The following is a 115,343-nucleotide window of genomic DNA, read 5'->3' on the forward strand; positions in this document are numbered from 1 at the left end:
CGCGAGACGACACCGACAGGCGTATTGTTGCCCCGCCCCTTGCCAGTGCTCTTCTTGGCCGATTTGCCGGCCCCCCCGCCGCCTCCGCTCGGCTGTGCAAGGCACTCGCCATCGGCATCGCGATAAGGCGCGGAGCAGGCCGGGTAGAGGTTCGGCGAATAGTGCGCATAGGGCAACATCGGGTTCGGCGCCATCCGCGCCGAAATATGCGGCGTCGTCGGCGCCACGCGCGGACCGTGGTCGACACTCATCACCCTGGCCGCAACATTCGGAGAGATCGTCGGTACGCGCGAGGGAACGCTGATCGTCGGCGTGCGCATGATCGCCTGGGCGTGCGCCACCTCGATGCCGAGACAGGCGGCGAGCAGGAGCGCAACTCCAACCGAGGAAGCATAGGCTCCGATCCGCAACTGACTCCCGGATTTGCGCATCATGGGTGCGAAGGCGCGTTTAAGGCGCCGCCACGGCGAGGTTGACGACCTTCTCGCGCTGCATCCTGCCGAGCAGCGCGGTCAGTTCGTCCTGGCTCATCGCCTTGTCGAACTGGAGGCGGAACATGCCGCCCTTGGCATCGCCGATGATCGAAGCCTGGTAGCTGTCGAGCAGGGCGGTGATGTCGGCGACGCGCGCCTCGGGCGTGAAGCGCACCAGCGCCCGCGACGGAGCGACGGCGCCCAGTTCGCGCGTGATCGGCGCGCCGGTCGAGAGCGATGCGGTCTGGAAGGTCGCAGGCTGGGTCTTCATCAGCACGGCGCCGATGATGCCGGCCTGGAGCAGCAATGCGATGGCACCCAGGCTCGCCGACCAGGCAAGCGTGCGCGGCGACAGGCTGGCGAAGAACGTGGCGATGCGCGCCGACAGCGGCAGCGAACCGGTCGCCCGCGCCGGCTCGGCGTCGATCGCGGCGAACAGCTTCTGCATCGCACGTGCCGAGGGAGCACCCAGGCTCTCGTTCAGATGGATTGTCTCTTCGTACTCGCCGCGAATCGCCGCATATTGCCTGGCGAGTTCCGGATCGCTCGCAAGCGCTTCCTCGACGCGGCGGACATCGCGCGCGTTCAGCGTGCCGGCGGCGTGCCAGGGCAGCAGCATCTCGATCTCACTGGGCTCTTGCTCCAGCATCTTCTTGCTCAACGCCATCATGGCCAGCCTCGCTCAATGCCGGCTGCCTTCAGCAGTTCGGCCAATTTCTTGCGCGCATAGAACAAGCGCGTCTTCACCGTATTCTCCGGGATCCCGACGATCTCGGCCACCTCTTCCACTGATTTCTCGTGGTAGTAGACGAGGTCGACGATTTCCCGATGGTCCGGCGAGAGGCCCGTCAGACACTCCCGCAACGCTTCACTGGTATCCTTCTTCTGCACCACCGTTTCCGGATCGTCGGATGAATCCTCGATCGCGTTCGCGGCTTCGTCGTCCAACTCAAAATCCTTCCTGCGCCGAAGCGCGGACAGGGCCTTGAATCGGGTGATCGCCAAAAGCCAGGTGGAAACCGCGGACCGGCCCTCGAATTTACCGGCCTGACGCCAGACGTCGAGAAACACCTCGCTGATGAGGTCTTCCGCCGTCTGCTCGTCCCGCACGAGCCTCAGCCCGAACCTGTACACCCTGACATGGTGCCGCCCGTACAACACCTGCATGGCGAGCCGGTCACCTTGGGCGATCCTGGCGATGAGGACCTCGTCCGTAGCCGCCTGTGTCACGCTCAAAGCCCGTCTCGCAAGATTGGTCGGGTCGATGGGGCGCAGGGTTCGACGGGAGAGGTGAAATTCTTCAACCTACCGCAGTCATACGGGGATCCGTGTGAACTACCCCACATGCGCGCAGCTTCCTTGTCGCACCCGTGGCGGTTGGCGGCTTCGCTCCAGAACGGTAACATAATACGGGAACACTCTCTTACGGACTGCCGTTGGCCGGCACAGACGGCCCGATCGAGCCGGGTTCATGACACGGCCCTGTGCACCTTATGTCGCTCGGCGCCGGATTTGGTCCGCGATATCGCCTGCGATGCCTAACTGACTGCCATACTCCGCGCCGCACGAAGCCCCTCACCCGCGCGCGGCGTCCCCCGGATTCGATGCAAAAGGATACCAAACCTAAAGGCTTACCACGTAGATTTTTTCGGCTGACATCCACCATTGGCGGGACCATGAGCACGGCCGCGACGTCCATTCCGGAAAGGAATGCCGCTGAAGTCGCGGATCTCGTCCTCGCGCCCGAGGCGGCGGCACCCGAGGCGCTGGCGCGCCGGATCCGGCAGCGACGGCAGATGTATGTCGGCCAGGCCGCCAGCTACTCGCTCGGCGCCTTCGTCCTGTTGCTCTATGCCTATGACGGCGCCATTCATTTCGACGTTCCGTCGCTGTTCTGGGTCGGCGGCCTCCTGATCATCGGCATCTTCGTGGTCATGTCGGAGGCCGGCGTCGGCGACCAGCACACCGACCATTACCTCACGGTCTTCCAGATCTCGGCGCATATGGCGCTGCAATTCATCTTCCTGGTGTCGGTGCCGACGATCGGGATTGCCTTCATCAGCGTGCTGTTCCTGATCTTCGCCTTCGGCACGCTGCGCATGACCCCGGAACAGGCGATGCTCACCTGGGCGCTCGCGACGCTCGCGCTCGCGGCCGTGTTCCTCGGCTCCGACCTGCCGATCGGCATGCCGGTTGCGACGCGGCTCCAGCGGACCGCCTCGATGCTCTGCTTCGTGCTGGTGATCGGCCAGTGCGCCTTCCTCGGCCTGTTCGGCGCCACGCTGCGCAAGATCCTGTACCGGCGCAGCGTCGAGCTGAAGGCCGCCTATCAGCGCATCGAGGAGCTCGCCGAGCTCGACGAGCTGACCGGCTCCTACAACCGCCGCTGCATCATGCGGCTGCTCGACGCGGAGATCGAAAAGTCGCGGCAGACTGCCGCACCGTGCGCGATCGCGCTGATCGACCTCGACTGGTTCAAGCGGATCAACGACGCGTACGGACATCCCGTCGGCGACGAGGTGCTGCGGACCTTCGCCATCACCATCTTCGCCAACATCCGGCCCGACGACCGCTTCGGCCGCTATGGCGGCGAGGAGTTTCTGCTGCTGCTGCCCGGCACCGCAATCGAGGCTGCATCGCGCATGCTCGACCGGCTGCGCAGCATCGTCGCCGAGCTCGACTGGGGCGCATTCTCGCCCGGCATGAGCGTGACCATTTCCGCCGGCGTCGTGACGCTGCGTGACGTTGATACTGCCGACACGTTCCTCGCGCGCGCCGACCGCGCGCTCTATTCCGCCAAGGCGCAAGGGCGCAACCGCATTGCTACGAGCTGACCAATCCATTTATGCCGGCAGGTGAGAAGGCATCGCCGGACCGAACGCTCCAGGACAGGGCCATGACATCCAAATCCGTTAAATCATCCGAGAACATCCTCGACGAATTGCAATCGGCACTCGCGCACGGCACCGTCGCCCGCCGGGTCGAGACGCTGCGCCGCGTCACCGACCTCTTCGTGGGCAATGCGGTCGACTACTCCGACGACCACATCCGGGTCTTCGACGACGTCTTCCAATGCCTGATCGAGCAGATCGAGACCTCGGCGAAAGCATTGCTCGCCGACCGGCTCGCGCCGATCGGAGCCGCCCCGCCCCAGATCATCCGCACGCTCGCGCTCGACGACGTCATCGAGGTCGCGGGTCCCGTGCTGTCGAAGTCCGAGCGGCTCGACGAGACGACCCTGATCGAGATCGCACGCAGCAAGAGCCAGGCCCATCTCAAGGCAATCTCGCTTCGGCGGGTGCTGTCGGAAGCGCTGACCGACGTGCTGGTGTCGCGCGGCAACGAAGACGTGGTGCAGTCGACCGTCAGCAATCCCGGTGCGAAGCTCTCCGAGGGCAGCCTCACCGATCTCATCGCCCGCGCCGAGCGCGATGACGATCTTGCGGCCTGCATCGGCCTGCGGCCCGACCTGCCGCGCCATCATTATCTGAAGCTGGTCGCCAAGGCATCCCTCAGCGTGCGCAGGAAACTGGAAGCCGCCCATCCCGAACTCGCCGACGAAGTGTCCAGCGTGGTCCAGGAAGCGGCACAGCGGGTCCGCGCCGCCGCCATGAGCCGGCAGACCGAGATGGCGCGCGCGCTGGTGAAGTCACTCCACGACGACGGCCGTCTCAACGAATTCCAGGTCGCAGCCTTCGCCGAACAGGGCAAGTTCGACGAGACCAATGCGGGGCTCGCGGCCCTTGCCGGCGTTTCGGTCGACATCGCCGAGAACATGATGATCGAGAGCCGCACCGAGGGCGTGATGATCCTCGCCAAGGTCGCCGGGATGCAATGGTCGAGCGTGCGCGCGATCGTTGCCATGCGCGAAAAGCTCTCGGGCGGCACGCAGACCGACATGCTGTCGCTGCGCGATACCTACGAGGCCCTGCGCAGTTCCACCGCCCAGCAGGTGCTGCGCTTCCAGCGCATGCAGAGCACGACGTCCGCGGCTTAATATCTCAATACTCTCGACCCAACCGCCGCGCCGATCGCGGTCACGACCGCGGTCGCGATCGTGTACCAGGTCGCGACGAACAGCGGCGAGTCGTCGGTGCAGTGCGAGGCGTAGAGCGTGGCGGCGAGCCCGGCCGAGAGCAGTCCGGCGAGCGCGCCGGCAAGCGCAGGACGCGCCGGAGCGCCATGGCGCAGGCCGAACAACGCGCCCGCAAGAAGCGGCAGCGACATCGCGGGAATCGCCGACAGGCATGCCCGCGAATTCTTGCCGACGAGCCGCATCGTCATCGGCATGGCCGGCGCCATCATCGCCTCGCTGCCGATCGCGACCGCAAGCAATCCCACGGGCAGCAGCAGAAGCCAGCCCCAGCCGCGCAGCAATGCCTCGGGCCGCGACAGGTGCAGGCTGATGATGATCGCGGGAATCGCGAGCGACAGCGTAACCGCGAACTTCATGTCGAAGAACGGGTTGTGCATGGCGCTCATCACGTCCGGCCGGACGCCGAGAAACGTCGCGAAAACCAGAATCGACAATGGCGCCGCGACCAGGAGCCCCGTCGTCAGCAGCGCACCGACGCGTGGGGCGCGGTGGGCGTTGTCGGCGGCAAGCGTGCGAATGAGTTGATCGGTGTCCATGACTAGTGGTCCCGTAGTTTGGCGGTCAGGGCCGCAAGCCCCCGATGCAGCGCGACGCGCACCGCACCTTCACTCATCGAGAATTTCGTCGCGGTGTCCTTGATCGAAGCGCTATCCACCGCGATCGACTGCAACACGTCGCGCTGACGCTGCGGCAGCGTGTTGAGCTGCGCCGTGACCTCGCCGGCCGAGGCCGTCTCCTGCGGCGTCTCGCCGGGCAGCGTCTCGGCGAAATCGTCGATGTTGACGAACACGCGCCGGCCGCGGCGCCTGAGCGCGTCGATCAGCTTGTTGCGGGCGATCGCAAACAGCCAGGGGGCGAAGGGCGCTTCGCTGTCCCAGGTGTGCCGCTTTAGATGCACCGCCAACAAAATCTCCTGCACGATATCCTCGGCCTGATCGGGAGGCTGCCCGGCACGCGCCAAGCCGCGCCTCGCGGCAGCGCGCAGCACCGGCGTGACCGCCTTCAACAGGCGATGATACGCCGCATCATCGCCTGCCATGGCCGACCGCATCAGGCCGGTCCATTCGTCCTCACGTCCGCGCACGCGCGCCCCTCATCATTGCAATTCGGCCGCTCTTTCAATTTGTTACGACCCGGCCCGAACGATCACGAAGTCGTGATCAAGATCGCACCTTCCCCGAAGCAGCCGCAGGAATTCCGTCAGGGCTCATAACACCGATCGGGCCCTGCCGCATCCGGCCACCCGCTGCCGCTAACCGGTTTGCCCCGGTTTTGCCCGGTGTGGCCCGAAGATTCCCATATTTTGCCCCGCTGTCGTCATGGCCCAAGGTCTCTGTTCGCTTCCGGGACGGGCGAATTGGGGAGACCATGAACATGACGAAAGCCAGCGGGCGCGCGGCATTGGCCGTTCTGGCCGGGCTGTTCTTGCTGTTGGGAGCCTCGGCGCAGGCGGCGCCGAGTTCTGCTGCAAGCACGAGCGCAAGCAAACAGGCCGATGCGGTCAAGCCGACCAAGTCGCGGCACCACGCCTCCCGCCGCCACACCGGCAGCAAGACGGCGCAGAAATCCGACGACAAGGCCGACAAATCCGACAAGGCGGATGCGCAGCCGCAGGTCGACGAGGCCAAGATCGACAACAAGGCCAACACCGACGCCCCGGCCTCGAGCCAGATGTCGCCCGATGTCGCCAATGCCAACGCGCAGCTCACCCCCGAGACGCCCCCTGCGACAGCGGCCTCGGCGATGACCGGCCGCGCCAACGACAATGTGCAGGCCGCAGCCGACAATGACGCCGCCCCCAATGCCGAGAACCAGGTGGTCGCGCCCGACCAGCTCAACGACCTCGACCGCGCCCTGCAACAGGACAATCCCCCCGCGCAGAGAGCGGTGGTCGCCGCAACCGACGCGCAGCCGCGTCCGGCGCCGGTGATGGCGAGCAGCCAGCCGAACTCGGCCTGGGACCAGAGCACCCTGATCGGCAAGATCTTCATCGGCGTCGGTACGCTGCTGACGCTGGCCTCGGCCGCACGCATGTTCATGGCTTGAACGACCCATTTCGGGCCGCGCTGCGCGCGCGTCCCGGCGGCCCTTGGCCCCCTTGAAGGCATCCGCGCCAGCGGGCACATTGCCCGCCCAATCAAACGCGTGGGTGGAGCATGAGCACGTTCGAACACATCATCGTCGAGAGCAAAGGCGCAGTCGGCATCGTCAAGCTGAACCGGCCGAAGATGCTCAACGCGCTTTCCTTCGGCGTGTTTCGCGAGATCGCCGCGGCGGTCGACGATCTCGAGGCCGATGACGCGATCGGCTGCATCGTCTTGACCGGCAGCGAGAAGGCCTTTGCGGCCGGCGCGGACATCAAGGAGATGCAGCCGAAGGGCTTCATCGACATGTTCTCCGAGGACTTTGCCGCGATCGGCGGCGATCGCGTCGCGCGTTGCCGCAAGCCGACCATTGCGGCGGTCGCAGGCTACGCGCTCGGCGGCGGCTGCGAGCTCGCCATGATGTGCGATTTCATCATCGCGGCGGACACCGCCAAATTCGGCCAGCCCGAGATCACGCTCGGCACCATCCCCGGCATCGGCGGCACCCAGCGCCTGACCCGCGCGATCGGCAAGTCCAAGGCGATGGATCTTTGCCTCACCGGCCGCATGATGGATGCGGCCGAGGCCGAGCGCAGCGGCCTCGTCAGCCGGATCGTGCCCGCCGACAAGCTGATGGAGGAGACCCTGGCGGCGGCCGAGAAGATCGCCTCCATGTCGCGCCCTGCGGTCGCGATGGCCAAGGAAGCGGTCAATCGCGCCTTCGAGACGACGCTGGCCGAGGGCATGAGCGTCGAGCGCAATCTGTTCCACTCGACCTTCGCGCTCGAAGACCGCTCCGAGGGCATGGCCGCCTTCATCGAGAAGCGCAAGCCGGTGAACAAGAACCGGTGATTTCCTCTCCGTCGTCCCGGACGAGCGCGCCTTAAGCGCGCGCAAATTCGGGACCCATACTCCGCAGCAATGTTTTTGCGATGACCCGGAGTTACCGGCTTCGCACCACGACTGCTCCCAAGTGCAATGGGTTCTGGCCTTCGCCAGGACGACAGCGGAGCTAGCTGGCGCGGCTCTCTGCCAGAGCAGCGTTGACCAGTGCGCGATAGAAGCGCTCCGGCCAGGTTTTGGGACGGTCAAGGCCGAGGCGTGCCAGGCACGCCTCGTCGGCCGTATCAGGCTTCCGCATCAATCCTTGCCACAGCAGACCTGCCAGCGCGCGCGATGAATGTTGCGCGCCTTGCAGGATCTCCAGCGCCGGAATCAGGCGCTGCTCCACCTCGGTGAAATCGCAACCGAACGGGAACGACGGCAAGAGCCCGGCCTCGCGCGCAGGCTTGAGCGCGGCTGCGATCCTTTCGGGATGGTTGTCGCGGTAAGCGGCCGGGATCTCGTAGCCCCGCGGCAGCTTGCCGGCGTCCTTCGCCAGCCGCGCCAACTCGCCTTGAAAGCGTGAATCCGCGATTGTCAGCATGCTTGCGATCACATCGGCGTCCGACTTTCCCCTGAGATCGGCAACGCCGTATTCGGTGACGAAGACATCGCGCAAATGGCGCGGAATGGTCTCATGCCCGTAGCGCCAGAGAAAGTTGGATTTCAGCGCGCCGCCGGACTGCCGCGTAGCTTCCAGCGTCAGGACCGACCGCGCGCCCTGGAGCGCGAAGGCTTGCGCTACGAAATTGTATTGCCCGCCGACCCCGCTCACGACCTGCCCGTCATCGAGGCCGTCCGACACGGCCGCCCCCAGCAGCGTCGCCATCATCGTGACGTTGATGAAGCGTGCGTCGATGCGGGCGCTGCGCTTCCGATCCTCATCGCCGTAGAGCTCGTTCGTAAACGACACCGGCATCATCTGGATGCGCGCGATCTCGTCTGATGGCATCTCGCGCAATACACGATAGAACGACCTTGGACCGAGGAAGAAAGCGCCATGCAGCACCACGCCGTCGATGGCGCGCGTGAGAATGCCGGCGTCGATCAGGCCGATGAAGGCCTCGGTCACCATCTCGCTGACGCCATAGAGGCCAACCTGGAAGGCCCCGGCTTCCTGCGCCACGCCCGGTCGCGCCTCGCACAGCCGCGTGACGACGTCATGAAACGCTGCTCCATGGCGTTGGCGGAGGATCAGGCCCTGCGCGAGCGCATCGCCGATCTGCCCGATGCCGATTTGCAGCGTGCCGCCGTCGCGGACCAGCGATGCCGCGTTCAGGCCTATGGCGTATCTGGTATCGGAGATCGGCTCCGACGGCGGCGCGAACAGAGGAAAGTCGGTCGCCGCACTGTCCAGCACCGCGGAAAACTCCTCGGCCGGAAGATCGCCCTCGCCTGGCATGAACGGCAGCTCGGAATTTACCTGCGCGATCAGCTTGAACGTCGCGCGTCCGGCGCGGCGCTCGCGCAGCACGTCCAGCGTCGTGTCGGTATTGCAGGAGAGGCTGTAGCGCGGCACGCCGTCGACGACGCGCTGCGCCACCAATTGTGTCACCACGTTCATCCCGCGCGCCAGCAGATAGCTCGCGGCATTGGTATAGTTGGCCGAAATGTAATTCTGCTGGGCAGCAGGCACGTGCAGCCAGCGCCCGGCCAGAAAGAAAAATTCGACCACGTCGATATTGGGCGGCAGCCGACGTTCGCGCAACGCATCGGCGTAGGTCAGATCGGGATACCCGCCGAACAGGCGATCGATCACCGGCGTGATGAACCGGCGTTCGATGAGCGCCTTCGGTGCTGGCTTCTCCAGTGTCAGCGCCGACAGCATTGTCAGCTTGATGTCAGGATCGGCACAGGCCCGCGCATAGAGCGCGTTGACGACATGATTGGCCTTGCCGAGACCAAGCGGCAGACCGACCACCAGATCGGTTCCGACGTCGCGAATGATTTCTTCCGCGAGTGCATCGGGATCGGAGAAGACTTTCGGCATCATCCGTGGGTCCGGACCGCATGGCTAAGGCGCCCGACGGAATTGGAAGGCACCATCAGGTCCCTATAGCCTATTCGTGGCGCAATCGGTGTGTGACGCACCTGCAACAAGCACGGATTTCATGGGGGTTTGCTCCGCGGCAGTTTGCCTGCGCGACCGGCGCTGGGTAAACAGTTAAGAGAACCGCCGTCGGCGGGGGCGGACAGCCGGGGTTTTGCGGGATTACATGATTGGGCGTACCGCCAGAGCTGGCCGCGTGATGACGCGGCGTCGATCGGGCGTGGGTCCTGTCCTGGCGACATGGACTGCGGTGGCGCTCTGTTGCGCCCTGCCCGCCGCCGTCTGTGCAGAGGCGCTGCCGGAGGCGCTGGTCAAGGCCTACCAGACCAACCCGCAACTCAACGCCGAGCGTGCAAGGCAGCGCGCCACCGACGAGAACGTTCCGCAGGCGCTGGCCGGCTACCGGCCGCAGATCGTGGCGAGCCTCAGCGCCGGCATGCAGGCAGTGCGCAATCTGCTTCCAGACAACACCATCCAGACCGCAACGCTGAAACCATGGACCATCGGGGTCACGGTGTCGCAGACCCTGTTCAACGGCTTCCGCACCGCCAACAGCGTGCGGGTCGCGGAACTCCAGGTGCAGTCCGGTCGCGAGGCTCTGCGCAACGTTGGCCAGGGCGTGCTGCTCGACGCCGTCACCGCCTATACCAACGTGCTGGCGAACCAGTCGCTGGTCGAGGCGCAGCGCTCAAACGTCGCCTTCCTGCGCGAGACGCTCTCCATCACCCAGCGCCGCCTCAACGCCGGCGACGTCACCCCGACCGATACCGCCCAGGCCGAGGCGCGCCTCAATCGGGGCCTTGCCGATCTCAATGCCGCCGAAGTCGCGCTTGCCGTGAGCCAGGCGACCTACGCCCAGGTAATCGGCAATTCGCCCTCCGCCCTTCGTCCCGCCGAAGTTGTCGATCGCTATCTGCCGAAGAGCCGCGAGGATTCGATCGCCATGGCGATCCGCGAGCATCCCGCCGTGATGGCAGCCGGCTTCGACGTCGACGTCGCCTCGACCAATATCCGCGTCGCCGAAGGCGCACTGCTCCCCAGCGCCAGCCTCCAGGGCAGCGTCAGCCGCAGCCGCGACAGCGACCAGACGCTCGGCACCTTCGGTACCGATCAGGCCTCGATCGTCGCCAACGTCACCGCGCCGATCTATGACGGTGGCCAGGCGGCATCGCAGACCCGGCAGGCCAAGGAAGTCACGGCGCAGAGCCGTCTGGTGCTCGACCAGATCCGCAACCAGGCGCGTACGGCGGCGGTCAGCGCCTGGGTCGCCAACGAAGGCGCCAAGATCGCGGTCTCGGCCTCGGAGTCCGAGGTGAAGGCGGCGACCGTCGCGCTCCAGGGCGTCCAGCGCGAGGCCGCCGGCGGACAGCGCACGACGGTGGACGTGCTGAACTCGCAGGCCGATCTGATCCAGGCCAAGGCCCGCCTGATCGGCGCGCTGCGCGACCGCGTCATCGCCTCCTACACGCTGCTCAGCGCCATCGGCCATCTCGACGTCAAGACCTTGAACCTGAACACACCGGACTATCTGCCCGAGGTGCACTACCAGCAGGTCCGCGACGCCTGGCACGGCCTGCGCACGCCGTCGGGGCAGTAGTTTCGAATCTTTCGGTCGACGCCAATGAAGAGCCGCCGCATCCATCTGATGGGAGCTTCGGGTTCCGGCGTGACGACGCTCGGCCGCGCTCTTGCGAGGCGGTTGGCGCTGCCGCATCACGACACCGACGACTATTTCTGGCTCCCGACTGCTCCGCCCTATCGGACGACACGCCCAGCCGCCGATCGTCTGCGCCTCATGCGTGAGATGTTTCTGCCGCGTCTCGATTGGGTGCTCAGCGGAACCGTCACCGGCTGGGGCGACGAAATCGTCCCGCTGTTCGATCTTGTTGCCTTCGTGACGACGCAGCGCGATCTTCGCGTGCAACGCCTGTACGCCCGCGAGGCTGCGCATTTTGGTGCGGATGCCGTTGTTCCCGGGGGCTGGCGCCACGAGGAGACCGAAGCCTTCGTCGAATGGGCCTCGCACTACGAAGCCAGCGATCGCGACGGACGCAGCCTCGCAAAGGACGAGGCCTGGCTGGCGGGTCTGCCCTGCACGGTCGTCCGCGCCGACGGCGCGCGGCCGATTGCGGAGCTGGTCGACCAGCTATGCGCCGACGTGGCGGGACTGCCCGGCTGATGTGATATCGTTCCGCGCCTTCCTCGCCGCCGGAGCCGCCATGACCGACAAGATTTTCGCGCGCGCAGCGCAGCCCGCGACACCGATCAGTTTCGATGTACCGGCAGGTGCCTGCGACTGTCACACCCACATCCATGGCGACGTCGAAGATTTTCCGTTCTTCGCGGGGCGCGTCTACACGCCGGGACCGGCAAGCCCCGACGAAATGGCGGCGCTGCACGAGGCGCTGCACATCGAGCGCGTGGTGATCGTCACGCCGAGCGTCTACGGCACCGACAATTCCTCGAGCCTGTTCGGCATGAAGGCCCGCGGCGCAACCGCGCGCGGCGTAGCCGTGATCGACGACAAGACCACCGAGGCCCAGCTCGATGCAATGCATGCGGACGGCTTTCGCGGCATCCGCATCAATCTTGCGACCGACGGTGTCAACGATCCCGATGTCGGCCGCGCCCGCTTTGCCGCCGCCGTCGAACGCATGTCAGCGCGCGGCTGGCATGTGCAGCTCTACACCACGCCGGCGATGATCTCGGCCATCAGGGATCTCGTGCTGGCTTCACCGGTGCCCGTCGTTTTCGATCATTTCGGCGGGCTCGAGGCCGCTCTCGGGCTCGAGCAGCCAGGGTTTTCCGACCTCGTCGCGCTGGTCAAGTCAGGCAAGGCCCATGTGAAGATCTCCGGCGCCTATCGCTCGTCGAACCTCGCGCCCGACTATCAGGACATGGTGCCCTATGCGCGTGCGCTGATCGCCGCAAACCCGGATCGTATCGTCTGGGGTACCGACTGGCCGCACCCGGATTCGGCGCAAGTCGCGGGCCGCAAGGCTACCGATCCCGCACCATTTCACCAGATCGACGACGGCCGGCTGCTGAACCAGCTTCCGGTGTGGTCACAGGATGATGACATCCGCAGGAAAATCCTGGTCGACAATCCGGCCCGGCTCTACGGATTTTGAGATCGGCGTCAGCGCGCGCGGCGGGAGAAGAAGGAGATCAGCACCGGCAGCGTCACCAGAATCACGACCGGCGCAAGCATCATGCCGGTCACCACGACGACCGCGAGCGGCTTCTGCACCTGCGAGCCGATGCCTTCCGACAGCGCGGCCGGCAAGAGGCCGACGCCGGCGACCACGCAGGTCATCAGCACGGGCCGGAGCTGCAACTCGCCGGTGCGAACCACCGCGCTCATGCGGTCCATGCCCTCTTCAATCAACTGGTTGAACTGCGAGAGGATGATGATGCCGTCCATCACGGCGATGCCGAACAGCGCGATGAAGCCGATCGCCGCCGAAACGCTGAAGGCGGTGCCGGACATCAACAGACCCAGCACGCCGCCGAAGATCGCCATCGGGATCACGCTCATGGCGAGCAGCGTGTCGGTCATCGAGCCGAAATTGAACCAGAGCAGGATGCCGATCAGCGCCAGCGAGATCGGGACCACGATCGACAGCCGCCGGATCGCGTCCTGGAGATTGCCGAACTCGCCGACCCATTCCATGTGCGAACCGGGCGGCAGCTGGACCTGTTCGGCGATCTTCTGCTGCGCCTCGCGGATGGCGCTGCCGAGATCGCGCTCGCGCACCGAGAACTTGATCGGCAGATAGCGTTCCTGCTGCTCGCGGTAGATGTAGGCGGCGCCGGAGACGAGGCTGATCGTGGCAACTTCGCTCAGGGGAATCTGGGTGATCGAGCCGTTCGGCCCGGGCGCGCCGATCCGGATGTTCTGGATCGCCTCGGCGCTGCGGCGGTACTCCGGCGCCAGGCGCACGATGATCGGGAAGTGGCGGTCGGACCCCGGCTCGTAGAGGTCGCCGGCGGTGTCGCCGCCGATCGCGACCTTGATGGTGGCGTTGATGTCGCCGGGAGCGAGCCCGTAACGCGCGGCCTTGGCGCGATCGATGTCGATCTGCACGGTCGGCTGCCCGAGCGAGGTGAAGACCGCAAGGTCCGTGACGCCCTGCACCGTCGACAGCACCGACTTGATCTTGTTGGCGGTGTCCGTCAGCGCCTGAAGATCGCTGCCGAACAGCTTGATCGAGTTCTCGCCCTTCACGCCGGAGACGGCTTCGGAGACGTTGTCCTGGAGATATTGCGAGAAGTTGAACTCGACGCCGGGGAAGCGGTCGTCGAGCTGCTTGAGCAGCTCCGCGGTCAGCTCCTCCTTGTCATGCGTACCCGGCCACGTGCTCGCGGGCTTCAGCGGCGCGAAGAACTCCGCGTTGAAGAAGCCGGCGGCGTCGGTGCCGTCGTCAGGACGGCCATGCTGCGACACCACGGACTCGACCTCGGGCCGGGCGCGGATCAGCTTCCGCATCTCGTTGACGTAGGAGTTGCCTTCCTGGAGCGAGATGGTCGGCGGCAGCGTGGCGCGGATCCAGAGATTGCCCTCTTCGAGCTTGGGCAGGAATTCGAGGCCGAGCAGCCGGCCGAACACGATCGTCATCGCCACGAGCCCGACCGCGCCGCCGAGTACGATGGCGCGGTTGGCGACGGCCCAGTTCAGCACCGGCATGTAGAGCCGGTGCAGGACCTGCATCACGCGGGTCTCGGTCTCCTCGACATGGGCGGGCAGGATGATCGCGGACAGCGCCGGCGTGACGGTAAAGGTCGCAAGCAGGCCGCCGGCAAGCGCGTAGGCATAGGTGCGCGCCATCGGCCCGAAGATGTTGCCCTCGACGCCTGACAGCGTGAACAGCGGCAGGAAGGCCGCAATGATGATCGCGGCGGCAAAGAAGATCGAACGCGAGACGTCGGCCGCGGCGCTGAGGATGGCGTGGCTCTTCATGCCGAACAGCGTCTCGGGCGACATCTGCTCGGATTCCGATGTCGGCGTGGTCTGCGTCAGGCGGCGGAAGATCGCCTCCACCATGATGACGGTCGCGTCCACGATCAGGCCGAAATCGATGGCGCCGACCGAGAGCAGGTTGGCCGATTCCCCGCGCAGCACCAGGATGATCACAGCGAAGAACAGCGCGAACGGAATCGTGGCGCCGACGATCAGCGCGCTGCGGAGATCGCCGAGGAAGATCCATTGCAGCAGCACGATCAGCAGGATGCCGACCACCATGTTGTGCAACACGGTGTGCGTGGTGAGGTCGATCAGGTCCTTGCGGTCGTAGATGCGCTCGATCCGCACGCCCGGCGGCAGGATCGTCGAGCCGTTGATCTGGGCGACGAGCTGCTCGACGCGATTGATGGTCGGCGTGCTCTGCTCGCCGCGGCGCATCAGCACGATGCCCTGCACGATGTCGTCGGAATCGTCGAGACCGGCGATGCCGAGACGCGGCTTCTGGCCGACGGTGACGGTGGCGACGTCCTTCACCAGCACCGGATTGCCGTTGGTCTGCGCAACCATGGTGTTGGCAAGATCGTCGATCGACTTGATCAGGCCGACGCCGCGCACCACGGCCGACTGCTGGCCAATATTGACGGTGTTGCCGCCGACATTGACGTTCGAATTGCTGACGGCCTGCAGCAACTGCGGCAGCGTCAAGCCGTTGGCGACCAGCTTGTTGTTGTCGACCTGGAGCTCGTAGGTCTTGCTCTTGCCGCCCCAGCCGGTGACGTCGATCACGCCGGGCACGGCGCGGAAGCGGCGCTGGAGGATCCAGTCCTGGATGGTCTTGAGGTCGAGCACGCTGTAGTTCGGCGGGCCGACCAGGCGGTAGCGGAAGATTTCACCGATCGGGCTCAGGGGCGAGATTTGCGGCTGCACGTTGCCCGGCAGCGGCGCCAGCTGCGCGAGGCGATTCAAGACCTGCTGCAACGCCTCGTCATAAGTGTAGGCGAAGGAGAACTGGAGTTTGACGTCGGAGAGGCCGTAGAGCGAGATGGTGCGAATCGTCGTCAGGTTCTTCAGGCCAGCGACCTGGGTCTCGATCGGAATCGTGATGTAGCGCTCGATCTCTTCCGCCGACAGGCCGGGGCTCTGCGTGACGATATCGACCATCGGCGGGGTCGGATCGGGATAGGCCTCGATATTGAGCTGGTTGAACGCGATCAGGCCGCCGATGAACACGGCAACGAACATGCCGACCATCAGGAAGCGCCGGTTGACGGCAAGGGCGACGAGACGGTCCATTCAGGTTTTTCGCAGTTTCTTGGGGCTCGTCGATCAGCTGCCGGACGCCGCGCGGTCGATGAACAGGCTGCCTTTGACGACGATCCGTTCGCCGGGCTTCAGGTTGCTGGTGACCTCGACGAGTTTGCCATTGATGAGGCCGATCTTGATCTGGCGGAGCTCGACCGACTTGTCGTCACGCGCGACCCAGATGCGGACCTGGTCGCCTTCATAGATCAGCGCCTGCTTCGGCACCGCGGGCGCGGCGCGGTCGCCGGTCGAATAGATCGTGACGTTGGCGAACATTTCCGGCTTGAGCAGGCCGTCCTTGTTGTCGATGGTGGCGCGCACCAGCAGGCGGCGGGTGTTGGGATCGATCGCAGCGGCGACATAGTTGATCTTGGCGGCCAGCGGATGGCCCGGCAGCGCCATCACGTTGACGGCGATATCCTGCCCGACACTGACGGAGGCGGCGTCGCTCTCACGCACGAAAGCGGTGAGCCAGACCGTGGAGAGATCGCCGATCACGAAGACTGGATCGCTGGCGCCGGTGTTGACATATTGCCCGGGGCCGATCTTGCGTTGCACGACCGTGCCCGAGATCGGCGCATAGATCGTGATTTCCGGATTGATGGTGCTCTTCGTCTGGAACGCCTTGATGGTCTCGTCGGTAAAACCGAGGATGCGCAGTTTGTTGTTAGCGGCTTCCAGCGCCGTCACCGAGGAACGCATGTCGTTCTGCGCCTGGACCTGGGTCGCTTCCGCCTGCTGGAAATCCTTGAGCGGAATGGCGCGGCCTTCGTAGAGATCCTTGGCGCGCCGGTACTGGATGTCGGCAAGCTCGAGCGCCGACTTCGCCTTGTTCTGCGACGTCATCGCCGCGATGAAATCATTCTGGGCCTGCACGGTATCGGCGGCCTCGATTGTGAACAGCGGTTGACCCTGGGTCACGCTCTCGCCCGGCTTGGCGAGCAGCTTGGTCACCCGGCCCGCATAGGGCGAGAACACCGGCGTCGAACGGTCCTCGTCGACGGCGACCTTGCCTTCGGTGACATACTCGGCGCGGAAGGTCTTGGCATTGACCGGCTCGATCGTCAGCGTCGCCCATTCGGATGGCGTCGGCGTGAAATTCTGGGCGTTCTTGCGCGACTGGCTTGAGACCTCGGAGTTCTTCTTCTCCTTGGTGCCGGCAAACATGAAACCGTAGGCGCCGGCCCCGGCGAGCGCCAGCAAGACTGCGGATGTGATCACCCGCCGTTTCGTAAGCGCCTGCGATCGCTTGGTGTTTTCAACTACCATGGAGCCCGGTCGTGTCTGCGACGATCTCGGCAGACGACTGCCTCATCGGTCGCGCTAATAGTGCCGATTTGGGATTTCAAACAACCTAAAAAACGCCGCGCACCCTTCGGTTTGCGTTAAAATTTTGCGGCATGTCAGCTTCACGTCAGCTTTGCGCCGGCCATTGCGGCGAATGACTGCCGAGCGGCATCGCCGGACGGCTCCATTGCGCCGGTGTTCTCGACAGCACAGCCGAATGGCGCACCGCCTTCAACGTTCCGAAGCCAGATGACATCGTTTCCATGAACGCAGCATGTACGGCCTCGCCCGTAAGATCCGGGGTGTTCAGGCCATCCGCAAGCCGGCCGAGATTCCAAAGCCAGCGTCCGGTCTGCGCCAGCGACACGCGCACGTGCCAGCTACCGCCTTCGCGAGCCTGACGCGCCTTCGCCATCATCGCGCCGAACGCCATGAGATAGCCGGTGGCGTGGTCGAGAATCTGTGCCGGCAATTCCTTGGGACCATCGACGCCGACAGCCTTCCCTTCCGCGTCGTTGAAGCCGGTCGTGGTCTGCACCAGCGAATCGAAGCCGCGACGCTCGGCCCAGGGACCGCCATGGCCGTAAGCCGACAGCGTGACATAGACGATGCCGGGATTGATCTCCGCGGCGTGCTCCGGCGAGAAGCCGAGGGCCGCGAGCGCGCGCGGGCGATAGCCCTGCGAGAAGATGTCTGCATCTTTCAACAGCGCGCGCATCTGCGCCTTGCCTGCCTCGCTCTTCAGCTCGATGAAGGTTGTGAGCTTGCCGCGGCCTGTGTCGATGGTGAGCCAGGGAATGGCCGGCAGTGCCGGCCCCGAAACGAGCAGCACATCGGCGCCGTGCGCCGCGAGCGTGCGGCCGGCGACGGGACCGGCGATGACGCGGGAGAGATCGAGCACGCGCAGACCTGCGAGCGGCCGATCGCCTTTCGGCCATGATTTTTTAGGCCATGGCTTCGGCGGGGCATCGCCGATTCTGTCGATCGAGATCAGCGGGAGCTCCGCGAGCGCACACGCCTGCGGCAGCGCGGACCATTCGTCGTAGGAGCGCATCAGCGCAACGACGCCGCCTGCGGCATAGGCTGCCGTTTCGAAATCCGCGCCCTTCCATTGCATCAGAGCGGCCTGCACCTTGTCGCGCTCGGGCACGCAGCCAAGCACCTTGCAGACAGCGTCGCGGTGATGCGGGAAATTAGTGTGGCAGCGGACGAAGCGGTCGTCGCCGGTCTTGTAGACGCCGGCGATGGCGTCCCAGGCCGGCGGCGGCGGCTTGTCGTCGAGACGCAGATAACGCTCGGAGCGGCATTCGACGACGGCATGGCGCATGTCGACGCTCACGCCCTGCGCCTCGCCGCCGCGCAGCCGCCAGATCTCGGCGGCGGCAAGAGCTGCCGCGGCGATTGTCGTTTGCCCGGCGACGGCGACACGGAACGAGGACGGGATCTGCGGCTCCTCGCCGGTCAGATGCACACGCTCGAGCGCGGCCTTATCGCCGCCGGCGGAGGTCCAGATATCGCTGAGAACGCCGATAGGGCTTTGCATCGTAGCCTCTCTCCCCTAGGTTTTCTTGCGACCATCCCATGAGCACGGAAAGGATTGCAATGGCCGCCATCGATCCCCTCACCGCAGGCGCCGTGTTCGTCGCAACGGCGGCAACCGACGCAGTCTACGTGATGTTTACGTCGGCCGTGGTCGCACGCAAGCGCGTACCGGCCGCGAGCTGGAGTGCGATCTGGTACCTGCTCTCCTCTTACGCCGTGATCAGCTACACCGAAAACGCTTTCTATGTCGCATTCGCGGCCATCGGCTCCTGGGTCGGCGCCTATGCATCGCTGACCTTCCTGCATCGCCCACCCGGCGGCCCGCCTGTGGGGGCCTCGCCGGAATAGAGGGGGAGGACTTTCTCCGCCTCCGCGGCTACACTCCGTACGACCAACAAAAAGGAAAACCCAAACAATGGATCTCGGTCTCAAAGGCAAGAACGCCATCGTGCTCGGCGGCACCCGCGGCATCGGGCGGGCAATCGCAGCAACGCTGGCCGGTGAAGGCAGCAATGTCGCGGTGTGCGCGCGTAACGCGGAGCAAGTTGCGGCCACCGTTGCTGAACTCAAGGCGAGCGGCATCCGCGCCACCGGCGGCACGGTCGACGTCACCGACGGCGCTGCTCTGAAGGCGTGGGTCGAGGGCACTGCGAAGGAATTCGGAGGAGTAGACCTGGTTTTCGCCAACGCCGGCGCGATGGCGCAAGGCCATGATCCGGCATCGTGGGAACAGAACTTCCGGCTCGACGTGCTCGGGGCCGTGCATGCGTTCGACGCGGCGCGGCCCTTCCTCGAGGCCAGCGGCGAAAAGAACGGCGATGCCGCCTTCATCATCATCTCCTCGATCGCGGCGGCACAGGCCGATCTCGCCAGTTCCTACGGCCCGATCAAGGCGGCGCTGATCCACATGGCCAAGGGCCTGGCGCGGCAATATGCGAAGAAGAAGATCCGCGTGAATGTCGTGTCGCCCGGCACCGTCTATTTCAAGGGCGGCGTCTGGAACATGATCGAGCAGAACATGCCTGAACGCTACAACGACGCGATGAAGCGCAATCCGACGGGACGCATGGCAACGCCACAGGAGATCGCGAACGCCGCGGTGTTTCTGGCGAGCCCGGCATCGTCGTTCACGACCGGCGCCAATCTCGTCGTGGATGGTGCGATCTCGAACCGGGTGAATTTCTAGCGCGTGCTCCTGTCTGTTCCGTCATCCTGAGGTGCGAGGTTTGCGATGCGCATGCATCGCAAGCCGAGCCTCGAAGGATGAGCAGCCAAGCTGGCAGTCGGGCCGTCGCCTTCGAGGGCCGCTGAAGGAGCCGCCACGTCAGGGTGACGGGGAGAGACTTGCGCGCATGGATCAAGCCTCAATGGAAATCCCGCGACGGCGGCAGTATGCGGACGTTGCGGGGATGGCGAATTTTTTGCGCCGGCATATCCGCGTGGTCGCGACGATCGTCATTGAGCGGCTCGACGACCGTGGCGCCTGCCGGCACCGGAGGCTTGCGGCTCAGAACATCATTGGCAAGGCCAACCAGATCGTGCGAACGGTCGATCATGCGCTGCGCGATCAGATGCGTCACCTTCTCGGGGCTGCTCTGGATATAGCCTTGAACCTCGATGAGGCGCGCGCCCATCACCTCTTTCCGATACTGCTCCATGACCTTGGGCCACACCACGACATTGGCAATGCCGGTCTCGTCTTCCAGCGTCATGAACACGACGCCGCTGGCGCTGCCCGGCCGCTGCCGCACCAGCACCACGCCGGCGCAGCGGGCGCGGCGCCGTTCGTTCTCGTGGCTGATCTCCTTGCAGGCGACGATCCGCTCGCGCGAAAACATCTCGCGCAGGAATTCCATCGGATGGCCTTTGAGTGACAGACGGATGGTCTGGTAGTCGGCGACGACCTGTTCGGGACGCGGCATCATTGGCAACGGCTGCGCGTGCTCGTCCGGTTGCTCGCGGGCGGTGGCTGCTTCAAACAGCGGCAGCGCGACGTCGTCGGGCAGCCGCCGCACCTGCCACAGCGCCTCGCGGCGATCGAGCCCGAGCGAGCGGAAGGCATCCGCATCCGCCAGCAGGATCAGCGCGCGCTTGGGCAGGCCGGTGTCGCGGGCGAAGTCTTCGAGCGAGGTGAAGGGGCGGCGGTCGCGAGCGGCGATGATACGGTCGGCCCAGTCTTCTTTTTTGTCATTCCGGGGCGACGCGCCAGCGTCGAGCCCGGAATCCATAACCACCATCGGGAGTATCGATTCCGGGCTCGCGCCTGTCGGCGCGCCCCGGAATGACGACTGAATTTGCTTCAGCCTCTCTTCATCCTCATCGAGCCAATGAAAACCGTCGATCTGACGGAAGCCCAGGCGAACGGCACAATATCTGCCGTCCGTGTTCTCCAGCGTGTTCTGCGCGAAGCTGTAGGACACGTCGATTTCGCGCACCTCGACGCCGTTCTTGCGGGCATCGCCGACGATCTGCGCCGGGGCGTAAAAGCCCATCGGCTGGGAGTTCAACAGGCCACAGCAGAAGGCGTCGGGGTGATGATATTTCAGCCATGACGAGATGTAGACGAGCTGGGCAAAACTCGCAGCATGGCTCTCCGGAAAACCGTAGGAGCCAAAGCCCTTGATCTGGTCAAAGCAGCTTCTGGCGAAGTTGGCATCATAGCCGCGCGCGACCATGTTGCCGATCAGCTTCTCCTCGTATTGGCCGATGGTGCCGACATTGCGGAAAGTCGCCATCGAACGGCGCAGGCCGTTGGCTTCCTCGGGGGTGAATTTTGCCGCCTCGATCGCGATGCGCATTGCCTGTTCCTGAAACAGGGGCACGCCCTTGGTCTTGTGCAGCACCTTGTAGAGCTCGTCCGCGGGACCGTGCTCGGGCGATGGCGAGGGATAGGTCACCTTCTCCAGATTGTTCCGCCGCCTCAAGTAAGGATGCACCATGTCGCCCTGGATCGGCCCCGGCCGCACGATCGCGACTTCGATGACGAGATCGTAGAAGGTCCGCGGCTTCAGGCGCGGCAGCATGTTCATCTGGGCGCGGCTCTCGACCTGGAAGACCCCGAGCGACTCGCCGGCACACAACATATCGTAAACCCTGGGATCATCCTGCGGGACGGTCGCCAGAACCCAACGCTCGCCCTTGTGATGGTCGATCAGATCGAAACATTTCCTGATGCAGGTCAGCATGCCCAGCGCGAGCACGTCGACCTTCATCATGCTGAGCGCGTCGACGTCGTCCTTGTCCCATTCGATGAAGGTGCGGTCGTCCATCGCGGCGTTGCCGATCGGCACATAGGTGTCGAGCCGATCCTGCGTCAGCACATAGCCGCCGACATGCTGGGAGAGATGGCGCGGGAATTCGATGAGCTCGGTCGCAAGCTCGACCGCAAGGTTGATCATGGGATTCTGGGGATCGAGCCCGGCCTGCCGGACCTGCATGTCGTTGAGACCCTTGCCCCAACTACCCCAGACGGTATCGGCGAGCGCCGCGGTGACGTCCTCGGTCAGGCCGAGCGCCTTGCCGACATCGCGGATGGCGCTGCGCGGACGATAATGGATAACCGTGGCGATGATCGCAGCCCGGTGGCGGCCGTAGCGACGATAGACATATTGCATCACCTCTTCGCGCCGCGAATGCTCGAAATCGACATCGATGTCGGGCGGCTCCAGCCGCTCCTTGGAGATGAAGCGCTCGAACAGCAGATCGACCTTGGTCGGGTCGACCGAGGTGATGCCGAGCACGTAGCACACGGCCGAATTCGCCGCCGATCCCCGTCCCTGGCACAAAATGTTCTGGCTGCGGGCGTAGTGGACGATGTCGTGCACAGTGAGAAAGTAGTGCGCGTATTTCAGCTCTGATATCAGCGCGAGCTCCTTCTTCAGCGTGGCGCGCAGCTTGTCATCGATCTTGCCACCGAAATATTTGTCGACGCCGGCCCAGGTCAGGTCCTCCAGATGCCCCTGCGCGCTCTTGCCCGGCGGCACCGGCTCGTCAGGATACTGGTACTTGAGTTGATCGAGCGAGAAGCCGATCCTGCCCGCAAAGCGCATGGTCTCCGCGATCGCATCAGGGAAATCGCGGAACAGCCGCGCCATTTCGCGGGGCGTCTTCAGAAAGCGCTCGGCATTGGCTTCCAGCTTGCGTCCGATCGTCTCGATCGTGGTCTTTTCGCGAATGCAGGTCAGCACGTCCTGCAAAGGACGGCGGCCGGGGTGGTGATAGAGCACCTCGTTGGTCGCGAGCAGCGGCACTCTTGCTGTTGCGGCGAGATCGTCGAGCCGTGCCAGGCGGCGGCGGTCATCGCCACGATAGATCAGGCTCGCTGCCAGCCACACGCCTTCGGCGCGGCTTGCTTTGAGCTTTCCAAGAATATCCAACGCTTGCGCGTCATCGAACCGGTGCGGCAGCGTCAGGACCAGGAGCTGGCCTTCCACGAACTCCAGCAGATCGGCAAAGCCGAGATGGCATTCGCCCTTCTCGATCCGCGTGATGTCGTCGCCGCGCTTGCCCCGGGTCAGAAGCTGGCACAGCCGGCCATAGGCGGCGCGATCGCGCGGATAGACGAAAATGTCGGGCGTGCCGTCGATGAAGACGATGCGCGCGCCGATCAGCAGCTTTGGCTTGTGAAGCACCTTGTCATTGTCGAGCTCCTTCCAGGCCCGCACCACGCCGGCGAGCGTGTTGCGATCGGCGATGCCGATCACGGGAATGCCGAGCTTGCTGGCCTGATGCACATAGGCGCGCGGATCCGAGCCGCCGCGCAAGAAGGAGAAATTCGTGGTGATGCCGATCTCGGCATAAGCAGGCGCGTTCATGCGAAGAGACCGTGGACATACCAGTTGGGTGGCGTGGGCTTGCCGTCGGCATCGAACACCTCTCCCTCGTAAAGACCGTCCCGAAAGATCCAGAAGCGCAGGCCTTCGGCATCCTCGATGCGGAAATAATCCCGCGTCAGCTGCTTGCCGTCCTGCCGCCACCATTCCATGGCGATGCGCTCGGGCCCTTCCACCCGCACCACCGCATGTTTCGCGCGGCGCCAGGTGAATTGATGCGGCGGCCCGTCAGGCACGGTCGCGAACGGCACGGTGACCGGCTCCGGCTTATCGAACAGCCTGAGGGGACGCAGCGGCGGTTCACCTTCGGCACGAGCAGGCCACTGGGCCTGCATGGCGACGGCGAGATGATGCTGCGCCGGCGCGGCCAGCACCGCCTGTTCGGGGACATGGGTATCCTCAGGTAGATGCACGACGACGCGCTTTCCTCCGATCCGCGCGGCAATGCGGTCGATCAGTGCGGCGAGTTCGTCATTGTCGTGAACATGGGCGTCGAGATCGCGCTGCTCCTGCACCACGACCTCGGTGTGGCTCGCCGACAAGCGCACCATGTCGAAGCCGAAACCGGGATCGAGCGGATCGGCGAGCGCATCGAGCCGCTCGCGGAACAGCCGGTCGATCACGGCGCTCCGCGTCACCGGACGTCCAGTCTCGACCATGATCGCGCGCACCACGCCGTCGGTGCGGAAGAACGCGGCCTCCAGCCGGCGCGCGCCCTTGCCCTGCTTCTCCATGGAGGCGATCAACGTATCAGCCAGTCGCGACAGCGTCATCGCGATCATGGTGTCGGTCGCGATCGGCTCGGCAAAGCGCTTCTCCACGATGTAATCGGGCAGCGGCTTGCGCGGGCTGATCGGCGCATCGCCCTGTCCCAGCGCATGCGCGAGCAGCGTGGAGAACCGCGCGCCGAACCGCGCCGTGATTTCGGAGGCGCTGCGCGATGCGACATCGCCGATGGTCTTCAGGCCGGCGCGGCGCAGGCCGGTGGTGATGGTCTCGTCCGCACCGAGCGCGGACACCGGAAACCGGTCGATCGCCGCCGCCTCGCCGCCATCGGCGACGATGTTGCCCGTGGCCTGTCGCGTCAGCGTGCGCGCGCAGACCGAAGTGCCGGCAATCGCCGCGCTGACGGCAAAGCCCTGACGGTCGAGCGCCCGGACCAGTGTCTGCAACAGTGCAGCCTCGCCGCCGAACAAATGCGCGCAGCCAGTGATGTCCAGGAACAATCCATGCGGCGCATCGAACGCCACCAGCGGGGTGAAGCGATCGCACCAATCGGCGATATCGCTCAGCGTTTTCGCGTCGGCCACGACATCGGCGTCGAACACTTTTAAATCCGGACACACCGCCCGCGCATTGGCGAGCGGCTGGCCGATGTAAAGTCCGAGCCGCTCGGCGGCCTCGTCCAACGCATGGATCACCAGCGCGTTGTTGTTCTTGATGACGACGATGCTGGGATCATTGGCCTTACCCAGCCCGGCGCTGTTGAAGAACCGCTGGATCCGGTCGATGGGCAGGCGCGGCAGCCACAGGCTGAGAATACGTCGACGGTTCACTGAACTGGCACTCATCACACTTCCATTCCATGATCCACCGGCCACACGGGCCGTGACGATTACGCAGCAGCTCGACATCGAAGCGCGGCGCGCCCCAGGCACTCCAGGCTGGCCCCGGCGGCGAATGCGCCGCGCGCAGCATCCACCGCGTCTCCGCGGTCGAGGGCAAAGGTTGCGCCGCCATCCGCAGCAACAGACCGGTGACGCCGGAACCCTGCGCGGCCAGCGTCAGCTTGCGACTCGCCACCAGATCGAACTGCCTGGTCTCGCCCCAGAGCTCGAGCACGACGGCACCCAGCGCATCGCAGGCGAGCGCATCGGCCGAGGTGCGCAGTGCACTCTCCACGTCGGCGGCACGCACCATTACGATACGGCGCGGATCGAGGCCGAGCTCGGCGAGCCCGCTCATCGACAGCGCGCCGGTTTCAAGTTCCGAGAAATCCTGCCGCACCCACAGCAGCGGCCGCTGCGCCGTGATGCGACCCGCAAGCCCGGTGACAAAACCGGTCGCGGCCGCGCCTTGGCGCCCCTCGCAAAACACCTCGTGGATTGCCGCACGCGCGAGCCCACCTTTCAAGGCGCGATCGACTTCGCCGTGACCGAGCACGACACGGTCCTGATGATGCACGACCTCCGCCGTCTCGATCCGTTCGATCTGGCTGCGCAAGGTCGCAAGCGCGCTTCTGCGTGCGCCGCTCATGCTCGCCGCTCCTTCAGAGGTGATTGCCGATGACTCTCAAAAAGAGAACCAGCGGCTGGCTCATTTGTTCATGATATGTTCTAATATAAAGCTAACGATGCTCCGGGAGTCAACCGAATTGGCGTCCTGTCGGATTCATCAGCGAAATCAAAGGGATTCAATAATGGACGTGCACCGCAAGCTGGAGATTCTCGCAGATGCCGCCAAGTACGACGCCTCCTGCGCTTCCAGCGGCACCGAGAAGCGGGATTCCAGCGACGGCAAGGGCATGGGCTCGACCGCGCCCGGCATGGGCATCTGCCATTCCTACGCGCCGGACGGACGTTGCATTTCGCTGCTCAAGGTGCTGCTGACCAACGCCTGCAATTACGATTGCCTCTATTGCGTCAACCGCGCCTCCTCCAACGTGCCGCGCGCCCGCTTCACCATCGACGAGGTGGTCAAGCTCACGCTCGACTTCTACCGGCGCAATTACATCGAGGGACTGTTCCTCTCCTCCGGCATCATCCGCAGCCCCGACTACACCATGGAGCAAGTGGTGAGCGTCGCGCGAAAGCTGCGCGAGGAGCATCACTTCCGCGGCTACATCCATCTCAAGACCATTCCGGAAGCCGATGACGCGCTGATCACCGAAGCCGGCAAATATGCCGATCGTCTCTCCATCAACATCGAAATGCCCGAGGCGGCGAGCCTTCGGCAATTCGCGCCGGAAAAGGACGTGCGTGCGATCCGTCGCACCATGGGCCGGCTGCGTCTGAAGCTCGACGAGGCCGAGGAAGACCGCGTAGCGAAGACGACGAAAGTAAAGCCGCCACGTTTCGCGCCGGCCGGCCAAAGCACGCAGATGATCGTTGGCGCCGACAGCGCGAACGATCACACCATTCTCCATACAAGCGCCAATCTCTACGGCTCCTACCGGCTGCGGCGCGTCTATTACTCCGCCTTCAGCCCCATCCCGGATGCCAGCCGCGCGTTGCCTCTGGTCCAGCCGCCACTGCTGCGCGAGCACCGGCTCTACCAGGCCGACTGGCTGATGCGCTTCTACGGCTTCGATGTCGGCGAAATCGTCGACGACAGCGCGATGCTTCCGCTCGACATCGACCCGAAGCTGGCCTGGGCCCTGCGCCATCGCGACCGTTTCCCGCTCGACGTCAACCGCGCCAGCCGCGAGGAGCTGTTGCGCGTGCCGGGCTTCGGCACCAAGGCGGTCGAGCGCATCATCGCGACGCGGCGCACCACCACGATCCGCCTCTCCGATCTCGCGCGGCTGCACGTGCCCCGCAACAAGGCGCTGCCGTTCATCGTCCTCAGCGATCATCGTCCCGCGCCGCATCGTCTCGATGCTGCCGGGCTGATCGAACGGTTCAAGCCGAAGGCAACGCAACTGGGGTTTGGCTTCTGATGCAATATATCACCCTCGACAGCGAAACCGATTTCGACGGCTGGCGCAAAGCCGCGCGCAGCCTCGTGCTTCATCACGTGCAGCCCGCCGATGTCACCTGGGTCGTGCAAGGAGGCGACGCCGAATTGTTTGCACCGCCTTCGCCGTCTCCGATCCTCGAGACGAACGACGGCACGTTCAACGTGCCGGCCAAATTCATCGACCTCGCGAAAGCGGCAATCCTGCATCGCGACGGCGAGCGTTTTGCGATCCTCTATCGCCTGCTCTGGCGGCTGAGGGACAACCACGATCTCATCGAGGTCGCGACCGATCCCGACGTCGCGCTGGTCACGGCGATGGCGCGCGCGGTCCATCGCGACGAGCACAAGATGCATGCCTTCGTGCGCTTTCGCGAGATCGGCCGCGAACGCGCGGCGCATTACGTCGCCTGGTTCGAGCCGGAACATCACATCGTCGAGCTCGCAGCCCCATTCTTCGCCAAACGCTTTGCCGACATGCCGTGGTCGATCCTGACGCCCGATCTCTGCGCGCATTGGGACGGTCACGCGCTCTCGTTCACACCGGGCGTGAGCAAGAGCGAGGCACCGAGCGAAGACCGGCTGGAGGAGACATGGCGGCGCTACTACGCCAGCATCTTCAATCCGGCGCGGCTCAAGGTGAAGGCGATGCAGACGGAGATGCCGAAGAAATACTGGAGGAACCTGCCCGAAGCCTCGATCATTAAGCCCCTGATCGAGGACGCCGAGCGCATGACCGGTGCTATGATCGCCAATGCCGCAACCGATCCGCACAAGCCCCAGAAGCGGCCGGAGGCTCCGATGAAACGCAAGTCCGCTGCCGACGATCTCGAAACGCTTCGCGAGGAGGCCGCCCATTGCCGCGCCTGCCCGCTCTACAAGGACGCGACGCAGACTGTGTTCGGTGAGGGACCGAAGGACGCCACCATCATGCTGGTCGGCGAGCAGCCCGGCGACAAGGAGGACCTTGCCGGTCATCCCTTCGTCGGCCCGGCCGGCCAGGTGCTCGACCGAGCGCTCGCGGAAGCCGGCGTCGATCGCAAGAAGGTCTATGTCACCAACGCGGTGAAGCACTTCAAATTCGTGCCGCGCGGCAAGATCCGTTTGCATCAGAAACCGGCAACGCCGGAGATCAAGGCGTGCCGGCAATGGTATGAGCGTGAAGTGTCGGCAATCCAGCCCGAGTTGATCGTGGCGATGGGCGCGACCGCCGCACAGAGTGTATTCGGCAAGATCACGCCCATCGGCAAGACCCGCGGCCGGCTCATAGACCTCCCTGAAGGACGCAGAGCTCTCGTGACGGTGCATCCGTCCTACCTGCTGCGACTGCCCGATCCGGAAGCCAAGGTGCTCGAGTATCAGCGCTTTGTCGAAGACCTGAAGATCGCCGCGGCGTTGCAGAAGAAAGCACCGCGCGCCGCCTGAGACGGCGCCGATGCACGACGACGAGTCGTGGAGCACGCACGTGATTTCAACTGCCTCCAGCCATTTCAACCGCCTGTCACATGCCGCGCGCAAAATCGGAGCCTTGGGACAGGAGAATTCCAATGAGTGACGTTGCTTTGCCGGGCTCCATTGAGCCGGCCTTGAGTAAGGGACCGGACCTCAATCGCGGATTCCATCCGCTCACCGGCGTGATCTACATGGGGGTGATCGCCGCTGCGCTGCTGTTCGTCGCCTACGCCATCTGGGTCGACGTGGATGCCACCGGCGCGCAGGTCAAGACCTTGGCTCCCTTCCTCCTGCTCTTCGTCGCACTCCTGATCGCACTCGGCTTCGAGTTCGTGAACGGCTTCCACGACACCGCCAACGCGGTCGCGACCGTGATCTACACCCGCTCGCTGCCCGCCCACGTCGCCGTGGTGTGGTCCGGCATGTTCAATCTGTTCGGCGTGCTCCTGTCCTCGGGCGCGGTCGCGTTCGGCATCGTCTCGCTGCTGCCGGTCGAGCTGATCCTCCAGGTCGGCTCCAGCGCCGGCTTCGCCATGGTGTTCGCATTGCTGATCGCCGCCATCATCTGGAACGTCGGCACCTGGTACTTTGGCCTGCCGGCCTCGAGCTCGCACACCCTGATCGGCTCGATCATGGGCGTCGGTATCATGAACGCGGTCCTGCATGGCCGCAGCGGCACCTCGGGCGTCGACTGGAGCCAGGCCACCAACATCGGCAAGGCGCTGCTGTTGTCGCCGCTGTTCGGTTTCGCGCTCGCCGCCGGCCTGCTGCTGATCCTCCGCACCGTGCTGCTGCGTGCCACGCCCGCTCTGTTCGGCGAGCCGAAGGGCGACCAGCCGCCGCCGTTGTGGATCCGCGGCATCCTGATCCTCACCTGCACGCTGGTGAGCTTCTTCCACGGCTCCAATGACGGTCAGAAGGGCATGGGCCTGATCATGCTGATCCTGATCGGCACCGTGCCGACCGCCTACGCGCTCAACCGTGCGCTGCCCGAGAGCCAGATCGCCGCGTTCAGCCAGAACTCGGAGGCTGCCAGCAAGATCATCGAGGGCAAGGCCGCCGGCTACAGCGTGATCGGCAATCCGCGCCCGGCCGTCACCAACTATGTCGCTCAGCACGAGGTCAACGAAGGCACGTTCCCGTCGCTCGCCGTGCTCGTGCGCGACATCTCCAAGCAGGTGACCACCTACGGCTCGCTCGCCAAGGTGCCGGCCGAACTCGTCGGCAACACCCGCAACGACATGTACCTGGTCTCGGAAGCGCTCCGCTTCCTGGTGAAGGACAAGGAAGCCGAGCTCGGTGCCGCCGACGTCACCGTGCTCAACGCCTATAAGAGCTCGCTCGACAGCGCCACGAAGTTCATCCCTGGCTGGGTGAAGATCGCGGTTGCCATCGCGCTTGGCCTCGGCACCATGGTCGGCTGGAAGCGCATCGTCGTCACCGTCGGCGAGAAGATCGGCAAGACCCACCTGACCTACGCGCAAGGAGCCTGCGCCGAGATCACCGCGGCCGCCACCATCGCCGCCGCCGATGTCTACGGCCTGCCGGTCTCGACCACCCACGTGCTGTCATCAGGCATCGCCGGTGCCATGGCCGCCAACGGCTCGGGCCTGCAATGGGCCACGATCCGCAACATCGCCATGGCCTGGGTGCTGACCCTGCCGGCCGCGATGCTGATCTCGGGTGTGCTCTATTATCTGTTCTCGCACATCTTCTGATCCGCGAGACGACACCAAAAAAGAAGGCCCGTGCGATGCACGGGCCTTTTTTCGTTTGCGCTTTCGCCTTGGCATGTCACGACGCTGCGAGCTGTTCCTCGACCAGTTTGACCCAGTAGGACGTGCCGAACACGATCGCCTCGTCGTTGAAATTGTAGGCGGGGTGATGCAGGCCTGCGCTATCGCCATTGCCGCAGAAGATGAACGCGCCGGGACGCGCTTCCAGCATGTAGGCAAAATCCTCGCCGCCCATCAGCGGCGACATCTCGTGCACATTGGCATCGCCCGCGACCTGTTTGGCGATGCGCATCGCCACTTCGGTCTCCGCGGCGTGGTTGTTCACGACTGGATAGTTGCGCTTGTAGTGCAGATCGATCTTGGCGCCGGTGATCTGCGCCACGCCCGCCACCACTTCGTGCACCCGCTTCTCGACCAGCTTGCGTACCTCCGGCGACAGCGTGCGAATGGTTCCACGCAACTCCGCCGTCTGCGGGATGACGTTGCGGGCATTGCCGGCGTGGAATTCGCAGATCGAGATCACGGCCGATTCCAGCGGATCGACGCTGCGCGCGACGATCGACTGCAACGCGGTGATCACCTGGGCGCCGACCAGAACCGAATCGATGCACTTGTGCGGACGCGCGGCGTGGCCGCCGAGCCCCTCGATCTTGATGTCGACCTCGTCGGTTGCCGCCATGATGGGGCCCGGCCGGATCGCGAACGAGCCGATCGGAATGCCGGGACCGTTGTGCATGCCGTAGACTTGGTCGATGCCGAAGCGCTCCATCATGCCGTCCTTGACCATGGCCGCGCCGCCGGCGCCGCCCTCCTCGGCCGGCTGGAAGATCACGATCGCGTCGCCGGCGAAGTTGCGGGTTTCTGCGAGGTAGCGCGCGGCGCCGAGCAGCATCGCGGTATGACCGTCATGGCCGCAGGCGTGCATCTTGCCCGGAGTCTTCGAGGCGTAAGGCAGGTTGGTCTGCTCTTCGACGGGCAGCGCGTCCATGTCGGCGCGCAAGCCGATCGCCTTGAGCCCTTCGCCAGCGGGCTTGTTGCCCTTGATCACGCCGACCACGCCGGTCTGGCCGATGCCGGTAACGACCTCGTCGCAGCCAAACTCGCGAAGCCGGTCCGCAACGAATGCTGCAGTGCGGTGGACGTCATACAGCAGTTCAGGATGCTGGTGGATGTCCCGCCGCCAAGCCTGAATATCGGGTTGAAGGTCGGCGACGCGGTTCACGATGGGCATGGAGGGTCCGAGTTCTGTTGAAAATACAGGACTCTCTACCATGCAAGCGCCAGTCCACCTAACTCCCGCAGATCGAGGGTAGCTCTGTCCTCTGGGCATGGCCGGGCTTGTCGCCAGCTTGTCTTGGCCATCCACGTCTGACTATTAGGGCGGAAAGCGCGTGGATGCCCGGACAAGCTCGGGCCTGACGCCTGTTTGGGTGGAAGCAAAATGCCAAGACGCCTCGAAGGTGAATTTGACTACATCGTGGTAGGCGCCGGCACGGCGGGCTGCATCATTGCCAACCGGCTATCGGCCGAGCCCAAGAACCGCGTCCTCATTCTCGAGGCCGGCGGCGACGACAACTGGATCTGGTTCCATATTCCGGTCGGCTATCTCTTCGCCATTGGCAATCCGCGCTCGGACTGGATGTTCAAGACCGAGGCCGAGCCGGGCCTGAACGGCCGCGCGCTCGCCTATCCCAGAGGCAAGGTGATCGGCGGCTGCTCGGCGATCAACGCCATGATCTCGATGCGCGGCCAGGCCGCCGACTACGATCACTGGCGTCAGCTCGGCATGACCGGCTGGGGCTACGATGATGTGCTGCCGCTGTTCAAAAGGCTCGAGGATCACTTCCTGGGCGCAAGCGAGCATCACGGCGCCGGCGGTGGCTGGCGCATCGAGGCGCCGCGTCTGTCGTGGGACGTTCTCGATGCCGTCGGCGACGCTGCAGAAGAGATGGGCATCAAGCGGATCCCCGACTTCAACACCGGCGACAACGAAGGCACGAGCTACTTCCACGTCAATCAGAAGCGCGGCCGGCGCTGGTCGTCGGCGCGCGGCTTTCTCAAGCCCGCGCTGGGCCGTCCCAATCTGCGGCTCGAGAAAAACGTGCTGGTCGACCGTCTGATCGTCGAGCAGGGCCGCGCCGTCGGCGTGCGCTTCATCCAGAACGGCGAGATCGTCGAGGCGCGAGCAAAGCGCGAGGTGATTCTGTCGGCCGGCTCGATCGGCTCGGTGCAAGTGCTGCATCGCTCCGGCATCGGTCCGGCCGATTGGCTGTCGCCACTCGGTATCGACATCGTCATGGACAAGCCCGGCGTCGGGCGCAATTTGCAGGACCATCTCCAGCAGCGCGCAATCTACAAGGTCGAGGGCGTGCGCACGCTGAACGAGACCTATTACAATCTGTTCCGGCGCGGCCTGATGGGCCTCGATTACGCCTTCCGCCGCCGCGGCCCGCTGACCATGGCACCGTCGCAACTCGGCATCTTCACGCGTTCCGATGCGACGCGTGCGCGCGCCAACATCCAGTTCCACGTGCAGCCGTTGTCGCTCGACAAGTTCGGCGATCCTCTGCACCGCTTCCCTGCGATCACCGTCAGCGCCTGCAATCTCCAGCCGACGTCGCGCGGCACTGTGCGGCTGCGCTCGGCCACGCCCGACGAGAAGCCGATCATCGCGCCGAACTACCTTTCGACCGATGACGACCGCCAGGTCGGCGCCGACGCCATCCGCACCACCCGCCGCCTGATGCAGCAGAAGGCGCTCGCGAAATATCGCCCGAGCGAATATCTGCCCGGCCCCACCGTCGGCGACGACGACGCCTCGCTCGCAAAGGCCGCCGGCGATATCGGCACCACGATCTTCCATCCCGTCGGCACGGCCAAGATGGGCGCGGTGAGCGATCCCATGGCAGTGGTCGACGAGCGCCTGCGTTTCTATGGCCTCAACGGTCTTCGCATCGTCGATGCCTCGATCATGCCGACGATCACCTCGGGCAATACCAACACGCCGACCGCGATGATCGCCGAGAAGGGTGCGACCATGATTCTGGAGGATGCGAAGTAGCATCCCGCCGCCATGATGCCTCAGCGCTTTTCCATCGGGCCCGCCGGCGCAGCGATCGCCATGGTGCAATGGGGCGAGAGCTGCAAGCCGCCCGCCCTGCTCGTGCACGGCACCGGCTTCGTTGCCGACGTCTGGGACGAGGTTGCGCGCGAACTCGCATCGACGCACACCGTCTATGCTCTCGATCGCCGCGGCCATGGCGCCAGCCACAAGCCCGCCACCTATCACTTTGCAGACTATGCCGATGATGTCTGCCGGGTGGTCGACGCGCTGGGCCTGCGCGGCGTCTACGGCATCGGCCACAGCGCAGGCGCAACCGATCTGTTGCTGGCGGCAAAGATGCTGCCGAAATGCTTCACGCGCCTCTTCGTGATGGAGCCGACGGCGATGAACCCGCACGCGACGCACGATCCTTCCGCAACACTGAGCGCGCAATCGCTGTCCCGCGTGCAGGGCGCATTGCGCAGGCAAGCGGAGTTCGACAGTCGCGACGCCGTCGTCGAACGCTATCGCGGGGCGCCCGCCTTTGCGGATTGGACCGAGGCTTCACTCTGGGCCTATGTCCGGCACGGCTTTACGCAGCTCGACAATGGCCGTGTGCGGCTCTGCTGTACGCCCGAGACCGAGTCGGCGATGCTGCGTCCGATCTACGAAGTGATGGAGCAGGTCTATGTCGGCGACGCGCGCGGCAATCCCTTTGCCTGGTTCAGTGAGATCGCATGCCCCGTGATGGTGACGACCGCCGAGGCGTCGTGGCCGATCTACAAGGAGATGGCCTCACGCGCCGTGGCGCTGATCCCGCACGCCCAGACGCTCACCTTCGAAGGTGCCGGCCACTGCGTCGTACAGGAAGCCCCATCCTTGGTGGTCCGGGCGGTCCGGGAATTTTCGGCGTAGATCCCCGTCAACCTCCGTTATCCCGCGCTCGGTGTATGTGACCCCGCCTCACGAAAACGTCATCGCCCCCCACGAATAAACCGGCCCCACCCCCGATCACCTCCCCGAAGCCCAATTCCGGGCCAAAGGAGACGCGCGATGAGCGGACACGATCACGGGGACGACGGCGTCAGCCGCCGCAAGGTGCTGGAATGCATGACATGGGCCGGCACCGGCGTGCTCTGGACCATCACGGGCGGCGTGCCGCGCTCGCTCGGCATCATCGATTCAGCTGAAGCCGCCACCGCCGCCGCGCCTGGCATGACCTTCCTCCAGATCAGCGACAGCCATGTCGGCTTCGACAAGCCGGCGAACCCCAATGCACTCGGCACGCTGGAGGAGGCCGTCAACAAGATCAATGCGATGCCGGCCAAGCCGTCGTTCATGATCCACACCGGCGACATTACCCATCTGTCCAAGGCCGCCGAGTTCGACAATGCCGATCGCATCATCTCGCAGTCCAAGCTGGACGTGCACTACGTCCCCGGCGAGCACGACTTCCTCGACGAAGAGGTGAAGTTTTATCGCGAGCGATACGGCCGCGGCACCAAGGGCGCGGGCTGGTACTCCTTCGACGCCGGCGGTGTGCACTTCGTCGGCCTCGTCAACGTCGTCGACCTCAAGGCCGGCGGTCTCGGCAATCTCGGCGCGGAGCAGCTCGCCTGGCTCGAGGACGATCTCCGCGGCAAGTCGAAATCGACGCCGATCGTGCTGTTCGCGCACATTCCGCTCTGGACGGTCTATCCGGAATGGGGCTGGGGCACCGAGGACGGCGGCCGCGCGCTCGAATACGTCAAGGGCTTTGGCTCGGTCACCGTGCTCAACGGCCACATCCACCAGGTGATGCAGAAGGTCGAGGGCAACGTCACCTTCCACACCGCACGCTCGACCGCGTTCCCGCAACCGGCGCCGGGCACAGCCTCCTCGCCCGGACCGATGAAGGTCGAGGACACCAAGCTCCGCTCGATGCTCGGGGTTGCCAGCATCAACTTCAAGCAGAACGAGCAGCGGCTCGCCATCATCGACACGCCGCTCCAGGGTTGATCCAAGGTTGAACGGACGCTGACAATGAAGACACTCAATCGCCGCGACTTCGGGGTTGCGGTGGCCGCGGCCATCCTGCTGCCCGTCACCACCGCCCGTGCCGACGACACCAACATGGAGGTGCATATCGACAATTTCGTCTTCCAGCCGCCGGAGCTCACGATCAAGGTCGGCACGACCGTGACCTGGACCAACCGGGACGACATTCCCCACACCGTGGTGTCGGCCGGCAAGTTCAGGTCCAAGGCCCTGGACACTGACGACAAGTTCACGTTCACCTTCACCGATGCGGGCGACTACAAATATTTTTGTTCGTTGCACCCGCACATGACCGGGATGATCAAGGTTGAGTAACGTCTCCAACCAAGGCATCTCTGTCTTGCCCGGCCGGTGGTCCCACGCCGGCCGGGCTCGCGTGCCTTCGGTCAGGCCCCAAGGCGAAACGGCGTACCAAACGCAGCAAGAGGCAAAGCGAGAGGCGATGCCCGTCAGCGACGATTTCCAGAAGGCCCAGCGCTTCCGCGAGGCGGCCCTGCCCTATCTCGACGACGTCTACACGCTCGCACGTTATTTGCTGCGCGACGCCTCCGACGCGGAGGACGCGGTGCAGGAATGCTATCTGCGCGCGCTGAAGCACTTTGACAGCTATCGCGGCCCGGCCATGAAGCCGTGGCTGTTGGCGATCCTGCGCAATGTCTGCAACGCCGAATATGCCAGGCGCGCGCATTCGCATGCCGCGATCGAGGACACGCCCGGCGCAACCGACCAGACGCCGATGTGGCAGGAGAACGAGGCGAGCCCGGAGACCGAAGTGTTGCGCAACCGCGAAGCCGGCGCCATCCGCAAGATGATCGACGCGCTCGCCGAGCCGTTCAAGGAAACCTTCGTGCTGCGGGAGATCAACAACCTGTCCTATCGTGAAATTGCAGAAGCCGTCGGTGCCCCCGTCGGCACCGTGATGTCCCGCCTTGCCCGGGCCCGCGCCATGCTGCGCGCGGCCTGGATGGCGGAAGAGGAGCACTCGAAATGACCTGCGACGAAGCAAAGATCCTGCTTCACGCGCTGCTCGACAACGAGCTTGATGCCGGCCACGCGCGCGAGGTCGAAGCCCATATCGACAGCTGCCCGGCTTGTGCCGCCGAGTTCGCGGCGCAGCGCGAGATGAAGCGCGTGCTGGCCGACAGCAACCTGCGCTACAGCGCGCCCGCAGCCTTGCGCGCCCGCATCGAGGCGTCGATGCCGCAGGCGCGGCCGCAGCCGAGCCGCCGCTCGGTGCTGCGCGGGTTCGCGATGGGCTCGGCCGTCTCGGCGCTCGCCGCCTCTGGCGTCGTCGCCGTGGTGCTGCGCCAGGACGATCAGCAGCGCATCCTCTCGGAGATCGTTTCAGCGCATCTGCGCTCGCTCCAGGCCGGCCATCTCATCGACGTCGTCTCGACCGACCAGCACACGGTGAAGCCCTGGTTCAACGGCAAGCTCGACGTGGCGCCGCCCGTGATCGACCTCACCGCGCAAGGATTCACGCTGGTCGGCGGCCGGCTCGACTATGTCGATGCGCGCGCCATCGGAGCGGTGGTCTACAAGCGCCGGCAGCACATCATCAATCTGTTCGTGGCGCAGACCGCCAGCACCGAGCATCGGCCGCCGAAGACGCAGACCATGCAAGGCTTCAACTGCCGCCGCTGGGGCGAGCGCGGCCTGAACTTCTGGGCCGTCAGCGACATCGGCGGCGACGAGCTCACCGAGTTCGTCGACAAGTTCGAGGCAGCGATGAAGGCGAATGTGGAAGGGTAGCTTTATCTCACACCATGAGTGCCGAGATACCTCGGCGATATCACGCCGACCGCCGCACAGCGTTGTCCACCAGCGTCTTGCCGAGCGACCAGATCGCGCCAGGGACCTTGTGGCTGCCGGCGATGACGTCGTCGAAGGCTCGCTCGATCCAGTTGCAGTCTTCTTCGGTGATGGTGAGCGGCGGCAGCAGCTTGATCGTGTGGCTACCGTGACCGGCGACCTGTGTCAGGATCTTGTGATCCTTGAATAGCGGCACGGTGATGAGCTGGCAGAACAGGCCCTTGTTGGCGGCCTCGAGCACGTTCCAGGACGCCCGCAGGCGGAGCGATTTCGGCGGTCCGAACTCGATGCCGATCATCAGGCCCTTGCCGCGGACTTCTTTCATCAGTTCGTAGCCGGGCACCATGCGCGTCAGCGCGAGGCGAAGCTCGGCGCCACGCTTGGCGGCGGCCTCGATCAGCTTCTCCGATTCCATCACGTCGAGCGTGGCGATGCCCGCCGCCATCGCGAGGTCGTTCTTGGAGAAGGTCGAACCGTGCACCACGGCGCGGTCCATCTGGTTGAAGATCTTGTCGAAGATGCTCTTGCGCGTCAGCACGGCACCGACTGGCACATGGCCGCCCGAGAGCGACTTCGACAGCAGCACCATGTCGGGCTCGACGTTCCAGTGCTCGACCGCGAGGAAGCGGCCGGTGCGGCCCATGCCGGTCTGGATCTCGTCGGCGACGAACAGCGTGCCGTACTTCTTGCAGAGCGCGGCCGCGCCCGGCAGGAATTCGTCGGAGGGCATGTTGACGCCCTTGCCCTGGATGGGCTCGACGACGAAGGCGGCGACCTCCCGCGAGGCCAGCGCTTTCTCGAGCGCGGCGAGATCGTTGAACGGAACCGGGGTACATCCCGGCAGCAACGGCTCGAAGCCGGTACGGAAGTTCGAATCTCCGGTCAGCGACAGCGCGCCATAGGTCAGGCCGTGATAGCCGTGCGCGCAGTACACGATACCGGGACGGCCCGTAGCCCCGCGCGCGAACTTGATCGCGGCCTCGACGCATTCGGCGCCGGAATTGGCGAAGAAGGCCTTGTCGAGGTAGGGAACGTATTTCAACAGCCGCTCGGCGAGCACGCCGGCCAGCGTCGAGACGTCGAACTGGACGAGATTGGGCAGATCGGCGTCGAGCACGCTTTTCAGCGCATCGCGCATGACCGGATGGTTACGCCCGATCGCGAACACGCCAAAGCCGGACAACAGGTCGAGATAGCGCGCGCCCTCTCGATCGTAGAGGTACTGCCCCTGCCCCTTCTGGAAGCCGACGTCGTAGCCGATGGTCTTGAGAACCCGGACGAACTGCTCGTTCAGGTACCGATTATGCAGGGTGCTGCGCTGGGCCTGACGGTCCGCGAACAGCTGGGACATGTCTGGATTTGGACTGTTCATCCGCTACATACTTCGGTTGAGGGCCGCTTCGTCAACTGAAAACGGTCAGCAAACGGAAAAGGGTCTGTGCGGCCTTTTGCCCTTTTTCGGACCATCTTCGCAAGCACAGCTTTAGACCATGTTGCACTGCCAAGGAACACTCATGCGTTTGGCCCTTTACACCGGAATAATACTGGCAGGCAGTTACGCCGGCCTGACACCGGCGCTCGCCGCCGATCCCACCGGCGACTGGCGGGTCGCCGATGGCGTTGCCAACATTCGCGTCGCCCAATGCAATGGCAGCATGTGGGGCGCGGTTTCCTGGGAAAAACAGCCCGGAGGGCGCGACGAGAACAACCCGGATGTCTCAAAAAAGAACAGGCCGACACTGGGCATGGCGACCCTGATCAACATGAAGAAGACCGCCGGCGCCGAGCAGTGGGAAGGTCAGGTCTACAACGCGAAGGATGGTCAGATGTATAGTGCGACCATCACGCCTGTCGGCACCGACCAACTCGAGATCAAGGGCTGCGTGCTGGGCTTCCTGTGCGGCGGAGAGACCTGGACCCGCGTCGGTCCGCCGATCCCCCCGAGCACTGCCAACGCCATGGCCAAGAGTGCGCCCAAAACGACAGGTGCTGCGCCCAAGACCGCGCCGGCACACGGTGTCGCAGCACCAGCGCCGACGACGGCAGCTTCGAAAGGCGCCGCCGCGGCCAAACCCGGTCAGAAAGGTGCCGCCGATCCCGTCGGCGACATCTGTCTACTCCCTGAGATTGCGGGGTTTGCCCATTAGGGCCGGCTGGAACAACAGCACTGCGGCAAGCGTCGTCACCAGCGAGAGTGCGAGCAACTTGCCCATGCTGGACGTGCCGGGATGGCTCGACAGCCACAGGCTGCCGAACGCGGTCGCCGTCGTCAGCGCGCTGAAGAAGATCGCCCGCGTCAGGCTGGTCTGAAGCAGGTTTGTCCTGCCGGAGCGCCACGCCACGACGTAATAGATCTTGAACGCGACACCGACGCCGAGCAGCAGCGGGAACGCGACGATGTTGGCGAAGTTGAGCGGCAGGCCGATCAACACGCAGATTTCGAGCGTCACCGCGCCCGCAACGAGGAGCGGCACCAGAGTCATCAGCACGTCGACGATGCGGCGCAGCGTGATCCACAGCAACAGGCCGATCACCAGCAACGCATAGATGCCGGCATGAATGAATGCATTTACCACGGTGTCGCCGGATTTCAGGATCGAAACCGGACCGCCGATCGCGGTCGGCTCGGCCTCGAGCACGGCTGCCGCAAACTTGCGCAGCGTATCGTTGTCGTTGGGATCGCCCTTCGGCTGAGCCTCGACGCGGATGATTCCGTCCTTGCTCCTCCAGGCGCTGACGAGATCCGGCGGCAGTGACTTCAGCGTGACCGGCTCGGCCTGCATCGCGTTCCTGAGCTGATCGAACACGATCTTCATCGGCGTCACGAACACGTCCTGCGCCTTGTTGCGGGTCGCTTCATCCGAATTGGCAAGCTTCTCCAGCGCGTCGGCAAGGCGGCGCGAGGCGACCGCACCCGGCCCCTTCGCATCGCCTGCGGTGCGGCGCAGATTGTCGACCGAGGACTTCAGCGATTCGACATTCTCCTGGTCCGATGGCGCGGCATCGACCTGATCCGGGTTGAGCGCGGGATTCAGGATCTTGGCACCCTGCGCGATCAGCTTCAGCTTAGGCTGCTGGTCCTCCGGCACGAAGCTGTCGAGCGACATCACGCGCAACACCTCCGGCACCTTTTCCAGCTTCGCTTCGACCTGCTTGGCCTGCTCTTCAGACGTGGTCATCACGTTGATCGCATTGGCGCCGGTGTTCGGATCCTTTCGCAGGTCGAGGAAGGTCGCGATCGACTCGGCCTTCGGGTTGCGCAGGTTCATCGGGTTGAAGTCGAACTTCATGAAGTAGAGCAGCGGCAGGCCGGCGACCGCCAGCAGCAGCGTGCCGCCGACGACCAGCACACGGTGCTTCTCCAGGAAATGATCGAGCGGTGCCAGGAAGGCGTAGCCGACCGGCTCCTTCTCACCGGGCGGGTTCAGAAGCTTCAGGAGCGCCGGCAGGATGGTGATCGAGGAGATGAAGGCCACGAGCATGCCGACACCGGCAATCTGGCCGAGTTCCGAGATGCCCTTGTAGGCGGTCGGCAGGAAGCAAAGAAAGCCCGCCGCGGTCGCCATCGCCGCGAGAGACAGCGGCACCGCCGATCGCTTCGCCGCCAGCACGAGCGCCCCCGAAAGGTCGTTGTGCTTGTAGCGCTCGGAGCGATAGCGGACGCTGTACTGAATGCCGAAATCGACGCCGAGGCCGACGAACAGCACCGCGAATGCGATCGACAGGAGATTGAGCGAGCCGACCATCATCAGGCCCGCAGCGGTCGTGATCGCAAGACCGACGAAGAGATTGACGAACACCGCGAAGATGATCTTCGCCGAATGCAGCGCCAGCCACAGGATCAGTAGCACGACGAGCACCGTGCCGACCCCGTTGACGACAGCGCCCTCCTGGACGGTGGCATATTCCTCGTTGGCGATCGGCACCGGACCCGTCAGCCGTACCCGCGCCTGATATTTCGTCGCGAAATCGAGATCGACCGCGGCCTTGCGGATCGCGTCGGTCGCACCCTTGCCGGGCTCCAGCGCGTTGTAGTCGAGGATCGGCTTGAACTCGATGAAGGCTCGCTTGTCCGAGTCCTGCAGCGGCTTGTCGCTGACGAGCTCCCGCCAGGAGAAGATCGCATTGCCTTTGTTGAGCACGGTCTCGACCGTCTCTGCGATCTGGTTGAACGGCCGCTCGGTGCTGTCGAGCTTGACCTGGCCACGCTTGACGCCGGCAAGCCCGGTCTCCAGGGCGCCGGTGAGGCCGCGGATCGACGGATCGCCGGCCATGATCTCGATCAGGGGCGCGGCGGATTCGAACTGGCTGGTGATCTTGCCGACTTCCTCGGTCGGCAGGAACAGCAGGCCATTCTTCTCGAAGAACTCGCCGGTGCCGAGCTGCTGCATCGACTGGAATTCGGTCTTGTTGTCCTTCAGCTTGGCAAACAGCGCGTCCGAAGCTGCGGTCGCCATCTCCGGCGTGCTCGCCTCGACCACCGCGAGAATCGTCGCGTCGCGGTCGAAGGCGCGGTCGAACTGCTGGTCGCGCTGGCGCCAGTCCAGATTCTGGGCAATCAGCGAATTGATGTCGGTGTTGATGGCGAAGTGCCGGGACGTGTAATAACCCGCCCCCACCGCCAGCAGGAGCCCGAGAACGACGACGAGGGAGGCAAACCGGGTACAGGCCCTGACGATGGCAACGACTACGCTTTGCAGCACATCTTTTCTTTCTAGTGTTAACAGCCTGCCGAAAACGCCCGCTGTTTAGCGGAGTTCCCTGGCGAAACCTATTGCCGTTTTAGGTCGTCCTCGCCGGAACAAGGTTCGAGGTAAACGGCGAAGGACCATGGCAAAATCATGCGGGGGCGGCCGGTATAGCCGGGGAGTTGAGGCGGTAAAGTGACGAAGGGGTGAGCACAAATGTCGCCGTCTTGCCCATCCGAAATGAAGCACTATAATACCTCAAATCGGCCCTATCCGGAACCGCGTCGCATTCCCACCTTTTCTTGTTGCCGACTTTTTGACACAAAGTGCTGTGCCTGCATGCGCCGGAACCTCGATGGGGTGGGCGGCTACCGTGGCTGTGACACCAATGGTGCGGATATTGCACCTTTGGCCGTTATCAGGGGTGCCGCCGGGGGCAACGAAGCGGATTGGTGCAACTTGCGTGATGGGCGTCCAATGGAAGTTTATCTAGCGCAGCCGCGCGGCTTTTGCGCGGGCGTGGTACGCGCAATCGAGATCGTGGAGCGGGCGCTGGAGAAATACGGCCCGCCCGTCTACGTTCGCCACGAGATCGTGCACAACAAATACGTCGTCGAGAGCCTCAAGAGCAAAGGCGCGATCTTCGTCGAGGAGCTGTCCGAAGTTCCGCCGAAGGCGGTGACCGTTTTCAGCGCTCATGGCGTCGCCCGCAGCGTCGAGGAGGAGGCCGCCGCCCGCGACCTTCCGGTGCTGAATGCCACCTGCCCCCTGGTCACGAAAGTTCACAATCAGGGGAAGCGCTACATCACCAAGGGCCGTACCCTGATCCTGATCGGCCATGCCGGCCACCCCGAGGTCGAGGGCACGATGGGCCAGGTTCCAGGCCCCGTTCTGCTGGTCCAGAGCGTCGAACAGGCCAAGGCCCTGACGCTGCCGGCAGATACGCCAGTGGCCTACATCACCCAGACCACCCTGTCGGTCGACGATACCAGGGGCATTATCGAGGCACTTCAAGCCAAATTTACAGATATTCAAGGCCCGGACATCCGGGATATCTGCTATGCGACACAGAACCGCCAATCTGCGGTAAGGGACTTGAGCAAGCTGGTCGACGTGATCTTGGTGGTGGGCGCTGCCAATAGCTCGAACTCGAACCGGCTCCGCGAGATCGGCACTGAGGCCGGTGTCGCGAGTTATCTGATCGCCGATGGCCGCGAGCTCAATCCGGAGTGGTTGAAGAGTGCCAGGTCAGTCGGCCTCACGGCCGGCGCCTCGGCGCCCGAAGTGCTGGTGGATGACGTGATCGAAGCGCTGCGGCGGATCGGACCGGTGACGGTCTCGGTGCTCCCGGGCCGCGAGGAAAACATCGAATTCAGGCTTCCGGCCGAACTGGCTGCGAGCTGACCTACCCGAATTTCAAGCCCAGAAAGAAACGTGTAATGGCAATCCCCTTCTTCAAGGAAATGCGTATCGGCGGCTATTTGCTCAAGCAGAAAATGCTTGGCCGCAAGCGCTATCCGCTCGTGCTGATGCTGGAGCCGCTGTTCCGCTGCAACCTCGCCTGCGTCGGCTGCGGCAAGATCGACTATCCGGATGCGATCCTCAATCGCCGCATGACCGCACAGGAGTGCTGGGACGCGGCCGACGAGTGCGGCGCGCCGATGGTGGCGATTCCCGGCGGCGAGCCGCTGATCCACAAGGAGATCGGCGAGATCGTGCGCGGCCTCGTCGCCCGCAAGAAGTTCGTCTCGCTCTGCACCAACGCGCTGCTGCTCGAGAAGAAGCTCGACCTGTTCGAGCCCTCACCTTACCTGTTCTTCTCGGTGCATCTCGACGGCCTCAAGGACCATCACGACAAGGCGGTGTCGCAAGTCGGCGTGTTCGACCGCGCCGTCTCGGCGATCAAGGCGGCGAAGGCGCGCGGCTTCACCGTCAACGTCAACGCCACCATCTTCGACGGCCATCCGGCCGAGGAGATCGCGAAGTTCCTGGACCTCACGGTCGAGCTCGGCGTCGGCGTCTCGATGTCGCCCGGCTACGCCTATGAGCGCGCGCCGGACCAGGAGCACTTCCTCAACCGCACCAAGACCAAGAAGCTGTTCCGCGACGTCTTTGCGATGGGCAAGGGCAAGAAGTGGAACTTCATGCATTCCGGCCTGTTCCTCGACTTCCTCGCCGGCAACCAGGAATACGAGTGCACGCCGTGGGGCATGCCCGCGCGCAACATCTTCGGTTGGCAGAAGCCCTGCTACCTGCTCGGTGAAGGCTACGCAAAGACCTTCAAGGAGCTGATGGACACGACCGACTGGGAGACCTACGGCACCGGCAAGTACGAGAAGTGCGCCGACTGTATGGCCCATTGCGGCTACGAGCCGACGGCGGCGACCGCAGCGCTCAACAACCCGATCAAGGCGATGTGGGTGTCGCTCCGCGGCATCAAGACCTCGGGCCCGATGGCGCCGGAGATCGACATGTCGAAGCAGCGCCCGGCGCAGTACATCTTCTCCGAGCAGGTCCAGAAGAAGCTCTCCGAGATCCGCAAGGACGAAGCCGAGGCTGCTGCTGCGAAGGCTGCACGGAAGGCTTCGACGGCGGCGTAAGCGCGCGAGGCCGCACGAACGAACAAGGCCCGGTCGCCGATGGCGACCGGGCCTTTCGTTTTGTTCGCTCTCCACAAAGATGAAAAACAACCCCATGCACAGTAGAAGCGCGAGAACTCGCCGACATGAGAACTATTCGGTTAGGCCATTGCAGCGTCGAGCAAATCGGCAGCGAACCGGCAAGGATCGCGACATAGGCGGCGCGGGCTCGTCTTCGTAACCAGCCGCGCCGTCAGCCGGCCGCAATCCAGACCGACTCAATTTCGTATTTTGCGAATATCGTTTGACCCGACGAGGCTGGGCAAGAATTGGGCGTTGGCGGCTTCAGGCTGGAACGAAGCGGCCAATTGGGAGCGGCGGCCGGATATTGGTCCAAAGTGCCTCTGGAGTGACCTGGATGTACTGCAGGAGGGCTGCGAGGATACCTCGGCAAATGACAAGCGTCTTTGCGAGCGCAGCCAGGAACCCGTCAAATCCAAGGATGTTGAGCGCACGGGTGAAATTGTAGCAGAGCGCCATCAGGCTCCATTCGCCGCGGACCTTGTCGAAGCCGCGGACCAGAAAATGACGATAGCCGGCACGGCATTTGAGCGTGCCAAACGGATGCTCGACAATCCCCGAACGACGGCGCATCAGCTCGCCCGCGCCCTGCATCCGTGCGCGGTGGCGTTCGAGAACATCTTCATGCTCCCAGCGACCAATGGTGCGGTAGGTGGTGGTTGGTGAGAGACAGCGGACCTTGAGCGGGCAGCTCCTGCAGGTCACTCCGCGGGCCGCGTAGCGGATCTCGACGCGGCCACTGACGTTCTTTTGCCTGCTCTTGAACGGATGCAGCAGCTGGCCCGCGGGACAGCGATAGGCGTCGATTGCGCCGTCATAGTTGAAGTCCTTGAGCGCGAAGCGGCCTTGCTTCTCGAGCCGCGCGTTAGCTTCGGGCAGCGGCACATAGGCGATGATGCCCTCGTCCTCGCAGGCCTTCAGTTCGACACTGCTGTAATAGCCCTCATCGGCCAGCGCCTGCAGTGTCTCGGCTCCAAGGGCCTCTTTGGCCGCCTTGGCCATCGCAGAGAGCTGTCGAACATCACTGCTGTCGTTGACCACCTCACTCGCGACAATGAGCTTGTGCTTGTCGTCAACCGCGGTCTGCACATTGTAGCCTGCAATGCCCTGACCGTTCTTGACCAGAAGCCGGGCATCCGGATCCGTCAGCGACATTTGTGTCTCGCCACTCTCTTCCAGCCGAGCCACATCGGCCTCGGCACGCGAACGCTTCGCCATCAACGCCGCGACCTTCGCACCGATATCGCCGCCATCTCCTCGGCCATCACCGCCCGCGCGATCCGTCCCCGGCTTCTTGGCCTCTGTTGCATCATTGTCTTCAAGAGACTTGCGGTAAGCCTCGATCTCCTGGTCCAGCCTTGCGATCTGCTCGCCAAGCCGCCTGCGCGTGAAGATGGAAGCCTTGCTGGCGTCGCCCTGGAACAGGGAACCATCAATCGCTACGATCGTGCCGCCGACAAGCCCAAGCTCCCGAGCCAGCAGCACGAAGCTCCGGTTCGTGGCCTTCAGCGCCTTCCAGTTCTCCTTGCGGAAGTTGGCAATCGTCCGATAACCCGGCTTCAGCCCCTTCAGCAGCCAGATCAGCTCCAGATTGCGGCCAGCTTCCCGCTCTAGCCGGCGCGACGACCTGACCTGGTTGATGTAGCCGTAAAGATAGAGCTTCAGCAGATCGGCAGGATCGTACGGCGGCTGCCCGACTTCTTCCGCGCCACGATCCGCGTGGCCGAAGCCAAGCTTTGCAAGATCGAGCGCGCAAACGAAGCCATCGATCGCTCGCACCGGATTGTCCGGCCCGACATAGTCCTCAATCCGCGCTGGCAGAAGACTGGGTTGCTCCCGGCTCTCGCCGGTCTTAAATATGCGATTCGCCATAAGACGAATCCTACATCAACTCTCAAAAAATCCCGTTCTTGCCCAGCCTCGTCGGGCAAAACGGTGGCACTATGCCATGCTGGCCGTTTCGAAAGCGGTCTTCATCGCTGAGGATAGACTGACGTGATCGATGCAGGCCGAAAGACGCTCTTCTTGCTGCTCCTCCTTTTCGCGATCCCGGCGAACGACTGCTCCGCGCAGACACCGCCGCCGCCATTCGACGAACATGCGCTTGAGCGCGTGCCGCCGACGGTCGTGAAGAGATTGGCGACCCGCTTTTCGCTGGGCGCATTCGCCGGCCGCTTCGAGGAGACGCCGCTCGGCGCGGTCCGCGATGCCGTGGGCGAAGGGGCCATCCAACACCAGGGCGACGCTGGAGGTAGCATCTATTGGCTGTGTTATCGGCGCGCGCAGCATCGACTATGGGTCGTGTCCGGAGAGATCGGCGGCACGGACCATCTCGTCACGGAGATCGTTGAAGAGCTCACCGAGAAAGACGTCGGGGCCTCGACCGATTGCGCCATCATTCCGGAAAAGTTCTCGCCCGTCGTCTTCGACGGCAAGCTGCAGTTAGGCATGGCGCGTCAGGCGGTGATCACGGCGTTGGGACCGCCGTCGAAGTCGGAAGCTGCTCAGATGGTGTATTCTCACAGCGGAAAACGCGCGCACGGTTTCGACGAGACTGCATGGCTCATTCTCCGATTTCGTGAGGACAAGCTGGTGTCCATGCGCGGCGGAAAGACCACCACGAATTGAAGTGGCTGCGAGCAACCCGTAGGATGGGTTGAGCTCTTCGCGAAACCCATCGCGCTTGTTTCTTCCTAATGCCACATCACGACCACGTACTGTCGCAACTTCGTTCGAGGCAAATGCCTCTTTACCGTCGATCCGGCGGAACGGAAGCTATCGTCGCTCACGGATCATGTCGAGCTGTTGCGCGCGGCGTTTCGCGAGACGCGCCAACGCCATCTATTCACGATCGACGCCATCGTGGTGTTGACTATCCGGCCGACTGGGCCGGCGATCTGTCGGATGATGGCCGCGATTACGAAGAGCGGTGACCGAGAAGAGATGGGTTTCGCAAGGGCTCAACCCATCCTACGAAGTGACGCTTCGCGACAGCGCGGTCCATCCGGACTGACTACGGGCACCAAACAAAAGGCCCGATCGCCATTGGCGACCGGGCCTTTTCTTTGTCAGCTCTCCGACCCCGCTCAGATCGTCTCCGCCACCAGCGCCTCGCTGTCCACGAGCTCCGTCCCGATCAGAAAATCGCGGCAGCCACGCAGCGAGCGCAGCGCGCGGTTGAAGTCGATGCCGGTCGAGACCAGCGCGTGGAGCGTTGCCGGATTGCGCACGATGCCGCGCAGGACGGCGGCGAGGTCGATCTGGCCGTTCGGCTTGATCGCGGCGCGGGCGATTGCCGGCAGTGCGCGATGGGCGGGATCGCTGATGACGCGGACCGCGGCGAACGGCAGCCCAACCTCGGCAGCATAGGCGGCCGCGATGTGGCTCTCCATGTCGACGGCGAAGGCGCCGGTCTCCGAATGCAGCGCCGCCTTGCAAGACGAGCCCGTGACCACTTCCTCGGCGCCGGCCAGGGAGCCGCGCACGACGCGGCGGCGGCCGGAGGTCAGCTTGTCGATCAGGTCGTCGCTAAGCGACAGGCCGGCGCCCCAGCGGGCATCGCCCGAGAGCACCTCGGTTGCCACCACGACGTCGCCGGAGCGCAAGCTCGGGTCGAGCCCGCCGGCCACGCCGAACGAGATCACGCCGCGAATCGTCTGGGGATCCACCACCGTCAGAAGCGCCCGCAATTGGGTCGGGCTGCTGGACGAGCAGATCACGGCCATGCCAGGGCCGGCCGCAATTCGGGCTTCCTGCACCAGTCCAGTCACGATCAGGATCGGCCGCGGATCAATGGCATTGCCCGCGGTAATATAGTCCCCCGTCCCCAAAGTCACATCCCGACCCCTACCACCCTGCTGTTGGTGTTCCGCAAGTTCCGATACCGCGCCAGTGCCCACAACGGGAAGAACTTTGGGTAACCATGATAACGTAGATAGAACACGCGGGGGAAGCCTGTGGCGGTGTAACGCTGCTCGTCCCACAGTCCTTTTTCGTTCTGTGTTGCAATCAGGTACTCCACCCCGCGGGCGACGGCCGGGTGATCAACCTCGCCAGCAGCCATCAGGGCAAGCAAGGCCCATGCCGTTTGCGAGGCGGTCGAGGGCGCGGCCTCCCATCCCCGGTAGTCGAGCCGGTAGCTGACCGCGTCCTCGCCCCAGCCGCCGTCCTTGTTCTGGATCGAGGCCAGCCAATCGGCAGCCTTGCGCATCATGGGGTCGTTGCGGTCGACGCCGGCCATGTTGAGGGCGCAGAGCACCGACCAGGTTCCATAGATGAAGTTCATGCCCCAGCGGCCGTACCAGGACCCCTCGGGGTGCTGGGTCTTCCGGAGGTAGGCCACCCCGTCGGCGACGTGCTTGCTGGTCTTCTCGGTCTCGCCGAGCTGGGCCAGCATCGAGATGCAGCGCGCGGTGACGTCCTCGGTCGGCGGATCGAGCAGCGCGCCGTGGTCCGAAAACGGGATGTTGTTCAGGTAATATTCGAGGTTGTTGACGTCGAAGGCCGCCCAGCCGCCGTCGTCGCTCTGCATGCCCTCGATCCACTCGCGGCCGCGGTCGATCGCGGCATCGTAGCCGGTCGCACCATGCTCCCGGCGCATGCGGTCCATCGACATCACCACGACGGCGGTGTCGTCCAGATCGGGGTAATGCGCATTGTTGTACTGGAACGCCCAGCCGCCCGGACGCACGTCGGGCCGCTTCACCGCCCAGTCGCCCTTCACCTCGAGCTCTTGCCGCGGGATCAACCAGTCGAGGCCTTGCCTCGCCGCAGGCACGGCCTTGTCGCCGCCGGCTTCCAGCAGCGCGTGGGCGGTCAGCGTGGTGTCCCACACCGGCGAGACGCAGGGCTGGCAATAGGCCTCGTCGCCCTTGATCACGAGCAGCTTGTCGATGCCCCGGCGCGTGATCGCGCGCGGCGGGAACGTCTCGTCCTTGCCGAGCGCGTCATACATCATGACGATGTTGGCCATGGGCGGATAGATCGCGCCCATGCCGTCCTCGCCGTTGAGCCGCTCTTCGGTGAAGGCGAGCGCGGCATCGATCGCGCGCTTGCGCAGGCGTCTCGGAAACATCGGCTCGACCACGCGCAGGATGCCGTCGAGCGCGCGGAACAGCACGAACCAGGCCATGCTCTGGTGCGGCGCCTTGGCAGTCATGCCGATCGAGCGCGGATCCTGCAGGAACAGCTCGTCGATACCGACGCCTTTCGGATTCCTCGCGCGCGGCTTCAGCGCGGCGATCACCATCAGCGGCACCATCGTGGTGCGCGCCCAGTAGGAGATCTTGTTGAGGTGGAACGGCGACCAGAACGGCAGCAGCACGATCTCGATCGGCAGCACCGGCACCGCGCGCCAGGTCACCACGCCGAAGGTCGCGAGCAGGAAGCGGGTGAAGACGTTGCTGTTGATCGCACCGCCACGGGCGTGGATCGCCTCGCGCGCGCGCACCATGTGCGGCGCGGCCACGGAATCGCCGATCATCTTCAGCGCGAAATAGGCCTTCACGCTGGCGCTCATGTCGAACTCGCCGTCATGCACCAGCGGCCAGCCGCCATGGGCACCCTGGACGCGGCGCAGATAGTTGCCGATCTTGGCCTCGAGCGCTACGTCGACGGGCTCGGCGAGGTAATGGCGCAGCAGGATGTATTCGGCCGGAATGGTGCAGTCGGCCTCGAGCTCGAAAACCCAATGGCCGTCGGGCTGCTGGAAGCCGAGCACGCCTTGCGTGGCCGACGCAATGCTCGATTCCAAAGCTTCGCCGCTGGTCGGGTTCACGGAATCCATGTCGCTCGATTGCTCCTGATGTCGAATTGAAGATGACCGGCACATTGCCCGTCGGGGCCGCTTGTCAGGATCCTTTGGCGGCCAGCACCAGATCCGCGGCGCGATCGCCTGACCGGACCGATCCCTCGATCGTTGCAGGCAATCCCGTAGCAGTCCAGTCACCGGCGAGGAACAGGTTTTTCAGCGACGTGACCGGCCCTGGACGCAGGGCGTTCTGCGCCGGCGTTGCCGCAAATGTGGCACGGCGCTCGCGCACGATCTGCCACGGCGGCAGCTCGCCGGAGACACCGCCGGCCGCGCAGACGTCGTTCCAGATCGCCTGCGCCAGTTCCTCGCGCGGCATGTCGACCAGGCGGTCGCCATTGCTGATGGTGACGGACAGCCGGTTCGGGAAGGCGAACAGCCATTCCACCACGCCGCCGATCACGCCCAGGATCGGCGCCGAGCCCGGCGGCGGCGTGATGCGGAAATGCGCATTGACGATGGCGCGGAATTCGGTCGGCGCCGTCAAGCCCGGCAGCAGGCTCGTGGCCGCGCGCGGCGGCACCGCCATCACGATCACGTCGCCAACGCCAAGCTGGACCACGTCCTCGCCGCCGAAGTTCAGCGCGCTGACCTTGCCGTCAGTCGTGACGAACGAGCGCAGCTCATGGCCGAGCTGAACGGTGTGGCCACGCTCAGCCAAAAATTTCACGGCAGGCTCGATCAGCACGGCGCTGAGGCCGTCGCGCGCGATCAGCGGACGGCAGGCCTGCCCGCCGGCAAGCAGCGTCTCGCGCACGATCGCGCCGGCAAGCCCGGCCGAGCCTTCGGGCGGATCGACGTTGAGCGCCGCGAGCAGCAGCGGCTGCACCAGGCGATGATAGAGCGTGCCTTCGCAAGGAATGGACTTGCCGACCAGCGTCTGTTCCGACGCCCAGACCAGCGGCGCCAGCTTGAGATAATCGGTGAGGCCCGTGTCGGGCACGCGGCGACCCTCGTCGAACACCCAGGTCGGCCACCGGCCGGTGCCGAGATCGATCTGCCAGCGCTGACCGGTCTTGATGTCGACGAAGGGAAACTGAGCGCTCTCGGGGCCGACGAGGCCGGCTTCGGTGCCGATCGAGCGCGCGTAGGCGCGCGCGTGGCTGTTGCCGGACAACAGCAGATGATTGCCGTTGTCGATGGTGAGATTGGTGGCGCCGTCGAAATACGAGCGGCAGCGGCCGCCGGCCTGGTGCGTCGCCTCGTGCACGGCGACCTTGTAGCCGGCGTTGGCGAGCCGCACAGCGGCGGAGAGGCCGGAAATTCCAGCGCCGATGATGTGAGCTGTGTCTTGCATCAGATGAAAGCGTAGCGGAGCAGGATCAAGATGCGCGTGACCTTCGACACACGCACCGGCTCGCGCGGCGCGTTGAAGCCGCGCGCGATCAGGAGGTCCAGAATGGAATGATAGTACTTCGACATGATCCGCGGCGCGCGCACCGCGCGGCGCCTGTTGCGGTTCATGATCTCGTCCGACTTCTCGAAATGCGCTTTCGCGCGCTGCGTCAGCGGCAGGCAGACCTTTGGCAGCGCACGCTGGGCGGTCACGCGGTTCGGATCGTCGGAGGTGATGCCGGCATGCAGCAGCGCCTCGCGCGGCAGATAGAGCCGGCCGAGACCGGCGTCCTCGTCGATGTCGCGCAGGATGTTGGTGAGCTGGAGCGCTCGGCCGAGGTGATAGGCGAGCAGGATGCCGTCGTCTTCGGGCAGGCCGAACACCCGCACCGACAAGCGTCCCACGGCGCTGGCGACGCGATCGCAGTAGAGATCCAGCGTCGCCATGTCGGGCGCGCGGATGTCCTGCGGCACGTCCATTTCCATGCCGTCGACGATGGCGAGGAAATCCTCGCGCTTCAGACCGAAGGTCTTCACCGAGGCGACGTAGTCCTTCAGGCGCGGCGGCGGATTGCCCTGATAGAGCGCGTCGATGTCGTTGCGCCACTCCTGGAGCGCGGCGAGCCGCTCGTCGCGCGGGCCGTCGGAATCGGCGATGTCGTCGACCTGGCGACAGAAGCTGTAGATCTGGAACATCGCCTCGCGCTGGTCGCGCGGCAGGATGCGCATCGCAGCGTAGAAGGAGCTGTTCGATGCGGACGAGCCGTAATTGGCGCCGGGCGCGGTCGCCTCAAGCGTCATGGGCAGTCCCCGGATTCGAGATGGCCTTGCGGCCGATCGCACGGCGGCCGATTTCACCGACGATGCCGGCAAGGCTGAAAACGAGCAGCTCGAACTTGTTCAGGTGCACGCGCTCGCGCAAGGGATCGCGCACCTTCAAGAGGCGCACGATGCGATCGGCATAAGCCTGGATCACCGCGACGTCGATGCCGAGGCGGACATCCCGGATCTCGCCGCTCAGCGACCTGCCTTCGCCGAGCAGCGCTTCGTTGCGCACGGCGAGCCCCTGAAGACAGGCCAGCATTGCCGGCGGCGACCGCGCAAGGCCGAGCTGTTCGACCGAGGCGCCGCTTGCGGCCAGCGCATCGCGCGGCAGGTAGACGCGGTTGAGCTCGCGATAATCCTTGCCGCAATCCTGGAGATGGTTGTTGATCTGGAGGCCGGCGCAGAGCGCGTCCGACGCTGCCCAGGTCGCGGTGCTCTCGCCATGGACGTCGAGCATGAAGCGGCCGACCGGCATCGCCGAATAGCGGCAATAATGGATCACTTCGTCCCAGTTTTCGTAGCGGAGCTTGGTCACGTCCATGCGGAACGCGATGAGTACGTCGAGCGCGTGGCGCGGTGCCATGCCGCGTTCGGCGAGCGCACGCCGCAGCGCGACGGCCTCGGCCTGGGTGTCGCCCGTGCCGAGCAGTTCCGCCTCGAGCAGGTCGAGATAGCGAAGCTTTTCGTCCGCCGGCAGGGTCGCGTGATCGGCGATGTCGTCGGCGGTCCGGACGAAATTGTAGTACGCCAGGATCAGGGCGCGATGACGCGGATGAATGATCCAGGACGCGACGGGGAAATTCTCGTCGCGGTCACCTTTGCCGGATCGCAATTCGCTCGCAGAGGTCATCGAGGGCTGATCAACAATCGTTTGGACAGGAAGGGCTTTTGCGTTCGCGCGGGCTCGTGCCGGCGACGCCGCCGCGGCCCCCATATAGGGGAATACGGCCGCAAAACCAATCCTGTCGCGCGATGGCAGCCCTTCCTGATCCGGCCTGAAAAGGCGGCCCCGGGGCCGCCCTTGTGGGCCAGTGGCCGAGCTTACTGGTTATGGTTCTTCAGGACCTGGTCGCAGCCCTGCGAGATCTTGGCCCGATTCTCCTTGAGGCAGGCCAGGATGGTGAAATCGCCCTGGTCGATAACCGGACGGCAGAACTTCTGCACGTCGCGCGTGCAGGCCTTCTGCTCGGCGTCCGTGCCACGCCCCTGCTGGGCAAACGCAGCCGTGGACAGGGTTGCCGACAGCACGGTGAGAGCGACGAGAAGCTTACGCATTGTATTCCTTCATTCTGACGGCAGAATCGCACCAATCCCGGACAGCACAGGGCGGACGACGGGAACGGAATGTTCTGATGGCAAGTTACCGCGGGAAGCGAGCGGTACCGGAGAAGGCCACAAGCGCTGGTAAATGCGGCCAAATTGGTGCCGCACCGACCAAATAAGGTCTTCCCTCGACCTTCATTGGCAGATGTAAGGGTTTGATACTACGTCATAATTCGGACAGGCGGCGTTTTACTGCATACCTGTTGCAGAGCTGCATCTGTCCGGCCGGCCGCCTCGGCCGGAAACACATGGAAACAGAGAGAATCCGGGGCCGGACCCGTGGCAACAGCGCTTTGCGAGCCTGACATCGCGGGCGGTCGGGTTCCGAGCCGGATCCAGCCGCTTGAACCTGAGACAGGCTCGCAACACTAAACTTTCGATGCGGCGAGACCCCTGCAATGCGCGGGCGTCGTTCCAAAACGGGATATTGATGATGAAATTCCTTGGGCGATCTGAACTGGCAATCAAGGCGGCCGGCATTGGTGCGGCGCTGCTCTTCTCAGTTGCGGCGAGCCACGCTCAGTCGTCCGGGCCGTTCGCCGGTTTCGACGGCGCGTGGACAGGCACCGGCACGGTGTCGCTGTCCGACGGCTCGACCGAGCGTATCCGCTGCAAGGCGGACTACAAGGTTGCCGGCACTGGCCTCAGCCTCAAGCAGGCGCTGCACTGCGCCTCCGACAGCTACAAATTCGACCTCACCAGCGACGTGACGAGCCAGGGTGACCGTATCTCCGGCAATTGGAGCGAGGCCAGCCGCAACATCTTCGGCAATCTGCAGGGCACCGCCGGCGGCGGCCAGATCGACGTGTTCGTCGAGGCCAACGGCTTTGCCGCCAACCTGACGCTGCGCACCAACGGCACCAAGCAGACGGTGCAGATCTCCTCCAAGGGCGAGATCCGCGGCGTCAATATCACGATGACGAAGGGCTGATCGCCCTCTCTGCCTCGAAATAAATAAAGCCTCCGGTTTTCGCGAGCCGGGGGCTTTTTGCTGTCGAGAACGTGTCGCCCCCGCTCATATCGCCGGCTTATCCGGGCCCTGAAGCCTGGCGTGCAGATTGATCAGCCACATCGCGGTCGGACGCAGGATGAAGAGGTCGGCGACCAGGGCCGCCACCATCGAGAAGGCGCTGAGCCAGCCGAACAGCCGCAGCGACGGCAGGTCCGAGAAGACCGTGACCACGAGGCCGCAGGCCAGCACCACCGTGGTCAGGATCAGCGCCGGGCCGACCAGCACGGTCGCGCGCTCCACCGCGAGTGCCGAACCGACGCCGGGCTTGCTCTCGAGCCGCAGGCGGTTGAGGAAGTGGATGGTTGCGGACAGGCCAAGGCCGAACGAGACGGTGAGCGCCACCACGCTGGCGAATTGCAGCCCCTCGCCCATCGCCCACAGCACGGTTCCCGACATCACCACCGGGAAGATGCCCGGCAGGATGCAGGCGAACATCACCACCCAGGAGCGGAAGGCGAGACCGATGAAGATCGCGACCAGCGCGAATTCGACGGTGAGGCCGCGGTTCAGCTTCTCGATCATGCCGGCCGAGTTGCGCGCGGCGATGGCGGCAAGACCCGTGACGGCGATCTCGTAGCCGGGATGCTTCTTGCGGACGGCGTCGAGCTCGGTGTCGAGCTTGTCGACGATCGGCAGGAGCTGGCTGGAGTCCTTGTCCGGCACGCGGCCGGCCACGACCACCGCGTCCTGCTGGGCGTCGATGAAGCGCCGCACCAGATGCTCGGGAATGACGTTGACGTATTCCTTCAGGGTCGCGACGTCGTCGCTGCCGGCCTTTTCTGCCAGCCAGCGGCGCAGCGTCTCCAGCGACCAGACATTGCCGACGCCGGCCGCCTTCTCCACGGTCGCGTGGACATCTGCGATGGTTTGCAGCGTCTCCGGCGAATAGAGCGATTCACCCTTGGGGAACTGGATCAGGACGTTGACCGGATTGGCGCCGGTCAGCTTGGCGTCGAGCCGGTTGCTGGCGGCCACCGCCTGACGCTTGTCGGGCACCTGGTCGGCGAGCCGGTAGCGCGGCTGAAGATTGGCGTAGACGACGCCGAGGCTGGCGACGAACAGCAGTGCGATCAGGCTGAACAGGCCGGGCCGGCCGACCATGCGCACCGCGATCCAGTAGCAGAAATTGCGCAGCGCCTGCACGCCGGCATCGGCGCTCTGGAACTTGACCGCAAAGACCTTCTCGTTGCGCACGAACAGCACGCCGAACACCGGCACCAGCGACAGCACCGTCACCAGCGCGATGATGGTCGCGGCGAGCCCCGCCTCGCCGAACTTGCGGATCAGATCCGAATCGGAGAACTGCAGCGCGATGAAGGAAATGCCGGCGGTGCCGTGCGTCAGCACGCAGGCCGGGCCGACCACCAGCACGGCGTTCTTGAACGCGGTGAACTTGTCCTGGCCCGCGATCAGCCGGTCGCGCGCGGCGAAGGTGAGCTGCATCGAGTCCGAGAACGAGATCACCATGATGAGCGGCGTCATCACGTTCAGGAACATGTTGAGATTGAAATTGGCCCAGCCGAGCGCGCCGAGCGCGATCAGGATCGCGATCATCGGCGGAAACGCCGCGACCACCATGAACGAGATCTTGCGGAAGAAGATGATCGCGATGATGCAGCCGGCGAGGATGCCGAGAATGTTGTAGGTGAGGCCGTCGCGCTCGACCGCATTGCGGATTTCGAGCTGCATCACCGGCACGCCGGAGAGCTGCACGCTGAGCCCGGTGTCGCCGAGATCTTCCTTCATCAGCGCGCGGATGTCGCCGACGGTCTTGCCGAGCTTGCTGGAGGCGACCACCTCCGGATCGAGCGAGAGCACGATCAGCGCGAGCGTGCCGTCCTCCGACAGCAGCTTGCCGCGGATGATCTCGTTGTTTTTGACCGTTTCGATGAATCGGTCATAGGCCGCGCCCTCGGGCAGTTCGGCCGGGAACAGCGCGGCCGGCAGCTTGCCCGGCGCCGGCGCTTGGCGCGCCGAGAACAGCGAGACCAGGCCGCGGGTACCCTCGACCAGCTGCAGATCGGTGACGAAGTCGCGCAGCTTCTCGAGGTTATTCCGCGCCAGCAGGGTCTTGCCCTCGACCACGACGAGGACGTCGAATTCCTCGGCCGGGAACTTCTTGGTCACCTCTTCGTACTGGCGGAATTCGCGGGTGTTGGAGCGGAACAGCTGCGACAGCGAATCGTCGATCTTGATCCGCTCGATGCCGAACACGGCACCGACGATCAGCGCCAGCAGGATGATGCAGGAGACGATCGGTGCGCGGACGGCGATCAGCCCGAGACGCTCAAGCCCGAAGGCAATGGAGGACGCGGGCCCCTGTTCGACCTTGTCGACATGAACCTCACTCTCGCTGTGCTTTTCGAGCATGCCTTGTCCAGTTCCTAAATCGGCTCTAGCTGTGAGCTTATTGCGCCGCGCGAACGGCTTGAAAACGCCATACCAATGGGAGGCTTGCCCGTTGAAAATGCGCGGAAAATCGCCGGCAGCGGTTTAGCAGGTCAATCACCCCTCTCGCAAGCACACCGGCGGTCTCCGAATCAATCAAGATGCGGCGATTTTGCTGGAATGCCCGTCATTCGGGCAAAGCCGTGCCAATTCGACGCGGCGCACGGTCGGCACTCTCGTCCTTGAGCGCCACACCGGTGACCTCCCGCGCCAGCCCTTCGCGGACGAGCCAGGCAATCTTGTGGGCCGCCTCGTCATGGCTCAACCCAGCCTTGTGGATGTTCGACACGCAGTTGCGCCCGGCATCGGTCAGGCCGGGCCTTGGCGCGAAGGTCAGATAGGCCCCGAGGCTGTCGGGCGCCGACAGGCCCGGCCGCTCGCCGATCAGCATCAAAACCATGCGGGCGCCGATGATAGCCCCGATCTCGTCGCCGAGCGCAACTCGCGCGCCTGAGGCGACGACGACGTGGTCGATCGCGACAGCCTCGCCCTCGCCCAGCAGCGGCAGCAGGCTTTGCAGCAGCGCGACGGCATGGGCGTGGATCGCGGCGGCCGACAATCCATCGCCGATGACGATCGCAAGCTGGCACGGCGCTGTGATGCCATCCGCCAGCGCCGCAGCGGAAGCGGCATCGAGCTGCCGTCCGAGATCCGGCCGGCGTAGATAATCTGCGCGATCGGCGGCCCGGCTCCTGACCTCGGCGACCGCAAGGCCGAGCGCCCTCACCCCGGCCGCCAGATGCGGCGCATCGAAGACGGCATGCACGGCATCGCGAGCGCGGGCGTGGGCCAGCGTGAAATCGAGCAGCGGTTTTGTCGGCAGGCTCGCGCCGCTCCGCCCAAGCGCGACGCGCGCAGGCGTGAACGATTTCAAGTCGACGGTCGGGCGGGCCGGAACGGGCTTGTCGCTCATTCGGCGGGAACGGACGCTTCGCGCAGCCGGATCGAATAGTTCGAGGCGTTCTGCCTGCCGCTCGTGGCCGCGCGCGCGAAGGTGATGAGATGATGCGCGATCATGGTGCAGCCGATCAGGCCCTCCATGTCACCGCGCCGGAGCCGCCCCAGCGCGAATTTCCAGAACACGCGCCTGTAGTCGCCGAGCACGCCGACCTTCCAGAAGATGTTGCGCAGCATGACGAGGCCGCGCTTGATGTTCGGCCAGGTCTTCATCTCGTCCGGCACCGGCATCTTCAGGCGGTGCACATAGACGTTGTCACATTGATACTGGAAGCGTTCGTAAACCTTCTCGGGCTCGTAGGCCACGCTCATGGCGTGCTTCCAGGATGCGACGACCTCGTCGTAAGGCAACAGGAAGTCGACGTTGGAATCGCGCCCCTCATCGTCGACCAGACGCCCTTCCTTTGCCAGTCGGTCCCACAGGGGCGTCTTCGGCAGCGCCTGAAGCAGGTTGATGGTGAGCAGCGGAATCCGGGACTCCTCGACGAAGGCCAGCAGCGCATCCGACGTGTTCGGCTTGTCGGTGTCGAGCCCCATGATGATGCCGGACACCACCTCCATGCCGTAGGAGTTGATGGTGCGCACGCCTTCGAGGATCGGGACCATCATGTTGTGGTCCTTGTGCATCGCCTTCAGCGCGTCCGGGTCCGGTGTCTCGATGCCGCAGAAGATCGTGATGAAGTAAGCCTCACGCATCTTCTTGAGAATCTCCGGCCGCTTGGCGATGTTGAGCGTCGCCTCGCAGGCAAGCCGCATCACATAGCCGGTCTTCTTCTGCCATTCGATCAGATGCGGCAGCAGATCCATCGCCGCCTTGCGATTGCCGATGAAATTGTCGTCGACGAAGTAGACCGTGTCGGTCATGCCGCATTCGCGCAGGCGGTCGAGCTCGGCGATGATTTGTTCCGGCGCCTTGATACGCGGATTGCGGCCATAAAGGCCGGGGATGTCGCAGAACTCGCACTCATAGGGACAGCCGCTGGAATACTGGATGCTGCCGAGGAAGTAGCGCTTCACGTCGGCGAGCTCATAGGCCGGGATCGGAAACTCCGTCATCGGCACGCGGTCTTTGGTCGTGAGCACGACCTGCTGCTCGGGGCGCGAGGTGTCGCGCGACAGGATTTCGAGCAGCTGATTGGTGGCGTCGCCGAGCTCGCCGACATGAAGATAGTCGAACGAAGGATAGTAGTCGGGGCAGGCGCTGACCGAGGGGCCGCCGAGCGCAACCGGCAGGTCGAACTCATGGGCGCGGCGGCAGATATCGTTCATCTGCTGGCGCTGGATGTGCATGCCGCTGACGAAGACGGCCTCCGCCCATTCGAACTCCTCCTTCGTGGTGCTGCGGAGATTCTCGTCGACGAATTTGACCTGCCACTCCTTCGGCAGATAAGCCGCGAGCAGCAGCAGACCCTGCGGCGGCATGAAGGCGCGGACGCCGTCGGTCAGCGGATAAGCGTGCTCAAAAGTTCCGAACGACGAGGTGTAACGGGGAAAGACACAGAGAATATGCCGGCTCGTTCCGTTGCTTTCAGCGCGCATCGAACTTCCCCCAACCACGTTCCAGGAACGGTACTGACGAGGTCTCCAGACACATAGCGTAACGCTGCAACCGGAATTCCTCAATATTGTGGCACCGAACTAATTCTTGAGACGCGCCAATGGTTTCCCCGGTTCACGCCGGCGCGTGGAAGTTTTTTAGCCGGTTTTCGCGCTACGCGATCAGGCGGGAGGCAAAATCGGGCAACAGGCCTGCGTCACCGGCAAGCCGGAAGTCGGCGCCGGCAATTCCGCTCTGAACCAGCCAGTCGTCGAACTCGGGCGCGCGGGCCGCACCGAAGACCTCGCGCACATAGAGCGCGTCGTGGAAGGAGGTGGACTGGTAGTTCAGCATGACATCGTCGGCGCCGGGGACACCCATGATGAAAGTGACGCCGGCAGCGGCGAGCAGCGTCAGCAGATTGTCCATGTCGTCCTGGTCCGCTTCGGCATGGTTGGTGTAGCAGATGTCGATGCCGAGCGGCAGGCCGAGCAGCTTGCCGCAAAAATGGTCTTCCAATCCCGCCCGGATGATCTCCTTGCCGTCGTAGAGATATTCCGGACCGATGAAGCCGACCACGCTGTTGACCAGCAATGGCGCGAACGCGCGGGCGACCGCATAGGCACGCGCCTCGCAGGTCTGCTGGTCGATGCCGTGATGCGCACCCGCCGACAGCGCCGAGCCCTGGCCGGTTTCGAAATACATGACGTTCTCGCCGACCGTCCCGCGCTTCTGCGACAGGCCGGCGTCGTGCGCCTCCTTCAGCAGTGCGAGGTCGATGCCGAAGCTGCGGTTGGCGGCCTCGGTGCCGGCGACCGACTGGAAGACGAGGTCGACGGGCACGCCCTGCCCGATCAGCGACAACGTCGTCGTGACATGGGTCAGCACGCATCCCTGCGTCGGGATTTTCAGCCGCGCGATGATCTCGTCCAGGAGCCGCAGCAATTGCGCGATCACGGCCGGATCGTCGCTCGCGGGATTGATGCCGATGCAGGCATCGCCGGCCCCGAGCAGCAGGCCGTCGAGGATCGAGGCGGTGATGCCCCTGGCATCGTCGAAGGGATGGTTCGGTTGAAGCCGCGTGCTCATCCGGCCCTTCAGGCCGATGGTGTTGCGGAAGGCGGTCGTGACCCGGCATTTCCGCGCCGCCAGGATCAGGTCCTGGTTGCGCATCAGCTTCGAGACCGCGGCGGCCATCTCCGGCGTGATGCCGGTCGCGAGCTTGCGCAGGGACTCCGGCGTGGCGGCATCCGACAGCAGCCAGTCGCGGAAGGCTCCGACAGTCAGGGAGGCCACGGGCGCAAAGGCTTTGGCGTCATGGCTGTCGATGACGAGACGGGTGACCTCGTCGGCCTCATAGGGGATGACGGCTTCGTTCAGGAACTGACTTAAGGGAACGTCCGCCAGGGCCATTCGCGCGGCGATCATCTGCTCGGCGCTGCCAGCGGCAATGCCGGCCAGCCGGTCGCCGGAGCGCGGCGGCGCCGCCTTGGCGAGCAGGTCGCGCAGGTCGGGGAAGGTGTAGGTCGTGGCGTCGATGGCGTGGCGGTAGACCAAAGGCCCCTCCGGGATTCGTCGGCCAGTGACCGACTCCAAGCGATCTCGAGACTATACCTTCGTATCAAGACGCTGAAATATCTTACCTTTCCTTCGGCCAGGAACGAAGGGGGCCAACCGCCGCGTTAACGCCACGTCCATCTTCATTCTGCATAGTTTTGTATCAATTTCACTCGACCGCGCGCACCGGCCGCTCCCGGCCACTCGGGCCCTGAACACCATGCAAGTCAATCGATCTGGGAATACTGCCGGCCTGGCAGGCCGTTTCACGCTGGCCATCAAGCTCTATGCGATCTTCGCGCTGTTCGCCCTGCTGACGGCGGCGATCGCGATGCTGTCCGACTACAACAGTCGCCGCGGCGCCGAATTGACCAGCGCGATCGAGACGGCCAACGCGGCCGCGCTCAACGTCGAGCGCGTCAACTCGCTGGTCTATGCGGTCGTGATGGAGTCGCGCGGCATCTACATGTCGACCGAACCGGCCGTGGTGAAGAAATACGGCGACGGCCTGCTCAAGCTCAACAATCGGATCCTGGGCGTCGTGAAGGGCTGGGAGAGCATCGTCCAGGCTGACGACGCCGAGCAGTTCGCCACCTTCAAGAAGCGCATCGAGCAGTTCGTCGACTTCCGCAAGGAGCTGGTGCGCCGCGGCGTCGAGATCAATGCCGCCGCGGGGCGCGAATGGGGCGACAACGACGCCAACCGCGCCGTACGCTCGGCGCTGAACAAGGACCTCGAGGCGCTGTCCAAGGTCTATGCCGAGCGTGCAAGGCAGATCACGCGCGAAACCGAGACCAACCGCACCCTGTCCTTCGTGCTGACCTGCCTCGGCGGCGTGGCGCTGGCGCTGGTGGTGATCGGAATCATCATCATCGCCCGCTCGATCGCCCGGCCGCTCGCCGCGATCACCGCGACCATCAAGCAGGTCGCCGACGGCGCCGAAAACGTGGTGGTGCCGCACGCCGGCCGGGCCGACGAGATCGGCGCGCTCGCCCGCGCCATCGAAGTGTTCCAGGACGCGATGGGCCGCAACCGCAACCTCGCCTCGCAGGTCTCGCAGGACTCGGCCGCACGCGAAGAGCGCGCGCGCCACATCGAGCACTCCGTCGAGGCGTTTCGCGAAGCGATCGGCGCGATCATGCGCGGCCTCAGCGACAACGCCTCGGTCATGCGCGAAACCGCGCAGACCATCACCCGCGTCACCGCGGATGCGAGCGGGCGCGCCGGCATGGCGGCGAACGCCAGCGAGCAGGCCTCGCACAACGTCACCGCGGTCGCAGGCGCCGCCGAGGAGCTCTCGGCCTCCGTCGAGGAGATCGGCCGGCAGGTGCGGCAGAGCGCGGGCGCGGTCGAGCAGACCGGCCAGCGCACCGAAAAGTCGATCGCCGAGATCGAGAGCCTCGCCGCCGCCACGCAGCGCATCGACGGCGTGCTGACCCTCATTCAGACGATTGCCGAGCAGACCAATCTGCTTGCGCTCAACGCCACCATCGAGGCCGCCCGTGCCGGTGAGGCCGGCCGCGGCTTTGCCGTGGTCGCCCACGAAGTCAAGGCGCTCGCAGGCCAGACCGCGAAGGCGACCGCCGACATCAGCGAGAACGTCGCGATGATCCAGTCCTCCACCCGCAACGCGGTCGATGCCGTGCGCGAGATCGGCGGCGCGGTGCGCGAGATCAACGAGGTCACCTCGGCGATCGCAGGCGCCGTCGGCCAGCAGGACCAGGCGACGCGCGAGATCTCCTCCAATGCGCAGAGCGCAGCCCTGGGCAACGAGACGCTGGTCGCCAACATCACCTCGCTGCGCGATGCCATCGGCGAGACCGACACGGCGGCGACGTCCGTGCTGACGGCGGCGAGCAGCCTGACCGCGACCGCGGACACGCTCTCGCGCGAGGTGGAAAAGTTCTTCCAGGACCTGCGCGCGGACAGCCGCATCGCCAAGGCGGGATGACGGCGCGGCCGCCGCTGACAAGGCTCGGGCCGGGCGCGCAAACCGGAAACGCGAAAACAACCCCATGCACAGTAGGCGAGGCGAGCCTTTTCAAGGGCTCGCCCCGCGCATGGGGGCCTTACGGATTTTACGAAATAAACTTGACCCGTCGGGCAAAACACCGGCATGATGTCACCATGACGATGGCGCGTTTTTCGCACCCTGCCCCGCCGGTCATTGGTCCTGATACGATCGATCGACCAATATCCTGACACGGCCGACGTCCTCGGCCTCGCGATAGCGACTGAGCTCCGCACGGAGCTCCGGGTCTGTGTTGGCCCAGGCCAGCCAATCGAACGGAAATGAACTCAGCAGATAGGTATCCACGAGGATGATGTTCGGGCGCCCCTTGCGTATGTCCTCCAGCAAATGCCGCCGCTCGAACTTGATGATGCCGTCCAGCCTGGCGCGCTCGGCGTCCGCCAGCTGCGAACTGCTCTCGCGCAGCATTGCGCCACTCGCGAGCAGCTGCGCGCCGCAGGAGCTGCCGACCCAGGCGCCGCCGATTTGACGCACGAGCGGATGGCTCAGCCCGACATGGTCGGTGATCGTCAGCAGCCGCGGATGCTTCACGAGCGCCTGGATACGCTCCGCCAGCGGCGGAAACCCGGGGGACGGCGAGGACAGATAGGCCGCGATGAGGACGATCGCCGCAGCGCCGCCAATCGCCACTGACTTCCGCAATGTGCGGGTGCTGACCTGCAGTAGCGGCGCCGCAATCGCGAATGTGCACAACCCGAAAGCCATATAGGGCCAGCTCTTGCCTTGAAGCAGCAAGGTCGCGGCTCCGCCAATCGACGCTGCGAGCCACGGAGTTGCATCGCCCGTGATCCTGAATTGCCGCGGAGCCAACAGGCGCAGGAACGCGATCGAAGCGCCGATCACGACGATCGGGAGAGGAAGCAGGCCGCCCAGCCCCTTCCTGATCGGCAGATACGCCTCGGCCACCATCGGCGCATAGAGGGAGAGATAGTCGGCAAAGACGGTCGCGACGATCGCGCCGTAGCCGATGACGACGATCGCGGCGCTGCACGCTTCGGGGGTCAGCAACGGCCTGAGCGAGCGCTGGCGGACGACACTGGCGATGATCGGAAGTCCGACCACCAGCGCAAAAAAGGGCTTGATGCTCATGGCCAGCCCCGCCCCAAGTCCCGCGACGACCGCCGTCCGCCCGGGACCGAGACCGCGCCGGCGCAGCGCCGTGACGGCGACGAACGGGGTCAACGCCACGACCGCGATGTGTTCACGCTGTCCGAATACGGCGCCGGGGAGAAGCGCGAGCAGGAATGCGAACGACCACAGGAAGAGAGTTCTCTCTTCCATTCCCAACTTGGCTGCGACGTTTGCGCGGTCGACCACAATGAGCGCGACGACGATCTCGATGACGACCAGAATGATCACGACCAGTTCGGGTGCGACACCGATGGATCGCGCAAGCCACGCTGCCGGCATGTACATGTAGACCGACAGCGGCGGATTCAACTCGAACAGATCAATCCCGAGCTTTCGGCCGTCGAGGATCTTTTCGTCCAAAGTGAGCAGGCAGGCCAGATCCGCGTTGAGGACGAGCGGAATCTGGACGAGCGCGGCCGCCAGGACAATCGCAGCTGCGACCATCCATTGCCGCTTCATGTCGAAATTGCTTGCTGGCGTCCCCAGAGTCCCGGCTCCTCTTTGCGGCGCGGTTCAAAACCGTGCGGCGGGACGTACGGTCGTGCGGATGTCGATCCCAGCAGATGGCGATCGCCTCCATTCTCAGCCCGGAGCCGTTACTATTGTCCTACGATGCCTGAAGGCGGTGCCATCGCCAGTGGGTCGGATCGGCGAACCTGCCCGGTCCCAAATATCCACCGGCGAAATCACGTGCTAGCCTGTTTGGAAACGCCAGGCCCTATGAGGCCGCGGCAGACGATGGGTGAAAGCACGGCTCGATGAGCAAGACCAATCGCGTGTTGTTTCTCTGCACCGGCAATTATTATCGAAGCCGCTACGCCGAAGAGATATTCAATCATCACGTCAGGCTCGAGGGATTGGGTTGGAGTGCCTTCTCGCGGGCCGTCGCTGACAAACTCTCGCCTGAAAATAGAGGGCGGATCTCGCCATACGCGTTGATTGCCCTGCAAGCGAAAGGCATCGCGCCTGATGGCGCGGAGCGTGATCCGATGCTCTGCACGCTCGGCGACTTTGCCAATGCCGAACTCGTGGTCGCGCTGAAGGACGCCGAGCATCGCCCCATGATCGAGCGCCGCTTTGCCGGCGTCGCCGATCGTGTCGAATATTGGGACGTCGACGATATCGAGGACCTCGATCCACCAACGGCGCTCGGCAGGATCGACGATCTCGTCGGGTTGCTGATCGGGAGCCTGCAAAGCCGCAAGCCGTAGCGCAAACATGGGCGCTTGAAAGTGCCTCGACAACGAAAAGCCCCGGCACGTGGGCCGAGGCTTGCGATCCAGCCCGCGTACATCCGGCGAACCAATCGTCGAAGCAGAGACTAACTGCGAATCTTGAACAGATGATGACGGAGCTCGCCGCCGACAAAATGTCGCGCCCAGCGGAACTCCATCACTCCGTCGCGTCGCAATGGATCGATCTCAAAGCCAACGACCTCAGAGCATCATGGAGACGATGGCGATCAAGCCGATCGCCGTCAGCCCCCACACCAGCGAATGCAAAGCCCACGGTCGCATTGTTGCACCCCGCACGCATGTTCCTGCCAACGACAGGAAACGCCCGGCCGCGATGCGTCACTTGAGATAGATCAATGGCCGAAGATGAGCGCGGAGACGGCAGCCACGGTGAACGCACCGGCCGCAACGACGACGACACGTATGATCAACTCGTTGCCCATACTCAAGAAGTTAACTTAGGACAGGCAGCAAGTCTGTGCAGTTTGTGCCAAAATGGCAATTGGGGACATCGCGGGAACGAGGTTTTCGTGCGCCGCCACGACTAGGTGGGCGAGGACGCCAGCCTATTTTGGCAGGCACTCCACGTTATAGGCGATGATGATCTGACTGGGGTCGGCCTTCCCCAGGCTCTTCAGATCCTCAAGACCGCTCTTCAGCCTGGCACCCGCCTGGCCCAAGCTCGCCTCCAGCGCCGACTTCGCCGCCTTGCACCGCTCTTCGTTGGTGGTGAATTCCTGGAACACCACGGTCGGCAGCAGACGCCATTCCGCCCTATCATTTGTTGCGGCGGGACTGACCGAGTAGGAGAACACGTACATCAGGACCCACATGATGGGCTCCGGAACGATGCGAACGGAAAAGCGCATAGCGCCATCCCGCGCTGTCGCCTCGTTGATCCAGATCAACGAATGTTCAGCCAACCGGCCCCGGCGTCCAATCGTGGCCGGCCAGCGGCCTGACGGTGACGTCGGGAATGACGCCCAGCTCCATGCTCGGATCGAAATGGCGCATGGTCCGCTCGTTGAGATCGATGATGCGGCCGGGCCTGAGCGGCCCCACGTCATTGATCTTGACGATGACCTTCTTGCCGACGGCCTCGACGAGCGCAAATTTCGGTGGCGCCCCGAATTGGACCCCGCCAAATTTCTGCCGCAGGCTCGTCTTGATGGCGGCTGTCCAGACCTCGGGATCATAGCGCTCGCCGGAGGCTGTCTTCGGGCCGCCCTCCTCCTTGCCGGGCTTGAACGGATTGTAGGTGGATGCTGCGCCAACGATCGCATCGCCACAGGCGGCATCGACGACGGCGCTTGAATGATCCCCACTTGTTTCACTACGGGCAATTGTCACAGATACGACAAGCGCAACCAGGGCGCCGCAAATTGCGGCGCTCGTGCGGAACACCATCAGATCTCCTTTGATTTTTCGTGCGGTTCCTGATGCCGCAGACCTTGGCCAAGCGAACGCGTCGGCGTTTTTGAACTTGTGCCAGTCTCTTGCGAACTCGCGCCAACCCCTGGGCGCGGAACCATTGCGAGAACCTGAGTGGCCCCGCGTGCTTTCGTTGTCGCTGTCTAAGACAGAGAATGAGTCAGCAACATGACCCGTGGATTCACGGGTCTCTGTCCCCGGATTCTTACACGTTCAACGATGAGGCCGTTGTCCAATGTCCGCGTAAGCCGCAATGGCGCGGAACCTCAGGAGATGTGCATGCGATTGTCCTGCAACGGGAGGCTCTAGCCTCCGATCACGCCACCGCGCTTGATCAGATCCTTGCCGACGGCGGCGAGATGCACCTGGTCGGGGCCGTCGCCGATGCGAATGAAGCGGGCATAGACATAGGCACGCGCGAGGAACGTGTCCTGCGAGACGCCGGCGGCGCCGTGGATCTGGATGGCGCGATCGATGACGCGGGCGGCCATGCTGGGCACCACGATCTTGGCCGCGGCGATCAGATCGCGCGCGGCCTTGTTGCCCTCGCGGTCCATCTTGTCGGCGGCCTGCAGCGTGAGCAGGCGCGCCTGCGCGATCTCGCAGAAGGAATGCGCGATGTCCTCACGCACCGATCCCTGCTCGGGGAGCGGCTTGCCGAAGGCGACGCGCGAGACCGAACGCCGGCACATCAATTCCAGCGCGCGCTGGGCGCAGCCGATCAGCCGCATGCAATGATGGATGCGGCCGGGACCGAGCCGGCCTTGCGCGATCTCGAAGCCGCGGCCTTCACCGAGCAGGATGTTCTCCGCGGGCACGCGGACGTTCTCGTAGACGATCTCGGGATGGCCGACCGGCGCGTCGTCATAGCCGTAGGTGAGCATGTCCCTGATGATGCGGACACCGGGCGTGTTTCGCGGCACCAGAATCATCGATTGCTGGCGATGGCGATCGGGATCGTCAGGGGCGGTCTTGCCCATCACGATCAGGATCTCGCAATCCTCGTTCATCGCGCCAGAGGTGAACCATTTGCGACCGTTGACGACGTAGTCGTCGCCGTCGCGCGTGATGGCGCACTGGATGTTGGTGGCGTCGCTGGAGGCGACCTGCGGCTCGGTCATCGAGAAGCCGGAGCGGATGCGTCCCTCCAGCAGCGGCTTCAGCCAGCGCTCCTGCTGCGCCTGGGTGCCGTAGTTCGCCAGCACCTCCATGTTGCCGACATCGGGAGCGGAGCAATTGAAAACCTCCGGCGCCCAGAGGATGCGCCCCATGATCTCCTTCACCGGCGCGTATTCGAGATTGGTCAGGCCCGGACCGTGTTCGCCTGACAGGAACAGGTTCCAGAGCCCCTGCTCCCGCGCCAGCCGCTTCAAATCCTGCAGCACAGGCGGGGTTTTGTAGCGCGCGGCTTCCGGCTTCACCTGCTCGTAGTAGAGCTCCTCGACCGGCTCGACATGCGTCTGCATGAACTGGCGCACGCGGGCCTGAAGCTCCAGCGAACGGGCAGAGTGTTGAAAGTTCATTGTGTCCTCCTCTTGAGCAACCGGCGACATAGGTAACAGATCAAACCGACGACATGGGTAACACAATTCTCGTTTCGTTCAGGTCTGTTGTTGTTGGGGCTGTGGACCCTGGGGGCAACGCGCAGCGTTGTCCCCAAGTCCACGGCCTTTGCGTTTAGGGCGTCGCAGTTCGTCTGCATGGTGAGCGATGGTGCCGAGCGTGATCGGGCCGTAGCTGACTATCCAGCCATCTTCAGCTTCAGCCAGGCCGACCGGCTCACCCGCCAGAGCTGCGGTGATGTAGATGAACTTGCCGTCGAGTTTGATCTCTCCGTTGTGCCGAACCCGGCGCACCTCCCGATCTCCATACTCCGGCGAGCGCAGGATGCCGTCGAAGCGTCGCGGTGAAGCTCGATAGCGCTCGGCCGGCGTCGCATCGTCGAGTGACTGGTGCGGACGTTCTTCGTTGTAGAGCCGCTGGAAGCTGCGTAGTCGCTTCAGTTGTTCGCGCATGCTGTGCGCCGGCGGATTGGCCACATCCTGCAACAGAGTGAGATGCATGCGCTCGTGACGGCCGTTCTGCTGCGGCTTGCCCGGGGCAATGCGTTCCGGCGTCACGCCGGCCTTGATCAGTTTCACCGACAGTTGCGACAGCCCGCCCGCGCCGGTCGACGCAAAGGGAGAGCCGTTGTCCGACCGCAGGTAACGGGGCAGCCCGAACTCGCGGAAGGCCGCATCCAGCACCGGCCAGACATGGTCGGTATCCGTCCGGGAGAGGGCCTGGCAGCGCAACAGGTAGCGGCTATGAGCGTCGGTCAACGTCAGCGGTTCACACCGCTTGCCGTCGCCGGTCAGGAACCAACCCTTGAAGTCGATGCACCAGACGTCGTTGGCGGCCTCGCAACCGGCAAACGGCGCACTCGATGGCGGGCTACGCCGGCGCAGCTTGCGCTTCACCGTCAACCCCTCGCGGTCGAACAGCTCCCCGATCGTGCTCGTCGCCGGCCAAGCCGTTTTGGGCGCGGCGCGCTTCAAATAGGCCCGAACCTTCCTCGGCCCCCAGGTCGGATGTGCCCGACGCACCTCGAGGCAGCGCTCCGCGACCTTCGGGACAATTGCTTGCGGATGATGCGCCGGCGCTCGCGAACGGTCGAGCAGACCGGCAACCCCTTCCTCTTCGAAGCGCGCCAGCCACTTGTATCCAATCCGGCGGCTTACATCGAACCGCCGGCAGATCGCGGCAAACGACTCCTCGCCCTTCTCAACCGCCACCATAAAGCGCATCCGCTCTTCCACGGCACAGGTCTCCTTCCAACCCATCGGCAGGGTCCTCCCTGCCGACAGTTGACCTGTTACCCATGTCGCCGGTCTATTCTGTTACCCATGTAGCCGGTTAGGACCCTCTTCCCTTCTCCCCTTGTGGGCCTGTTGCGTAATTCGCCAGTTGTGATTCCCTGCGGTTGAGCCTTTTGGGGGAATGACGATGGCGGTGAAGCAGACGGGACAGCCGAGCTTTGTAGATGCGCTGATGCCGAAGGGAGCCGGCGCCAATGCGTCGCTGGATCGGCTGGCCGGCCTGGTCAAGTGGTACCGGTTCGAGAAGCTGATCGGCCATTTGCGGGACGAGAAGGGACCCGGTCAGCCGGGGTACGCGGTGTTGGTGCTGTTTCGGGCGCTGCTGTTGCAGTCGCTCTATGGTCTTTCGGACCGCGAGCTTGAGGAAGCGCTGAGCGACCGGCTGTCGTTCAAGCGCTTCGTTGGTCTGAGCCTCGAGGATGCGACGCCCGACCATACGGTTCTGAACCGTTTCCGGAATCAACTCATCGAACAAGGCCTGCTGGAGAAGTTGTTTGGCGAGCTGGACCGCCAGCTTGAGAATGCTGGTGTCATCCTCAAGCGCGGCACGATGCTCGACGCGACCCTGATCCAGGCCGTCTCAGCTCCTCCCAAGGAGGATCGTCCATCAAACGACCCAGACGCCCGGTTCACCAAGCGACAGGGCAAGGGTGGTTCGACCTTCGGCTACAAGGCTCACATGGGTGTCGACGAGGGATCCGGTCTGATCCGCTCAGTCCTGACCACGCCCGCCAATATCAACGATACAACGCCAGCCGACGAACTGATCCGCGGCGACGAAGCCGTGGTATGGGCCGATGCGGCCTACGACACCCACGCCCGGCGGGCGCGGCTGAAAGCGGAAGGCAAGAAGCCCCGCATCGCCCGCCGTCCCAACAGGCATCACCCGGAACTGCCGCCGAGGCTCAAACGCTACAACCGTCTCATCGCACGACGACGGGCAACGGTGGAGACAACCTTTGCCACCCTCAAACGTCGGATGCGGCTCACCTGCATCCGATACGTCGGTCTCGCCAAGGCACGCGGACAAGTCCTGCTTGCCTCCATCGCGTTCAATATGAGGCGGTGGGCCACGATCGCCGCCTGACGCCCATCAAGGGCGCAAAATACAGCTTCGGCCCGACAATCGGGGCCGACAACGCCCTCTCTCCTTACGTCTCCCGCATCAAAAGGCAGTAGCGCAACAGGCCCCTTGTGGGAGAAGGTGGCGCGAAGCGCCGGATGAGGGGTTCTGTCCGCGCACTCAAGCGCGAATTTCTCTCGCGGAGAAATACCCCTCACCCGGCTGCGCTTCGCGCATCCACCCTCTCCCACAAGGGGAGAGGGTGCACCGTCTCTGTGGCCGCTCTTCGCCCCTCACGTCCCGCGCAGCAGCTCGCTCGCAACCACCCAGTCGTTGCCGTCGAACTGGAGCATGTAGCCGTCCTTGATCGGGCGGAAATCCTGCGGCGTGGTGTTGAGGGTGATGCCGGGCAGCAGCAGCGACAGCGGCACCTTCTTCAGGTTGGAAGCCTGCGCCATGATGTTCTCGCGCGTCAGATTGTCCTTGCACTGTTTCAGCACCACCACCAGCGCCTCGGCGACCGTATAGCCGTAGAGCGCGGCGACGTTGTTGACGTCGGCATTGGGCAGGCGGCGCTTCATGAAGTCGATATAGGCCGACATCGCCGGATCGTCCTTCGGCTCGGCCGTGAACGGCTTGAGCGAGCCGAGCGACAGCACGCCCTTGCCGGCATCGAGACCGGCTGGCGCCATCACGGTCGCCTTGTTGGCGCAGCCGGAGGCGAGGAAGCGCGTCGGCTGCCAGCCGACTTCATGGGCCTTGCGGATCGCCTGCGCGCAGGCGCGCGGCGTCACCGAGTAGATCATGAAGACGTCGGCCTTGGTGTTGGCCAGGGTCAGCACCTGGGAATCGACGGTGGGATCGGCGACCTCGAAGCTCGAGGCCATCGCGATCGCCTTGTCCGCGTCGGCACCGAGAGCTTCCTTCACACCGCGAAGATATTCCTTGCCGGCGTCGTCGTTCTGATAGAGCACGGCGAAACGCGCGTTGGGATTCTTGGCGCGGGCATAGGCGACGTCGATCGCGGCCTCGCTGGTGTAGTTCGGCGCCCAGGGCAGCGCCATCGACCAGGGCATGTTGGCCGGATCGTTCCACTTCGAGGCCGAGCTGATCAGGAACAGCTGCGGCACCTTGTTGCTGTTGAGATATTTTGCGATCGCCGAGCTCGGCGCGGTTCCCATGGTCGCGAAAATGAAGGCGACGCCGTCGCCCTCGACCAGCCGCCGCGCCGCTTCCATGGTCTTGGGCGGCGAGAAGGCGTCGTCGAGCGAGAGCAGATTGAGCTTGCGGCCGTTGACGCCGCCCTTCTCGTTGATCTCCTCGAAATAGGCCGAGAGCACCCGCCCGGTGATGCCGAGCGGCGAGGCCGGCCCGCTATAGGGCATGGTGTTGCCGATCTTGATCTCGGTGTCGGTGACGCCGGGACCGTAAGTTTTTTGTGCGGAAGCAGGCGCGGACAGACAGGCGGCAGCCAGCGCTGCGGCCAGGGCCAAAGCGGCTTTCATGGTTTCTCCCCGATGATGATCGTCCGCGCGGGGCGACCGCACGGCGTGCTTTTTTTTGCCAGCGCGTCAGCTCAGCGGAGTTCCGCAAGATGGTCTTGCGTCGAGTTGCTGATGGATCAGCTGCGCCGCTTCAAGCTCAAGCCGAGACTGATCCAGCCGGCGCCGGCCATGACCAGGTCGATGCCGAGGAACAGGCCGAGGACGTAGACGCTGTTGACCGGCCAGCGCGCCACGATCAACAGGCCGAGCAGCAGCGTGATGGCGCCCGACAACGCCACCCACACCCACGGGCTCTCGCGCTTCATGCTGAAGGCGAGGAACAGCCTGACGGCGCCGGACGCGATCAGCGATGCGCCCAGGAACAGCGTCAGCAGCACTGCCGCGAACAGCGGATTGTCGAAGGTCAGGAAGCCGGCGATGACATAGAGCACGCCCAGCAGCATCCAGATCAGGAACCTGCCCCAGCTCTTCATCTGGAACGCGCCGATGATCTCGGCAGCACCGGCGACGATCATCATCGCGCCGACCACTAGCACGCTCGCCACCGTCGCCATCACCATGCTGCCGAGCGCGACGAAGCCGGCGATGAGGTAGACGACGCCGAGGGCAACGATCCAGCCCCATTTGGCATGCAGCGCTGCGATGCCGGAGCCGAGACCGAGACGGGGAGAGGTATCCGAAGCGGATGTCATGACGCACCTCCTGCATGTGATGCCCCGGAGCACGTCTCAGGCGCGCCGGGACCACAGAAAGCTGAGCAGCCCGGCGACCGCGGGCGTTGACGCAGATCAAGGGCGCGACCGCTCCATCTCGAGCTCGGCCTTGAGATTGTCGAGATCGCGATAAATCGAGGCAACCGCGAGGACGCGGCCGTCCTTGCGGTATTTCAGCAGGCAGTCCCTGTCTTTGATGCTGCCGTCGACCGTGATGTCGTCGAAGCTTTCGGCGTGGCCGACATAGTTGATCGGCACGTCGTAATGCTGGCTCCAGAAGAACGGCACGGCGTCGAAGCGCTCGCGCTTGCCGAGCATGTTGCGGGCCGCGGTCTGGCCCTGCCGCTCCGCGACCACCCAATGCTCGACGCGGATGGTCTGCCGCGCATGGGGGTCGGGCCAGCGCGCGATGTCGCCGGCCGCGAAGATCCCGGCGACGCTGGTCTCCAGGAATTCGCTGACGCTGACGCCGCGATCGGCCGCAAGCCCGGCGTGCTCGGCGAGCGCGAGGCGCGGCCTGACGCCGATGCCGACCACGACGAGGTCGGCGTCGATCACGGCTCCGCTCTTCAGCATTGCGCGCGTGCCTTCCAGCTTCTCGACGGTGCCCCCGAGATGGAAGTTGACGCCGTTCTCCTCGTGCAGCGCGCGAATGAAGTCGCCCATGTCAGGGCCGAGCACCTTCTGCATCGGCCGCTCTTCCGGCGCGACAACATGGACCTCGATCTTGCGCGCGCGCAAGGACGCCGCCACTTCCAGGCCGATGAAGCTGGCGCCGATCACCAGCGCACGCCTGGCGCCGGCCGCCGCCTTGATGATGGCGCGACTGTCGGCAACGGAGCGCAGGGTGTGGACGTGCCGCTGGTCGGCGCCTGGTATCTGGAGTTTGACCGGCTCCGCGCCGGTCGCGAGCAGCAGGCGGTCGAACGGCAGCTTGTCGCCGTTGCCGAGCGTCACGCTGCGCGTCTTCGGATCGACCGCCGCAACGTTCGTGTTCAGGCGGAGATCGATGCCGGCATCCCGATAGTAGTCCTCGCCGCGCAGCGGGAGCCAGTCTTCCGGCGCATTGCCGGCGAGATAGTCCTTGGAAAGATTGGGCCGGTCGACCGGCATCGCGCCATCATCGCTGAGCATGGTGATGGCACCGGAAAAGCCCTCGTGACGTAACGTCTCGGCCGCCGCGAAGCCGGCCGCGCCGCCGCCGACGATGACGAATTTTTCGCCCGTCGGCGCGCTGCGATGAGCCATCGACGGCTTCGGTGCCTCGCGCTTGCGCGCAACGGTGATCCTGTCGCGATCGCGCGTGACGTCCCATATCGCCAGCGCATTCAGGGCCGGCGGTCGCGTCGCTTCGCCTGTGCGCATGGCGAAGCAGGCGTGATGCCAGGGGCAGCGGATGGTGTCGCCGACCACGAGGCCCTCTGCGAGCGGGCCATGGTAGTGGCTGCAAAGCGGCTCGATCGCAAAGATCTCGCTGCCGGCCAGCACCAGCAGGACGTCCTCCTCGCCGACATGACCGAGCAGCTTGCCGTCCTTGAACTCGGTGAGTGCGACACCCTTGGTCAGGTCGGGTCCGCTCGGCTTCTTGTCCTCGGTCATGGTCGTCTCCCTCGCAGCTCAACGTGCAACTCAGGATCTGGACGGCGCCGGCGACGAAAAGTTCCTGTGATCGCGAAAATCAGGGCTTTGCGGCCGCCTTGCGCACGTCGAGCACCGCCTGCGCCCATTCGGCCGGCCGTTCCTGCGGCAGGTTGTGGCCGGCGCCGGTGAAGACACGCCGCTCGAAGAAGCCTTCGAACTTGCGCGCGTGATGGGCAGTGCCGGGGTTGACGCCGTCGCTGTCGCCGTCGACCGCGATCGTGGGGACGCGGACTGGCGGCTGCGCGGCCAGCTTGGCCTCGATCGCCGCATAGGCGGGATCGCCTTCGACCAGCGCGTAGCGGTGGCGATAGGAGTGGATCACGACATCGACGAAATCAGGGTTGTCGAACGACACCGCGCTTCGATCGAAGGTGGCGTCGTCGAATCGCCATGTCGGCGACCACATGGCCCAGAGCTGGCGGGCAAAGCCGCGGCGGTTGCGCTCCAGCGCGCGGCGGCCGCGTTCGTTGTGAAAGAGATACTGATACCAGAGCGCGGCCTCCTCCGGCGGCGAGGCCGGCTCCATGGAGCGGGCGATGTTCTGGATGTTGTAGGAATTGCCCGAGACGAGAGCGACGACGCGCTCGGGGTGCAGCACCGAGACGACGCAGGCCGCGCGGCCGCCCCAATCATAGCCGCCGACCACCGCGCGATCGATCTCGAGCGCATCCATGAAGGCCAGCAGGTCGGCGCCCAGCGCCGCCTGCTCGCCGGAGCGCAACGTCGACGCTGAACGAAACCGCGTCGGCCCGTAGCCGCGCAGCCACGGCACCAGCACCCGCGCGCCCGCCTGCGCCAGGATCGGCGCGGCCTCGGCATAGGCGTTCACGTCATACGGAAAACCATGGCCCATGATGCAGGGCCAGCCGTCCGGCGCGCCGTAGTCGAGATAGGCGATGTGGAGGACATCAGTCGTGACGGATTTGTGTTGCATGCCGCGCACCTCGCTGCCGGCGGCAGCGTAAATCGAACGTGCCCGGCAATCCATCCCCTCGCGCGGCTCGTTTCGCATGAAGCGCAACCGATCGAGGGGTCGACATGGCTTATGTCTCAATGACCGGATTTCGCCCGAAGGGCATCGCGCGGCTGCCGATGTTCTGGTGGCGGACGGTCCGTTCTTTCACGCAGGCGCGGCGCGCGCCGGGAAATCTGTTGACGACGGGCAGGATCGTCGGCGGCGTCCATCACACGATGACGGCGTGGTCGGACCTCGCCAGCATGCGAGGATTCGTGGCGAGCGGCGCCCACCTGGCGGCCATGAAGAATTTTCGGAAGCTTGGAACCGGGACGGTCTTCGGCTATTCCTGCGACGAAATTCCGGACTGGGACACGGTCTACGCGCTCTGGAAGCTGCATGGTCGCGAGGTTTGACCCGGCAGTCCGACCGGCCATGCGGCTCAAAATACCGCCGCTTGTCGCGCCTGGGCTGGGCCCCTAAAACAAAGCGATCGTGGAGTGATCCGGATGGCCGCGCCCGTCGTTATGGTCAGGACATCTCGACAGAGGCTCCATGACGACCGGTCTTCGCGCTGTGAGCAGGCCCTTGTGGCGCAGCAAGCCTGCGGCGGCTCCCCGGCGGGATCGGCCTCGAAGATTTTCAGGCGAAAGGCCCAAGGCGACCGTGGAATGGGCTGACTTGATCGGACGCGTCGCGGCCCATGGCGATCGGGACGCGTTCAGGCTGTTGTTCGAGCATTTTGCTCCGCGCGTGAAGGGATTCCTGGTCAAGACCGGGATGACCGCCGACGCCGCGGAGGAAATCGCGCAGGCCACGCTGCTGACGGTGTGGCGGAAGGCGGCCCAGTTCGACCCGGCGTCCGCAGGTGCGGCGGCATGGATCTTCACCATCGCGCGCAATCTGCGGATCGATTCCGCAAGGCAGGCGGCGCGACGAGCCAGGACTGCGGAGAGCGCACAACGGGACGAGACGCCCGAGGTCGCGGATTCGCCGGAGACCATGATGGCGCGGAGCGACGACGTCTCGCGCGTGGAGGCAGCGCTGCGGCGATTGTCCGAGGAGCAATCCACGGTGATCCGGATGTCGTTTATCGAGGAGCAGCCGCACGGCGAGATCGCCGAACGGCTCGGACTTCCGCTCGGAACGGTGAAGTCTCGCATCAGGCTTGCCATGGTGCGGCTGAGGGATCTCTTGGACGACTGACATGACCATCAACCATCACCCACCTGAAGATCTCCTGGCCGATTTTGCCGCCGGCCGGCTCGACGAGGCCGATCGCCTCGTCATCGGCGTTCATGCCGCACAATGCCCTCGCTGCCGGCGTTTCATCGCCGCGATCGAGCAGCTTGCGGGTGCCGCGCTGGAACGGGCCGCTCCGGTCGCCATGGCAGACGACGCGTTCGCGACCATCATGGCTGCGATCGACGCGCCGGAGGCGGCGCCCGCGCCGGCGCAGGCCGGGTCGCAACCGGTGCCGCTGCTCGACGACGACCTGCCGGAAATCCTGCTGCGTTGCCGGTTCGGCAAGAGCCGGCGCGTGGCGCCGGGCGTCAAGATGCAACCGATCGTCCTGCCCGGTGCGGACAAGTCGCGCGCGTTCCTGCTGTGGTCGGCACCCGGCACGCGCATGCTGGAACATTCGCACACCGGGACCGAGCTGACCCTGGTGCTCAAGGGCAGCTTCAGCCATCAGGGCGGCGATTTCAGGCCGGGCGATTTCGATTTCGGCGACGGCGAGGTCGATCATCAGCCGATCGTCGGCGGCGACATGCCGTGCCTGTGCCTTGTCGCCATGAGCGGGGATTTGCAGATGCACGGCTGGCTCGGCCGGTTGATCTCGCCCTTCGTGCGGCTTTGAGCGTCCTGATGTGATCCAGTCGCGGCGCGCAGTCGTTCTCCTGACAAGCAATGCTGGAGGACGAGGCAATGAGCTGCGGCGGACTGACGGCCCGGGACCCGATGATCGAACGTTTGAGCGATCTTCTCGCCCGGGTCGGGCACGGCGACCAGCGCGCCTTCGCCGAGCTTTTCGCCGCGACGCGCAGCAAGCTGCGCAAGACAGCGCGTCCGATCGCGCCGGTCAGCGCCGATCTCGACGACCTGCTCCAGGACGCCTATCTGAAGATCTGGAAGCACGCCGCAAGCTTCGACCCTGCCCGCTCCTCACCTATCACCTGGATGTGCGCGATCGTGCGCAACACCGCGATCGATGCTGTCAGGCTCAAGCAGATGCCGCTGGCGGATTTCGACGAAGCGCTGTCAGTCGCTGAAATCTCCGAGTCCGAGGACGCGTTCGACTACGATTTCGTTCAACCGATCGCGGCCCGCGCCATCCAGCGGCTTCCCGATCAACGGCGGCAATTGCTGTCGCGGGCCTATCTCGATGGCGAAAGCCGGTCGATGCTGGCAGAGCGCTTCGGCGTCCCGGTCGGCACGATCAAGACCTGGCTGCGAAGGACGGTTGTCTCGCTGCGCGAGGAATGCCTGGCATGTACCCCGGGCGTGGTGGCCCCGCAGCCTCATCGGTGAGCCGGCGCATGGGCCGATCCGGCGAGCCGGAGCAAGAGGCCGGGAACCGCAGGCGCTTCGCCGGCAACGGCGGAATGAAGAACCAATACATCAATCTGGACCGCAAGGATGCGGTCGAGATGCGTGCGACGGGCAGCAGGCAGCGAGGATCGCGGAAGCCGCGACTCGGCCGCCCGTTCAATTGAGCATGACGATGCTGGCATTGAGCAAGGTGGCGAATGCGACCCAGGCAAGATAGGGCACGAACAGCCATGCCGCCGTCCGGTCCGTCAGCCAGCACTCGACGATGAAGCCGATGATCGCCAGCAGCATCGCGACGATGATGCCGAGTGCGAGGCCGGTACGATGCCACGTGAAGAAGACCGGCGACCAGGCGAAGTTGAGCAGCATCTGCGCGGCCCAGAGCAGCATGGCTACGCCGTACGGAGACTGCCCCCAGGTTCGCGCGCCGGCGAGCGCGATCAGCAGGTAGACGACCGACCACACCGGCGCGAAAACCCAGTTCGGCGGGTTGAACGGCGGCTTGATCAGCCCGGCATACCAGGGGCCAGGCAGGTTCGTGCTTCCGATCGCGAAGCCGGCTCCGAGCACGATGAGAACGAAAATGACGTGGGTCGTGAAGGATGTCCGCATGCCGGCTTCGCCGCGATGAGAGGGGCCCCTCACCCCTCAACGCGGCATCGTCAGGTTTGGATCACATGGATTATTTTTGCGGTCCGGACAGCGAGATGTCGCGCTCGGCGCGGAAGACGTTGCTGTAGAGATTGGCAATCCACTGCCGGCCGATCTCGGTCTTGTTGAGATAGCTGATCTCGGTCTGGATGTGCGGTGCGACGCTGTTCCAGTAGAATTGAGGATAGCGGTTCACAATGTCGGCCGGCGAGTCGTAGCCGAGTTGGCGGTTCATGCCGACCTCCTCGAACTCGTAGTAAAGCGCATTGGCCTTGCGCAGATAGTTGGGATCGCCGAGCTGGCCGATGAAGTCGGCGGCGCGCAGGATCGAGGCCTCGTCGTCATATTCCTGGCCCTGGCGGGCCGGGAAGCGCGTTCCCTCGATGGCCCTCGCGACGCGCTCAGAGTCCACGCCGCGGATCGGCGGCAGCCGGCGCCGCACGAAAAGCTTCGACCGGTCAACGTGATACATCATCAGACTGGCATCGGATGCGCCGCGCGGCAGCGACACCTTGGTGCCGGCATCGTCGATCAGGAAGCCGTCTTCGTCGTCCTCCTCGAACAGGCCGCGGACATAGCCGATGTCGTGTGCGAGACAGGCGATGAGGACATGGAGGTAGTCGTCCGCCGCAAGGTGGGTGTGAAGATTCCGGCCCATCAGGATCGCCTGGGCCGCCAGCGTCACCAGCATCGTATGCTCGATGTTGTGGTAGAGCGCATCGCTGTTGCCGATGCATTCCAGCGCCGTGCGCGTCGATCCTTCCAGCACCCGGGCGTAGGACTCGTCGAACCGCCGACGCATGAACGAGCCCAGCATCTTCTCCAGGGTCTCAGCGGCCAGTCGCGGTAACGTCATCATGGATGCAGCCCCGTCTGTCGGTGGTGTCCCACGGTAACTCCCGACGCCTCATTCTCGTCCTTGACGCAGGCTCAGCATAGCTCAATCTGGGGCGACTGACCAAATCCCGAAACAAAAATACGTAAATGTGTAGCCCTGCCGCCCCGCAGCATCACGGTTGCGGTCACGGTTCGGCGCACCTTGTGATCAGCCTCTACGAGAGCTTCGCCAGCCCGGCCAGTGGCCGACCGTTCATCTGGCGAGGACGTACGTGTGAACGGGCCGGGACGCCTGCACCGCGCTGCGGACGGTGGCGTCAATTCCCCCGCGCGAAGCGCGCGAGCATCCCGTCGAACGCGAGCTTGATCCGGTTTATATACGGGTCCTTGTAGGGAAATTCTGGATTCTGGTCATGCACCAGCATGGAGGCGTTGACCTCGAACACGACGAGACGGCCGTCTGGATCGAGGGAGCAATCGATGCCGAAATAATCGAGACCAATGCGATCGCGAATGACTCGCAACGCCTGGGAATGGGCTGCGCCGAACACCTCTCCGGGCGCGCGCAGGAAACGCTCCTCCTCGTCCTGCATCCAGGCGTGTTGCGCCATATCGGTCGCGTCGCGATGGAGCTTCCAGTCGGCTCCAATGGCGAGATGATAAGGCAGGATCTCCTCGCCGACGAACAAGAACCGGTATTTCCGGAAGAAGCCATCGGCGGAGCGATAGTCGACATAGTCGATCACATAGCGATCATGGCCTTCATGTGCCGCAAGGAAGGCAGTCAGTGCCGCGGCATCGTCGAGCTTCTCGAAGACGTCGCCGCCATGCATACCGGCTTGGCGCGCCAGCACCGGAAAAGCAAGATCGAGGCCGTCAGGGAGCCCCTCGCCAGTCGCGATGCGGATCGTGCACGGCACACGGCAGCCCGCGACGTCGGCGAGTGCCAGAGCCGTGGCGTCGCGCGTGGTGTTCCGGATCCTTGCGGGATCGTTGACGACGGGCTTGCCGAGGCTTCGTGCGATGGCCATGGCGAGCGGAAGCACGTCCGCGCCCTGATCCGCGTCGGAGACAAGGTTGACGACGACATCTGCCTCGTGCGCCAGCAGGGCGATATCCGGCTGGCTGCCCGGCAGCAGCGACAGGATGCTGGTCTGGTAGGCGCAATCCTTGAAGAGAAATTCGACCGGCGTGTTGCCGACGAAGGGCGCAAACAGCGCCAGCGCACGAAACACCGGCGGCGATTGGGTCGCGGGCCTGCGCAGGATCGGATGCACTCGTGCGGCATGGGCGTAGGCGGCCTGTGCCGCCTCGATCTCTCCGCGCGCTTGGCGGATCGCACCGACCCAGTAGAAGTTCTCGGCCTGTTCAGGCGCGCGCACCACGGCCTGCTCGAACTGCGCGACCGCCTCTTCTGTTTCGCCGAGCTCGAAGCAGACCTTGCCGAGCCGGCTGCGGAGCTCGGCGTCTTCGGGCGTCTCCTCGAGCAATTCCAGCAGCAGCGTCCGCGCGATCGCGAACTGCCGCGTCGCTACCAGCGCCTGCACCAAATTCGTGCGCGAGGGCCGATGGCCTGGATTGCGCCGGAGCGCCTCGAGGTAGAGCGAAATTGCGTCCTGCATCTTGCCGCTGCGCTGGTGAACGATGCCAAGATTGCACCAGCAGGCGACGAGATGCGGCGCGATGCGCAAGGCCGCCCTGTAATTCTCGCCTGCAGAGCCGATGTCGTCGCACAGCATGAAGGCATTGGCGAGGGCCGCGTGCAGATCGGCAACGCCGTCGACCGCAACGCCGATCGACATCGTAGCCGCGAGCGCGAGCCCGGCCTGAAACACCGCAATCGCCGGCCTGATCTCGCCGCGCCGGTAGTGCTCGCGCCCTGTGCGCAGCATGTCGGCAATGCCTGGCGTGTCACCGGAAGGCTGCGCGAGGGCCATCGATGAGGACGTCATGTATTCTCCGGAAGTGACGCCGTGAAGGTGACACCGTGCAGCTGCGGCGGGTATTGCTGCGGCCGCTCCAGGACAGCGCACAGCGCGGCGTCAGCGACGGCTCGCGCGCGCCCGGCCATGGCGTGAACGGTCACGCCGAAGCTGTCCGCGCGGTCATAGAGTGCGAAATGGGCCGGCGCCCAGCCTGGATAGGCCGGCGGACCCGGATGAAAATTGTAGGCGCCGCGGCCGAAGCGCGCGAGCAGATCGGGCGGCACGATGACGCCGGAGGCGAAGGCGACCAGACGAGACGCGGGCTCGATGTTGCCAAGCTCTTCCATATCGACCACCGGCCAGATCACGAGATCCGGCCTGAAACTTCGCAAGATCCGCAACAAGGCCACCTGCTCGGCGGCCTCCGTCAGCAATGCAAGTCCCTCGACCATCGGTTCGGCTTCGGCAGCGTTGATAGCGAGCCACTGTGTCGCGGGGTAGCGTTAACAGCGTGTTAATGACCGGACGCCTGGCACATCCGGGAAACACAGTGAAACAAACCTCCCGCACATCGACGCATTCGCTCACACAAGGGGAGCGGTGAAACCACGATCACTCCACCAGCAGCACGTCCACGGCGACGCCGAGCTTCTGCTTCGGCGAGCCGACAATGATGCCGTCGATGGGGGACACATCGGAGAAGTCGCGGCCGACCGCCAGCGTGATGTGGTCATTGGCGACCAGCAGATCGTTGGTCGGATCGAAATCGATCCAGCCGAGCTCCGCCCCGCACCACAGCGATACCCAGGCATGGGTCGCGTCGGCGCCTTGCAAGCGCGGTTGGCCCGGCGGCGGAATGGTGCGCAGGTAACCGCTGACATAGGCCGCCGGCAGGCCGAGCCCGCGAAGGCCGGCGATCATCACGTGGGCGAAGTCCTGGCAGACGCCGTGGCGGTTGTCGAAGACCTCGTTGAGCGGCGTCGAGATCACCGTGGCCTTGGGGTCGTAGCGAAACTCGGTACGGATGCGATGCATGAGATCGACCGCACCGGCGAGAATGCCCGCGCCGGGCGCGAAGCTTGCCGCCGCGTAGGCGCTCACGGGGCGCAGCACCGGCACGAGCGGGCTCGCAAAGACATAGCCGACCGGCGAGGACGGCCCGAGGCTGGTCGCTTCGAAGGCGACGTCGCGGATGCTCTCCCAGGACGGACTGGCGGCATCGCGCGCCGGCGGCTTCCGCTCCACAGCGACGCGCGAGCGCGAGTCGATGCGCAAATTGCGATGCGCGGCTTCGATCACGACGCTTTCGGTCAGCGTGCCGAAGAAGTCGCGGCGGACATGGCGCTCGGACGGGCGCGGACGGATCTCGACCTTGTGCGAAATCAATTCCTGGCCGTTACCGTCCTTCGGCTCGAGCCGCAGCGTGCAGCGGGCGAAGCTGACCGGGCTTTCGTATTCGTAGGTCGTGACGTGCCTGATGTCGTAGATCACGCCAGCCCCGTCAGCTTTTCCGGCCGGCTCGCATTGGGGCCGTGCGGGAAGTAATGCAGCCCGATCGCCTCGGCGAGATTGAGCAGGTCCTGCTCCAGCGCGAACAGCGACTTGACCTCGAGCTTCTCGGCTTCGGCAGTCGCCAGCATCGCCTGCACCGCCACCGCGAGCCGCTGCGGCTTCTCGATCAGGCCGTGCTCCTTCAGGCTCGGCAATGCCGCGATATGCTCGTTCAAGGTCGCCACCTGGAACGCGACCGAGCGCGGGTTGTAGCTGTCGAGCACCGCCAGGTCGCGCACCGGCGCCAGGATCGGCGCCAGCAGATAGCGCGAGCGATAGGTGATCTGGGAATCCACCAGCGTCAGCAGGATATCGAGATCCTCGTCGCCGGCATCGTCATAGGCAAACTGTCGAGCGAAACGTGTCGTGTTGATGGCGCGCTCGGTGCGGCGACCGATATCGAGAAAGCGCCAGCCGGCGGCGCGGTTCATGTTCTCCTGCGCAAGGCCCGCGAAACTCGCAAGCTCCTGCAAGGTCAGCTCGGCCGCGCTCAGCACGCTGTCGTCGTCCTCGACCTCGTAGGAGAGGCGCTCGGCCATCTCGGTGATGACCTGCCAGGCGTCAGGCGACAGCCGCTCGCGCAACGAGGTGGCCGTGCGCAGGGCTGAGCGCACCAGCGACAGCGCCGAGCCGAAACGCGCCTCGCTCTGCAAAGCTTCGGCGACGATGCGCCCCGGCGCGGCGCGCGAGGTCTGCGAGATCGCACCCCAGGTCACCAACAGACGCTGGATCCGCTCGGCAGATTGCAGCGAGGCCGCGGTGCCCTTGTTGGGTCCGCTCGGCGAGCCCAGCGCGCGCACCAGCCGCAGCGTCGCTTCGGCGCGTTCGAGATAGCGGCCGAGCCAGAACAGATTGTCCGCGGCGCGGCTCGGCAGCACGCCGGCGATGCGACGGATGCGAACCTTGTCGGTCGCCGGCAACAGCGACGCGGTCGAGACCTTCTTCTCCGAGACCACCCAGACGTCGGCGGCACGGGCGCCGTCGCCCATCGACACCGCGCGCGCGTCCGGCTGCTCGGCGATGCGGCAGAAGCCGCCGGGCATGATGGCCCAGCCATCCGGCGTTGCCGCCGCAAACACGCGCAGCACGAAAGGACGGGGCGTGAGCTGGCCCTGCTCCCACACCGGCATGGTGGACAGACGCACCACCTCCTGGCCGACATAGTCCATGCCGCGCGCGCTGATGGCATCGATCAGGCGCTGATGGCCGGCCGCGTCCAGCTCGCTCGCCAGCACCGGGCCATTGCTGTCGAAGCCGGGTACGCCGCGCTGGTACGCACCTTCGATCGCAACCTCGTCGAGCCGCGACAGCACCTCGTCACGCGCCGATTTCTGGCCGCACCACCAGGTCGCGATGTGCGGCATCTTCAGCTCTTCGCCGAGCAGGCGGCGGCTGAGCGCCGGCAGGAAGCCGAGCAGCGCCCTCGCCTCCAGCACGCCCGAGCCCGGCATGTTGGCGACGACGACGCCGTCCTTGCGCAGCACATCGATCAGGCCGGGCACACCGAGATGCGAGGACGCATCGAGCTCGAGCGGATCGAGCGAGTTGGAATCGACACGCCGCAGCAGCACATCGAGCCGCTTCAATCCTGCGACGGTGCGGATATGGATGCGATTGTCGCTGACGGCGAGATCGTCGCCCTCGACCAGGAGGAAGCCGAGATAACGCGCCAAGGTCGCGTGCTCGAAATAGGTTTCGCTGAAGCTGCCGGGCGAGAGCACGCCGATGCGCGGTTCGTCGCGATCGGCGCGCGCGCGAAGACTGTCGCGAAACGCCTCGAAGAACGGCGCGACGCGCGGCACGTTCATCGACTTGTAGAGATCGGAGAAGGCGCGCGAGAGCACCAGGCGGTTCTCCAGCGCATAGCCCGCGCCCGACGGCGCCTGGGTGCGGTCGCCGAGCACCCACCAGCGGCCGTCGGGGCCGCGACCGACATCGGCGGCATAGAGCGAGAGATAGCGGCCGCCCGGCGGCGGCACGCCGCAGACCGGGCGGAGATATTCGGGGCTGCCGGCGATTGCGCCAGCGGGCAGCGCGCCTTCCGCGACCAGCCGCCCCTCGCCATAGATGTCGCGCAGCACGAGCTCCAAGAGTTCGGCGCGCTGGGTGATGCCGGCGGAGAGCTGCTTCCAGTCGGCTTCATCGATCAGCAGCGGCAGATGGCTGAGCATCCAGGGCCGGTCGGCGCTGTCGCCAGGTGCGCGGTAGGTGACGCCGGCCTCGCGGAGGTGGCGGTCAGCCATGCCGAAGCGGCGCTCGACCTCGTCAGGCGCGAGCGCCCCGAATGCATCGAAGAAGCGGCTCCAGACCGCGCGCGGGGCGCCGTCGGGCCCCAGGAATTCGTCAGGGATGCCGGGCAGCCGGCGATAATCGCGGACCCATTGCGCGAGGCGGCGCTGGCCGTCCCGCTGTCCTTGCGCCTTACCTGCCGTCCTGTCCTCTTCGGCTGCGCCCTCGCCCATGCGCCTCTCCCTGCCCCACCCTCATACTCATTGCAGGAGCGGGGTCCGCAAGTCGAGGGTCAGCGGAAATTCATTTGTGCGTTCCTCGGGCGGCGGCTGCATCGGCCCCGGCGTATGGCCGTGGTCCTGGAAGCGCGCCAGCCGCCGCGCCTCGGCCTCGTAGGTGTTGACGGGCTTGGTGTCGTAGTTGCGCCCGCCGGGATGGGCGACGTGATAGACGCAGCCGCCCAGCGAGCGGCCGTTCCAGCTATCTATGAGGTCGAAGGTCAGCGGCGCGTGGACCGGAATGGTCGGGTGCAGGCCGGAGGCCGGCTGCCAGGCCTTGAAGCGGACGCCGGCCACGGCCTCGGCCGAGCGGCCGGTCGATGTCATCGGCAGGCGGCGGCCGTTGCAGGTGATGATATGGCGACCCTCGACGAAGCCCTCTGCCTTGACCTGGAGCCGCTCGACCGAGCTGTCGACATAGCGCACGGTGCCGCCGGCCGAGCCCTCTTCACCCAGGACGTGCCAGGGCTCCAGCGCCTGCCGCAGCTCCATCGTCACGCCGCCATGATGGATGCGGCCAAAGGCGGGGAAGCGGAATTCGAGCTGGGCCAGATACCATTCCGGCTCGAACGGATAGCCTGAGCTTTTCAGCTCGGACAGCACGTCCTTGAAATCTTCCCAGATGAAATGCGGCAGCATGAAGCGATCATGCAACGCAGTGCCCCAGCGCACGAACCTGCCGCTTTGCGGCTCGCGCCAGAACTTTGCGATCAGCGCGCGGATCAGCAGCTGCTGCGCCAGCGACATGCGCGGATCCGGCGGCATTTCGAGCGCGCGAAATTCGACGAGGCCGAGCCGGCCGGTGGGACCGTCAGGCGAATAGAGCTTGTCGATGCAGATTTCCGAGCGATGGGTGTTGCCGGTGATGTCGACCAGCAGATGCCTGAAGAAGCGGTCCACCAGCCACAGCGGGGCCTGGTAGCCCGGCGGCGGCACGTGCGAGAGCGCGATCTCCAGCTCGTAGATGCTGTCATGGCGCGCTTCGTCGATGCGCGGCGCCTGGCTGGTCGGGCCGATGAACAGGCCCGAGAAGAAATAGGACAGCGAGGGATGCCGCTGCCAGTACAGCACGAGACTCTTCAAGAGATCAGGCCGGCGCAGGAACGGCGAATCCTGCGGGCTCGAGCCGCCGATCACGACGTGATTGCCGCCGCCGGTGCCGGTGTGGCGGCCATCGAGCAGAAAACGATTGGCGCCGAGACGCACCTTGCCGGCGTCCTCGTAGAGACCCGAGGTGATCTCGACCGCATCGCGCCAGCTCTGCGCCGGCTGGATGTTCACCTCGATGACGCCGGGGTCGGGCGTGACCTTGATGACCTCGATGCGGGGATCGAACGGCGGCGCATAGCCCTCGACATGGACCTGGAGCTGCATCTCTTCGGCCGTGGCTTCGACCGCCGCAACCAGTTCGAGATAATCCTCGATACGCTCGACCGGCGGCATGAACGCGCAGATCACGCCGTCGCGGACTTCGATCGACAGCGCCGTGCGAACCGGGATGGACGTGTTGAGCTGCTCAGGCGTGACCCGCCGCGGCGGCGATTTTGGGCGCGCCGGCGGTGTAAACACCGGCAGCTTATCGCGCGCCTCCATCGGGTCCTGCTCGATAATGTAGGGATATTGATTTGGCGGCACATAGCCGAGCGAGCCGATCGGCAGGCGCAGGCCGAGCGGTGAATCGCCCGGCGACAGGAACAGATGGCCGCGCCGGAGCTGCCAGCGCTCGCTGCGCCAGCGCGGCGGCGCATTCCAGCGCTGCACCGGCAGCACGAAGCCGCGCGGCGCGCGGAGGCCCTGATTGAAGACCCGCGCCATCCGCGCGCGCGCCTCGGGATCGGACAATTGCGAGTTGGAGGGATCGACGTTGATCGGAAGCTCGGCTTCCTTCTGCAGCCAGTAGACGGTGTCCTCATAGGCCGGGATGATGTAGCCGGGATCGAGCCCGAGCCGCGCCGCCGTGCCCTCCATGAAGTCTTCGGCGTCCTCGGTCTGGGCACGCCTGGGATTCTCGATTTTTGCGATGAGATCGGCGTTCTTCCAGATCGGCACGCCGTCCTTGCGCCAGTACAGACCAAAGGCCCAGCGCGGCAGGCTCTCGCCCGGATACCATTTTCCCTGGCCGTAATGCAGCAGACCGCCCGGGGCAAAGCGCGTCCGCAGGCGGCGGATCAGATCATCGCCGAGCGCGCGCTTGGTCGGACCGACGGCTTCCGTATTCCACTCCGCGGCCTCGAGATCATCCACGGACACGAAGGTCGGCTCGCCACCCATGGTGAGCCGCACGTCCTGGCTTAGGAGATCACCGTCGACCTGCTCGCCGAGATCATTGAGCCGCGCCCAGGACTCGTCGGAGAACGGCTTTGTGATGCGTGGCGCCTCGCGAATCCGCCGCACGCTCATGTCGAAGGCGAACTCGACTTCGGCAAAGCCTGCGCCGCCTGAGATTGGAGCTGCCGAGCGATAATGCGGCGTGGCCGCCACGGGGATGTGCCCCTCGCCCGCGAGCATTCCGGAGGTCGCATCGAAACCGATCCAGCCAGCGCCGGGCAGATAGACCTCGGCCCAGGCGTGCAGATCGGTAAAGTCGTTCTCGACCTCGGGTGGTCCCTCGATCGGATCGATGTCGGGACGAATCTGGATCAAATAGCCGGAGACGAAGCGCGCGGCGAGGCCGAGATGGCGGAAGGTCTGGATCAGAAGCCAGGCGGAGTCGCGGCACGATCCCGCGCAGGACGTCAGCGTCTCCTCCGGCGTCTGCACGCCGGGCTCCATGCGGATGATGTAGCTAATCTTCTTCTGCAGCTCGCGATTGAGATCGACCAGGTAGTTGACCGTGTTCGGCGCCTCGCGCGGGATCGAGGCCAGATATTTTGCGAATTCGCGATCGGGCTTGATGGTCTCGAGATACGGCGCCAGCTCGGTCTTGAGATCTTTCGGATACTCGAACGGAAAGCTGTCGGCATAGGGCTCGACGAAGAAGTCGAACGGGTTGACCGTCGTCATCTGCGCCGTGAAGTCGACCTCGAATTTCAGCTCGGTCGTCTTCTCCGGGAAGACGTAGCGGGCGAGCCAGTTGCCCTGCGGGTCCTGCTGCCAGTTCACGAAGTGGTTGGCCGGCGTGACCTTGAGCGAATAGCTCAGGATCGGCGTTCGCGTGTGCGGCGCCGGCCGCAGGCGGATGGTCTGCGGTCCCAGATCGATCGGGCGGTCGTATTTGTAGTGCGTGACGTGATGCAGTGCGACGTAGATCGACACGGGGTGCGGTGCTCCAGCAGCTTTTTTGAGCAGAACACCTGACGTGAATGCGATCAAGCACTAACAACGGGCAGACCGTGCCTACGGCACGGGCTGCACGGTCGATCACATCGTCGCGCCGAGCACCCAGGGCGCGAACTCGGCACCGCCGAAATCGAAGCTCTCGCTCTTGGTGGGCTGGCCGGAGGCGGTCTTCAGGATGAGATCGAAGATGCGCTGGCCGCACTCCTGGACACTCTCCTCACCTTCGAGGATGGTGCCGCAATTGACGTCCATGTCCTCTTCCATGCGCTTGTACATAGGCGTGTTGGTGGCGAGCTTGATCGAGGGCGCAGGCTTGCAGCCGAACACGCTGCCGCGTCCCGTGGTGAAGCAGACGAGGTTGGCGCCGCCGGCGACCTGGCCTGTTGCCGCGACCGGGTCGTAGCCGGGCGTGTCCATGAAGACGAAGCCCTTCTTGGTCACGGGCTCGGCGTAGCGCAAAACATCGACGAGATTGGTGGTGCCGGCCTTGGCCATCGCGCCGAGCGATTTTTCCAGAATGGTGGTGAGACCGCCGGCCTTGTTGCCGGGGCTCGGATTGGCATTCATCTCGGCGCCTTCGCGCGTCGTGTATTCGTCCCACCAGCGCATGAGATCGACGAGCTTCTCGCCGACCTCGCGGCTGACGGCGCGGCGCGTGAGGAGATGCTCGGCGCCGTAGGTCTCCGGCGTCTCCGACAGAATGACAGTGCCGCCGTGGCGCACGATGAGATCGCTGGCAGCACCAAGCGCCGGATTCGCCGACACGCCGGAATAGCCGTCCGAGCCGCCGCATTGCAGCGCGACGGTGAGTTCGCTCGCCGGAACGGACTCGCGCTTGACCTTGTTGGAGTCAGTGAGCGCCTCGCGCACGAAGGCGATGCCGGCTTCCACCGTCTTGCGGGTGCCGCCGACCTCCTGGATGTCCATCGCGCGCAGGCGACCGGCGAGCTTCTGCTCTTCCATGAGCCCGCCGATCTGGTTCACCTCGCAGCCGAGGCCGAGCACGATGACATGAGAGAAATTCACGTGACGCGCATAGCCGCCGAGCGTACGGCGAAGCAGCGCGAGCGGCTCGTTCTGCGTCATGCCGCAACCGGTCTTGTGGGTCAGCGCGACCACGCCGTCGACATTGGGAAATTCGGCCAGCGGATTGTCGCCGGTGAACGGGTTCTTCTTGAAGACGTCGGCGACGAGGCTTGCGACATGCGCGCTGCAATTCACCGAGGTGAGGATGCCGATATAGTTGCGCGTGGCGACGCGGCCGTCGGGGCGGCGAATGCCTTCGAACGTCGCCGGCAGGTCGAAATTCGGTGTCGGCTTGACGTCGGCGCAATAGGCGTAGTCCTTGGCAAAGTCACCCATGCCGATGTTCTGCACGTGCACGTGCTGGCCCGGCGCGATGGCCTGCGTCGCAAAGCCGATGATCTGGCCGTAGCGGATCACGGGCTCGCCCACCGCGAACGGCTTGATCGCAACCTTGTGGCCGGAGGGAATGCGCTCGACCGTCGTCACGCCGTCGGCCACCACCGTCCCCGACGGCAGGCTCGCGCGCGCGATCAGCACGCCATCATCGGGATGCAGGCGGATGACGGGGCTGATGGTCATGAGTATCTCCTAAAGCGAATAGTGAGTAGCGAGTTCCGAATGGAAAAGGGGAGCAGCATCGTTCGCCACTCCCCATTCGCCATTCGCGAGTTCTTAAGCCTTGCCGCCGGAATCCTTGCGGGTCGCGTTGACTTGCATCTTGGCGTAGGTGGTCATCAGGCCGACCTCGTTCGAGAGCGTCACCAGCTTGAAGCCCATGTTGATGGCGCGCGCCGCGCCTTCGGCGCCGCTGCAATGGATGCCCGGGTTGAGGCCGCGCTTGCCGCATTCCTTGATGATCTTGTCGTAGATCGCGAGGATCTCGGGTTCGGAGCGATCGAGCTTCGGCTCGAGGCCGTAGGAGAAGCCGAGATCGGACGGGCCGATATAGACGCCGTCGATGCCTTCGACGTCGAGGATCGCTTCCATGTTCTCGACCGCGGTCCTGGTCTCCATCATCGGCAGCAGGATGGTGTCGGCATTCGCGGTCTTCTGGTAGGAGCCGGCGGTGCCGTACATGCCGGCGCGGATCGGCCCGTTGGAACGGACGCCCTGCGGCGGATATTTGGAGTAGGAGACGAGGTTCCTGGCCTCCTGCGCCGTATTGACCATCGGGCAGATCACGCCATAGGCGCCGCCGTCGAGCACCTTGCCGATGATGCCGGGTTCGTTCCAGGGCACGCGGACCATCGGGGTGACCGGGTGCTTGTCCATGGCCTGGAAGCACTGCACCATCGACAGATAGTCCTGCACGCCGTGCTGCATGTCGACGGTGACGCTGTCGAAGCCGCATTGCGCGATCATCTCAGCCGAGAAACCGGACGGAATGGCCAGCCACGCGTTGACCACGGCCTTGCCCGACTTCCAGATTTCCTTGACCTTGTTCGCCACGTTGCCTTCCTTCTTTGTTGTTTAAACCGTGTTGTCTGGACCTTCGTCGCGATGACGAGCGCCGCGACAGCGCGCTCCTGGTTTCCAGTGCCGATTTGGACGGATCAGCTTGGGCGGCACTTTGAGCGAAAAAACGCAGCAATGTCCATGGCTCTCGCCGCATCCAAGCGCATATCTGGTTTCACTCTCCTGCACTTGCCTCGTCGCCGGCGCCGAGCGCCGCAAGGCACGTCTCCAACTCTCCGAGCATCTCCTGCAACTCGGCAAGCTTGCGCGCGCCGAAGCGCTGCGTGATCTCGGCATAGATCGCCTCCGAGGACGGCGCGACTAGGGCCATCAGCTTCACGCCCTCCCTGGAGATCGAGACCATGCTGCGGCGCTGATCCGTCTTCGCGGTCTTGCGCTCGATCAGATTGCGCGCCTCGAGATCGCGCAGGATGCGCGACAGGCTTGGTCCGAGGAGAAACGCAGTGCGCGCGAGTTCCGTGACCTCTGCAGCTTCGATGGCGGCGAGCGCGCGCAGGATGCGCCATTGCTGCTCGGTCAGGCCGTGTTCGCGCAGATTGGGACGAAATTGCCGCATCACCGCCTCTCGCGCCCGCAAGAGCGACATCGGCAGCGAGCGCGAGAAGTCCCGCATCGGCACCTGCCGCGCGGCGGGCGGGCTTGCGCTGGTCGGATCAGCCGGTCTTTTCGCCATGATACCCTTTCAGACCGCTAGCTGTTTGCAGTGCAGCAAACCCGAATTGTGTTTGACGCATTCACTTAACATGTTAAGTATCTCCGGGCACCACGATTTGTAAGCTCTCAGATGCCGCTATCCAAAGACGATATCCAGGCTTGCGCGAGCCGTCTGCACCGGGCGGAGAAGACCCGCGTGCAGATCCGGCAATTGTCGCAGGATTTCCCCGACATCACCATCGCCCATGCCTATGCGATTCAGAAGGCGTGGGTCGACATCAAGATCGCCGAGGGGCGGATCGTCAAAGGCCACAAGATCGGCCTGACTTCGAAGGCGATGCAGAGCGCGCTCAATATCGACGAGCCCGACTCCGGGGTGCTGCTCGACGACATGTTCTTCGCCGACGGCGGGATCATTCCGACCGAGCGCTTCATCGCGACGCGCGTCGAGGCCGAGCTTGCCTTCGTCATGAACAAGCGCCTGTCGGGGCCGGACTGCACGATGTTCGACGTGCTCAACGCCACCGACTTCGTCGTGCCGGCGCTGGAGATTCTGGATACGCGCATCGAGCGCGTCGATCCCGAGACCAAGGCCACACGAAAGATCTACGACACCATCGCCGACAACGCGGCGAATGCCGGCATCGTGCTCGGCGGACGGCCGATCCGTCCGCTAGAGGCGGACCTGCGCTGGATCGGCGCGCTGTGCTTCAAGAACGGCCAACTGGAAGAGACCGGCCTTGCCGCCGGCGTGCTCAATCATCCGGCCACCGCCGTCGCGTGGCTTGCCAACAAGATCGCGCCGCTCGGGCTTGCGCTCGAGCCCGGCCAGGTGGTGCTCGCCGGCTCCTTCATCCGTCCGATCGAGACCCGCAAGGGCGACACAATTCAGGCCGATTATGGCGCCTACGGCTCGGTGAGCTGCTACTTCGCCTGACCCATAAAATACAGGGAGTGAAACCGCCATGCCGCATTTCACGATCGAATATTCGGCCAATCTCGATGGCCGCCTCGACATCGGCACTGTGTGCGAGGTGGTGCGGAAAGCGGCGGTCGAGACCGGCATCTTCCCGCTCGGCGGCATCCGCGTGCGCGCTATCAGGTGCGAGCACTACGCGATCGCCGATGCGCGCAACGATTACGGTTTCCTCGACATGGTGCTACGCATCGGCGAGGGCCGCGACCTTCCGACGCGCCAGAAGGCCGGTGAGCATGTCTTTCAGGCGCTCTCAAAACACCTCGATCCCGTCTTCGCTGGCAGCAAGTTCGCTTTGTCATTCGATATGCAGATCAACGACAAGGACACCAGCTGGAAGCGCAACAACATCCACGACGCATTGAAAGTGGTCGCCGCCCATGGATAAGCCCACACCCAAAACCGACGCCTTCCAGACCAACCGCGACCGCGTCGCGGCGCTGCTGAAGAAGCTGAACGTCGACGGCATCGGCCATATGATCGACGGCAAGATCGTGCCGTCGATCTCGGGCCAGACCTTCGAGACCAAGTCTCCCGTCGATGGGGCAACACTCGCAAGCGTCGCGCGCGGCAACGCCGAAGACATCGACGCGGCAGCGACAGCCGCTGCCCTCGCCTTCAAGTCCTGGCGCGACATGGGTCCGGCGATGCGGAAGAAGCTGCTGCATCGGGTGGCCGACGCGATCGAGGACAACGCCGAAGACATCGCCGTGCTCGAATGCATCGACACCGGCCAGGCCTATCGCTTCATGGCCAAGGCCGCGATCCGCGCCGCCGAGAACTTCCGCTTCTTCGCCGACAAATGCGCCGAGGCCCGCGACGGCCTCAATACGCCAAGCGACGAGCACTGGAACGTTTCCACCCGCGTGCCGATCGGCCCCGTCGGCGTGATCACGCCGTGGAACACGCCGTTCATGCTGTCGACCTGGAAGATCGCGCCGGCGCTGGCCGCGGGCTGCACCGTCGTGCACAAGCCGGCCGAGTGGTCGCCGGTGACGGCCGCCATTCTGGCGAAGCTCGTCAAGGAAGCCGGCGTGCCCGACGGCGTGCTCAACACCGTCCATGGTTTTGGCGAAGAGGCTGGCAGGGCATTGACCGAGCATCCCGCCATCAAGGCGATCGGCTTCGTCGGCGAGAGCGCAACGGGCTCGGCCATCATGGTCCAGGGCGCGCCGACCCTGAAGCGCGTGCATTTCGAGCTCGGCGGCAAGAATCCCGTCATCGTGTTCGACGACGCCGATCTCGAACGCGCGCTCGATGCCGTCGTGTTCATGATCTACTCGCTCAACGGCGAGCGCTGCACCTCGTCGAGCCGCCTGTTGATCCAGCAGAGCATCGCCGAGAAGTTCGTCGAGAAGCTGACCGCGCGCGTGAAGGCGCTGAAGGTCGGTCACCCGCTCGATCCCGCCACCGAGATCGGGCCGCTGATTCACGAGCGGCATCTGGCGAAGGTATGCTCCTATTTCGACGTCGCGCGGCAGGACGGCGCGACCATCGCGGTCGGCGGCAAGGCCTATGACGGCCCGGGTGGCGGACATTACGTCGAGCCGACGCTGGTGACGGGCGCGAGCGGCAAGATGCGCGTTGCGCAGGAGGAGGTGTTCGGCCCCTTCCTCACCGTGCTGCCGTTCAAGGACGAGGCCGACGCGATCGAGATCGCCAACGACATCCGCTACGGCCTGACCGGCTATGTCTGGACCAACGACGTCGGCCGCGCCTTGCGGGTTGCCGACGCGTTGGAGGCCGGCATGATCTGGCTGAACTCCGAAAACGTCCGCCATCTGCCGACGCCGTTCGGCGGCATGAAGGCCTCGGGCATCGGCCGCGACGGCGGCGACTACTCGTTCGACTTCTACATGGAAACCAAGCACGTCTCGCTGGCGCGGGGCACGCACAAGATCCAGAAACTGGGACTCTGACGCTCGCCATTCCCTGGGGAAACGCCAATGCCGGTACCGCAACACACCTTCGAGCCGCCGTTCAACATCATCCGCTCCAGCCACGTCGTGCTCGACGTGACCGATCTGAAGTTGAGCCGCGAGTTCTACGAGACCACCGTCGGACTGCATGTCGAGGATGCCGACGACAATGTCGTGTACTTGCGCGCCGCCGAAGAGCACCAGCATCACTCGCTGGTGCTGCGCAAGGCGGCAGTGCCGGCCTGTAACAGGCTCGGCTTCAAGGTCGGCAATGACGGCGATCTCGACAAGGCCGCAAAGTTTCTCTCCGAGAATGGCCTTGGCTATGCGTTTGCCGATCAGCCCTTCCAGGGCCGGACGCTGCAATTCACCGACCCCTTCGGCTTCCAGATCGAGCTCTACGCTTCGATGGAGCGCCGACCGCATCTGCTCCGCCGCTATGATCTCTACCGGGGGTGCCACCCGCAGCGGCTCGACCATTTCAACGTCTTCGCGGCCGAAGTGCAGGACACCGTCGACTTCTATGCGCGGCTCGGCTTCCGCCTCACCGAGTACGCCGAAGAGGACGGACCGAATGGCCGCATCGCGGCGGCCTGGATGCATCGCAAGGGCAACGTCCATGATTTCGCGATCACAAACGGCAAGGGCCCTCGCCTGCATCATTTCGCCTACTGGACGCCGACGGCGATGAACATCATCCATCTCTGCGACGTCATGGCCTCGCAGGGCTTTGTGAAGAACATCGAGCGCGGCCCCGGACGCCACGGCATCTCGAACGCGTTCTTCCTCTATGTCCGCGACCCCGATGGACATCGCCTCGAGCTCTACACCAGCGATTATTTCACGGGCGACCACGACCATGAGCCGCTGCGCTGGTCGCTCCGCGATCCCCGCCGCCAGACGCTGTGGGGCGCGCCGGCGCCGCGCTCCTGGTTCGAGCAAGGCTCGCCCTTCACGGGCCAGGCCGTGCGCGAGCCGAAGTTCGTGGCCGACGTGCTGGTGGCGGATTAAGCCATGAAGCTCCCTCGCCTCGCCACCTATTCCCTCAAGGGTGAAACCCGTTACGGCGCCGTCCTGGAGGGCGGCATCGTCGATCTCTCTGCGCGCCATGCCAAGGACTATCCGACATTGCGCGAGGTCATCGCCGCAGGGAAGCTCGTGAGCCTTGCCGAAGAAGCCGCCGGCCGCACGCCGGTTCACGCGCTCGGCGAGATCACATGGTTGCCGCCGGTGCCCGCGCCGGAAAAGATCATCTGCATCGGCGTCAACTATCCCGACCGCAATGCCGAATACAAGGACGGCCAGGACGCTCCGAAATATCCGAGCATGTTCATGCGCTCGCCCCGCTCCTTCGTCGGCCACGACACGCCGCTGGTGCGCCCGCGCGCATCCGCGCAGCTCGATTATGAAGGCGAGATCGTGCTGGTGATCGGCAAGCCCGGCCGGCACATCAAGGAGAGCGCCGCACTCGATCACATCGCAGCGCTGACGCTCTGCAACGAGGGCTCCGTGCGCGACTGGCTGCGCCACGCCAAGTTCAACGTCACTCAGGGCAAGAACTTCGATTCCAGCGGCAGTCTCGGGCCGTGGCTCGTGCCCTACACGAAGGAAGCGCAGATCGCCGACATCAGGCTCACGACGCATGTCAACGGTGAGCTCAGGCAGGACGACCGCACCAGCCGGCTGATGTTTCCGTTCCGCTACCTCATCAGCTATATCTCGACTTTCGCGACGCTCGTGCCCGGCGATGTCATCGTCACGGGCACGCCGACCGGCGCTGGGGCGCGGTTCGATCCGCCGCGCTATCTGAAACCCGGTGACGTCATCGAGGTCGCCGCCGAGGGCATCGGCACTTTGCGCAACGGCGTCGTCGACGAAGCCTGAACAACAACGCGAAATGGAATGATGCAATGACCACCCTCACCGGCGGCGAAGCGATCGTAAGCGGGCTCGTCGCCCATGGCGTCGACACGGTGTTCGGCCTGCCCGGCGCGCAGGTCTACGGCCTGTTCGACGCCTTCCACCAGGCCCAGCTCAAGGTGATCGGCGCGCGGCACGAGCAGGCCTGCGGCTACATGGCGTTCGGCTATGCGCGCGCGAGCGGCAGGCCCGGCGTGTTCAGCGTCGTGCCCGGCCCCGGCGTCCTCAATGCCAGCGCAGCGCTGCTCACCGCCTTCGGCTGCAACGAGCCGGTGCTGTGCGTCACCGGCCAGGTGCCGACGCAGTTTCTCGGCAAGGGCCGCGGCCATCTGCACGAGATGCCGGACCAGCTCGCGACCTTGCGCACGTATGTGAAGTGGGCGGACCGCGTCGAGCATCCCGGCAATGCCCCGACGACCGTCGCGCGTGCCTTCCAGGAGATGACTTCAGGTCGACGCGGTCCCGCCTCGGTGGAGATGCCCTGGGATATCTTTACCCAGCGCGCGGACACGGCCGCTGCGCAGGTGCTGGAGCCACTGCCTGCACCGCAGCCCGATCCAGACATGATCAAGCAGGCCGCCGCGCTGATCAAGGCCAGCAAGACGCCGATGATCTTCGTCGGCAGCGGAGCGATTGGAGCGCGTGACGAAATCCTCGAGCTCGCCGAGATGATCGACGCGCCCGTGGTCGCCTTCCGCAGCGGCCGCGGCATCGTCTCCAATGCCCATGAGCTCGGCCTCACCATGGCCGCCGCCTACAAGTTGTGGGCCAAGACCGACTTGATGATCGGCATCGGTACGCGACTGGAGCTGCCGACCATGTCGCGCTGGCCGTATCGCCCCGACGGACTGAAAAGCATCCGCATCGACATCGATCCGGTCGAGATGAGGCGATTCATTTCTGACACGGCGATTGTCGCCGACGCCAAGGCAGCGACTGCCGATCTCGCTGCTGCTGTGAGCAAGACCGGCTACAGCAAGACCGCCGGCCGCCGCGCCGCGATCCGCGAAGCCACCACGACGGCACAGCAGGAGATCCAGCGCATCCAGCCGCAGATGGCGTATCTCAACATTTTGCGCGAGGTGCTGCCCGCGAACGCGATCGTCACCGACGAGCTGTCGCAGTTCGGCTTTGCCTCCTGGTACGGCTTTCCGATCTACGAGCCGCGCACCTTCATCACCTCGGGCTATCAGGGCACGCTCGGCTCCGGTTTCCCGACTGCGCTCGGTGCCAAGGTCGCCAATCCCGACAAGCCTGTCGTCGCGATCACCGGCGACGGTGGCTTCATGTTCGGCGTGCAGGAGCTCGCCACCGCCGTGCAGTTCAACATCGGCGTGGTGACGCTGGTGTTCAACAACAACGCCTATGGCAATGTCCGCCGTGACCAGCGCGAGCGCTTTGATGGCCGCGTGGTGGCCTCCGATCTGGTCAATCCTGATTTCGTCAAGCTCGCCGAGTCCTTCGGCGTTGCCTCTGCGCGCGTCACCGCTCCGGATCAGTTCAAGGCGGCGATGGAAAAGGCGCTCGCGCATGGAGGGCCGTATCTGATCTCGGTCGAGGTGACCCGGGATTCGGAAGTGAGCCCGTGGGCCTTCATTCACCCGCCGAAGCCGTAGTTTTCGTCATTCCGGGGCGCGCAAGAGCGCGAACCCGGAATCTCGAGGTTCTCAGGTCCGCAATTGCGCACCATAGTTCGATGCTTCGCATCGTCCCGGAACGACCGCTCCTTCACCGCGTCCTTCGAAACGTCAGATTGATCCGCTTTCGCCCCAGCAGCGCATGCTCGCCGTCGGCGAGCGGCGCGACGCCGTGATAGGCGAGCCTGTTAGTTCCGCCCCAGACCACGACGTCGCCGTGGACGAGCCGGAAGCGGCGCGGCTTGTCGCTGCGTGCGAGACCACCGAAGAGGAAGGTCGCGGGCAGGCCGAGCGAGACCGAGACGATCGGCGCGGAATAGTCCAGCTCGTCCTTGTCCTGATGCAGCGCCAATCGCGCGCCGGGCTCGTAGCGGTTGACCAGGCACGCATCGGGCGCGAAATCTTGGAAACCGCCCTGCTCCGCCGCGTGGCGCGCCAGATCGCGCAGCACCGGCGGCATCGCCGGCCATGGCGCACCGGTCTTGGGGTCGATCGGATCATAGCGATAGCCGGTGTGACCGGTGATCCAGCCGCACTCGCCGCAGTTTGTCATGGCCACCGACATCAAATGACCGCCCGGCGTGGTCATGCGGCGAAACGGCGACCGCGCGACGATGGCGCGCACCGATGCGATCAGCTCGCTCTCGATCGGCCTGACGAATCCACGCAGCAGCACGGCGCCATCGGCGATCTCCTCGCGCGGCGGCTGCGCTTCGGCGACGCTGTCGAACAAATCAGCCGTCAATCGCACTGCTCATTTGGCATCGTGAAAGATCACACCCAGCGTGTGGCGCTGGCCGGACCTGATCCGGCTGACGCCATGGCGCAGGTTAACGCGGTAAGTGCCGCGTGTCCCTTGCACCGGGCGGTGATGCACAGCGAAAGCGACAGCATCGCCCTGCATCAGCGGAACCACTTCGGCGCGGGACTGCATACGCGGGCGCTGCTCGGTCAGCACGAATTCACCGCCGGTGAAGTCGCGCCCAGGTTCGGACAGGAGGACCGCGACCTGGAGGGGGAACACGTGCTCGCCATAGAGATCCTGGTGCAGGCAGTTGAAGTCACCAACCTCATATTGCAGCAGCAGCGGCGTCGGCCGCGCCTGCCCTGCTTCGTGGCAGCGCTTGAGAAACGCCGCATGCCCTGCGGGATAGCGAATGTCGATCCCCATCGCCTCGTTCCAGCTGTTGGCGACGCCTTGCAGGTGCGCGTAGAGCGCCGGACGCGACTGCGCGATGATATCAGGCAGCGGATAGGAAAAGTATTTGTACTCGCCGCGGCCAAAACCGTGGCGGCCCATGACGATGCGGCTGCGGAAGTGCGCGTCATCCGGGTAGAGGGCTGCAATGGCCTGGCACTGGCCCGGCGTGAGCAGGCCCTTCAGGACCGCGCAGCCCTGGGCGTCCAGCTCGGCGGTGATTTGAGGCCAGTCGAGGCTATCGACGTGGGAGGCAAGGTCGGTGGCGGGCGAGGCTGATTTTCGTGCGGTCATTGTCATACCAATCACCTTCGTAAAGCTCGCCCATCCGCCGCCACCCGATTTCCGACGACTATCCCCCGTCATTGCGAGCGAAGCGAAGCAATCGAGAAATCCTCCGCAGAACCAGTCTGGTTTGCTTCGTCGCAAGAGCGCAAGACTGCTTCGCAGTTCGTCGCGAGCTCCTCGCAATGACGCGGAGAGAGATCAGCCCCGCACCGGCAGCATCACCACATCGTAGCCGTGCTTGATCGTCCGCTTCAGCACGGGATCCTCAAGCTCGAAATCGAAGCGTTCCGCCGGGCGGATGCCGCCCTTGGCCGCGAAGGTGCCGCCGAACATGGCGCAACCGTCCGGGAATTTTCCGCCTTCGAAACCGCGCGCGATCAAATCAGCGACCGGCAGCATCGCGTCCAGCGTGCCCTCCTGGTAGAGCACGCGCTTGCCCTTGATCGTGGCGTAGGAGCGCAGGATCATCTTGTCCCAATGGCCGATGACGTCCTCGAGCTCCCACAGCGTGGAAGCGATCGGCTTGTCGCACATCTGCTTGGAGACCGTGACGCTGTAGGCCTCGACCTTGCGATCGGTGTGGTCGGAGCCGCAGCCGACGAAGATGCGGCCCTGCCAGCCGATCAGCACGAACTCGACCTCGCCGGAGGAGTCTCCGCCGGTGCATTCGATGCTGTCTTCCTGCGTCAGCCGCCGCGCCGCGCCGCGATAGTAGACCGGTGTCGAGGCCGGCGCGGCGATGCCCATCTCCTGCAGCTCGGCGATGTGCTTGTCGCGCGCGACGGGATCGCGGCCGGTCCAGCCAGCGATCACCATGTGGTCGATCGCCAGTGTCAGCGGCGTGGTCGTATCCTGGGCGTCGACGGTGAAAGTCAGGTCAAACACGAATCACAGCCTCCATGCCAGCAGCAAGCTCGAAGATACGGCGATCGGAGCCGCCCGCCCCTGCCAGCATCAGGCCGACGGGAATGTCGCCCTCGCGATGCGCCGGCAGCGAGATCGCGCAGCCGTCGATCATGTTGATCAGGGTGCAGTTGCGCAGCGCGCGCAGGTTCTGCGTGGTGAATGCCTTGTCGTCGGCGAGATCTGCGATCTTCGGCGGCGTGTTGGCGGTGGTCGGCAACACCAAGGCGTCATAGGGCGCGATATGCGCATCCACGCGGGCGATCAGCGAGCGGCGCTCGTTGAGGAGATCGATGTAATCGGCCGCGCTCTGCGCCTCGCCGCGCATGATGCGGACGGAGACGCGGGGGTCGTAGACATCTCCCTTTGAGCTGATGAGATAGCGATGCCAGGCGTAGCTCTCGGACGCGGCAAAGCCGCCCTTGGCGTTCATCGGACCGATGTCGTGGAATTCAGCCATCTCGGTACGCTCGATGATGGCACCATGATCGGCGAGCGATTTCAGTGCGCGCTCGAAAGTCGCAGCCACCTCTGCGTCGAGGTCGTCGAGCGCGATCGTGGTCGGCACGGCGAGCCGCATGCCCTTCACGGGACGCGGCTTGAGTGCGGCGATCGGCTCGTTGGCGAGTACCGCATCGAGAATGGCACAACAGCTGACCGATCGCGCCAAGGGGCCGATACTGTCGAGCGAGAACGACAGCGGCACGGAGCCATCGAGCGGCACGCGGCGCTGCGTCGGCTTGTAGCCGACGATGCCATTGAACGCTGCAGGAATGCGGCAGGAACCGCCGGTGTCGGTGCCGAGCGCGCCATGCGCCATGCCGTCGAGCACGGAGACCGCCGCGCCCGAGGACGAGCCGCCGGGCACGTGGCCCTCGGCCCGGTTCCAGGCGCCCTTCGGCGTGCCGTAATGCGGATTGATGCCGATGCCGGAATAGGCGAACTCGGTCATGTTGGTGCGCCCGATCACGACGAAGCCGGCCTTGCGCAGCCGCGCCACCGTCGCCGCGTCCTGCTCGGCCGGCGAGGAGTCGTCGAGCGCGCGCGAGCCGGCGCGCGTCACCTGGCCCTTGATGTCGAACAGATCCTTGATCGAGATCGGGATACCGGCAAAGCGCGATGGCGCGGCCTTGGCCTTGCGCAAGGCGTCCATCGCGTCGGCCGCCACAAGCGCGGCGTCCTTGTCGACATGGATGAAGGCACGCTGGCCCTCGCCCGCGGGATCGGCAATCCTGGCGATGCACGCCTCGACCTGCTTTCGGGAGGTGGTGCGGCCGCTTTCGAGGTCCTCGGCGAGCTTCGCCAGTGTCGGAAAATCGGGCATGTCTGTCTCACGGAATATTGGCGCGCGCAATCTATAGCGCCGCCTCAGTTCGACACAAGCATTGTGCGCATGATGGCATGCATGTGCATTGCTGGACCGTTGACGCGTCATGGTTGATTGTCGCATCAAGATCGAAACAGGCGGGCGCTAAGCCTGCCCCAAGGCAAATAAATCTGGGAGGACTTTCCGAGATGGCCGAACCGCAGCGCGCGCGACCGAAACCGACGCCGGAAACCCAGCATTTCTGGGACGGCACCAAAGCCGGCGAACTCCGCCTGCAGCGCTGCGACGCCTGCGCGCATGTCTACTTCCCGCCGCGCCCGTTCTGCCCGTCCTGCGCCTCGCGCAAGGTCTCGGCGTTCAAGGCGAGCGGCAAGGGTTTCCTCTACAGCTACGTGATCAACCACCGCCCCGCCGCGCCCGGCTTCACGCCGCCTTACGCGATCGCCGTGGTCGAGCTCGCCGAAGGGCCGCGGATGATGAGCAACATCATCGACTGCCCGCAGACGCCGGAGGCGCTCGAGCTCGACATGAAGCTGGAGGTCGCGTTCCAGGCGCTCGACGACAAGATCAGCCTCCCCGTCTTCCGTCCGGCGAAGGGGTAAGCCATGCGCAAGAACCAGGTTGCCGTCGTCGGCGCCGCCGAGACCACCGAGCTCGGCGTCATTCCCAACGCCTCGCAGCTCCAGCTTCACGCGGACGCGGCGCTCAATGCCATCGCGGACGCCGGGCTGAAGCTGTCCGACATCGACGGCTTTGCCACCGCGGTCGAGACGCCGCAGCAGGTCTGCCACTATCTCGGCATCAAGCCGACCTGGGTGGACGGCACCTCGGTCGGCGGTTGCTCGTTCATGCTGCATGTTCGCCATGCCGCGGCAGCGATCGAGGCCGGCCTGTGCAAGACCGTGCTGATCACCCATGCCGAAAGCGGCAAGTCGATGATCGGCAAGCAGCCGCGCTTCACCGCGGCGGACAGCCTCAACGGCCAGTTCGAGGCGCCCTACGGCGTCTACGGTCCGCCCAGCATGTTCCCGATCCCCGTGCTGCGCTTCATGAAGACCTACGGCATCACGCATGAGCAGCTTGCTTCGGTTGCCGTCGTGCAGCGCGAATGGGCCGCAAAGAATCCGCGTGCGATGATGAAGGACCCGATCACGGTTGCCGACGTGCTCAACTCGCGCATGATCGCCTATCCGTTTCGCCTGCTGCAGTGCTGCCTCGTCACCGACGGCGGCGGCGCGCTGATCCTGACCTCGGCCGACCGCGCCAAGGACTTTCCGCGCAAGCCCGTCTACATCATGGGCACCGGCGAGAGCGTGGAAACGCCGATGGTCAGCCAGATGGAAACGTTCAACTCCTCGCGCGCGTTCAAGACTGCGGGGCCGCTCGCCTTCAAGGAGGCCGGCATCGCGCACGGGGACGTCGACCATCTCATGATCTACGATGCCTTTGCGCATCTGCCGCTGTTCGGGCTCGGCGATCTCGGCTTCATGCCGTACGAGGAGACCGGCAAGTTCATCGCCGACGGCAACACGCGCCCCGGGGGAAAACTGCCGCTCAACACCAATGGCGGCGGCCTCTCCTACATGCATTCGGGCATGTACGGCATGTACGCGCTCCAGGAGAGCGTGCGCCAGATGCGCGGAGTCGCACCGGCACAGGTACCGAATGCGAAGATTTCCGTGTGCCACGGCGTCGGCGGCATGTTCGCCGCATCGGGCACGATCGTGTTTACGAACGAGAGGTAATCCACATGAGCAAGTCACTGCAGGACAAGGTCATCATCGTCACCGGCGCAGGCCGCGGCATCGGGCGCGAGATCGCGCTGCTTTGCGCCGCGGAAGGCGCCAAGGTCGTCGTCAACGACCCCGGAGGAGCGGCTGACGGCGCCGGCTCGAGCGCCACGCCTGCCGAGGAGGTCGTGGAGGAGATCAAGAAGCGTGGCGGCACGGCGGTTGCCAATTTCGAGTCGGTCGCCGAAGCGATTCCGGCCAGCAGGATCGTGAAAACGGCGACCGATCATTTCGGCCGCCTCGACGGCGTCGTCAACAATGCCGGCATTTTGCGCGACATGATCTTCCATAAGATGAGCGTGGAGGCGTTCGAGGCCGTCATCAAGGTGCATCTGATGGGCTCGTTCTATGTCAGCCACGCCGCCGCGCGCATTTTCCGCGAGCAGGAGAGCGGCTCCTTCGTGCACTTCACCTCGACCTCGGGCCTGATCGGCAATTTCGGCCAGGCCAACTACGCCGCCGCCAAGCTCGGCATCGTCGGCCTGTCGAAATCGATTGCGCTCGACATGGGCCGCTTCAACGTTCGCTCGAACTGCGTCTCGCCGTTCGCCTGGACCCGCATGATCGGCACCATCCCGACCGAGACCGAAGCCGAGAAGGCGCGCGTCGAGAAGATCAAGCAGATGGGCCCGGAGAAGATCGCGCCGATCTGCGCTTATCTGCTCTCCGATGCCGCCAAGGATGTCTCCGGCCAGATCTTCGGCGCCCGCATGAACGAGCTGTTCCTGTTCAGCCAGAACCGCCCGCTGCGCTCGGTCCATCGCAGCGAAGGCTGGACGCCGCAGTCGATCGCGGAACACGGCATGCCGGCGCTGAAGGGTTCGTTCTACAAGCTCGACCGCTCCGCCGACATCTTCCCCTGGGATCCGGTGTGACCTGACTTCACCTCTCCCCGCCTGCGGGCGAGGGAGAGGACCTACCCCGTATTCCGCAAGCCCGCCGAGATGCCGTTGATGGTGAGCTGAATCCCGCGCAGCACCTGCTCGTCGGGGTTCTGCGCGCGGTGCTCCCGCAGGAGCTCGACCTGCACATGGTTGAGCGGGTCGAGATAGGGGAAGCGGTGACGCACGGAGCGCTCCAGCAGCGGGTTGCCTTGCAGCAGGCGGTCCTGGCCCATGATGTCGAGCAGCGTCTCGATGCAGGAATGCCATTCGCGGCGGATGCGCCCAAAAATCTTCTCGCGCAGCGCCTCGTCTGGTACCAGTTCGGCATAGCGCGAGGCGATCGCGATCGAGCTTTTCGCCAGCACCATGTCCATGTTCGACAGCAGCATGCGGAAGAACGGCCATTCCTTGTAGAGCTCTTTCAGGAACGGCATGCCCTGTTGCGGATGCGCCGCGATCCATTGCTCGACCGCGCTGCCAAAGCCGTACCAGCCCGGCAGCATCAGGCGGCATTGCGCCCAGGAGAACACCCAGGGGATCGCGCGCAAATCCTCGATGGCGCGGGTCTTCTTGCGCGAGGCCGGACGGCTGCCGATGTTCAGCGTCGCGATCTCGTTGATCACCGTCGAGGACCAGAAATAATCGACAAAGCCGTCGGTCTCGTAGACCAGGCCGCGATAGGCCTTGAAGGCGAGATTTGAAAGCTCGTCCATCGCGGTCAAGTATTCGCGGCGCGGCGCACTCTGGCTCGGCTGCAGCAGGCTCGCATCCAGCGTCGCAGCCGCCAGGATCTCGAGATTGTTGCGGCCGACTTCGGCGTTGGAATATTTCGACGAGATGATCTCGCCCTGCTCGGTGATGCGGATCTGGCCGTTCACGGCCCCGCCGGGCTGGGCGACGATGGCGTCATAGCTCGGTCCGCCACCGCGACCGACCGAGCCGCCGCGGCCGTGGAACAGGCGCAGGCGCACGTGGTGGCGCTCGAACACCTCGACGAGGCAGATCTCGGCCTTGTAGAGTTCCCAGCCCGAAGTGACGAAGCCGCCGTCCTTGTTCGAGTCGGAATAGCCGAGCATGACCTCCTGGACGCTGCCGCGGCTGTCGACGAGGCGGCGGTAATCGTGCAGCGACAGCATGCGGTCCATGATGCCGGATGAGGCCTGCAAATCCTCGATGGTTTCGAACAGCGGCACGATGTTGACGGCGCTCCGCCCGGAGGGATGGACGAGGCCGACCTCCTTCAGCAGTACCGCGACCTCGAGCATGTCCGACATTCCCTTGCACATCGAGATGATGCATTGGGGAATCGAATCCGAGCCGAACTTCGCGTGCGCTTCCGCCGCGGCATGGAAAACGTTGAGTTCGCCCATGGTCTCGTCGCTGTACTTGACGAAAGGCGACACCAGCGCGCGCGTCGAGCGCAGTTCGTTGGTCAGGAGCGAGATGCGCGCCTCCTCGCCGAGCGCGAGATAGGACATGCCGGGGTTGGCGGCATCCATCAGCTCGGCAATGGTGCGTTCGTGAACGGCAGAGTTCTGGCGGATGTCGAGCCGCGCCAGGTGGAAGCCGAAGCAATCGACGGCGCGGCGCAATAGCCGCAGCCGACCACGCGCGATGACGCGGGCATTGTTGGAGATCAGCGAGCGGTGCAGCACGTCGAGATCGGCCTGCAGCTCCTTGACGCTCTCGTAAGGCGCCCCCTTGCCGACCGGTCGGCGGGTGATTTCGACCTCGAGCTTCTCGGCGGTCGCAGTCAGGCGGGCATAGATGCCGGAGACCGCAAGGCGATAGGGCTCGCCGCTCCGGTGCGGCGAGGTGTCGGGCGAGCGCTCCGCGAGGTTCCGCAACTCCTCGGACACGTCGGCGAGATGCGCCGCGATCGACAATTCCGAGCCGAGCACGTGCAGCTCGTTCAGGTAAAACTGCATCACCCGGCTGGACTGAAGCCGCAGCGTGCCGCGCATCACGTCGGCGGTGACGAAGGGATTGCCATCGCGGTCGCCGCCGATCCAGCTGCCCATGCGCAGGAACGAGGCGAGCTCGCTGGCGGCCTGCTCGCCGCCCTCCTCGAGCCGGTCCTCCAGCGCATTGACCAGCCGCGGCACCTCGCGCAGGAAGGTGTAATCGTAGAACGACAGGCCGTTGGCGACCTCGTCGAGCACGGTGAGCTTGGTGCGGCGGAGCAGATTGGTCTGCCACAGCGTCAGCACCTCGCGCCGAAGCTGCTCGTCACTGGCAGCGGCCTCGTCCGCAGTCAAAGCAACCCGTTCGCGGCGGTCGAGCAGCGCAGCGACCTCCATCTCGCGATCCATGGTGCTCTTGCGGCGGACTTCGGTCGGATGGGCGGTCAGCACCGGGCTGACGAGCGCGCTCTTGAAGAAGCTGCGCAGCGCGTCGGTGCCGATACCAGCGGCCTTGGCCTTGGCGAGCGTCTCCGCCAACACGCCGGAGCCGCCATTCTTTCCGGCACGCATCTGGCGGATGTTGTTCTGGTCCTCGGCAATGTTGGCGAGGTGGGAGAAATAGCTGAAGGCGCGGACGATCCGCACCGTCTCGGAGGTCGACATGCTGTCGAGGATCTGTTCGAGCTCGCGGCGGGCGAGCCGGTCCTCGTCGCGGTGGAACCGGATCGAGGTCTGGCGGATGCGCTCGACCAGGTCGAACAATTCAGCCCCCTCCTGGTCGCGCACCGTGTCGCCGAGGATACGCCCGAGCAGGCGGATATCGTCGCGCAGCCGCGCGTCCGCCTCGAGCGCCTGGACGTCTTCGGGGCGGTTCGGGCGAAGATCGGCAGAGTCGGATGGTATGGTCTGGAGGGACATGGCTCGCTCCCCTTGTAGAGCTCCCTATGGCTCCCCGGCCCGCCGAGTGTGCGATATTTTTCTGCCGCAGTGCAAGATGAAGTTGGCGGCGGCGCGGCAACGGCGCCGATCTTGGGGGATATTCTCGGACTCGCGGCGCATTCGCCCGAAGTTTTGCTGTCCGTTTCGCCCTTTATCGAGAACTAAAGGGCACAGGTCGGCACCCACGGCCCGCGCGCGAAAGACGCATGCTGGTGACCTCTAGTCTAGCCGGGCTGTTCGAACTGGGTCCAACCAAGACGTAAGCCAGCGCGAAAGAGCAAGTTCATGAGAGCATCCGAAGCTCTTCCACACCGACCGGCGGCCTGGCTCTCCAGCCGATCATAAAAGCGCGTTTTGCGAGACCGTTCTGAACGCGAGCTATTTGCGTCCGTTCTTTATCAAGCCGAAGCCGCAGCAGAGAATCGCGGACTCCGGAGACAGCAAAGCTCTTATTGATGACCCAGCCGTACGGTTCGATGTTCGCCCGCCGCAAATCTTGCTGAAGGGAAGCCGCCTCGGAAACCGGAGTCGTTTCCGGTAAGGTCACCAGGATCACCTTGGTGTGAGCCGGATCTTGGAGCCTCATCAGCGGAGTGACGATTCGTCCAGCAGCCGTCGGTGCAAGTTGGCTCGTCATCTGGCGATGATAGGCACCGGTCGCGTCCAGCAAGAGGAGTGTGTGGCCCGTCGGCGCCGTATCGAGGACAACGAAGGCGCTCCTGGCCTCCGCAACGACGTGCGAGAAGGCGTGGAACACGGCGACCTCCTCGGTGCATGGGGAAGCGAGGTCTTCGAGCAGCAGAGCCTTGCCTTGCTCGTCCAGGTCCCGGCCCCGGCTCGCGAGGATCTTCGCGACATACCGCTCCGTCTCGACCCGCGGGTCGATCCGGTCGACCGTCAAGCCGGGCATGGCGCCATCGACGACGAAAGCTACGTGAGCTGCAGGATCGGTCGTGCTGAGATGGACGGCATACCCCCGCTTGGCCAGTCCCACCGCGATGGCAGCCGCGATCGTCGTCTTTCCGACGCCCCCTTTGCCCATCACCATGATGAGACCGTGCTTGTCCAGCGCGATGTCATCGACCAACCGTTCCAGGCCCGGCAGGTCGACCGGTTCTGCACTTGACTGGCCCGAAACTGCTGACGGCTGATTGGCGGGCGCCAGCACTGCCCTTAGAGCCGTGAGCCCCACGATGTCGAACCCAAGCAAAGGGATTTCGTCTCGCGGCAGTTTTGCGAGCGACGCGGGCATTGCGGCCAAGGCCTCGTTCTGATCCCGTTCAAGCGCAACCGCGACGGCGTCGGTGAGATCGGTCGCGTGGAACCGTCCGTTGACCACCAGGAGTTGGTTCGAGAGATTGAGCACATCAAGCTCGCCCGATGTCCTGGTCGCTTCACGGATAGCGCCGTGATCCGGGCGGGTGACGAGGATAATGGTCGTCCGCCTGGAATCGCCCAGGGCCCGGAGCGCCTTTTGAAAGCGGTCCTCCTGCATCTTCAAGCCGGAATGCGGCCCGAGGCAGGATGCTCCCCGATCATTGCCCTTGAGAAAGCCGGTCCATGCCTTTGGCAGGCTCAGGAGCCTTAGCGTGTGGCCGGTCGGGGCCGTATCGAATACAATGTGGTCGAACCCACCCATATCGCCGTCCAGCAATCCGACGAACTCGTCGAAGGCGGCGATTTCGGTTGTGCAGGCGCCGGAGAGCTGCTCGCGCACGGTCAATCGCTCACCGGCGGTAACGTCTGGTCCGAGTCGTTCAAGGACACGGGCGCGATAACTCTCGGCGGCAGCCTCCGGATCGATATTCATTGCCGAAAGTCTGGTGACGTTTGGCACCGGGGTCGGGCGGTCGGTCAGAGTAACCTCGAGCATTTCGTCGAGGTTCGACGCAGGATCGGTACTCACAAGAAGCACACGCAGTCCGCGGTCGGCCAGGCCCACGGCCGTGGCGCACGCAAGAGATGTCTTACCCACGCCGCCCTTTCCTGTAAAAAACAGAAACGAGGTCGGAGCGGTCAGCGCGCGAAAGTGAAGCATTAGCTGTCTCGGGATTGGCCAATATCGTCCGGCACGCCGCCGCGCGCCGAAGGGCTCGCGCGGACGGGCTCAAATCATCGATTCAAGCGCAAGGGCAATTCCCTGACCGCCGCCGATGCAAAGAGTGACGATGCCTTTCTCGACACCGTCGCGCTTCATCGAGTGCAGCAATCGAGTGGTAAGCACTGCTCCCGAGGCGCCGATCGGATGACCGTGCGCGATCGCGCCGCCTTCCACGTTGACGATACTCGAGTCGAGACCGAGGTCGTTCGCGACCGCAATTGCGATCGCAGCGAAGGCCTCGTTGATCTCGATCCGTTGGATGTCTGAGGTTTTCCAGCCGGCCCGTTCGAGGGCCTGGTTGACGGCCGGAACCGGTCCCAATCCGAACATACCTGGTTCGACTGCGCCGATTCCGTAGGCGACTAGGCGTGCCATGGGCGTCAGGCCCTTCTTGTCGGCCCACGCGCGCTCCGCCACGATCATTGCCGACGCGCCGGTATTGAGTCCGGGCGCGTTGCCCGCCGTGATCGTCCCCTCCTTGCGGAAAGCCGGTTTGAGCTTTGCAAGGCTTTCGATGGTGGTGTCTGGACGGTTGTGCTCGTCCTTGTCGAATTTTGCCGGACCCTTCCGGGAGGCAATTTCGACCGCCGCGATTTCCGAGGCGAACTTGCCGGAAGCCTGCGCCTCGGAAAAGCGCTTTTGCGAGCGTTTGGCCCAGCGGTCCTGTTCGTCACGGGCGATCTGATGCGAGGCCGCGAGATCCTCAGTGTGCCAACCGGAATGCTGACCGGAGAAGGCGTCGTTTAGACCGTCCATCAGCATCGCATCAAAAATCTTCGCGTCACCCATGCGATAGCCCCACCGTCCGGAGCCCATGAGATACGGTGCACGGTCCATGTTCTCCATGCCGCCGGCGACCGCGCTGTCAATGAACCCGAGCATCACCTCCTGAGCGGCGCTCGCGATCGCCTGCGCACCCGAGCCACAGACGCGGTTGACCGTCAGGGCCGGAACAGCGACGGGGACGCCGGCATTGATGGCAGCTTGCCGGGCTGGATTCATCTTGTTGCCAGCTTGGATCACGTTGCCCATGACGACGCTGCCGACATCGTCGGGCGACAATTTCGCACGTTCGATCGATGCGCGGATTGCCACGGTACCGAGATCGACCGCGGGCAGATCCTTCAGCGTTCCGCCATAAGTGCCGATAGCGGTGCGTACAGGTGAACAGATCACGACTTGCCTGTTAGCCATCGGTCATCTCCGTTTCTCTCAGTTCCATCGACTTCCATTCGGATGTCTTCAGAAACTTGGTAATGCTGCCCGCACGGAATTTCTTGCGATGGATCAAGGGACGCCCCTTGTCAGGAAATGAAATAGGCACGCCGAGGGTGCGGCATATGCCGCTCAACCCGAGAAGCCTGCTCCACGGCAGCTATGCGCCACAAGCTGCCAACTGCGAACAAAGCCCGTGACTTCTGCTCTGCCGTCGGAAGCCGAAATTGATGAGTCCGCGCCCTAAGCCGGCACGATCACCTTGCCGATCGGCCAGAGCGCGATGCCCGCGAGCTTCAGATGGGCCCAGGCGAAGGGAATGCCGATGATGGTGATGGCGTAGATCACGGCCGTCAGGACATGGCCGAGCGCCAGCCACCAGCCGGCCAGCACGAGCCAGATGATGTTGCCGATCACCCCGAGGGCGCCCGTGCCTATATCGCCCATGCCGGTGACCTCGTCGCGGCTGACCGCGCGCGAGCCGAACGGCAGCAGCGTGTAAATGGCGATGTTGAACGCCGCCCGCGCCCAGGGCAGGCCGATGATGGTGATCGCCATGATGACGGATGCCACCAGCCAGCCGAATGCCATCCAGGCACCGCCGATGAGTATCCAGATGATGTTGAGCAGGATCGAAACGGGGGCCATGGGACTACCCTGTGTAAATGACCCCAGCTGTATAGGCCCGAAAGCTGTCGTTGCGAAGACAGCTCCTATGCGCGGATTTCAGGCAGCCTACCGTCCCTCGAACTTGGGTTCGCGCTTCTCCATGAAGGCCTTCATGCCTTCGGCCATGTCCTGTGTCTTGAACAGCGGCAGCAGCTGGAGATAGACGTGATGGACGTGGTCGTGGAAGTTTTCGTTCAGGCCCATCCGCATCATGCGCTTGGAGGCTTGCACGGCGAGCGGCGCGTTCGCGGCGATTTCGCGGGCGATGGCGGTGGCGCGGTTCATTAGTTCTGCATCGGGCACGACCTCATTGGCGAGACCCCAGTCGAGACATTCGCGCGCGCTGAGCGTGCGGCCGGTAAAGATCAGCTCGGAGGCCTTGGCCCAGCCGAGCATGCGCGGCAGCAGCCAGGTGCCGCCGGATTCCGGCACGACGCCGCGCTTGACGAAGGCAGCCGCGAGCTTCGAGGACTCCGCCATGATCCGAATGTCGCAGCCGAGGGCTGTGTCCATGCCATAACCGGCCGCGCCGCCGTTGACGGCGCAGATGGTCGGCTTGTCCATGGCTTGCAAAACCGTCGGCGGCGTGTTGCGGAGGTTGATCGTGGTCGGCGAGGATGCGGCACTGAGACCGTTGCCGTCACGCTCCTTGCGCAGATCGAGACCGGCGCAGAACGCCCTGCCCTTGCCGGTGAGGATCACGACGCGGACGTTCTTGTCCTCATTGGCTTCGGTCAGCAGCCGCGCCAGATCGTTCAGCATCGGGCCGGAGATCGTGTTCATGCGCTCCGGCGCGTTCAGAGTGATGGTCGCGATGTGGTCGGTGACCTCGTAGAGGACTTCCTTCGCCGCGTCGGTCATGTATCGCTCCTCGAATTGTCAGATTTTTCGACCGGCCTGCTCCCAATAGGGGTCGCGCAGCCGGCGCTTGAAGATTTTGCCGGAGTCTTCGCGCGGCAGTCCGGTGCGGATCTCGATATGCTTCGGCACCTTGTAATCGGCGAGTGAGGTCTTCAGCCTTGAGCGCACATCGGCGGCATCGAGCGTGACGCCCGGCTGCGGCTCGACCACGGCCATCAAGGCCTCGCCGAACTCGGCATCGGGGATGCCGAACACCGCGCAATCATGCACGCCCGGAACGGCGTGCAGCACGGATTCAATCTCGGCAGGATAGATGTTGACGCCGCCTGATATCACCATGTCGCGCTTGCGGTCGCAGATGAAGACGTAGCCGTCCTCGTCGATATAGCCGACGTCGCCCGACGTGATGAAGCCGTCCCGGTCGATCTCGGCGCGTTTCTCCGGCTTGTTGTGGTAAGTAAAGTCCGCCATCTCCGGCATGCGGGAATAGATCTCGCCGATCTCGCCGACGCCGAGCACGCGGCCGTCATCGCCGATGAAGCGCAGCTCGGCGCCGGGCGAGATCTTGCCGACCGTGCCGGGCTTTTTCAGCGCATCCTCCGAGGTCGCGAAGGTGACGGCGCTGGATTCCGTCGAGCCGTAGAATTCGTAGATCACCGGCCCCCACCATTCGATCATGGCACGCTTGACGTCGGCCGGACATGGCGCGGCAGCGTGGATGATGTGGCGCAGCGAGGACACGTCGTATTTCTTGCGGATCGCCTCCGGCAGCTTCATCAGGCGGATGAACATGGTCGGCACCATGAAGATGGTGTCGATCCTGTAGCGCTCGATCAGCTCGAGAAACTCTTCCGCCTCGAAGCGTGGCATCAGAACCAGCGCGCCGCCGAGCTTGCCCGCGCGGATGCCGAACGAATTCGGCGCGGAATGATAGAGTGGACCCGGCAGGATCGCACGGGCGCCGGGCTTGAGGCCATAGATCATCGCGCGCATGCGCTCGCCCGCTGCTTGCTGATCCGGCGTCGGCGCATTGCGACGCACGCCCTTGGGATGGCCTGTCGTGCCCGAGGTGTAGATCATGTTCATCGGCTGCGGCACGACCGGGCCGTCATAGGGCTGGAATTGGGCGAGCCAGGATTCGAAATCGATGGCGAAGTCGGGTGTCTTCAAATGATCCGGATCGATCTTGTAATTCTTCAGGATCTCCGGCGGCGTCGGCACGCTGAGCACGATGACACCAGCGGGAATGGCATCACGCAGGGCGTACAGCATGTCCGTATGCCCGATCAGCACGGACGTGCCGGTATCGTTGAGGATGTAGTTGATCTCCTCCGGCTTGAAGTGCCAGTTGATCGGGACGCCATAGGCGCCCAGCCGCATCGCAGCGTAGGCAGCCTCGAGGAAGGCGATGTCGTTGCGCATCAGCATGCAGACGCAATCGCCTCGCTTGACACCGATCCTGGCGAGGCCGGATGCGATGCGGTCGGCACGATTGGCAACCTCAGCATGGGAACGACGGCGATCGCCGGAGACGATGCCGAGGAATGGGGACGTTTCGTTCATTTTTGTTGTCCGATCTTTCGTCGGGTTGAACACCATGGCCACAATCTCACTCGTCATTTCGGAATTCGCCGAAGGCGCAGGCCCGGAATCCATACTCCCGATCGTGGTTATGGATTCCGGGCTCGATGCTCCGCATCGCCCCGGAATGACGGTGGCTAATCCGCATACTTCGCCGCGCGCTTCTCCAGATTGGAGCGCACGGCTTCGGTCTGGTTCGGACTACCGATCAGCTTCTGCTGCTCGACTGATTCAGCCAGCAGTGCCGGCCCCGGATCGACCGAGAGATTGTTGAGCAGTCGCTTGGCCGCGCGGATCGCGTCTGGGCTCTTGCCGGCGATCTCGCGTGCGACTTCGAGCGCGGCGGCGCGCGGGTCGTCACAGATGCGCGTAGCGAGGCCATACGTCATCGCCTCCTGCGCGGAGAAGATGCGGCCGGTGTAGGTGAGATCGCGCAGGATGTCGTCGCGCACGAGCGAGGCGAGAATCGGCGTGCCCGCCATGTCAGGCACGAGCCCCCATTTGATTTCCATGATCGACATGCGCGCATCTGAGCTGAGAAAGCGCATGTCGGCGCCGAGCGAGAGCTGGAAGCCGCCACCGAAGGCGACGCCGTGCACCGCCGCGATCACGGGAACCGGAAGCTGGCGCCATCCCCATACCGCCTGTTGCGGGAAGTTCGCCTGCCCGTGAGTCCGCTTGGTGAGATCGCGATTTTCGCCACCCGGAATTCCGTTGCCGCCCTTCTCCTTCATGGCGGCAAAACGCCCCATGTCGAGACCGGCGCAGAAGGCGCGGCCTTCGCCCGACAG

Annotated in this window: 96 protein-coding genes (2 of these 96 cut by a window edge); 40 read left to right on the forward strand and 56 right to left on the reverse strand. The window is 64.7% G+C overall.

Features of this window, described 5'->3' with window-relative positions:
• The 3 genes in view from XH90_RS24255 to XH90_RS24265 are tightly spaced (at most 16 nt apart) and all read right to left on the reverse strand, a layout consistent with a single transcriptional unit that may run on beyond the window.
• Nucleotides 1-434: the beginning of a S8 family serine peptidase gene (locus XH90_RS24255; protein WP_194476834.1), read on the reverse strand. Its footprint begins 1,249 nt before the window's first position; 434 of the gene's 1,683 nt are visible here — the first part of the coding sequence; it begins with the start codon at nt 432-434; its stop codon lies off the left edge, out of view.
• Nucleotides 435-450: 16 nt separating this feature from the next.
• The gene (locus tag XH90_RS24260; protein ID WP_194476835.1) at nt 451-1,143 is read right to left on the reverse strand and encodes a hypothetical protein; all 693 of its coding nucleotides are present in this window, start codon (nt 1,141-1,143) and stop codon (nt 451-453) included.
• Nucleotides 1,140-1,709 (reverse strand): sigma-70 family RNA polymerase sigma factor, encoded by a 570-nt coding sequence (locus tag XH90_RS24265; protein ID WP_164938793.1) that lies wholly within the window; start codon nt 1,707-1,709, stop codon nt 1,140-1,142. The genes XH90_RS24260 and XH90_RS24265 overlap by 4 nt, the downstream gene beginning before the upstream one ends.
• Nucleotides 1,710-2,149: 440 nt before the next feature.
• On the opposite strand from XH90_RS24265, the gene XH90_RS24270 reads away from it, so the two are divergent.
• Together XH90_RS24270 and XH90_RS24275 are read left to right on the forward strand one after the other, a co-directional pair.
• Nucleotides 2,150-3,307 carry a GGDEF domain-containing protein gene (locus XH90_RS24270; RefSeq protein WP_194476836.1) on the forward strand — a complete coding sequence of 386 codons (1,158 nt, stop codon included), beginning with the start codon at nt 2,150-2,152 and terminating at the stop codon, nt 3,305-3,307.
• Nucleotides 3,308-3,369: 62 nt separating this feature from the next.
• The gene (locus XH90_RS24275) at nt 3,370-4,470 is read left to right on the forward strand and encodes a DUF2336 domain-containing protein (protein WP_194476837.1); all 1,101 of its coding nucleotides are present in this window, start codon (nt 3,370-3,372) and stop codon (nt 4,468-4,470) included.
• Here the strand turns inward: XH90_RS24275 and XH90_RS24280 are convergent.
• Complete coding sequence (locus XH90_RS24280; protein ID WP_194476838.1) at nt 4,467-5,105, reverse strand: NrsF family protein; 639 nt, start codon at nt 5,103-5,105, stop codon at nt 4,467-4,469. The genes XH90_RS24275 and XH90_RS24280 overlap by 4 nt on opposite strands.
• A 2-nt stretch (nt 5,106-5,107) precedes the next feature.
• Nucleotides 5,108-5,653 carry a sigma-70 family RNA polymerase sigma factor gene (locus XH90_RS24285; RefSeq protein ID WP_194476839.1) on the reverse strand — a complete coding sequence of 182 codons (546 nt, stop codon included), beginning with the start codon at nt 5,651-5,653 and terminating at the stop codon, nt 5,108-5,110.
• Between the two features lie 290 nt (nt 5,654-5,943).
• On the opposite strand from XH90_RS24285, the gene XH90_RS24290 reads away from it, so the two are divergent.
• Nucleotides 5,944-6,615 (forward strand): hypothetical protein, encoded by a 672-nt coding sequence (locus XH90_RS24290; protein ID WP_194476840.1) that lies wholly within the window; start codon nt 5,944-5,946, stop codon nt 6,613-6,615.
• Between the two features lie 110 nt (nt 6,616-6,725).
• Nucleotides 6,726-7,505 (forward strand): enoyl-CoA hydratase, encoded by a 780-nt coding sequence (locus XH90_RS24295; RefSeq protein WP_194476841.1) that lies wholly within the window; start codon nt 6,726-6,728, stop codon nt 7,503-7,505.
• A gap of 160 nt (nt 7,506-7,665) precedes the next feature.
• Here the strand turns inward: XH90_RS24295 and XH90_RS24300 are convergent, their stop codons facing one another.
• Entirely contained in the window at nt 7,666-9,525 is a 1,860-nt protein-coding gene (locus XH90_RS24300) for an acetyl-CoA hydrolase/transferase C-terminal domain-containing protein (protein ID WP_194482790.1), read from the reverse strand.
• A 259-nt stretch (nt 9,526-9,784) separates the two neighbouring features.
• On the opposite strand from XH90_RS24300, the gene XH90_RS24305 reads away from it, so the two are divergent.
• The 3 genes from XH90_RS24305 to XH90_RS24315 are packed head-to-tail and all read left to right on the forward strand — an operon-like array spanning nt 9,785 to nt 12,716.
• Nucleotides 9,785-11,182, forward strand: coding sequence for a TolC family outer membrane protein (locus XH90_RS24305; protein WP_194476842.1), 1,398 nt, complete (start codon nt 9,785-9,787; stop codon nt 11,180-11,182).
• 24 nt (nt 11,183-11,206) lie between these two features.
• Nucleotides 11,207-11,764 carry a hypothetical protein gene (locus XH90_RS24310; RefSeq protein ID WP_194476843.1) on the forward strand — a complete coding sequence of 186 codons (558 nt, stop codon included), beginning with the start codon at nt 11,207-11,209 and terminating at the stop codon, nt 11,762-11,764.
• 40 nt (nt 11,765-11,804) lie between these two features.
• A complete protein-coding gene (locus XH90_RS24315; RefSeq protein ID WP_194476844.1) occupies nt 11,805-12,716 on the forward strand; it encodes an amidohydrolase in 912 nt (303 codons plus the stop codon).
• A gap of 8 nt (nt 12,717-12,724) precedes the next feature.
• Here XH90_RS24315 and XH90_RS24320 read toward each other — a convergent pair whose 3' ends face one another.
• The 3 genes from XH90_RS24320 to XH90_RS24330 all read right to left on the reverse strand — a co-directional run bounded on the left by XH90_RS24320 (nt 12,725) and on the right by XH90_RS24330 (nt 18,680).
• Entirely contained in the window at nt 12,725-15,841 is a 3,117-nt protein-coding gene (locus XH90_RS24320; protein WP_194476845.1) for an efflux RND transporter permease subunit, read from the reverse strand.
• 33 nt (nt 15,842-15,874) lie between these two features.
• The gene (locus XH90_RS24325) at nt 15,875-17,119 is read right to left on the reverse strand and encodes an efflux RND transporter periplasmic adaptor subunit (protein ID WP_194476846.1); all 1,245 of its coding nucleotides are present in this window, start codon (nt 17,117-17,119) and stop codon (nt 15,875-15,877) included.
• Between the two features lie 145 nt (nt 17,120-17,264).
• A complete protein-coding gene (locus tag XH90_RS24330; protein ID WP_194476847.1) occupies nt 17,265-18,680 on the reverse strand; it encodes a CoA transferase in 1,416 nt (471 codons plus the stop codon).
• A gap of 59 nt (nt 18,681-18,739) precedes the next feature.
• Here XH90_RS24330 and XH90_RS24335 point away from each other — a divergent pair, with 59 nt between their 5' ends.
• Both XH90_RS24335 and XH90_RS24340 read left to right on the forward strand, forming a co-directional pair.
• Nucleotides 18,740-19,027: a hypothetical protein gene (locus XH90_RS24335; protein ID WP_092229821.1), complete on the forward strand. Its 288-nt coding sequence runs from the start codon at nt 18,740-18,742 to the stop codon at nt 19,025-19,027.
• A 67-nt stretch (nt 19,028-19,094) separates the two neighbouring features.
• On the forward strand, nt 19,095-19,865 hold the full coding sequence (locus XH90_RS24340) for an SDR family NAD(P)-dependent oxidoreductase (RefSeq protein ID WP_194476848.1): 771 nt from the start codon (nt 19,095-19,097) through the stop codon (nt 19,863-19,865).
• A 178-nt stretch (nt 19,866-20,043) separates the two neighbouring features.
• On the opposite strand, the gene XH90_RS24345 is transcribed toward XH90_RS24340, so the two are convergent.
• From XH90_RS24345 to XH90_RS24355, 3 genes are read right to left on the reverse strand one after another with little or no spacing between them, the layout of a single operon-like run.
• Entirely contained in the window at nt 20,044-23,493 is a 3,450-nt protein-coding gene (locus tag XH90_RS24345) for an error-prone DNA polymerase (protein WP_194476849.1), read from the reverse strand.
• Entirely contained in the window at nt 23,490-25,082 is a 1,593-nt protein-coding gene (locus XH90_RS24350; protein WP_194476850.1) for a DNA polymerase Y family protein, read from the reverse strand. Before XH90_RS24350 ends, XH90_RS24345 begins: the two co-directional genes overlap by 4 nt.
• Nucleotides 24,979-25,767: an ImuA family protein gene (locus XH90_RS24355; RefSeq protein ID WP_194476851.1), complete on the reverse strand. Its 789-nt coding sequence runs from the start codon at nt 25,765-25,767 to the stop codon at nt 24,979-24,981. Before XH90_RS24355 ends, XH90_RS24350 begins: the two co-directional genes overlap by 104 nt.
• Before the next feature lie 163 nt (nt 25,768-25,930).
• Here XH90_RS24355 and XH90_RS24360 point away from each other — a divergent pair, with 163 nt between their 5' ends.
• The 3 genes from XH90_RS24360 (at nt 25,931) to XH90_RS24370 (ending at nt 30,356) form a co-directional block, all read left to right on the forward strand.
• Complete coding sequence (locus XH90_RS24360) at nt 25,931-27,169, forward strand: putative DNA modification/repair radical SAM protein (RefSeq protein WP_194476852.1); 1,239 nt, start codon at nt 25,931-25,933, stop codon at nt 27,167-27,169.
• Nucleotides 27,169-28,611 (forward strand): UdgX family uracil-DNA binding protein, encoded by a 1,443-nt coding sequence (locus XH90_RS24365; RefSeq protein ID WP_194476853.1) that lies wholly within the window; start codon nt 27,169-27,171, stop codon nt 28,609-28,611. Before XH90_RS24360 ends, XH90_RS24365 begins: the two co-directional genes overlap by 1 nt.
• Before the next feature lie 122 nt (nt 28,612-28,733).
• Nucleotides 28,734-30,356: an inorganic phosphate transporter gene (locus tag XH90_RS24370; protein ID WP_194476854.1), complete on the forward strand. Its 1,623-nt coding sequence runs from the start codon at nt 28,734-28,736 to the stop codon at nt 30,354-30,356.
• A gap of 76 nt (nt 30,357-30,432) precedes the next feature.
• On the opposite strand, the gene XH90_RS24375 is transcribed toward XH90_RS24370, so the two are convergent.
• Entirely contained in the window at nt 30,433-31,605 is a 1,173-nt protein-coding gene (locus tag XH90_RS24375; RefSeq protein ID WP_194476855.1) for a M20 aminoacylase family protein, read from the reverse strand.
• 210 nt (nt 31,606-31,815) lie between these two features.
• On the opposite strand from XH90_RS24375, the gene XH90_RS24380 reads away from it, so the two are divergent.
• From XH90_RS24380 to XH90_RS24405, 6 genes are all read left to right on the forward strand, one after another.
• A complete protein-coding gene (locus tag XH90_RS24380; RefSeq protein WP_194476856.1) occupies nt 31,816-33,435 on the forward strand; it encodes a GMC family oxidoreductase in 1,620 nt (539 codons plus the stop codon).
• A gap of 12 nt (nt 33,436-33,447) precedes the next feature.
• The gene (locus XH90_RS24385; RefSeq protein WP_194476857.1) at nt 33,448-34,332 is read left to right on the forward strand and encodes an alpha/beta fold hydrolase; all 885 of its coding nucleotides are present in this window, start codon (nt 33,448-33,450) and stop codon (nt 34,330-34,332) included.
• A gap of 138 nt (nt 34,333-34,470) precedes the next feature.
• Nucleotides 34,471-35,415 carry a metallophosphoesterase gene (locus XH90_RS24390; RefSeq protein ID WP_194476858.1) on the forward strand — a complete coding sequence of 315 codons (945 nt, stop codon included), beginning with the start codon at nt 34,471-34,473 and terminating at the stop codon, nt 35,413-35,415.
• A gap of 24 nt (nt 35,416-35,439) precedes the next feature.
• The gene (locus XH90_RS24395) at nt 35,440-35,769 is read left to right on the forward strand and encodes a cupredoxin family copper-binding protein (protein WP_194476859.1); all 330 of its coding nucleotides are present in this window, start codon (nt 35,440-35,442) and stop codon (nt 35,767-35,769) included.
• A gap of 127 nt (nt 35,770-35,896) precedes the next feature.
• A complete protein-coding gene (locus tag XH90_RS24400; RefSeq protein WP_194476860.1) occupies nt 35,897-36,445 on the forward strand; it encodes a sigma-70 family RNA polymerase sigma factor in 549 nt (182 codons plus the stop codon).
• A complete protein-coding gene (locus tag XH90_RS24405; RefSeq protein ID WP_194476861.1) occupies nt 36,442-37,206 on the forward strand; it encodes an anti-sigma factor in 765 nt (254 codons plus the stop codon). Before XH90_RS24400 ends, XH90_RS24405 begins: the two co-directional genes overlap by 4 nt.
• A 40-nt stretch (nt 37,207-37,246) precedes the next feature.
• On the opposite strand, the gene hpnO is transcribed toward XH90_RS24405, so the two are convergent.
• Nucleotides 37,247-38,638, reverse strand: a complete 1,392-nt coding sequence (gene hpnO, locus XH90_RS24410) for an aminobacteriohopanetriol synthase HpnO (protein ID WP_194476862.1) — start codon at nt 38,636-38,638, stop codon at nt 37,247-37,249.
• Between the two features lie 142 nt (nt 38,639-38,780).
• Between hpnO and XH90_RS24415 the strand changes: the two genes are divergently transcribed.
• Nucleotides 38,781-39,413 (forward strand): DUF2147 domain-containing protein, encoded by a 633-nt coding sequence (locus tag XH90_RS24415; protein ID WP_194476863.1) that lies wholly within the window; start codon nt 38,781-38,783, stop codon nt 39,411-39,413.
• Here XH90_RS24415 and XH90_RS24420 read toward each other — a convergent pair.
• A complete protein-coding gene (locus XH90_RS24420) occupies nt 39,381-41,969 on the reverse strand; it encodes an MMPL family transporter (protein WP_194476864.1) in 2,589 nt (862 codons plus the stop codon). The genes XH90_RS24415 and XH90_RS24420 overlap by 33 nt on opposite strands.
• 462 nt (nt 41,970-42,431) lie before the next feature.
• On the opposite strand from XH90_RS24420, the gene ispH reads away from it, so the two are divergent.
• Both ispH and hpnH read left to right on the forward strand, forming a co-directional pair.
• Nucleotides 42,432-43,358, forward strand: a complete 927-nt coding sequence (ispH, locus tag XH90_RS24425) for a 4-hydroxy-3-methylbut-2-enyl diphosphate reductase (protein WP_194482791.1) — start codon at nt 42,432-42,434, stop codon at nt 43,356-43,358.
• 35 nt (nt 43,359-43,393) lie between these two features.
• Nucleotides 43,394-44,554: an adenosyl-hopene transferase HpnH gene (gene hpnH, locus XH90_RS24430; RefSeq protein ID WP_194476865.1), complete on the forward strand. Its 1,161-nt coding sequence runs from the start codon at nt 43,394-43,396 to the stop codon at nt 44,552-44,554.
• Between the two features lie 324 nt (nt 44,555-44,878).
• Here hpnH and XH90_RS24435 read toward each other — a convergent pair whose 3' ends face one another.
• Nucleotides 44,879-46,486 carry an IS1182 family transposase gene (locus XH90_RS24435; protein WP_194476866.1) on the reverse strand — a complete coding sequence of 536 codons (1,608 nt, stop codon included), beginning with the start codon at nt 46,484-46,486 and terminating at the stop codon, nt 44,879-44,881.
• A 123-nt stretch (nt 46,487-46,609) separates the two neighbouring features.
• Between XH90_RS24435 and XH90_RS24440 the strand changes: the two genes are divergently transcribed.
• Nucleotides 46,610-47,242 carry a hypothetical protein gene (locus tag XH90_RS24440; RefSeq protein WP_194476867.1) on the forward strand — a complete coding sequence of 211 codons (633 nt, stop codon included), beginning with the start codon at nt 46,610-46,612 and terminating at the stop codon, nt 47,240-47,242.
• Between the two features lie 458 nt (nt 47,243-47,700).
• Here the strand turns inward: XH90_RS24440 and XH90_RS24445 are convergent, their stop codons facing one another.
• The 6 genes from XH90_RS24445 to XH90_RS24470 form a co-directional block, all read right to left on the reverse strand.
• Nucleotides 47,701-48,450, reverse strand: a complete 750-nt coding sequence (locus XH90_RS24445) for a phosphorylase (protein ID WP_194476868.1) — start codon at nt 48,448-48,450, stop codon at nt 47,701-47,703.
• Nucleotides 48,447-50,399 carry a squalene--hopene cyclase gene (gene shc / locus XH90_RS24450; RefSeq protein ID WP_194476869.1) on the reverse strand — a complete coding sequence of 651 codons (1,953 nt, stop codon included), beginning with the start codon at nt 50,397-50,399 and terminating at the stop codon, nt 48,447-48,449. The genes XH90_RS24445 and shc overlap by 4 nt, the downstream gene beginning before the upstream one ends.
• A 64-nt stretch (nt 50,400-50,463) precedes the next feature.
• Nucleotides 50,464-51,720, reverse strand: a complete 1,257-nt coding sequence (hpnE, locus tag XH90_RS24455) for a hydroxysqualene dehydroxylase HpnE (protein WP_194476870.1) — start codon at nt 51,718-51,720, stop codon at nt 50,464-50,466.
• The gene (gene hpnD, locus XH90_RS24460) at nt 51,720-52,559 is read right to left on the reverse strand and encodes a presqualene diphosphate synthase HpnD (RefSeq protein ID WP_194476871.1); all 840 of its coding nucleotides are present in this window, start codon (nt 52,557-52,559) and stop codon (nt 51,720-51,722) included. Before hpnD ends, hpnE begins: the two co-directional genes overlap by 1 nt.
• Nucleotides 52,549-53,433: a squalene synthase HpnC gene (gene hpnC / locus XH90_RS24465; protein WP_194476872.1), complete on the reverse strand. Its 885-nt coding sequence runs from the start codon at nt 53,431-53,433 to the stop codon at nt 52,549-52,551. The genes hpnD and hpnC overlap by 11 nt, the downstream gene beginning before the upstream one ends.
• A gap of 191 nt (nt 53,434-53,624) precedes the next feature.
• A complete protein-coding gene (locus XH90_RS24470; RefSeq protein WP_194476873.1) occupies nt 53,625-53,858 on the reverse strand; it encodes a hypothetical protein in 234 nt (77 codons plus the stop codon).
• A gap of 481 nt (nt 53,859-54,339) precedes the next feature.
• Here XH90_RS24470 and XH90_RS24475 point away from each other — a divergent pair, with 481 nt between their 5' ends.
• Nucleotides 54,340-54,837 (forward strand): hypothetical protein, encoded by a 498-nt coding sequence (locus XH90_RS24475; RefSeq protein WP_194482792.1) that lies wholly within the window; start codon nt 54,340-54,342, stop codon nt 54,835-54,837.
• A gap of 84 nt (nt 54,838-54,921) precedes the next feature.
• Here the strand turns inward: XH90_RS24475 and XH90_RS24480 are convergent, their stop codons facing one another.
• The 4 genes from XH90_RS24480 to XH90_RS24495 all read right to left on the reverse strand — a co-directional run bounded on the left by XH90_RS24480 (nt 54,922) and on the right by XH90_RS24495 (nt 61,417).
• Nucleotides 54,922-57,288 carry an RND family transporter gene (locus XH90_RS24480; protein WP_194476874.1) on the reverse strand — a complete coding sequence of 789 codons (2,367 nt, stop codon included), beginning with the start codon at nt 57,286-57,288 and terminating at the stop codon, nt 54,922-54,924.
• A gap of 205 nt (nt 57,289-57,493) precedes the next feature.
• A complete protein-coding gene (gene eutC / locus XH90_RS24485; protein WP_194476875.1) occupies nt 57,494-58,279 on the reverse strand; it encodes an ethanolamine ammonia-lyase subunit EutC in 786 nt (261 codons plus the stop codon).
• Complete coding sequence (locus XH90_RS24490; RefSeq protein WP_194476876.1) at nt 58,276-59,862, reverse strand: B12-binding domain-containing radical SAM protein; 1,587 nt, start codon at nt 59,860-59,862, stop codon at nt 58,276-58,278. The genes eutC and XH90_RS24490 overlap by 4 nt, the downstream gene beginning before the upstream one ends.
• A 172-nt stretch (nt 59,863-60,034) precedes the next feature.
• Entirely contained in the window at nt 60,035-61,417 is a 1,383-nt protein-coding gene (locus XH90_RS24495) for an ethanolamine ammonia-lyase subunit EutB (protein WP_194476877.1), read from the reverse strand.
• A gap of 220 nt (nt 61,418-61,637) precedes the next feature.
• Here XH90_RS24495 and XH90_RS24500 point away from each other — a divergent pair, with 220 nt between their 5' ends.
• A complete protein-coding gene (locus tag XH90_RS24500) occupies nt 61,638-63,368 on the forward strand; it encodes a methyl-accepting chemotaxis protein (protein ID WP_194476878.1) in 1,731 nt (576 codons plus the stop codon).
• Between the two features lie 213 nt (nt 63,369-63,581).
• Here XH90_RS24500 and XH90_RS24505 read toward each other — a convergent pair whose 3' ends face one another.
• Nucleotides 63,582-65,039 (reverse strand): hypothetical protein, encoded by a 1,458-nt coding sequence (locus tag XH90_RS24505; protein WP_194476879.1) that lies wholly within the window; start codon nt 65,037-65,039, stop codon nt 63,582-63,584.
• A 299-nt stretch (nt 65,040-65,338) separates the two neighbouring features.
• On the opposite strand from XH90_RS24505, the gene XH90_RS24510 reads away from it, so the two are divergent.
• Nucleotides 65,339-65,791 (forward strand): low molecular weight phosphatase family protein, encoded by a 453-nt coding sequence (locus tag XH90_RS24510; protein WP_194476880.1) that lies wholly within the window; start codon nt 65,339-65,341, stop codon nt 65,789-65,791.
• 380 nt (nt 65,792-66,171) lie between these two features.
• Nucleotides 66,172-66,363, forward strand: coding sequence for a hypothetical protein (locus XH90_RS24515; RefSeq protein ID WP_194476881.1), 192 nt, complete (start codon nt 66,172-66,174; stop codon nt 66,361-66,363).
• Between the two features lie 18 nt (nt 66,364-66,381).
• Here the strand turns inward: XH90_RS24515 and XH90_RS24520 are convergent, their stop codons facing one another.
• The 4 genes from XH90_RS24520 to XH90_RS24535 form a co-directional block, all read right to left on the reverse strand.
• On the reverse strand, nt 66,382-66,684 hold the full coding sequence (locus XH90_RS24520) for a hypothetical protein (protein ID WP_246755577.1): 303 nt from the start codon (nt 66,682-66,684) through the stop codon (nt 66,382-66,384).
• A gap of 46 nt (nt 66,685-66,730) precedes the next feature.
• A complete protein-coding gene (locus XH90_RS24525) occupies nt 66,731-67,222 on the reverse strand; it encodes a septal ring lytic transglycosylase RlpA family protein (RefSeq protein ID WP_194476882.1) in 492 nt (163 codons plus the stop codon).
• Nucleotides 67,223-67,551: 329 nt separating this feature from the next.
• Entirely contained in the window at nt 67,552-68,769 is a 1,218-nt protein-coding gene (locus XH90_RS24530) for an acyl-CoA dehydrogenase family protein (RefSeq protein ID WP_194476883.1), read from the reverse strand.
• A gap of 78 nt (nt 68,770-68,847) precedes the next feature.
• On the reverse strand, nt 68,848-70,068 hold the full coding sequence (locus XH90_RS24535) for an integrase core domain-containing protein (RefSeq protein ID WP_371748261.1): 1,221 nt from the start codon (nt 70,066-70,068) through the stop codon (nt 68,848-68,850).
• A 157-nt stretch (nt 70,069-70,225) separates the two neighbouring features.
• Here XH90_RS24535 and XH90_RS24540 point away from each other — a divergent pair, with 157 nt between their 5' ends.
• Nucleotides 70,226-71,191: an IS5 family transposase gene (locus XH90_RS24540; protein ID WP_194476884.1), complete on the forward strand. Its 966-nt coding sequence runs from the start codon at nt 70,226-70,228 to the stop codon at nt 71,189-71,191.
• Nucleotides 71,192-71,460: 269 nt separating this feature from the next.
• Here the strand turns inward: XH90_RS24540 and XH90_RS24545 are convergent, their stop codons facing one another.
• The 4 genes from XH90_RS24545 to XH90_RS24560 form a co-directional block, all read right to left on the reverse strand.
• On the reverse strand, nt 71,461-72,672 hold the full coding sequence (locus tag XH90_RS24545; protein WP_194476885.1) for an ABC transporter substrate-binding protein: 1,212 nt from the start codon (nt 72,670-72,672) through the stop codon (nt 71,461-71,463).
• Between the two features lie 116 nt (nt 72,673-72,788).
• On the reverse strand, nt 72,789-73,364 hold the full coding sequence (locus XH90_RS24550) for an HdeD family acid-resistance protein (protein ID WP_194476886.1): 576 nt from the start codon (nt 73,362-73,364) through the stop codon (nt 72,789-72,791).
• 96 nt (nt 73,365-73,460) lie between these two features.
• Complete coding sequence (locus tag XH90_RS24555; RefSeq protein WP_194476887.1) at nt 73,461-74,984, reverse strand: FAD-dependent oxidoreductase; 1,524 nt, start codon at nt 74,982-74,984, stop codon at nt 73,461-73,463.
• A gap of 79 nt (nt 74,985-75,063) precedes the next feature.
• Entirely contained in the window at nt 75,064-75,960 is an 897-nt protein-coding gene (locus XH90_RS24560) for an alpha/beta fold hydrolase (RefSeq protein WP_194476888.1), read from the reverse strand.
• Between the two features lie 104 nt (nt 75,961-76,064).
• On the opposite strand from XH90_RS24560, the gene XH90_RS24565 reads away from it, so the two are divergent.
• The 4 genes from XH90_RS24565 (at nt 76,065) to XH90_RS24580 (ending at nt 78,513) form a co-directional block, all read left to right on the forward strand.
• Nucleotides 76,065-76,397 (forward strand): hypothetical protein, encoded by a 333-nt coding sequence (locus XH90_RS24565; RefSeq protein WP_194476889.1) that lies wholly within the window; start codon nt 76,065-76,067, stop codon nt 76,395-76,397.
• A gap of 250 nt (nt 76,398-76,647) precedes the next feature.
• A complete protein-coding gene (locus XH90_RS24570; RefSeq protein WP_194476890.1) occupies nt 76,648-77,187 on the forward strand; it encodes a sigma-70 family RNA polymerase sigma factor in 540 nt (179 codons plus the stop codon).
• A 1-nt stretch (nt 77,188) separates the two neighbouring features.
• On the forward strand, nt 77,189-77,842 hold the full coding sequence (locus XH90_RS24575) for a ChrR family anti-sigma-E factor (RefSeq protein ID WP_194476891.1): 654 nt from the start codon (nt 77,189-77,191) through the stop codon (nt 77,840-77,842).
• Between the two features lie 68 nt (nt 77,843-77,910).
• Nucleotides 77,911-78,513, forward strand: a complete 603-nt coding sequence (locus XH90_RS24580; protein WP_194476892.1) for a sigma-70 family RNA polymerase sigma factor — start codon at nt 77,911-77,913, stop codon at nt 78,511-78,513.
• 177 nt (nt 78,514-78,690) lie between these two features.
• On the opposite strand, the gene XH90_RS24585 is transcribed toward XH90_RS24580, so the two are convergent.
• From XH90_RS24585 to hpaR, 10 genes are all read right to left on the reverse strand, one after another.
• Nucleotides 78,691-79,146: a TspO/MBR family protein gene (locus XH90_RS24585; RefSeq protein ID WP_194476893.1), complete on the reverse strand. Its 456-nt coding sequence runs from the start codon at nt 79,144-79,146 to the stop codon at nt 78,691-78,693.
• 70 nt (nt 79,147-79,216) lie between these two features.
• Nucleotides 79,217-80,044 carry an HD domain-containing protein gene (locus tag XH90_RS24590; protein WP_194476894.1) on the reverse strand — a complete coding sequence of 276 codons (828 nt, stop codon included), beginning with the start codon at nt 80,042-80,044 and terminating at the stop codon, nt 79,217-79,219.
• A gap of 295 nt (nt 80,045-80,339) precedes the next feature.
• A complete protein-coding gene (locus tag XH90_RS24595) occupies nt 80,340-81,974 on the reverse strand; it encodes a tetratricopeptide repeat protein (RefSeq protein ID WP_194476895.1) in 1,635 nt (544 codons plus the stop codon).
• On the reverse strand, nt 81,971-82,399 hold the full coding sequence (locus XH90_RS24600) for a hypothetical protein (RefSeq protein ID WP_194476896.1): 429 nt from the start codon (nt 82,397-82,399) through the stop codon (nt 81,971-81,973). The genes XH90_RS24595 and XH90_RS24600 overlap by 4 nt, the downstream gene beginning before the upstream one ends.
• Nucleotides 82,400-82,559: 160 nt before the next feature.
• Nucleotides 82,560-83,438 (reverse strand): transglutaminase family protein, encoded by an 879-nt coding sequence (locus tag XH90_RS24605; RefSeq protein WP_194476897.1) that lies wholly within the window; start codon nt 83,436-83,438, stop codon nt 82,560-82,562.
• Complete coding sequence (locus XH90_RS24610) at nt 83,435-85,960, reverse strand: circularly permuted type 2 ATP-grasp protein (protein WP_194476898.1); 2,526 nt, start codon at nt 85,958-85,960, stop codon at nt 83,435-83,437. Before XH90_RS24610 ends, XH90_RS24605 begins: the two co-directional genes overlap by 4 nt.
• 27 nt (nt 85,961-85,987) lie before the next feature.
• Entirely contained in the window at nt 85,988-89,260 is a 3,273-nt protein-coding gene (locus XH90_RS24615) for a DUF2126 domain-containing protein (RefSeq protein WP_194476899.1), read from the reverse strand.
• Between the two features lie 105 nt (nt 89,261-89,365).
• Nucleotides 89,366-90,889, reverse strand: coding sequence for a UxaA family hydrolase (locus XH90_RS24620; RefSeq protein ID WP_194476900.1), 1,524 nt, complete (start codon nt 90,887-90,889; stop codon nt 89,366-89,368).
• A 93-nt stretch (nt 90,890-90,982) separates the two neighbouring features.
• Nucleotides 90,983-91,759, reverse strand: coding sequence for an HpcH/HpaI aldolase/citrate lyase family protein (locus tag XH90_RS24625; RefSeq protein ID WP_194476901.1), 777 nt, complete (start codon nt 91,757-91,759; stop codon nt 90,983-90,985).
• Between the two features lie 181 nt (nt 91,760-91,940).
• The gene (gene hpaR / locus XH90_RS24630; RefSeq protein ID WP_194476902.1) at nt 91,941-92,459 is read right to left on the reverse strand and encodes a homoprotocatechuate degradation operon regulator HpaR; all 519 of its coding nucleotides are present in this window, start codon (nt 92,457-92,459) and stop codon (nt 91,941-91,943) included.
• A 111-nt stretch (nt 92,460-92,570) separates the two neighbouring features.
• On the opposite strand from hpaR, the gene hpaH reads away from it, so the two are divergent.
• Genes hpaH through XH90_RS24660 form a run of 6 tightly spaced genes read left to right on the forward strand, consistent with a single transcriptional unit; the run spans nt 92,571 to nt 98,871 of the window.
• A complete protein-coding gene (hpaH, locus tag XH90_RS24635; protein WP_194476903.1) occupies nt 92,571-93,377 on the forward strand; it encodes a 2-oxo-hept-4-ene-1,7-dioate hydratase in 807 nt (268 codons plus the stop codon).
• A gap of 28 nt (nt 93,378-93,405) precedes the next feature.
• Nucleotides 93,406-93,804, forward strand: a complete 399-nt coding sequence (locus XH90_RS24640) for a 5-carboxymethyl-2-hydroxymuconate Delta-isomerase (RefSeq protein WP_194476904.1) — start codon at nt 93,406-93,408, stop codon at nt 93,802-93,804.
• Nucleotides 93,797-95,335, forward strand: a complete 1,539-nt coding sequence (hpaE, locus tag XH90_RS24645; protein ID WP_194476905.1) for a 5-carboxymethyl-2-hydroxymuconate semialdehyde dehydrogenase — start codon at nt 93,797-93,799, stop codon at nt 95,333-95,335. The genes XH90_RS24640 and hpaE overlap by 8 nt, the downstream gene beginning before the upstream one ends.
• A gap of 27 nt (nt 95,336-95,362) precedes the next feature.
• Nucleotides 95,363-96,346 (forward strand): 3,4-dihydroxyphenylacetate 2,3-dioxygenase, encoded by a 984-nt coding sequence (gene hpaD, locus XH90_RS24650; protein ID WP_194476906.1) that lies wholly within the window; start codon nt 95,363-95,365, stop codon nt 96,344-96,346.
• Between the two features lie 3 nt (nt 96,347-96,349).
• Complete coding sequence (locus XH90_RS24655) at nt 96,350-97,219, forward strand: fumarylacetoacetate hydrolase family protein (protein WP_194476907.1); 870 nt, start codon at nt 96,350-96,352, stop codon at nt 97,217-97,219.
• A gap of 26 nt (nt 97,220-97,245) precedes the next feature.
• Nucleotides 97,246-98,871 (forward strand): thiamine pyrophosphate-dependent enzyme, encoded by a 1,626-nt coding sequence (locus tag XH90_RS24660; RefSeq protein ID WP_194476908.1) that lies wholly within the window; start codon nt 97,246-97,248, stop codon nt 98,869-98,871.
• Between the two features lie 112 nt (nt 98,872-98,983).
• Here the strand turns inward: XH90_RS24660 and alkB are convergent, their stop codons facing one another.
• The 4 genes from alkB to XH90_RS24680 form a co-directional block, all read right to left on the reverse strand.
• A complete protein-coding gene (gene alkB, locus XH90_RS24665; protein ID WP_194476909.1) occupies nt 98,984-99,637 on the reverse strand; it encodes a DNA oxidative demethylase AlkB in 654 nt (217 codons plus the stop codon).
• 9 nt (nt 99,638-99,646) lie between these two features.
• Nucleotides 99,647-100,390 carry a 2OG-Fe(II) oxygenase gene (locus tag XH90_RS24670; protein WP_194482794.1) on the reverse strand — a complete coding sequence of 248 codons (744 nt, stop codon included), beginning with the start codon at nt 100,388-100,390 and terminating at the stop codon, nt 99,647-99,649.
• Between the two features lie 186 nt (nt 100,391-100,576).
• The gene (locus XH90_RS24675; RefSeq protein WP_194476910.1) at nt 100,577-101,263 is read right to left on the reverse strand and encodes a DUF2848 domain-containing protein; all 687 of its coding nucleotides are present in this window, start codon (nt 101,261-101,263) and stop codon (nt 100,577-100,579) included.
• Nucleotides 101,256-102,605, reverse strand: a complete 1,350-nt coding sequence (locus XH90_RS24680; protein ID WP_194476911.1) for an amidase — start codon at nt 102,603-102,605, stop codon at nt 101,256-101,258. Before XH90_RS24680 ends, XH90_RS24675 begins: the two co-directional genes overlap by 8 nt.
• A gap of 191 nt (nt 102,606-102,796) precedes the next feature.
• On the opposite strand from XH90_RS24680, the gene XH90_RS24685 reads away from it, so the two are divergent.
• Genes XH90_RS24685 through XH90_RS24695 form a run of 3 tightly spaced genes read left to right on the forward strand, consistent with a single transcriptional unit; the run spans nt 102,797 to nt 105,273 of the window.
• The gene (locus XH90_RS24685) at nt 102,797-103,210 is read left to right on the forward strand and encodes a Zn-ribbon domain-containing OB-fold protein (protein WP_194476912.1); all 414 of its coding nucleotides are present in this window, start codon (nt 102,797-102,799) and stop codon (nt 103,208-103,210) included.
• 3 nt (nt 103,211-103,213) lie between these two features.
• Nucleotides 103,214-104,353 carry a thiolase gene (locus XH90_RS24690; protein WP_194476913.1) on the forward strand — a complete coding sequence of 380 codons (1,140 nt, stop codon included), beginning with the start codon at nt 103,214-103,216 and terminating at the stop codon, nt 104,351-104,353.
• Nucleotides 104,354-104,358: 5 nt separating this feature from the next.
• Complete coding sequence (locus XH90_RS24695) at nt 104,359-105,273, forward strand: SDR family oxidoreductase (protein ID WP_194476914.1); 915 nt, start codon at nt 104,359-104,361, stop codon at nt 105,271-105,273.
• A 41-nt stretch (nt 105,274-105,314) separates the two neighbouring features.
• Here XH90_RS24695 and ppc read toward each other — a convergent pair whose 3' ends face one another.
• From ppc to XH90_RS24730, 7 genes are all read right to left on the reverse strand, one after another.
• Nucleotides 105,315-108,104, reverse strand: coding sequence for a phosphoenolpyruvate carboxylase (ppc, locus tag XH90_RS24700; protein ID WP_194476915.1), 2,790 nt, complete (start codon nt 108,102-108,104; stop codon nt 105,315-105,317).
• A gap of 304 nt (nt 108,105-108,408) precedes the next feature.
• Entirely contained in the window at nt 108,409-110,163 is a 1,755-nt protein-coding gene (gene arsA, locus XH90_RS24705) for an arsenical pump-driving ATPase (RefSeq protein WP_194476916.1), read from the reverse strand.
• A gap of 69 nt (nt 110,164-110,232) precedes the next feature.
• Nucleotides 110,233-111,420: an acetyl-CoA C-acyltransferase gene (locus XH90_RS24710; RefSeq protein ID WP_194476917.1), complete on the reverse strand. Its 1,188-nt coding sequence runs from the start codon at nt 111,418-111,420 to the stop codon at nt 110,233-110,235.
• Between the two features lie 264 nt (nt 111,421-111,684).
• Nucleotides 111,685-112,089: a YccF domain-containing protein gene (locus XH90_RS24715; protein ID WP_194476918.1), complete on the reverse strand. Its 405-nt coding sequence runs from the start codon at nt 112,087-112,089 to the stop codon at nt 111,685-111,687.
• Nucleotides 112,090-112,176: 87 nt separating this feature from the next.
• Nucleotides 112,177-112,971, reverse strand: coding sequence for an enoyl-CoA hydratase/isomerase family protein (locus tag XH90_RS24720; RefSeq protein ID WP_194476919.1), 795 nt, complete (start codon nt 112,969-112,971; stop codon nt 112,177-112,179).
• A gap of 18 nt (nt 112,972-112,989) precedes the next feature.
• A complete protein-coding gene (locus XH90_RS24725) occupies nt 112,990-114,534 on the reverse strand; it encodes an acyl-CoA synthetase (RefSeq protein ID WP_194476920.1) in 1,545 nt (514 codons plus the stop codon).
• A 155-nt stretch (nt 114,535-114,689) separates the two neighbouring features.
• Nucleotides 114,690-115,343 carry the 3' portion of a crotonase/enoyl-CoA hydratase family protein gene (locus XH90_RS24730; protein WP_194476921.1) on the reverse strand. It continues 156 nt past the right edge of the window, so 654 of the gene's 810 nt are visible here — the last part of the coding sequence; its start codon lies beyond the right edge, outside the window — the gene reads right to left on this strand; the stop codon is at nt 114,690-114,692.

It is taken from the genome of Bradyrhizobium sp. CCBAU 53338, assembly GCF_015291665.1.
Classification (GTDB): Bacteria; Pseudomonadota; Alphaproteobacteria; order Rhizobiales; family Xanthobacteraceae; genus Bradyrhizobium.

Excerpts from the sequence above, each read along its gene's own strand:
- XH90_RS24525 (WP_194476882.1), bottom strand. The coding sequence starts at position 67,222 with ATGGTGTTCCGCACGAGCGCCGCAATTTGCGGCGCCCTGGTTGCGCTT.
- XH90_RS24725 (WP_194476920.1), bottom strand. The coding sequence starts at position 114,534 with ATGAACGAAACGTCCCCATTCCTCGGCATCGTCTCCGGCGATCGCCGT.
- XH90_RS24545 (WP_194476885.1), bottom strand. The coding sequence starts at position 72,672 with ATGAAAGCCGCTTTGGCCCTGGCCGCAGCGCTGGCTGCCGCCTGTCTG.
- eutC (WP_194476875.1), bottom strand. The coding sequence starts at position 58,279 with ATGAGCGACAAGCCCGTTCCGGCCCGCCCGACCGTCGACTTGAAATCG.
- XH90_RS24720 (WP_194476919.1), bottom strand. The coding sequence starts at position 112,971 with ATGACCGACGCGGCGAAGGAAGTCCTCTACGAGGTCACCGACCACATC.
- XH90_RS24575 (WP_194476891.1), top strand. The coding sequence starts at position 77,189 with ATGACCATCAACCATCACCCACCTGAAGATCTCCTGGCCGATTTTGCC.
- XH90_RS24365 (WP_194476853.1), top strand. The coding sequence starts at position 27,169 with ATGCAATATATCACCCTCGACAGCGAAACCGATTTCGACGGCTGGCGC.
- hpaH (WP_194476903.1), top strand. The coding sequence starts at position 92,571 with ATGCCGCTATCCAAAGACGATATCCAGGCTTGCGCGAGCCGTCTGCAC.
- hpnC (WP_194476872.1), bottom strand. The coding sequence starts at position 53,433 with ATGACCTCTGCGAGCGAATTGCGATCCGGCAAAGGTGACCGCGACGAG.
- XH90_RS24395 (WP_194476859.1), top strand. The coding sequence starts at position 35,440 with ATGAAGACACTCAATCGCCGCGACTTCGGGGTTGCGGTGGCCGCGGCC.
- XH90_RS24535 (WP_371748261.1), bottom strand. The coding sequence starts at position 70,068 with ATGGGTTGGAAGGAGACCTGTGCCGTGGAAGAGCGGATGCGCTTTATG.
- XH90_RS24560 (WP_194476888.1), bottom strand. The coding sequence starts at position 75,960 with ATGCAACACAAATCCGTCACGACTGATGTCCTCCACATCGCCTATCTC.
- arsA (WP_194476916.1), bottom strand. The coding sequence starts at position 110,163 with ATGCTTCACTTTCGCGCGCTGACCGCTCCGACCTCGTTTCTGTTTTTT.
- XH90_RS24680 (WP_194476911.1), bottom strand. The coding sequence starts at position 102,605 with ATGCCCGATTTTCCGACACTGGCGAAGCTCGCCGAGGACCTCGAAAGC.
- XH90_RS24670 (WP_194482794.1), bottom strand. The coding sequence starts at position 100,390 with ATGACAATGACCGCACGAAAATCAGCCTCGCCCGCCACCGACCTTGCC.
- XH90_RS24470 (WP_194476873.1), bottom strand. The coding sequence starts at position 53,858 with ATGCGTAAGCTTCTCGTCGCTCTCACCGTGCTGTCGGCAACCCTGTCC.
- XH90_RS24520 (WP_246755577.1), bottom strand. The coding sequence starts at position 66,684 with ATGCGCTTTTCCGTTCGCATCGTTCCGGAGCCCATCATGTGGGTCCTG.
- XH90_RS24580 (WP_194476892.1), top strand. The coding sequence starts at position 77,911 with ATGAGCTGCGGCGGACTGACGGCCCGGGACCCGATGATCGAACGTTTG.
- XH90_RS24405 (WP_194476861.1), top strand. The coding sequence starts at position 36,442 with ATGACCTGCGACGAAGCAAAGATCCTGCTTCACGCGCTGCTCGACAAC.
- hpnH (WP_194476865.1), top strand. The coding sequence starts at position 43,394 with ATGGCAATCCCCTTCTTCAAGGAAATGCGTATCGGCGGCTATTTGCTC.
- XH90_RS24355 (WP_194476851.1), bottom strand. The coding sequence starts at position 25,767 with ATGAGCGGCGCACGCAGAAGCGCGCTTGCGACCTTGCGCAGCCAGATC.
- XH90_RS24310 (WP_194476843.1), top strand. The coding sequence starts at position 11,207 with ATGAAGAGCCGCCGCATCCATCTGATGGGAGCTTCGGGTTCCGGCGTG.
- XH90_RS24375 (WP_194476855.1), bottom strand. The coding sequence starts at position 31,605 with ATGCCCATCGTGAACCGCGTCGCCGACCTTCAACCCGATATTCAGGCT.
- hpaR (WP_194476902.1), bottom strand. The coding sequence starts at position 92,459 with ATGGCGAAAAGACCGGCTGATCCGACCAGCGCAAGCCCGCCCGCCGCG.
- XH90_RS24565 (WP_194476889.1), top strand. The coding sequence starts at position 76,065 with ATGGCTTATGTCTCAATGACCGGATTTCGCCCGAAGGGCATCGCGCGG.
- XH90_RS24305 (WP_194476842.1), top strand. The coding sequence starts at position 9,785 with ATGACGCGGCGTCGATCGGGCGTGGGTCCTGTCCTGGCGACATGGACT.
- XH90_RS24315 (WP_194476844.1), top strand. The coding sequence starts at position 11,805 with ATGACCGACAAGATTTTCGCGCGCGCAGCGCAGCCCGCGACACCGATC.
- XH90_RS24390 (WP_194476858.1), top strand. The coding sequence starts at position 34,471 with ATGAGCGGACACGATCACGGGGACGACGGCGTCAGCCGCCGCAAGGTG.
- XH90_RS24690 (WP_194476913.1), top strand. The coding sequence starts at position 103,214 with ATGCGCAAGAACCAGGTTGCCGTCGTCGGCGCCGCCGAGACCACCGAG.
- XH90_RS24500 (WP_194476878.1), top strand. The coding sequence starts at position 61,638 with ATGCAAGTCAATCGATCTGGGAATACTGCCGGCCTGGCAGGCCGTTTC.
- hpnO (WP_194476862.1), bottom strand. The coding sequence starts at position 38,638 with ATGAACAGTCCAAATCCAGACATGTCCCAGCTGTTCGCGGACCGTCAG.
- XH90_RS24415 (WP_194476863.1), top strand. The coding sequence starts at position 38,781 with ATGCGTTTGGCCCTTTACACCGGAATAATACTGGCAGGCAGTTACGCC.
- ppc (WP_194476915.1), bottom strand. The coding sequence starts at position 108,104 with ATGTCCCTCCAGACCATACCATCCGACTCTGCCGATCTTCGCCCGAAC.
- XH90_RS24345 (WP_194476849.1), bottom strand. The coding sequence starts at position 23,493 with ATGAACGCGCCTGCTTATGCCGAGATCGGCATCACCACGAATTTCTCC.
- XH90_RS24515 (WP_194476881.1), top strand. The coding sequence starts at position 66,172 with ATGGCCGAAGATGAGCGCGGAGACGGCAGCCACGGTGAACGCACCGGC.
- XH90_RS24505 (WP_194476879.1), bottom strand. The coding sequence starts at position 65,039 with ATGAAGCGGCAATGGATGGTCGCAGCTGCGATTGTCCTGGCGGCCGCG.
- XH90_RS24400 (WP_194476860.1), top strand. The coding sequence starts at position 35,897 with ATGCCCGTCAGCGACGATTTCCAGAAGGCCCAGCGCTTCCGCGAGGCG.
- XH90_RS24590 (WP_194476894.1), bottom strand. The coding sequence starts at position 80,044 with ATGATGACGTTACCGCGACTGGCCGCTGAGACCCTGGAGAAGATGCTG.
- XH90_RS24685 (WP_194476912.1), top strand. The coding sequence starts at position 102,797 with ATGGCCGAACCGCAGCGCGCGCGACCGAAACCGACGCCGGAAACCCAG.
- XH90_RS24330 (WP_194476847.1), bottom strand. The coding sequence starts at position 18,680 with ATGCAAAGCCCTATCGGCGTTCTCAGCGATATCTGGACCTCCGCCGGC.
- XH90_RS24540 (WP_194476884.1), top strand. The coding sequence starts at position 70,226 with ATGACGATGGCGGTGAAGCAGACGGGACAGCCGAGCTTTGTAGATGCG.
- XH90_RS24585 (WP_194476893.1), bottom strand. The coding sequence starts at position 79,146 with ATGCGGACATCCTTCACGACCCACGTCATTTTCGTTCTCATCGTGCTC.
- XH90_RS24600 (WP_194476896.1), bottom strand. The coding sequence starts at position 82,399 with ATGGTCGAGGGACTTGCATTGCTGACGGAGGCCGCCGAGCAGGTGGCC.
- XH90_RS24715 (WP_194476918.1), bottom strand. The coding sequence starts at position 112,089 with ATGGCCCCCGTTTCGATCCTGCTCAACATCATCTGGATACTCATCGGC.
- XH90_RS24275 (WP_194476837.1), top strand. The coding sequence starts at position 3,370 with ATGACATCCAAATCCGTTAAATCATCCGAGAACATCCTCGACGAATTG.
- XH90_RS24340 (WP_194476848.1), top strand. The coding sequence starts at position 19,095 with ATGGATCTCGGTCTCAAAGGCAAGAACGCCATCGTGCTCGGCGGCACC.
- XH90_RS24270 (WP_194476836.1), top strand. The coding sequence starts at position 2,150 with ATGAGCACGGCCGCGACGTCCATTCCGGAAAGGAATGCCGCTGAAGTC.
- XH90_RS24555 (WP_194476887.1), bottom strand. The coding sequence starts at position 74,984 with ATGACCGAGGACAAGAAGCCGAGCGGACCCGACCTGACCAAGGGTGTC.
- XH90_RS24695 (WP_194476914.1), top strand. The coding sequence starts at position 104,359 with ATGAGCAAGTCACTGCAGGACAAGGTCATCATCGTCACCGGCGCAGGC.
- XH90_RS24290 (WP_194476840.1), top strand. The coding sequence starts at position 5,944 with ATGACGAAAGCCAGCGGGCGCGCGGCATTGGCCGTTCTGGCCGGGCTG.
- hpnD (WP_194476871.1), bottom strand. The coding sequence starts at position 52,559 with ATGACGCTTGAGGCGACCGCGCCCGGCGCCAATTACGGCTCGTCCGCA.
- XH90_RS24260 (WP_194476835.1), bottom strand. The coding sequence starts at position 1,143 with ATGATGGCGTTGAGCAAGAAGATGCTGGAGCAAGAGCCCAGTGAGATC.
- XH90_RS24350 (WP_194476850.1), bottom strand. The coding sequence starts at position 25,082 with ATGAGTGCCAGTTCAGTGAACCGTCGACGTATTCTCAGCCTGTGGCTG.
- XH90_RS24380 (WP_194476856.1), top strand. The coding sequence starts at position 31,816 with ATGCCAAGACGCCTCGAAGGTGAATTTGACTACATCGTGGTAGGCGCC.
- XH90_RS24475 (WP_194482792.1), top strand. The coding sequence starts at position 54,340 with ATGAAATTCCTTGGGCGATCTGAACTGGCAATCAAGGCGGCCGGCATT.
- XH90_RS24655 (WP_194476907.1), top strand. The coding sequence starts at position 96,350 with ATGAAGCTCCCTCGCCTCGCCACCTATTCCCTCAAGGGTGAAACCCGT.
- XH90_RS24480 (WP_194476874.1), bottom strand. The coding sequence starts at position 57,288 with ATGCTCGAAAAGCACAGCGAGAGTGAGGTTCATGTCGACAAGGTCGAA.
- XH90_RS24660 (WP_194476908.1), top strand. The coding sequence starts at position 97,246 with ATGACCACCCTCACCGGCGGCGAAGCGATCGTAAGCGGGCTCGTCGCC.
- hpaD (WP_194476906.1), top strand. The coding sequence starts at position 95,363 with ATGCCGGTACCGCAACACACCTTCGAGCCGCCGTTCAACATCATCCGC.
- XH90_RS24325 (WP_194476846.1), bottom strand. The coding sequence starts at position 17,119 with ATGGTAGTTGAAAACACCAAGCGATCGCAGGCGCTTACGAAACGGCGG.
- XH90_RS24360 (WP_194476852.1), top strand. The coding sequence starts at position 25,931 with ATGGACGTGCACCGCAAGCTGGAGATTCTCGCAGATGCCGCCAAGTAC.
- XH90_RS24320 (WP_194476845.1), bottom strand. The coding sequence starts at position 15,841 with ATGGACCGTCTCGTCGCCCTTGCCGTCAACCGGCGCTTCCTGATGGTC.
- hpaE (WP_194476905.1), top strand. The coding sequence starts at position 93,797 with ATGGATAAGCCCACACCCAAAACCGACGCCTTCCAGACCAACCGCGAC.
- XH90_RS24620 (WP_194476900.1), bottom strand. The coding sequence starts at position 90,889 with ATGACCATCAGCCCCGTCATCCGCCTGCATCCCGATGATGGCGTGCTG.
- XH90_RS24280 (WP_194476838.1), bottom strand. The coding sequence starts at position 5,105 with ATGGACACCGATCAACTCATTCGCACGCTTGCCGCCGACAACGCCCAC.
- XH90_RS24335 (WP_092229821.1), top strand. The coding sequence starts at position 18,740 with ATGGCCGCCATCGATCCCCTCACCGCAGGCGCCGTGTTCGTCGCAACG.
- XH90_RS24710 (WP_194476917.1), bottom strand. The coding sequence starts at position 111,420 with ATGGCTAACAGGCAAGTCGTGATCTGTTCACCTGTACGCACCGCTATC.
- XH90_RS24530 (WP_194476883.1), bottom strand. The coding sequence starts at position 68,769 with ATGAACTTTCAACACTCTGCCCGTTCGCTGGAGCTTCAGGCCCGCGTG.
- XH90_RS24510 (WP_194476880.1), top strand. The coding sequence starts at position 65,339 with ATGAGCAAGACCAATCGCGTGTTGTTTCTCTGCACCGGCAATTATTAT.
- XH90_RS24490 (WP_194476876.1), bottom strand. The coding sequence starts at position 59,862 with ATGCGCGCTGAAAGCAACGGAACGAGCCGGCATATTCTCTGTGTCTTT.
- XH90_RS24295 (WP_194476841.1), top strand. The coding sequence starts at position 6,726 with ATGAGCACGTTCGAACACATCATCGTCGAGAGCAAAGGCGCAGTCGGC.
- XH90_RS24435 (WP_194476866.1), bottom strand. The coding sequence starts at position 46,486 with ATGGCGAATCGCATATTTAAGACCGGCGAGAGCCGGGAGCAACCCAGT.
- shc (WP_194476869.1), bottom strand. The coding sequence starts at position 50,399 with ATGGATTCCGTGAACCCGACCAGCGGCGAAGCTTTGGAATCGAGCATT.
- hpnE (WP_194476870.1), bottom strand. The coding sequence starts at position 51,720 with ATGCAAGACACAGCTCACATCATCGGCGCTGGAATTTCCGGCCTCTCC.
- XH90_RS24385 (WP_194476857.1), top strand. The coding sequence starts at position 33,448 with ATGATGCCTCAGCGCTTTTCCATCGGGCCCGCCGGCGCAGCGATCGCC.
- XH90_RS24640 (WP_194476904.1), top strand. The coding sequence starts at position 93,406 with ATGCCGCATTTCACGATCGAATATTCGGCCAATCTCGATGGCCGCCTC.
- XH90_RS24550 (WP_194476886.1), bottom strand. The coding sequence starts at position 73,364 with ATGACATCCGCTTCGGATACCTCTCCCCGTCTCGGTCTCGGCTCCGGC.
- XH90_RS24370 (WP_194476854.1), top strand. The coding sequence starts at position 28,734 with ATGAGTGACGTTGCTTTGCCGGGCTCCATTGAGCCGGCCTTGAGTAAG.
- XH90_RS24595 (WP_194476895.1), bottom strand. The coding sequence starts at position 81,974 with ATGACGTCCTCATCGATGGCCCTCGCGCAGCCTTCCGGTGACACGCCA.
- XH90_RS24610 (WP_194476898.1), bottom strand. The coding sequence starts at position 85,960 with ATGGGCGAGGGCGCAGCCGAAGAGGACAGGACGGCAGGTAAGGCGCAA.
- ispH (WP_194482791.1), top strand. The coding sequence starts at position 42,432 with ATGGAAGTTTATCTAGCGCAGCCGCGCGGCTTTTGCGCGGGCGTGGTA.
- XH90_RS24300 (WP_194482790.1), bottom strand. The coding sequence starts at position 9,525 with ATGCCGAAAGTCTTCTCCGATCCCGATGCACTCGCGGAAGAAATCATT.